The organism is Nocardiopsis terrae (assembly GCF_014651695.1).
Lineage (GTDB): Bacteria > Actinomycetota > Actinomycetes > Streptosporangiales > Streptosporangiaceae > Nocardiopsis > Nocardiopsis terrae.
The window spans coordinates 1-92,301 of sequence record NZ_BMXJ01000011.1 but is presented as its reverse complement, the minus strand read 5'-3'; the positions used below and the strand labels follow the sequence as shown (position 1 = coordinate 92,301).

Genomic DNA, 92,301 nt, shown 5'->3' with positions numbered 1-92,301 from the left:
TGTGGAAGCCTTGTGAGGGGTGGAGCTGACCGGTACTAATAGGCCGAGGGCTTGTCCGCTGCAGATAATTGGATGTTCGCGCACACTGTATTCACACGAAGCTTACTCGTGGTCATCGTTCCCCCTGGTGGTTTGGGGTTGAGTGGTGGTTGTGGGTGTTAGGTTTCCGTGGTGGTTGTAGCAGGAGGGTCACACTCGGTCTCATTCCGAACCCGGTCGTTAAGTCTCCTCGCGCTGATGGTACTGCCCTGTGGTGGGGTGGGAGAGTAGGTCGCTGCCACGGTTTTTCTTGAAGAGAAGGAGGGGAGGGGTCGCTGTTGTGGCGGCCTCTCCCCTCCTTCTTCTTTTTTGTGTCCTGGTTTGTGAACATGTGAATCCTTGGGGGTGGGTGCGCTTCCCGGGGTGCGCTTCCCGGAGGGGTGTTCTCCCGGGGGGTCTTCTGGCGGGGTGGGGTGGGCCCTGTTCTTGTTGCGGTGATCTTGCTACCAGAAGCGATGTCGGCGCTGAGGTTGCTTCTGGTAGCAAGATCACCGTGGCGGGGGTGGGGGTGGGGGTGGGGGTGCAGGGACCCGCCCGGGCGGCGCGGGGCACGGTCGAGTAAGGAAGATCCGAGCAATCCCTTACCTGCCGCCCCCGGTAGGGCGTGAGCGCGCTCAGCGCACGCCTGGTCGTCCGCCAGGAGCAAGGCGTAACTCGACCCATCACCACAGCACGGGCCCACAGCCCCACAGACAGGGCCGTTCGCCGGCCGCGACAGCGTGGCGCCCCTGGCGGTGGGAACATACCTGGCAGTGGGAGCACACCCGGCGGAACCCGCCGAGTACCGACCACCAGGCGACCTTGCAGTGCTGGTGCTGGTGCTGGTGCTGGTGCTGTCGGTGGGCACTGGAGCGGCCGACGTCCCCGGAACAACCCCTCGGGGCCGTCCTACCTCAGACCCGCCCCGGAGTCTTCCCCCGAGCTCGTTCGCCAGGATCGTCTCCAGGGACAGGATCAGAATCAGGGGTACGGAAAGCTGTGGGCGGAGGGGCCGGGGGCATTTCTGTAGTGCGGTTCCACTCCGGAGGACGGAAGCCGCCGGAGCGGGTTCTCGCTAGTCCTCGTCAGCTTCCGGGATTTCGATGAGCTGCCTCAACAGCGCAACGAAGTCGTCCTCGCTCATCGCCGACCAGTCCACGTGCTCGTTCATGTTCAGCGGTTTCCCCAAACTCCCGCCCCGATAAGCCTCCGGGGGCCTTATTCATTCGAGAAGTCTGGGTTAACAGCGTGTAGACGCAGGTAGAGGGGCTGGCCGGAACAGGACAGGGAAGTCAGAGCAAGGGTCTCAGAACACCGGCACCGGGCGGTCTGTGGACAGGGGTGTCCTGGTGCGTTCTGTGCCCCTCAGACGAGCTAGACGCGCTGTTGGAGGGCGCTCCTGCACTCCGGGCACCGGCAGCGCTTGTTGTACCCGGTGACGCTGCCGTGGGGCAGGGACGGGTCTCGCTGCTCGATGAGGGTCGCGTCGAGCTGCTCGCCGAAGGGCTTGAGGACGCGTGCGGTCGAGAAGACCTGCTTGGGGCTGATGTCCAGCTCTCCCGCTGCCTCGTCGATGTGCTTACCCATACGGAGTTTCGCGATGAGGCGTGATCGGGTGCTCGGGGGCATCTGGGCCTCCGCGTTCGCGATCAGCTGCTCGGCGTCGTCAAGCGGGTAGCTCATGGAGTTCCTCTATGTGTGCGGGCACGCCCGCCGGAACGGGCACCTCAAGCATCGTACGCGCTTTCTCTCCCCGGACGCCGTGCTGAGACGTAGGTGACACGGAGTCCCGGAGTCCCGAAGCCCCTGTGGCGGTGCCGGCGTGCGCCCCGCCAACCCGGGGACCCATGAGCCCGGCGTGCGCCCCACCAGCCCATCACAGTCCACCGGTCCGCCAGGACCTGACCCGTCCCGGCCTGAGGAGTGCCAGTCCTTGCGTAACCGGTGGGGCCCGAGAGAAAGGTGTCGGCCGTTCACTTTCCTGTGGCTTCCTGGTGCGCAACTCCCCGCGCGCAACTCCTGGTGCACAACTTCCGGTACGCAACTTCAGTTACCTAACGTAACAAAGGTGCTGTTCTCTCCGCGGGGATCGTGCTTGCGGACCGGCCTCTAATGCATCGAAACGGCCGCTCTTTTCTAGAAACTCATTGCTAGATGCTAGATGTCGTGTTTCGCTGGTGGCACACCCTCGACACTCTGCGTCATTGGATCAGTGTTATGACCAGCCCCACGGTCCGTCGGCGGCGACTGTCCGCCGAACTCCGCCGCCGCCGTGTGCAGGCGGGTATGACCCTCAACGACGTGGCGGAGGAGCTGGAGTGGTCTCCGGCGAAACTAGGCCACATCGAGACGGGTATCCGCAAGTGGCCGTCGGTGATGGAGATCTCCGCGCTGCTGCGGTTGTACGGGGTCACGGGAGGACAGCGCGAGGCCGTTCTGACGCTTGTCCGCGAATCGAGGCTGCGGCCCTGGTGGACCGAGTACGAGGACGTCCTCTCCTCCGCCTACGTGGGCAACGAGGCCGGAGCGGTTTCCGTGCGGACCTACGCGGGCATTCTAGTTCCCGACCTCCTCCAGACACCCGACTACACCGCGACCCTGGCGCGTTCTCTCGGCTACGGGGAGGATGCCGTCGAGCGTATGGTCGCTGCCTACCTGAAACGCCAGGAGCTCCTCGACCACGGCTCCTCGGTCCGCTACCACGCCGTCGTGGAGGAGGACGCCCTCCAACGCGTCTCAGCCGATCTGGGGCTGCTGCGCGGCCAGGCCACCAGGCTCGTGGAGCTGGCCGCCGACACCGAGCGCGTGACGGTCCGGCTTCTGCCGACCTCCGCCGGTCCGCACGCGGGCCTGGCGGGCCCCTTCTCGATCCTGGAGTTCGAGGAGGACGAGGCCGACCTCGCCTACGTCGAGGCTACCTCCGGGGGCAGATGACCTGACCGAGTAGGGCCGTCTCGGGGCGGAACGGAGGAAGAAGCCGGTGCGAATCGGTCCTCTGTGGCAGGGACCGCCCGCGGTGGCTTGCTAGTCTGCTAGGTGACAACCTCATAAAGTTGCCCGCGGAGCCCTCGCCCCAGGGCGGGTGCCCGTGTGTACGACCGGTTTTCCAACAGAGAAAGGGTCCGGACAGTGAAGAAGATCATCGTTCTGGCGCTGGTGGCCCTCGGGGCTTTCGCCGTCTACCGCAAGATCCAGGCGGACCGTGCCGAGCTCGACCTGTGGACGGAAGCCACCGCGGCCAGCGAGAGCTGATCAGCGGGTCCATTCGGCCGCCGTCAGGGGGCCGGGAGGTTTCCATGAACGGGTCGACGGTGTACACCTGCGTGTGTCACCGCGTGTCCGTTTCAGAGTGACACGAAGACGTGGGTGGGCCGACAATCCCGTGGTGCGACCCACGGCTTTGTGCTGTGTCCGGTCCCTGGTCAACCCCCGGACCCCGGGTTCTTCTGGCTCCGTGACCGGGACCGCTTCCGATGCGGGTATGCTCTGCAAGTGAACCGGGCTCAGACCCGGGTTCACGGGGCCATAGCTCAGCTGGCAGAGCGCCGGTTTTGCATACCGGAGGTCAGGGGTTCGACTCCCCTTGGCTCCACACAGGAAAACAGCAGATCAGACATAGCGTCATAGCGTGCGGGGACTCCTTCGGGGGTCCCCGTTACGCGTTTCCAGCTTCCGGTACGTGTTCGGGGAGGCCGGTCCCGGGCCACCGCCTCCACGGCCTCCCCAACCCCTGGTTCCGCCCCCAACCCCAAGCCTCTACCGCCTCCCCGCTCCACGGCTTTTCAGCGGGGCGGCGGAGCGGCGGCCGGGCCTCTGCTCGGCCGTGAGTCGCGCGGACAGCGCCCGGCAAGCGCGCGGAGGGCAAGGGGGCGCACCCGGTTCCGGAGGGGGTGCTACTGGCCTCCCTGGTGCCGCCGGCCTTCCTGGCGCCCAGCCCTCTGGTGTGGTTGGCCCTCCCGGAGCCACCGAATCCCTGGTGCGGCCTGTGCTCCGGCGGAGGCGCCACCGTCCGTCCGAGCCCCGCACGGCGCATCCTGTCCCAGCAGGCCCCGGCCCCTGCCCTCTGCCCCTGCGGGCCCCGGAGCACGTGCGTCTGGAATCACGTCCTATGAAGTATTCGTGTGAAAATCCATAAGTTGGGCTATTTGACCAGGTTCATAAGGACTCTCCTGGTCGAATCAGGAAAATTTTCTTAGGTTACTAAACGGTAGTTCTGTTTCTGGCCGTGTGGGTGGGAAATGGGTGATCTGTGGTGTTGCCCAGTGTGTCCGCCCGGGGGGTCCGCATAGCCCGATCGGGTGGGTTCGGTCGCAGATCCCCCAGTCCGGTCGAGCCTGTCGCCGTGGGGTCAGTGGCTCATGGGATGACGTGAAGCCGCAGGTCATCACGGTTTCCAGGGAATGGTCTGAGACCGACCTTTCATTGTGATTGCCAGGGGGTGCCTGTATCACATGCAGTGACTCTCCGTGTGTGTATGATGACACTTCCCCAAGAAGCAATGGTCCTACTGGGCCATATGAGAAATAGGCCTCTTGGGGCCTGTTGGTGAACTCGGACGATCCGTAGTTTCGACACCAACGACAACGAGGAACACAGCGCGCCGAAACGATCGACCCCCGAAGGCGAGCCGCGCGGCCCCCCGCCCGGCTTCGTGCACCGTCCTCGCATCGGCCAGCTGTTCCTCGTCCACCGACGGCCGTGCCGGCCGGTGGGTTCCGATCACCACACATGCTGATCTTGGGAGTGGGGCAACATGTGGAACGAGAAGATGGCGGCTCGTGCCAAGTGCCGCGAAATCGACCCCGACGCCCTGTTCGTACAGGGCGCCGCGCAGAACCGCGCCAAGCTGATCTGTAGGGGCTGCCCGGTCCGTACCCAGTGCCTGGCGGAGGCGCTGGACAGCCGGATCGAGTTCGGTGTCTGGGGAGGCATGACCGAACGGGAGCGTCGCGCCCTGCTGCGCCGGCGCAAGGACGTCACCAGCTGGTACGAACTGCTCACCAGCGCCGAACGACACTATGAGGAGGAACACGCCCAGGAGGAGCCGGTACGGTCCGGGGTGCCTGTCGTCGCCCGTCAGTGACGGGGCGGCCGCCAGGGAGGGGAGCCCGGGCGGCCGGGGGGCCGGATGCGAGGATGTTCGCGTCAGACCGTGACGGCGCGGGGGTGCACAGCGCGTCCCGACCAAAGTCGATGCCGCCCTCCTCCTTCGGGAGGAGGGTCGGATCAGGGAAGGATCAGGGACGCCCCCCATATCCGCACACGCCGTTTTGCCGCATCATGGGAGGAGGGCGTGGCCATCCTCGTACGGCCGCGTCCGGCAAAGCGCGTTGGGAGTGGGGATGGCTGTGCAGAACCCTCAGAATCCGCAGAAGCGGTACCCGTGGGATCAGAGCCCCGTCCCCCGAACACAGCTCCGGCTCACCCACGCGGACAGGGACGCGGTGGCCGACGTGCTCCGTGAGGCCTACTCGCAGGGGCAGCTGGACGATGACGAGTTCGGGGAACGGCTCGACCAGGCCATGAGGGCCAAGGTCAGTTCCGAGCTCGTCCCCCTCACCGAGGACCTCGGGGTCCAGGTCTCCCCAGGGGGGACCGGGAGCACCCCGAGCGTGTCCCACCAGAACGGGGGCCGGACCCAGGGCGAGGGGAAGGGCTCCGCGGGGCCGACCACGGACAACCCCGTGGAGAAGGTGGCGGCCGCGGCGGGGCACCTCTCCGTGTTCTACATGCCCTTCCTCACCCCGCTGCTCCTACTGATCGTCAGCGGGGACCTGTCGCCCTACCTGCGGCGCCAGGCCATGGAGGCGCTCAACTTCCAGCTCTTCTGCTTCATCGGCGCGATCGTGAGCGGCCTGCTCTTCTGGTTGGTCGTTCCGATCCTCGCCCTGATCGGTATCGCCGTCGGATGGTTCGTCATGCCGATCATCGCGACCGTCGCCAGCATGATGGGTCGGAGCTGGAAGTACCCGCTGGTCTACCGCATCATCAAGGACGACTAGCAGGGGCCACCGGCGGGGCAATGAGCAGGGACGGCTGTCCCTGCCAGCTGGCGGGGCCGGGCGGCGTTCCCACCCGGCCCGGCGGGGCCCTCCCGGAGAGGGTGTGTCCGCACCGGGAGGGTGACCTCAGCGCCCGGAGCGCCCGTCTTCCTGCGCGCTGCCCTTACCCGTGGCGGCACGCGCCGTCTCCTTCGCCTTGGACTTGGTGGCCTTTGCGGTCTCGGCCGCGCTGTCAGCGACGTCCGAGGCCTTCTCCTCCAGGTTCTCGCGGGTCTCGCGAACCTGTTCGCGGGCCTGGTCCAGGTGTTCCTGCCACTCGGCGTCCTGGGAGGCCTGGCGCATGCGGATGAGCGAGTACACGACCACACCGCCGACCACGGCGGCGCCGCCGATCAGGACCCCGCGGGGGATACGGCGGTTCCCGCCGCGGAACAGCCGCAGACCTCGGCGACCCGGGTTCGGGTCGATCCTCTGCGCGGCGGTGGTCAGCATCTCCGCCACCCGGGGCGCCACGGTGTCCTCGACCCGCAGTGCCGCGGTCTCCAGACGGGGGGCGGTCCAACCACGCGCCTGGAAGAGCTTGATGGCTGCCTGGTCCCGCGCCTGGTCGGCGTACGGGCCGACCCGGTCGGCCTGTTCCTTGGCAAGGTCCTGCAGGCGGGCGAGGGTCGCCTCCGCCTCCTTGCGTGCCTTGCGACGCTTGGCAGTGATAGGCACGTCGTCAGCTCCTTCGATCGTTCACCGGTTCGTACGGTCCCACCACCCGGTGGCCAAAACGCAACGGCCACGATGGGCGGCTTCTCGTCGTCCTTCCCCGTGATCCGGGTGTTATCTCAACTTACGTCCTCTGCGTCTGTGATCTACGTTTCGACACCGGCAGTCCCCGGGTGACTTCGGTAAGGCCTTCCCGAAGCCGGCCCGGCGGCGATACCGTCCGCCGACGGACGGGTTCAGGCAAAACGCGGTGGACGGAAGGGTAACGTGAGCACGTAATCTCACTCGACCGAAAGGCACTGAGGTGTCGGACTCCAAGGGGCAGCCCACCGCGCGGCTGAACACCTCCAAGGGAACCATCGTTGTCAAGCTCTTCGAGGAGCAGGCGCCCGAGACGGTCGCCAACTTCATCGGGCTGGCCGACGGCTCCAAGCAGTGGATGGACCCCACCACGGGCAAGCCGTCCAACAGCAGCCTTTACGAGGGCACGATCTTCCACCGTGTCATCGACGGCTTCATGGTCCAGGGCGGGGACCCGCTGGGCACCGGTCGCGGCGGCCCCGGCTACACCTTCGACGACGAGATCCACCCGAGCCTGCGCTTCGACCGCCCGTTCCTGTTGGCCATGGCCAACGCCGGCCCGGGCACGAACGGCTCGCAGTTCTTCATCACCGTCGGTGAGCCGTACTGGCTCGACGGCCGCCACACCATCTTCGGCGAGGTCGTCGAGGGCAGTGACGTCGTCACCGCGATCACCAAGGTCGCGACCGACGCGCAGGACCGTCCCCGCGAGGACGTGGTGATCAACAGCATCGAGATCGACCGCTAGGGCGGACATGCCAGCGGTGAGACCCAAGGAGTGAAGACCCGCCGATGACCGCATCTCCCCCTCCGCCCGGATCACCGTCCGGCCCCGGATCCGAGTCGGGAGCGCCGCGTACCTGTTACCGGCACACCGGACGCGAGACCGGGGTCAGCTGCACCCGGTGCTCACGACCGATCTGCCCCGACTGCATGGTCGAGGCGTCGGTCGGGTTCCAGTGCCCCGAGTGCGTGACGGAGGGGAATCGCAAGGTGCGGTCCGCACGGACCACCTTCGGGGGCAGGGTCGTCCGGAAGCCGTACGTGACCTGGACCATCCTGGGCATGATGGTGGTGGGCTTCCTACTCCAGCTGGGCACATCGGACCCCGTCGGCCAGGCTGGCCGCTCGTCCCTGGTAGCCGTGTTCGGCATGCACGGGTTCGCCGCCCTCGCACAGAACGAGTGGTACCGGCTGATCACCGCGGCCTTCCTGCACGGCGGGGTCCTCCATCTGCTGTTCAACGGGTACGCGATGTACCTCCTGGGGCAGCAGCTGGAACGCTGGCTCGGACACGGCCGTTTCCTGGCCCTGTGGGTCGTGGGGGCCCTGTCCGGATCGGTCATGAGCCTGCTCTTCGCCCCGTCCCAGCTCTCGGTGGGGGCCTCCGGGGCGATCTTCGCCCTCTTCGGGGCGGTCTTCGTGATCGGTCGGCGCCTCCGGCTGGACATGCGGATGATCCTGGTCCTGCTGGCGCTCAACCTGGGCATCACCTTCCTGGTCCCCGGGATCTCCTGGACCGCCCACATCGGCGGTCTGGTCGCGGGGCTGGCCGTCGGCGCGGTGTTCGCCTACCTGCCGACCGGCTCGGACCAGGCGGCCAGGCGTACGCTCGTGCACACGCTCATGGTCGCCCTGTTCGTGGGACTGCTCGCGGTCCTGGTGTTCCTGGCTCCGACGCTGTGGTCCCTGGCCATGCCGGCCTGAGGGCCCGCGTCGGCCCTCAGCCCCTGAGCGGCCCGCAGAAGCATGGGGAAGGCCCCCGGAGAGTCTCCGGGGGCCTTCCCCATGCCCGGACCGCAGATCCGGGAACCGTGTTCGGGTACGCGAACAGAGCTACCCACAGCCTGTGGATAACCCTGTGGAAAACCTGATCAAGGCTGGTCGAACGCCCAGGAGGGGACGTTGACGCCGTTGTCGGGCCCCGCGTGCGACAGGGGGCGTCGCGCCCGGGGGCGGGAGAAACCGGTCAGTGCCAGCGCGTGGACAGGACGACGGCCACGATGATCCCACTGAAGCCGATCAGCAGGTTCCAGTTGTGCCAGTCCTGCATGAAGGGCACGTAGGAACCCGCGATGTAGTAGACCGCGATCCAGAGAATGCCCACGATGAAGAAGCCCAGCATCGTCGGCACCAGCCAACGCGGACTGACCTTCGGCTTCTCTTTGGAAGGAGGCGGAGTGTAGACAGCCTTCTTCTTGCGATCGCTGCGGGACTTGGGCACGGTCGCTGCTCCATGAGGTGGGGCGGTTCGGAATGAAACCACAGTCTACGCCCAGGGTGGGGTCTCCGTCACCGGAGGGAGGTTCCAAAAGCCCAACGGCTTCGAGGGCACCCGCCCTCCACCGGAGAGCCCGGAGGCGGGGGCGCTCCGTCGAGCGCCCCCGCCTCCGTCACTTCCCGCTGGTCGGGTCAGGGCCTGGAGAAGACGAAGTCGTCGCCCCCCGGCGGCAGCGGAATCTCCGGCTCCTCCGGGTCGGTCGGCTCCTCCGGCTCCTCCGGGTCGGTCGGCTCCTCCGGCTCCTCGGGCTCCTCGGCCGGAGCCACCGCGATCGTCACGGTCACCGTGGTGTCGGGGTTGACGTTCTGGCCGGCGGCCGGGGACTGGCCGACCACGGTGTCCTCGGGCGCGTCAGCGGTCTCCTGCTCCTGGAACTGGGCGGTCAGCCCCGCCTGGTCCAGCGCGGACTGGGCCTGTTCACGCGTCATCCCCTGCAGGTCCGGGACCCCCACCTGGTCGGGGCCGGAGGAGATGATCAGCGTGATCTCCTCGGAGGGGTCGACCTCGTTGCCCGCGGAGGGGTCCGTGCCCACGGCGCTGTCCTCCGCGATGCTGTCGTTCGCCCTGCGTTCGGTGGTGACGTTCTCGAACCCGGCGTCGGTCAGCGCGGACATCGCCTCGGACTCGTTCTGCCCCTCCACCGCGGGGATCTCCACCGCCCCGGGGCCGGAGGAGACGTAGATGACGATCTGGTCGGTGGCCTCGACCTCGGAGCCGGCCCCGGGGTCGGTCTCGATGACCGTCCCCTCCTCCACGTCCTCGCTGGCCCGCTCCTCGTCGTAGTAGTTCTCGAAGCCGTCCTCGATGAGCACGGACTCCGCCTCCGCGAGCGAACTGCCCGCGAGGTCGGGGATCGCCATCGTCTCCGGTTCGGTTTCGCCGAACCCGCCGTTGATGAGGAAGAAGACCAGGGCGATGGAGCCGATCACGCCGAGCGCCAGGAGCACCCACAGGGCGGTCTTGCCCCCGCCGCCCCTCCGGTCGTCCCGGTAGTCGTCGTCGTAATCGTCGTAGTCGTCGTACCGGCGGTCGTCCGCGGGCGGCAGCGTGGTGGTCGCGCCCGCCGCGGCCATCGCCATGGTGCCCGCCTGGGTGGGCATCCCGGCCAGGCCGCGCTGGATGTCGGCGCGCATCTCCGCGGCGTTCTGGTACCGCTCCTCCCGGTCCTTGGTCATCGCCCGGAGGGTGACGTCCTCCAGCCAGTCCGGGACCTGCGGGTCCACCTCGGAGGGCGGGACCGGGTCCTCCCGGACGTGCTGGTAGGCGATCGAAACGGGGGAGTCGCCGGTGAACGGCGGGCGCCCGGTGAGCAGCTCGTAGAGCACACAGCCGGTGGAGTAGATGTCGCTGCGCGGATCCACGCGCTCACCGCGCGCCTGCTCCGGGGAGAGGTACTGCGCGGTACCGATGACCTGGGAGGTCTGGGTCATCGTCGCCTGGTTGTCGTCCATCGACCGGGCGATGCCGAAGTCCATCACCTTGACGTCGGCGCCCCGGGTCAGCATGACGTTCGCGGGCTTGATGTCCCGGTGCACGATCCCGTTGTCATGGCTGTACTCGAGAGCCTTCAGGATGCCGTCCACCAGCTCCGCCGAACGCTCCGGCAGCAGCTTGCGGTCGTCGTCGAGGAGCTCCTTGAGCGTGCGGCCGTCCACGTACTCCATGACGATGTACGGGAGGGACACCCCGTCGACCATGTCATCGCCGGTGTCGTAGACCGCGATGATCGCCGGGTGGTTGAGGGACGCCGCCGACTGCGCCTCCCGGCGGAAGCGCGCCTGGAAGATATGGTCGCGTGCCAGGTCGTGTCGGAGCGTCTTGATCGCGACGAGCCGGTCGAGCCGCAGGTCGCGTGCGCGGTGTACCTCGGCCATGCCGCCGCGCCCGACCACTGTGTCGAGTTCGTAGCGTCCGCCGAGGAGCCGGGGCTGGGACATGTCGTGCACTAATCCTCGTGTCTTCCGGAAGCCGCCCTCGGGCCGCTGCCTACCCTGATCGTCTCTCGCTCATTGCCTGTTCAGGAGCCGCCCTGCGGAGGGCCGCCTCCCCCTGTTTCCTCGCCTCCGCCGCCGTCATCGCCGCCGTCTCCGCCCCCGTCATCGTTCCCCGGAGGCACTTCGGGGCCGGGGTCCTCCGTGCCGGAGTCCCCGTCATCGGGAACCTCGGTGCCCTCGTCCTCGGGAGAGGTGGGCTCCTCCTCGCCCTCGCTGGGAGCGGGGCTCTCGGTCTCCTCCCACTCCTCGGGCTGGGGGACCCATTCAGGGGTCTCCTCGACCTGAACCGGAGCTTCGGGAGCCTCTTCCTCCTCCTGTTCCTCACTGGGTGTGGGGGAGGGGGTGACGTCCGAGGCCGGGGGCTTCGTGGAGTTGTTGACGTTCTCGGCGCCGTCGTCGCCGCCGGAGAGGAAACCGGCCACGGCCGCGGCTGCGATCAGGACGGTCGCCGCCACAGCCGCCAGCACCATGGGCATCCGCGTCCGGCGACCGGACCCCGGATCCTCAGCCAGCGTAGCCGAGCCCTCCTCCTGGACCGGAGGGACGGGGGTCTGCCCGGAGGTGCGCCGGACCGCTCCGGACGGCCCGGTCCGCGGACCGTCGTCCGGGACGGCGCCGACCACCATCGTCTGCGCCATGCCGTTGAACCCGGTGGACGGGGTCGGCGGCCCGGTGCCCGCGTTGGAGCGGATGACCGCCGCCAGGTGGGCCACCTCGCCCGCCGAGGAGGGACGGTCCCCCGGATTCTTCTGCAACAGGGAGAAGACCAGGTTGTCGATCTCCGCGGGGACGTGCGGGGGGAGCTCCGGCGGGTCGTCGCGGGTGTGCGCCAGGGCCAGGGCCACGGGGCTGTCCCCGGTGAAGGGGGGCTGTCCCGACAGGCACTCGTAGGCCACCACACCGAGCGCGTACAGGTCGGAGGCCGCGCTCGCGGGCCGCCCCGACGCCTGCTCCGGCGAGATGTACTGGGCGGTCCCCATGACCATGCCGGTCTGCGTGAGGGTCACCGAGGTGTCCCCGCGCGCGATACCGAAGTCGGTCAGCTTGAGCTGGCCGTCCTCCGCCACCAGCAGGTTGCCGGGCTTGATGTCGCGGTGGACCACACCGCGGGCGTGCGCCGCGGCGAGGGCCTTGGCGGCCTGGCACACGAAGTCGAGGGTCTGGTCGGCGCTGAGGCGGCCCTGCTCGCGCAACACCTGGGAGAGGGGTTCACTGACCACCAGTTCCATGATCAGGAACGCGCGGCCCTCCTCCTCCCCGTAGTCGTAGACCTGGGCGATACCGGGGTGGGACAGCCCCGCGGTGATCCTGCCCTCCGTCCGGAAGCGCTCTCGGGCCGTCGGTTCGGCCATCTGGGCCGGGTGGAGCAGCTTCACGGCCACGGATCTGTTGAGCAGTGTGTCGGTCGCCCGCCACACGGTGCCCATCCCTCCGGAGCCGATCTGCTCCTCCAGGCGGTAACGGTCACTCAGAACGGCCCCGGCCAGTCCACCGGGGCCGTTCCGTGAAGACGGCTCGTAGGCGCTCACTACAGAACCACTGCCTCCATCATCTGGCGAGCGATCGGCGCGGCCAGCGAACCTCCGCTGCCGCCGCCGTGCTCGATGACCACCGCGACCGCGATCTCAGGATCGTCGGCGGGTGCGAAACCGATGAACCAGTTGTGGGTTCCGAGGTCGTTGCCGGTCTCGGCGGTACCCGTCTTGCCCGCCACGTCCATGCCCGGGATGGCGGCGTTGGGGCCGGACCCGTCCGGGCCCGTCACCCGGACCATCATGTCCTTGAGCGTGGACGCGGTGCTGGGGCTCACGGCCTGGCTGTACACGTCGGGGGTGGTCTGGGTGACCACGGAGCGGTCGGCGTCGCGGACCGAGTCGACCATGTACGGGTGCATGACGTCGCCGGAGTTGGCGACACCTGCGGCGACCATGGCCATCTGCAGCGGGGTGGCCTCCACGTTGGACTGGCCGATGCCCGCACGGCCCAGGATGTTGCGGTCCTCCTCGGCCGGGGCCCGGCTCGGGATCACGTTCAGGGGGACGTTGAGTTCGTCCTCCTCCCGGTTGAACCCGAAGGCCGTGGCCTGCTCGGACAGGTTCTCGCCGCCCACCTCGATCGCCCAGTTGGCGAAGGAGGTGTTGCAGGAGATCTGGATCGAGTGGGCCAGGGTGTCCGGCTGCCCGTTGTTGCAGGTGCCGCCCGGGGTGGCGTTGGGCAGGGGGCGTCCCAGCTCCAGCACGTTCGGGGCCTCCATCGTGCTGTCCGGACCCGCCTCCAGGTACTCGATGGCGGCGGCCGCGGTCACGACCTTGAACGTCGAACCCGGGGGGTAGCGCTCTCGGAGTGCCCGGTTGAGCAGGGGCTGGTCCTCGTCGTTCTCCAGGGCCACGTAGTTCTCGGTGGCCTCGGTGGTGTCGGTGACACTCGAGACGTCGTTGGCGTCGTAGGAGGGGTAGGAGACCGAACCGAGGATGGCCCCGGTGTCGGGCTCGATGGCGACGGCGGCACCGTTCATGCCCAGGTCCCGGAAGCCGTTGAACCCGGCTTCCTGCACCGCGGGGTCGATGGTCAGCTCGACCCGCGCCCCCTCGGGTTCCCGGCCGGTGATGATGTCGCGGAAGTTGCGCACCGCGAGACGGTCGTCGCTGCCGTCCAACAGGGCGTTCTCGGTCGCCTCGATGCCCGAGGCGCCGAACTGGCGGAAGGAGCCGACCACCGGGGTGTACAGGGCTCCTCCGGTGTACTCCCGCTGGTAGCGCGCCGGGTCGTCCTCCTCGGAGATGTCCGTGGAGAAGGCGACGTTCTCGTCGCCGACGACGATCGGGCCGCGCTGCTCGGTGAGCCGCTCGGTGTACTGGCGTCCGTTCAACGGGTCCTCGCGGATCGCCTCCGCCTGGAAGCCCTGGATCCAGGTGAGCTGGAGCATCAGGGCGCCGAACAGGACCATGGCGAAGACGCTGAGGCGTCGGATGGGTGTGTTCATCGTCGGATCACCTGGGTGGCCCCCTCGTCCTGGATCGCCTGCGGGGCCGGGCTTCGCGCGTTGTCGCTCATCCGGAGGAGCAGGCCGATCATGAGCCAGCTCGCCATCAGGGCCGACCCGCCCGCGGCCAGGAAGGGTGTGGTCATACCGGTCAGCGGGATGGTCCGGGTCAGCCCGCCGAGCACCACGAACACCTGGAAGCACATGACGAAGGCCAGCCCGCTCGCCAGCATCTTGACGAACAGCTCGCGTGAGGCCAGTGCGATACGCATGCCCCGCTCCACCAGGAGGAAGATGACGACCAGGATGGCCATGAGACCGGTCAGGCCCAGGTCCTCACCCAGCGAGGCGAGGATGAAGTCGCTGTCCGCGGCGAAGATGTGGTGCGCCTGTCCGCCGCCCATCCCGGTGCCGGTGGTACCGCCGTAGGCCATACCGATCTGGCCCTTGACCAGCTGTTCACTGCCGCCCAACCGGTAGTAGACCTCCTGGTCGTAGGCGTTGAACCAGATGTCGACGCGCTGACGGAAGTGCCAGAAGAGCCGGAAGGCGAGCGTCGCCGCCGCCAGGAACAGGGTCACCCCGATGATCACCCAGGAGGAGCGCTGCGTGGCGACGTACAGCATCGCGAGGAAGGTGCCGAAGAGCAGCAGCGAGGTCCCGAGGTCCTTGGTGATGACCAGCAGGCCGATCGCGGCGACCCAGCCCACGACCATCGGCATGAAGTCGCGGGCGCGCGGCAGGTCCATGATCTTGAACCGGCCGATCTTCACCTGCTTGGCCGCAAGCGACAGCACCTGCCGCTTGGTGACCAGATACGAGGAGAGGAAGACCACCAGGGCGATCTTCGCGAACTCCGAAGGCTGTACCGTGAAGCCGCCGAACCCGATCCACCGCCGGGCGCCGAACTCGGAGATGCCCAGGCCCGGGACCATCGGCAGCGCGATGAGGACCAGCGCCACCAGGGCGCTGACGTAGGTGTAGCGCTGCAGGACCCGCGGTTCCTTGAGGAAGAACAGCAGGGCGATGCACAGGACCATGCCGACCGCGGTCCAGATCAGCTGCATGCCGACGCCGGCGTGCTCGATGTCGCCGGATTCGGCGGCGTCCAGGCGCCAGATCATCGCTACACCGATCCCGTTCAGGAACAGGGCGCAGGGCAGGATCAGGGGGTCGGCGTAGGGGGCGATGAAGCGCAGCGCGACGTGCGTGGCGAGCGCCATCGCACCGAAGATCAGGCCGTACCCCCACATGGCGCCGGGCACGGCACCGTTGAGGTTGAGCCCGGAGACCGCCATCGCGCCCATGGTGATGACGATGGTGAGCCCGATCAGGACGAGCTCGGCGTTGCGGCGTTGGACCGGGGGTAGCGCCGTGGGCGCCTCAGGGGTTGCGGTGCTCACGGGGTCACCCCGATTCCTCGGTCTCGGTCCCGTTGTCGGCGTCCTCGTCCGCGCTGGTACCGTTCGCGGCTTCTTCGAGGTCACCGACGACCCGGACGGCGCCTTCCCGGTCGTCCGCCGTGATGGTGTTCGCGACCAGTTCCTGGTCGGCCTGCGGGAGTGACTCGATCCTCAGGCCGGTGCTCTCGATCTCCTCGGAGAGGCTGAAGCCCGCGATGTCGGTGTCGATGCCCTGGTAGACGCTGACCGTCTCACCGTCCGGGGAGGCCCCCACGTAGTACTGGCTCTCGACGTACTGGCGGCCGAAGTAGTAGCCGCCGCCCGCGACCAGGCCGACCACGACGAGGAAGACGAGGATGATCGGCCACCAGCTGCGTGAGCGGTACTCCGACTCGGATTCCCGGTCGCGCGGGACCGGGGCGTCGTACGGCTGTTCCTCGTAGGGGCGGTCGTCCGGCTCCTGGCCCGGGGCGTCCGCCCGGACGGGGTCCATCTCGGCGGTGTCACCGCCGCCGCGCAGTTCCTGGGCCCGCCTGGCCGGACTGGTCTCGTTGGGGCCGGTGGACTCGTCGCGCTGGTCCGCGGCACCGACCGTCTGGGCGGCGAGCGTGGGGCCCTCGCGGTCGGTGTCCGTCTCGATGACGTCGGCGACGACCGCGGTGATGTTGTCCGGCCCGCCGCCGCGGATGGCCAGTTCGATCAGCTTCTTGGCGGCCGCGCGCGGGTCGTTCTGGGTGGCGAGCGTCTCGTGGATGGTCTTCTTGCTGACCACGCCGGACAGTCCGTCGGAGCAGAGCATGTAGCGGTCGCCCGGCTTCGCCCTGCTGATGGAGATGTCCGGGTCGACCGGGGTCTTGCCGTCCAGCGCACGCAGGATCAGGGACCGCTGCGGGTGGGTGGCGACCTCCTCCTCGGTGATCTTGCCCTCGTCGACGAGGGTCTGCACCAGGGTGTGGTCGTGGGTGATCTGCTCGAAACGCGGTCCGCGCAGCAGGTAGGCGCGTGAGTCGCCGATGTGGATCAGCGCGACCTGGGAACCCGACCACAGCATGGCGGTCAGGGTCGTGCCCATGTTCTCCAGCTGGGGTTCCTGCCGGATACGGATGGCAAGCGACTCGTTGGCCCGCTCGACGGCGCGCTGGAGGACCTCGGCCATCTCCTCGGCCCTGGGGTCGTCCGGGGTGTCGAGCTGGCGGAGGGATCCGATGGCGATGGAGCTGGCCACCTCACCGCCCGCGTAACCGCCCATGCCGTCGGCTACCGCGAGGAGGTGTTGGCCGGCGTAGCCGGAGTCTTCGTTGCCTTCGCGGAGGCAACCTACGTCGGAGTACGCCGCGTATCGGAGAGCGATTGTCATTTGCGCAGTTCCAGGACGGTTTTGCCGATACGGATGGGCTGACCCACCGTGATGGGCTGGGGGCGGTTCAGCTTCTGCTGGCCGAGGTAGGTGCCGTTCGTGGAATTGAGGTCCTCGACGAACCAGCGGCCGTTTTCGGAGTAGACGCGGGCGTGGCGGCCCGACGCGTAGTCATCGGTGATGACCAGGGTCGAGTCGGGGGCGCGTCCGATGAGGACGGGCTGTGCGGTCAGGTTGACCGTGGTGCCCGATAGGGGGCCCTGGGTGACGGCCAGGACCGTGGGCTCGTTGCGGCGCGGGCGCTGCGGCCGGGCCTGCGCCGACGACGGCGCGCGGCGCTGGGCCGGACGGGCCGAGGAGGACCGGGGCTTCTTCTTGGCCTTCTTCTTCGACTGCCCGAAGAGGTCCGTGCGGATGACGCCGACCGCCATGAGGACGAACAGCCAAAGCACCGCGAGGTACGCGATCTTGATCAATATGAGGGTCAAGTTGGACATCGAACTGCTCTTCAGCCCCTGTCGTGCTTCGGCCGGGGTGGCGGTCATCGGCGCCGCCACCGTGTCTGCCCCACCTTCGGGTCGGTGAGTCTGGGTCGCTGGTCCTCGGCCCATCCGGCCGCGGACATTCTGCCCGATCGGTCAGGTCTTCGCGGAGACTACCCTCCCGGCCGGATATCCGACAGCGGGTCCGTATCCGGCCTGACCCGGACTTCCACCTTTCAGACGCCGCCCCGGGGCGGTTGGTTGCGGTCCGGTCCGGCCGGATCCTCCGGCTGCGCGGGGTGGGCCGGGTCAGTCCCTGCGGAAGGTCATGGTGGTGCGGCCCAGGCTGACCCTGGTCCCGTCCACCAGCCGTGCCTGCCTGACCTGTTGTCCGTTGACGAAGGTCCCGTTCGTGGACCCCTTGTCCTCCAGGATGACCTCGTCGCCGTCGACCCGGATCTCGACGTGGTGACGCGAGACCCCGTTGTCGACCAGACGCAGGTCGCAGTCGGTGCCGCGGCCCAACAGGGTGACCGGGGTGGTCAGCTCGAAGGACTGCTGCATGCCCTGGCTGGCGATGTTGCCCTCGGCGGTCGCGCCACCGGGCGAGATGAGCAGCCGGGGGCGGCCGGACTGGCGCGGACCCGTGCCCTGGCCCGGGTCACCGACCGGCTGGCGGACCTCGCCGTCCTTGACCATGGTTCCGCGGACGACACCGGAACGGATGCGGAAGCGACCGGTCTTGAGACCGTCGTCCGGCCTGAACTGGACCCGCACCGGACCGACGAAGGAATAACCCTGTTCGGTCGCGTAGTCGCGAGCGAGCTTGGAGAGTTCCTGGCCGAGGCTGTCGGCGTAGACCTCCAGGCGCTCCTTGTCACTGGCCGAAAGCTCGACGATGAAGTCGTTCGGAACCAGTGTGCGTCCCTGGGCGACGATCGCTGCCCGCTCGTCCATTTCCCGCTGGACCGCGCTCGCGACCTCGACCGGCTGGAGCTCAGACTTGAAGGCCATCGCGAAGGTGCCTTCGATCATGCCCTCAAGCCTGCGCTCGAAGCGTTGGAGCACTCCCACGAGGTACCTCCCTTTGTACTCCACTCCGTATGTGTAGACGATCGTAACCGGGTCGGGGTGCCCCTGCTTTCAGGCGCACCCCTGGGAAGGCCCTCCCGGGGCCGGATCCGGGGCCTCCGTAAACGGTGTGCAACCCACCTCCAGGCCGTGCTAGCCTTATTCATGTCGCCAGGGGGAACGGGCAAAGAGCCCGGAACACCTGGCAACACAACTTAATGCATGTCACTCGGGCGGGTGGCGGAACGGTAGACGCGCACGGTTCAGGTCCGTGTGTCCGAAAGGATGTGAGGGTTCAAATCCCTCCTCGCCCACTCGATTCTGGACGGCCCCGGAAGCAAGCGCGACTTGCTACCGGGGCCGTCTTCGTCGTGTCCCCGGGCCCTCGAATCGGAGGGCTTTCGGGTACCTTCCGCATGGTGTTCCGGCCCTCCGCAACGGCTTTCGGCCGTCGGCAACGATCTTCGATCGTTAGACGGGACGGGGAAGGCCCCGCCTCGCCGGGCCGGAAACGGCCGCCGGCCCGGCGGTACTCCCGGTCGCGGGCCGCCCGCGCCCGGATGGGACACTCCGGGCGTGGGAATCACCGAACACCTTCACCAGCTCGGGCGGCCACTGGTCGCCGAACAACTCGCACACCCGACCGTCGCCGGGATCGCCCGGGGCGACCTCGACGAACGCGCCTTCCGCTACTGGCTGGAACAGGACCACCTCTACCTGCTCGACTACGCCCGGGCCTTCTCCCGGCTGGCCTGGCAGGCACCGGACGGGCACCTGGCGGACCTGGTCGGGATCGCGCACAGCACCCTCAACGAGGAACTGGAACTGCACCGCTCCCTGTCCGGGGAGTTCGGTGCCGACCTGACCACAAGGGACAAGGGGCCCGCCTGCGCGGCCTACACGTCCTGGATCCTGGACGCGGCGGCCGACTACCGGGACGGGCTCGCCGCGGTCTACCCCTGCATGTGGGGTTACAACACCCTGGGTCTGGAGCTGGCCGAGGCCCGCCCCGAGGACCCCCGCTACCAGCGGTGGATCGACACCTACGCCGACCCGGGCTTCACCGAACTGACGGAGCGGTACGGCCGCATGCTCCAGGAGGCCGAGCCCGACCCGGAGCGGGCGGAGCGCTTCTTCCTGGAGGGAATGCGCCACGAGGTCGCCTTCTGGGACACCCCCTACACGTAGGGTCCGCCGCGCACGACGGGGAGGGGCGGACCGGGCGGTCCGCCCCTCACGGGTGTCGGGGTCAGGGGTTGAGCACCGATTCGACCTGGTCGAAGCGCTCGATCTCACATCCGTTGCGCTTGTTGAACTCGGTGTCGACCTCGGTGCCGTTCACCTGGCCGGTGACGTGGACGACCTCGGGGCCGCCGATCTGCATCGTGCACGTCATGCCGGAGGTGTCCATGGTGAACGGCTCGGTCCCGGCCTCCTCGATCTCGGCGCAGGCCGTTTCGGGGTCGGGGTGGTTACCGCCGGCGGGGGAGCAGGTGAGGGTCCATTCGCCCTCCTCGAAGCCCTCCTCGGCGGTCAGTCCGTCCTCTTCGGACAGGGAGCGTTCGATCACGAGTTCCACCTCGGCGGACTCGTTCTCCTCGGAGGCGTCGGTCTCGGTGGCGTCGGTCTGGGGGGTCTCGGTGGCGTCGGCCTCGGGTGCCGGTGCGTTCACCTCGACGGGCTCGTTGCCGCAGGCCGTGATAAGCAGGCCAAGAGCTGCGAGTGCGGCGAGGCGGGTCGGCAGGGCCGTGGCGAAGGTGTGCTCACGCATACCCCTTGGACGCGGGTCCCGAGCACGCCGTTCCGCCGATTCCTAATTTTCTGGCACACACCTGACACAGGGGGTCACCATCATGTTCGGTGGACAGGTCGCTGAGGTTCTCGTGAACGAGGTTCCCGAGGACGTATACCTGCTCGACGTCCGGGAGGACGACGAGTGGCGGACCGGCCACGCGCCCGGCGCCGTGCACATCCCGCTGGGGACGCTCGGCGAACGCGCCGACGAGGTCCCCAGGGACCGGAGGGTCTACGTCATCTGCCGTTCGGGCGGCCGCTCCGGCCAGGCCACCATGGCGCTCAACCAGGCCGGCTGGGACGCGGTGAACGTCGCGGGCGGCATGCAGGCCTGGGAGCACGCGGCGCGCGAGATGACGGCGGACGGCGAGGGGGAACCCCGGGTCCTGTGACCGTCGATTCTGGTCGGATTGCGCGAAGCTCTGCCACCGGGGGGCTTCCAGGTGGCACTATGACGACGTGAGTTCCGAGCGCGCGCCCCTCAGCGCCGAAGCCGTGCTGGCCTCTTCAGCGGACGCGGTGATCGGTATCGACGGCGAGCTCCGAGTCACCGTGTGGAACCCCGCGGCCGAGCGGATGTTCGGCTGGGGTGCGGACGAGGTGCTCGGCGGCGAGCTGCCGATCATCCCCCAGGAACTGAGGCCCGAGTACGGTGCGGTGCTCGAACAGGTGCGCGCCGGAACCCCGTTGACGATCTTCACCCGCCGCCTGCGCAAGGACGGGACCGCCGTCGACGTGCGGGTCAGCACCGGCTGCGTGCACGACGACCAGGGGCGGCACGCCGGGTGGGTCCTCGTGCTCTACCCGAGCGAGAAGGAGGTCCAGGCCCAGACCTCCGCGATGGAGCGTGCCCGCCTGGTCCGCCGCCTCACCGACGTGGTCGCCGACATCAACGCCGACCTCAGCCTGAAGTCGGTCCTGGACCGCATCATCAGCAGCCTGACCGAACTCACCGGCGCCGACGCGGGCGGTTTCGTCCTGCTCGACGAGAACCGTGTGGAACTCGTCAGCCTCACCCACCTGTCCGAGGAACTGTACGGGGTCAGCGCGCCCCTGGAGTCGAGCCTGTTCGGTGAACTCCTGCGCAGCGGGAAGTCCGTACTGCTGGCCAACAGTGCCACCCGCAGCCTGGAGGACCTGGTCTGGGCAGACCTGCCCGGCCTGCACACCATCGCCCTGTGCGTGTCCAACGTGCAGGGCCGCCCCTACGGGGCCCTGTACGCGCTGTACAGCCAGCGCAAGGTCGGCCACGTGGAGCTGGAGCTCCTGGAGCTCCTCGCCGAGCACGCCGGGGTGGCGATCGGCAACGCCATGGCCTACGAGGAGCTCAAGCTCCAGCGCGCCAGGGAGCAGGCGGTCTCCGACTCCAGTGCAGACGGGATCGCGGTCCTCGACTACGACGGCAGGGTCCGCAAGTGGAACCGCTCCGCCGCGGAGCTGACCGGCTACACCTCCGAGCAGATGGTGGGACAGCCGCCGCCCTTCCCGATCCCCGCCGCGCACGGCGAACCGGTCAAGCACAAGAACGAGGGCGGGCGCTGGCTGGAGATCCTCATGGCGCGGATACCGAACACCGACGAGTGGGTGGTGGACTTCCGGGACATCACCGCGCAGAAGGCGCTGGAGGAGGAGCGGGAGTTCTTCCTGGCCAGCACCGGGCACGAGCTGCGGACCCCGGTCACGGTGATCCAGGGGTACGCCGCCCTGCTGTCCCGTAAGGGCGAACGTCTGGGGCCGGAGGGCCGCCAGGAGGCGAGCGAGATCATCCTGGACCGCGCGCGTTCGCTCGCGAAACTGGTGGAACGGCTCCGGCTCGGGTCGGACGTGGCGAGCGGCGAGATGACCGTCGACAAAGTGCCCTTCGACCTGGTGGAGCTGCTCGGCCAGGCGGTCGCGGCCTTCCGTCCGCTGGCCGAACGGCAGGAGCTGACGCTGGACTCCGGCGGGACGCTCTGGACCGTGGGGGACCCCCTGGTCACCGGCATGGTCATCGACCAGCTACTGGAGAACGCCCTGAAGTTCTCCCCGAGCGGCGGGGCGGTGCGGGTCGGGGCGCAGGAGGGCGAGGACACCGTCACCATCCACGTCGACGACGAGGGCATCGGTATCGACCCCGGTGACGAGGAACGGATCTTCGAACGGTTCTTCCAGAGCGGTGAACGGGGCGACCGGAGGGGTTACAGCGGGCTCGGGATCGGCCTCTACATCGTGCGCCAACTGGTGCGGGAACAGGGCGGTGAGGTGACCGCCCACCGGCTGGCGAACGGTACCCGGATGCGGGTGACCCTGCCCCGGCACCGGGGTGAGGACGCCGAACTCGGCTCCGTCGTCTCCGAAACGCCGAAGAGCCGGGGCGGAACCGGGATTCCTTCGGCAAAGGCGTAGGGCGGGCACCGTATCCCGTAGGAAAAGACAAAAACCTCGGGAGCCCCGAAGCCTTGGGGCGTAGGCGATGTGCGCGTGCGCGGCCGGTGCCGTCGCCGTGGATTCGCCCCCGATCGGGTTTCCCCCGCGCGGGATCGGGGCATTTCCACCCCTGGTGGAATTCGCTGGCACACTTCGGGCGGGTTCCGGGCTGGCCGAGAAACACGAACTCGCAGGGACGAAAGCCGTGTCAGGAGACAACACCGCGTACGACGACGGGGAACCCCGGGGCCCTCGGAAGATCGAGCGGAGCGTCGTCCTCCCCTACGTACCCGAGAGCGTCACCAGGGCCCGGCAGGGGATGAGCGCGGATCTGCGCGCCATGGCGGTCTGCGCCGACCGGATCGACGATGCCGCCCTCATCCTCAGCGAACTGGTCAGCAACGCCCTCAGGCACGCGAGCCCCCTCCCCGAAGACACCGTGGGCGTGTCCTGGCGGGGCGAGGTGGATCCGGGCGATCCGACCGGGGCCTGGCTGGAGATCTCGGTGCGCGACGGCGGGTCCACCACCATGCCGCGGGTGGCGCGGCCCTCCGTGTCCGGTCTGGGCGGCCGGGGCCTGGGCATCGTGCAGACCCTGGCGGGCCGCTGGGGGACCGAGATGGACGCGACCACCACCACGGTGTGGGCGGTTCTGGAGATCTCCGCGCAGGACCCGGCCGACCTTCGGCACGGCACCGTCACAGCGCTGCCCGTCGCCGGCCGCGAGCCCGCGGACGGGGACTCCACCGACGTGTTCGACCTCGATCTCGACCTGCGGGTTCAGACGCACGAACCCGCCTGGGGCGCCCTTCTCTGAGACCGACCGGTCCTTTTCCGAAGGGCTGATCCGGGGTTCGGAGCGGAGGAACGCGACCGATACAGCGAAACACCGCCAACGAGGTGGCCCGCTCCCGGCCTGAACGCTACAGTCACGACTGTGGAGTTGAAGATATCAAGCCGATCTCAGGACGACGTCGCAGTGGTAACCGTTGGTGGTGAGATCGATCTGTACACGGCACCCCAGTTGCGCACCGAGCTCATCGGGGCACTGGGGGCGGGGGCGCGGCGTCTGGTCGTCGACATGTCGCGGGCCGAGTTCTGCGACTCGACCGGGATCAGCGTCCTGCTCTCCGCGATGAAGCGGTCCCGTGGCGCAGGGGGCGACCTGGAGCTCGTCGCGCCCAAACCGGCGGTCATGAAGGTCCTACAGGTCACCGGCCTGGACGAGGTCTTCGTCGTCCACTCCGGCCTCGACGCGTTGCCGGTGGCCGCGGGGACCGGCAACGCCCGTTAACCGGGTACCGGTGGCGCGTAGAGGGCCCGCGGGGCCCACCGGCGCGGGGGTCGCCGTGGTGATCGCCGCCAAGAACGAGGCCGAACGCATCGGCACCACCGTCAACGCGGCGCGCACACTCCCCGGTGTCGACCTGATCGTGGTGGTCGACGACGGTTCCACCGACCGCACCGCCGAGTTGGCGCTGGAGGCCGGGGCCATGGTGCTCAGGCACAGCCGCAACCGGGGCAAGGGCGCGGCCATGGAGTCGGGCGCCGAGGGGGTCCGGGCCCTGGAGGAGGACGAAGGGGTTGAGGGCGCTCTACGGGCCCCGCGGCACCTGCTCTTCCTCGACGCCGACCTCGGCGCGACCGCCAAGGGGGCGGCGCCGCTGGTGGAGCCGGTCCTCGAAGGTACGGCGGACATGACCATCGCCCTGTTCCCCGCGACCCGGATGCGTCTGGGCGGCCACGGTTTCGTGGTCCGCCTGGCCAGGGACGGTGTGCGCAGGGTGACCGGATGGGAACCCGAGCAGCCGTTGAACGGACAGCGCTGTCTGACCCGCGAGGCCTTCGCCGCGGCCCGTCCGCTCGCTCCCGGTTTCGGCGTGGAGACGGGGCTGACCATCGACGTCCTGCGCGGCGGGTTCCGGGTGGTGGAGGTCGAGGTCCCCCTGGAGCACCGGGCGACCGGCGCGGACCTGCGGGCCCAGCTGCACCGGGCGCACCAGTTCGCGGACGTGGCACGGGCCCTGGCGGCCAGGGAGCTGCGACCGGCGCTGCGCCGGACATGGCGGGGCGTGTTCGGGCGCCCCCGAAGCACCGTTCGCGGACGCTCCCGGGGAACAGGGCGCGTTGCTCGCAAGAATCGCCAGGAGTAACCCCATGGGCGCGATGTGTAGCGCTACGCTCGCGCTGTGCTCACTATGATCATGGCTTCCATCGCTCTGCTCGCCGGGTCGGGCGGGCTCGCCCTCGGCGTGTACGCGCTGTCCAGGACCCGCGAGATCCGGTCCGAGTACCGCGCACTGGCCCAGCGCGCCCTCGCCGTCAACAGCTCGGGGGCCGACCCCCGCGCCGTCCGCGACGTCGCCGTGCTGCACTACGACGCCCTGGAGGAGATGTCGGGCGCCCGCTCCTTCTCCCTGGCCATGCTCAACAGCCACGGTGACGGGGTGGTCGTCACCTCCATCAACGGGCGCACGGAAACACGCACCTACGCCAAGGCCGTCACCCGGGGCGAGGCCGACCACCTGCTCAGCCCCGAGGAGTACCGGGTGATCCGCTCAGCGCGCCTGGGCAACGGGATCGGCTCCCCGGCCGCTGAACCCGGGACCCCCGGACCGGGTCGAGCCGAGCGGGCCCGTACGGACCGACCGGCCCACGAGGAGACGGACGCCATGGTCACGGTGGTCCAGGGGGCGGAGAGCCCCGAACCGGACGGGCCGGACACCGGATCCGCCGGGGGATCCGCCACCGCCGGAGGGGCCCCCGGTCCCGCCGCCTCCGGGGGGAGCGGCGGCCCGCGGGCAGCCGAGCCCCGGACCGGGGAGCGGCCCTCCCCTGGCACCGGGGCCGTATAGCCTGAACAGCATGCCCAACCGTTACGCCTACCTCGGCCCCGAGGGCACCTTCACCGAAGCCGCCCTGCGCGATCTGCGCCCCGACGCCGACGACGAGTCCCGCGTCCCGTGTGACGGGGTGACGGCGGTCTTCGACGCGGTCCGCTCCGGAACCGCGGACGGCGGGGTCGTTCCGCTGGAGAACTCGGTGGAGGGCGGGGTCACCACCACGATCGCCGAACTGATCAAGGGCGAACCCCTGCTCGTCACCGGGGAGACCGCGGTCCCGGTCGAGTTCGCCCTGTTCGCCCGTCCCGGAACCGTGCTGGAGGACGTCAAACGGGTGGCCACCCACCCCCACGCCCTCGCCCAGTGCCGCGGCTGGCTCTCCCGCCACATCCCGGACGCCGACACCCACACCGTCTCCTCCACGGCCGCAGCGGCGCGCGCCGTGTCCGAGCCCGGCGCGCCCTACGACGCCGCGATCTGCGCCGTCATCGCGGGCGAACGCTACGGGCTGCACGCCCTCGCCACCGGGGTGGGCGACCGCTCCGACGCGGCCACCCGCTTCATCTACCTGTCCAGGTCCGGGGCGCTCCCCGAACCCACCGGCGCCGACCGGACCTCCCTGGTCGCCTTCATCGCCGACGACCACCCCGGCGCGCTCATCGAGGTGCTCAACCAGTTCGCGGTTCGCGGGGTCAACCTCACCCGCCTCGAGTCGCGCCCCACCGGCGACGGCCTGGGCAGCTACTGCTTCTGCATCGACGCCGAAGGACACGTGGCCGAGGCCCGCGTGGGCGAGGCCCTCATGGGCATCCGCCGCGTCTGCCGGGACGTACGCTTCCTGGGCAGCTACCCGCGCGGCGGCCGCGACACCGGGACCGCCCCCGCGATGCGTCCGCGCTCCGCCACCGACGCGGACTTCGCCGAGGCCGAGCTCTGGCTCGCCCGCATCCGCGCCGGCGACGTCGACTGAGGACGCGCCTCAGACCTGCACGGGCGTCTGCGGCCCGTCCTCGAACAACCACTCCTCCGCGGCCGCGCGGCGCAGCTCCAGGTACAGCGCCAGCCGCAGCGCCGTGTCCTCCGGACGCGCGTCGTCGAGCGCCTCCAGGGCTCCGGCGAGTTCCTCGGTGGTCATCTCACCCAGCGGTTTCACGACTACTCCCCACGATCCGTGTGCCGCCGGGAACCCTCGCTCCCGGCTGACCCTGTCGATGGGGATACGGGGACGGGGGGTTTCCATGACGTGACTGTCGGCAAAAGATGTGGGCCGGGGTTGGGGCGGGCGGTAACCTGCAAGACGTGATCGACCTTCGCGCTCTTCGAGAAGACCCCGAACGACTCCGTGCATCGCAGCGGGCCCGCGGCGAGGACCCCTCCGTCGCCGACCGGCTGCTCGAACTGGACTCCAGCCGGCGCTCCGCGCTGGGCCGGTTCGAGACTCTGCGCGCCGAGCAGAAGAGCGTGGGCAAATCCGTCTCCAAGGCCTCGCCGGAGGAACGGGAGGAGCTCCTCACCCGGGCCAAGGCGCTCTCCGCCGAGGTCAAGGAGGCCGAGGCCGAGGCCGGCCGTCTCGGCGACGAGCTCGACGCCGTCCTGGTACGCGTGCCCAACCTCGTCGAGGAGGGGGCGCCCGAGGGCGGTGTGGACGACTTCGTGGTCCTGGAGACCGTCGGCGAGCCCCGCGAGTTCGACTTCACCCCGCGCGACCACCTGGAACTGGGCGAGATGCTCGGCGCCATCGACATGGAGCGCGGCGCCAAGGTCTCCGGCGCCCGGTTCTACTTCCTCACCGGAGTGGGCGCCCAGCTGGAGCTGGCCCTGCTCAACATGGCGATGAACCAGGCGGTCGAGGCCGGTTTCACCCCGATGATCCCGCCGGTCCTGGTCAAGCCCGAGACCATGGAGGGCACCGGTTTCCTCGGTGAGCACTCCGACGAGGTCTACCGCCTGCCCGACGACGACCTCTACCTCGTGGGCACCTCCGAGGTGGCCCTGGCCGGGTACCACGGCGGCGAGATCCTGCCCGCCGACGCGCTGCCCAACCGCTACATCGGCTGGTCGTCCTGCTTCCGCCGCGAGGCCGGGTCCTACGGCAAGGACACCCGGGGGATCATCCGGGTCCACCAGTTCAACAAGGTGGAGATGTTCGTCTACACCCACCCCGACCAGGCGCACGAGGAGCACAAGCGGCTCCTGGCCTGGGAGCGGCAGATGCTCGACAAGCTCGGCCTGCCCTACCGGGTGGTGGACATCGCCGGTGGGGACCTCGGCACCAGCGCGGCCCGCAAGTACGACTGCGAGGCGTGGGTCCCCACCCAGGAGACCTACCGCGAGCTGACCTCCACCTCGAACTGCACCGAGTTCCAGGCCCGGCGGCTCAACGTGCGCTACCGGGACTCCGACGGCAAGCCGCGCTTCGCCGCCACCCTCAACGGCACGCTCGCCACCACCCGGTGGATCGTCGCGATCCTGGAGAACCACCAGCGCGAGGACGGTTCCGTGGTCGTCCCCGAAGCCTTGCGCCCCTACCTGGGCAGGGACGTCATCGAACCGGTCCAGGCACCCAAGGGCGGCACGGCCAGGAAGAAGTAGCCCCCGGCGGCCCGCGACGGGCCGACCGGCGGCGCGACGGAGCCCGCCCCGCACCGGGGACGGGCTCCGTTCACGTACGCGGTGTTCTCGTGTACGCGGTGGCCGCCGCACGGTGTCCGTGCGGGCGGCGCCCCGGCTTCCGTTACAGGTAGGGGCCCGACCCCATGTGCGGCTGCTCGCCCTGGCCCTCGGCGCCAGGACCCTGGGCCTGGAGCCCGGAGATCCCCGGGGGGAGTGCCTTGCGCATGTTCTCCAACTGGGCGCGGGCCGCCATCTGCTGGGCGAACAGAGTGGTCTGGATGCCGTGGAAGAGGCCCTCCAACCAGCCCACCAACTGGGCCTGGGCGATCCGCAGCTCGGCGTCGCTGGGCGCCGAACCGTCGGCGAACGGAAGGGTCAGCCGGTCCAGCTCCTCGATGAGCTCGGGCGCGAGGCCGTCCTCGAGCTCCTTGATCGAGGAGGTGTGGATCTCCTTCAGCCGGGCGCGGCTGGCCTCGTCCAGCGGGGCCGCCTTCACCTCGTCCAGCAGTTGGCGGATCATGCTGCCGATCCGCATCACCTTGGCGGGCTGCTCCACCATGTCGGTGAGCGAGCGCGGTTCCCCCGAACCGTCCTCGCCCCCGGATCCGTGGTCCTCGTCGGTTCCGACGACCATGACCTCCGGGTCCTCCTGGTTGTCTGCGTTGCTCATCGATTCCCTAGCTCGGCTCTGTTCGGCACGCTGTCAACGGGTGAGAAGGATCTTGCCGGTGTGCGCGCTCGACTCCATGACACGATGCGCCTCCGCCGCGTCCCCCAGGGGCAGGGTGCGGTCCACGACGGGGCGGATGGCTCCTTCTTCTACCAACGGCCAGACCTCCTCCAGTACTCCCGAGACGATGGCCGCTTTCTCCGCGGCCGGACGGGAGCGCAGCGTGGTCGCCTGGACGGAGAGCCGTTTGGCCAGCATGCGGCCCAGATCGATCTCCGTCCTGCGCCCGCCCATCAGGCCGATGATCACCAGGCGCCCGTTCGCCGTCAGCGAACGCAGGTTCGCGTCCAGGTAGGAGCCGCCCATGATGTCGAGGATCAGGTCGGCGCCGCCCTCGGCCCGCAGGCGCTCGGTGAAGTCCTCGGTCCGGTAGTTCACGGTGATCTCGGCGCCCAGCTCACGGCAGCGCTCCAGCTTCTCCGCGCTGCCCGCGGTGACGGCCACCCGGGCGCCCAGGGCCCGGGCGAACTGGACGGCGAACGTACCGATGCCGCTGCCGCCGCCGTGGACCAGGACGGTCTGCCCGGAGCGCAGGCCGCCGACCATCACCAGGTTGGACCACACGGTGCAGGCCACCTCGGGCAGGGCCGCCGCCTCCGCCAGGCCGACCCCGCGCGGGACCGGCAGGAGCTGGCCGACCGGCACGGCCACCCGCTCCGAGTAACCGCCCCCGGTCAGCAGGGCGCAGACCTGGTCCCCCACGGACCATCCGGAGCCCTCCGTCCCCGGTCCCAGTTCCAGGACGGTGCCCGAGCACTCCAGGCCCGGGTACTCGGAGGCGCCGGGAGGCGGAGGGTAGTTGCCCTGCCGCTGGGCCACGTCGGCCCGGTTGACGGCGGTGGCTGCCACCTCCACCAGGACCTCGCCCTGCTGCAGGGACGGTTCGGGGACCTCGGACCAGGACAGGACCTCTGGCCCGCCCGGTTCGGTGATTCGGATCGCGTGCATGTGGCCGACAGTACCCAGCCGCGCAGCCGGGCGGCACCCGACCTCTGGGCGGGGCGCCGGATCTCTGGTCGGCGGGCCCGGAAGGATGCTTTGCTGTGTCTGTGCGGGTAAGAGAACACCCGAGGGCCGTACCCGACGCTCCCCTACGGGAGGGCCCTTCCTCCACAGCAGACCCCCTTGACGCAGGAGAGCCCCGGTGGCACAGCACGAGCAGAACGGGTCAGGCGCCGAGCCGGAGCCGCACGAGCGCACGGAGCCGATCTGGCGGCGGACGGACGACACGGACGCCCCGGAGGGGCCCGGTGAGCCGTCGGCCGGGGCCGTCCCGGACCCGGCCGTGTCCTCGCCCAGCCCCAGGGAACAGTGGTTCGGCGGGTTCGAGGGCGCGGCTCCGCCCCCGCCCCCCTACGCCCGGCTGCCGGAGGACGCCCCGCCCCCGTCGCCGGGGGCCGCTTTCCCGGCGCCCGCGCCCGAGGAGGACCCCGAAGCCCCGGAGGACCCCGAGGTCCCCGAGGCCACGGAGGCCGCCGGGGACGGTGCGGAGGAGGCCGGGGACGAACAGGCCGGCGAGGAGGCCCCGGACGACCCCGAGGAGACGCGGAGCAGCACGCTCCGGCTGATGCCGGGCGTCCGGAACCGTCCGAACCGGCCCGCCGTTCCGTGGCGGGACGGCAGGCCGGTTCGGCCCGCCCGCCCCGGAGGAGCGGACCGCGGTGAACAGGACCCCCTGGGGCCCCGGAAGCTGCGCAGCGACCCGGACGTCCCCGAACCCGAACAACTGCCCCCGCTGGAGACCGAACACCCGGGACCCGAGAGGCCGGCCCTCGGAGAACCGGGCCCCGAACGCCCGGGACCGGAGGCCACCCCCTGGCGCGGGGTCGCGCCGGGGGGCACGGGCGCAGGGGCCCCCGACGCATCCGGGTTCCGGAACACCCCCGTGAACGCTCCGGCCCCGGAACCGGCCACGGCCGAACGGACCGAACCGCCGTCCTCCCGGCCGAGCCCGCCGCCGTCCCTGACCGGACCGCGCGACCCCGGGCCGGACCCCGCACCGTGGGCCGGTCCGGGGCAGGCCCCCGCCCGCCGCCAGGACCCGAACCACGGGGAGACCTCCGACTCGCTCAACGCCGCCACCCTGGTCCGCAACCGCCGCCAGGGCCCCGGCGGGGGGTGGCGCAGGGCCGTGCACACCGCCAGCCTCGGCCTGATCAACCCGGGTGAGTCCCCGCGGGTGCTGCGCCAGCGGGAGCTCGTCGCCCGGGCCTGTACCCCGGTCGCCACGGGGCACCACCGGGTGGCCGTGCTCAGCCTCAAGGGCGGGGTCGGCAAAACCACCACCACGGTCGCCCTGGGCTCCACCCTGGCCTCCCTGCGCGGTGACCGGGTACTCGCGGTCGACGCCAACCCCGACCGGGGCACGCTCTCGGACAAGGTGCGCCTGGAGACCGCGGCCACCATCCGGGACCTGCTCAACGAACGCCACCTGGTCTCCCGCTACGCCGACATCCGCGGGTTCACCTCCCAGGCGCCCAGCCGCCTGGAGATCCTCGCCTCCGACCGCGACCCGGCGGTCTCGGAGGCCTTCAGCGACGCCGACTACCGCGAGGTGGCCCGGATCGTCGAGCACTTCTACTCCATCTGCATCACCGACTGCGGGACGGGGCTCCTGCACGCGGCCATGCGCGGGGTGCTCGGCCTCGCCGACCAGGTGGTGCTGGTGAGCTCGGCCTCCGTGGACGGCGCCCGCAGCGCCAGCGCGACCCTCGACTGGCTGGAGGCCCACGGGCACGGGGACCTGGTCCGGGGCGCGGCCGTGGTGCTCTCCATGGTGCGCTCCAACAGCAAGAGCAGCGTCGACCTGAACCGGCTCGAGGAGCACTTCGCCGGGAGGTGCCGGTCCGTGGTTCGGGTCCCCTGGGACGGGCACCTGGAGGAGGGAGCCGAAGTGGACCTGGAGCAGCTCGCCCCCGCCACCAAGGACGCCTACCTCCAGTTGGCCGCGAGCGTGGGGGAGGCCTTCGCCCGCCAACCGTGACCGGTGGGGCCCCGACAACGCGCGGACCGCCCCCTCGGTGGTTTCCCACCGCACGGTCCCGAGAATGGAGGGGAGTGGAAGAGGTGGACATGAACGCACAGGAACGCCCGCCGGCGGTCATCGTGGGGGTGGACGGTTCACCCGCCGCCCACGAGGCCCTGGTCTGGGCGGCGGAGGCCGCCGCCAGGCGCCGGGAACAGCTCAGGATCGTGCACGGTCTCGGGGTGCCGACGGTGGTGGGGACCCTCCCCGGCGCCGGCGGGGTGGAGCGGCACAGCGCCGTCGAGGCGGTCCGGGAGGCCGGGCAGGCACTGCTCGCCGAGAGCGCCGAGTACGCCCGCGGGGCCCGTCCGGACCTGGACGTGGCGACCGTGCTGGGAGTGGAGGACGCACCGGAGGTCCTGCTCAACGAGGCCGGGCACGGGGACGTCATCGTCGTCGGCTCGCGCGGGCTGGGGGCGGTCCGGGCGATCGTGCTCGGCTCGGTGAGCGTGCGGACCTCCGCACACGCGCCCTGCCCGGTGGTCGTGGTGCCCGAACCGGACGGGCGGGACCGGCACAGGGGGAAGGTGGTCGTCGGTGTGGACGGCTCCGACTCCTCCCGGAGGGCCCTGCGTTTCGCCCTGGACCACGCGCTGGTCACGGATTCGTCGGTGGTGGTGGTCAACAGCTGGGAGGTGCCGCTGCCGGAGGATTCGGCGTCGCTGGCCGCAGACGCCCAGTCACTGCACGAGGAGGTGTTCGACCGCCAGTCGGAGGAGATCGTCGCCGGGGTGTTGGCCGAGGTGGTCGACGACCGGACCGAGGCCCTGGACATCACCGCCGTCCGGATGCAGGCCGACCCGGCGCAGGCCCTGCTCAGGGCGGGGGAGGACGCCGACCTGATCGTGGTGGGCTCCCGGGGGCGCGGCGGCGTCCGGGGGCTGGTGCTGGGGTCGACCAGCCAGGGGGTGCTGCACGACGCACGGGGCCCGGTCGCGGTGCTGCCTCCGCACTCCGACGAGACAGACCGATGACCAGGGGCGCACGTTCGAAGGGCTTTCTGCCCTGTGCCGGTCCCGCATGATCCTGCTGTACTCGGTGAGGATGGTGGGCAGCGCCTAAAGGGGGAACCATGGCAAACAGCAAAGTGGTAGTGGGAACGGACGGATCGGACCACTCCGGGGCGGCCCTGGAGTGGGCGGCGGCGGAGGCCGCGCGCCGCGGCGTCCCGCTGCACATCGTGCACGCTCTGGGTATGCCGCTGATCGTGTCCGCCTACGGGGGACCGTCCCGGTTCGAGCCGTCCGAGGAGATGTCGGGCCAGGCCACCGCCGTTCTCGCCAACGCCGTCGAACACGCCCGCAGCGTCCGGCCGGAGGTGGAGATCGAGTCGGTGACCGCGCTGGAGGAAGCACCTCTGGCGCTGATCCGGCAGAGCCATCCCGGCGACCTGATCGTGCTGGGCACCCGGGGCCTGGGCGCCGTCGCGTCGATGTTCGTGGGCTCCGTCAGCGTTCGGGTGGGGGCCCAGGCTCCGTGCCCGGTCGTGGTGGTCCCGTCCGACGACAGCGGCAAACCGGCCACCACCAAGCTGGACCGGATCGTCGTCGGAGTGGACGCCTCCAGGAACTCCCGACGCGCCCTGGGGCTGGCCGTGGACATGGCCGCGGAGACCGAGGGCGAGGTCGTGGTGGTCAACAGCTGGGAGGTGCCGTACCCGTACGACCCGCTTGCGATGGCCGCCGCGGGTTACCAGCCGCAGGAGACCCTGTTCGATCAGCAGTCCGAGCATTTGGTCGCGGAGCTGCTGGCGGACGTCATGGACGACCAGCGCGAGGACACCAACGTCGAGGTCTCCGTCGTACGGACCCAGTCCAACCCGGTGGACGCCCTTCTGGAGGCCTCGGCCGAGGCGGACGCCGTCGTCGTGGGTTCCCGGGGCAGGGGCACCGTGCGGGGCCTGCTGCTGGGTTCGGTGAGCCAGGGGGTGCTGCACCGGTCGAAGGTCCCGGTGGTGGTGCTCCCCAGGCACGCCGACGAGGACGACTAGCGCGGATCAGGGGGGCGGGCCCGCCGGGCCCGCCCCCCTGTGTCCTTTCGGTCCTGGAAGTACAGGACCCGCCCCTGCACGTAGGCGCAGGCGGCCAGGAGCAGACAGAGCAGCCAGGTGACGAAGAGGTCCCAGGCGCCGAACGCCCACCATCCGCTGAGGTTCCGTCCGTAGACGAGCCAGAGGGCGCCGAGCACGGTGACGGCGGCGCTGACGACCAGGCACCAGGGTCGAGGGGGACTGGGGGAGGCCGGGGCCATGCGGTGGGGGCGTCCGCTCTGTGTTGGGTTCCAGGGCGGTCCAGGCTAACCGGAGGGGCCTCCTGCCGCCGGTGCCAGGCTGGCTCCCGCACACGGGCGCGTGGCGGGTCCCTGGAGACACCGAAGGCCGCCCACGAATCCCGTGGGCGGCCTTCGACGTGTACCTCTACCGCGGAGGGTGTGGGATTTGAACCCACGAAGCCCCGTTGCACCGGGGGACCCTAACGACCTGTCGACAAAGCGACGAATGGCTTTGTGACCTGCGCTGATGTTCCGAGGGCTTCCCAGCGCTTCCGGAGCCCTCTCGGAGCTATGTGCACTGAATGTGCATCGCTGGGGGTGCAGCTCCTGCTGTTTTGAGGGCGCGCACGAGTGTCAGCAAAGCTTTCAGATTGGGAAGCCGAGAACGCCTCCGATGCCTGACCTCGAAACTCGCTTACCTGCGATGACGTGGCCGGTCTCCCCGAGATTCCCCGTAGTTCCCCGTTGCTGCCCGCCCTGTGTGGCACGTGTGTGGCACAGCTCTGTCCCTGTTATGTGAACAGAGCACAGATTGTCACACCTGCTCGGTACGGTCCTGGGTAGAGCGGTTGACCCTGTGCCAGAAGTACTGAGCAGTGGTCTACGAGCCGCAGCTGTGTTGCTTCGGCCCGCGCTCGGAAGGGGAGGGACTATGTCCCCGAGACATGTGAAGGTAAGGCTGGACTGCCGAGGTGCCCGTCAGGCTATTGACTTGTGCGTGCAGGTCGAACGGCAGGTTCCTGAGCCACTGCGGTGCACTCCGGGTGGTGGAAGGCCCGTGGGGAGTGGAACCGGGCCCAGTTTCTGCTCTGAGTGCGATGGCCTCCTCAAGGACGGTAGCCGCCTTCGGGCACACGTCAACGACCTGACCAGAGGTGGCTGGGGCCGCTGGGTACGGGCTGGGTCGGTGGTCATCGGATGCGGCGGCTCGTAGGGGGAAACCATCCGGCTGGAGCTCCTGACCTGAGGCACGTAGCTCTAGCCGGGATGTACCGCATGCAGTAACCACGGAATTGGGCCGAGGTGCCCGGTAGCGCTGGTGACGGTCACCCATGACGGTCGCATTCCGCTACCGGGTGCCTCGGGATCTGCGCACGTCATCAACCGATTTCGTTTGAACGGCAACCGTTCGTCTGCAGGCCGCGTCATGATGCCAAGTAGTACGGCCGTCGGCCGTGCGAGGGACCGGGCGGCAGCCCGCAGCCCGAGCGGCGGCCGGAGGCCGCTGCAACGGCGCTTGCACCGTCGCCTTGATTCCATATAGATAAACTCGGCAAAGAAGAGAGGTTCGATTTTGGATTATTCATGGATGGCACAACAGCTTGAGCGATTTATTGTAGAGGCAAACGTTGTAGTCGATGACCAAAAAATAGATTACTCTGGCGGGCTTTGGCGGATGGCCGAGATAGGTCTCCTTCATCGTGAAATGGTAGTTCTTAGAATTGTTAAGGCTTGTGGAATGGTGCCGGTTGATAGGGGTGAGTTTATTAATGTTGTGGATTACTGGAGGAACCTAAGGGATCAGGTTCTTGGGGTTAAGGGAATATGCGATAATTTTGGGGAAATGGAAAGTGCCCTCGCTCCAGAGGGTCCTGTGGCAAGCGCCAGCCACCTTCATGATTGGGTCTGGAGAGCTGCTGAACAGCTTTGGCTCGCAGCGGCGTACCAGGAGGCGGTTAATGCTGCCGCGCGTTCTATTAATGCGAGAATACAGCAAAAGTCCAAAAGGAATGACATTTCAGAGTCGGATTTGGTGATGCAAGTATTTGATATAAAGCCTGCCGAGCCTGGGAAGTCGCGTTTGTGGATGCCGGGAGATCGTTCCGATCCTACTTGGAGAAGTCTTCAGGAGGGGGTTAAGTTTTACGGCGTCGGTTGCTTCAAGGCCATTCGAAACCCTGCTTCGCATAAAGAATTTACTAACTGGGGAGAGCAGGAGGCCATGGAGTACCTGTCTTCTTTTAGTGTCTTTGCTAGGTGGGTTTCTGAATCTCAGCTTGAGTCTGTTGATTGATTTAATTTTTTCATATTCTTTTATTCAAATGCCTTCCATTGTGAAATCTCACGTGAGTTTTATTATCTATTTCTGCGTCCAGTAGGCGGATAGCGTAGGATTCGGTCATTCGGTCTGCTGCCTGATCAGGTGTAATCCATTCGATAGCCGTGGACTCGGAAGTGATGATCTCAACCCCACTTGATGGCTTGCAGCGGAAGACCAAAGCGACGATTCCGCGGGTCATGTTCTTGTAGACGCCCGTGAGCTGCTCCACCTCGACGTGGATGCCGGTCTCCTCTAGGACCTCCCGGACAACACCCTCTTCCGGAGTCTCGTCCAACTCCAGCACTCCGCCGGGCGGCTCCCAATTGCCGTTGTCCCTGCGCTTGATCACCAGCATCCGCCCGTCTTCACGGATGACCGCTCCTGCGACGGACACGGAGTGCAGCGGCGTTGACGGTTTGTCTCCGGTGCTGTTACTCATGTACATGAGCATAGGAGGCATAGAAGGACTATGGCGAGCACTGTAGGGGCGCGGTCTGCGAAGCCCCGGTATCTCCAGATCGCGGACGACATCGAAGAGCAGATCAAGGGCGGGGCCCTGGCCCCTGCTGAGGAGATTCCGAGTGAGACCGCACTGATAGAGCGCTACGGCGTTTCTTCGGGCACCGTTCGCAAGGCGGTTGCTCAACTCCGGGCTATCGGACTCGTGGAGACCCACCAGGGCAAGGGCTCCTTCGTGAAGTCGCGTCCTCCGGTGACCCGCAAGTCCTCCGACCGCTTCCGGCGTTCACACCGTCGTGCGGGCAAAGCCGCCTACATCGCGGAGACCGAACAGGCCGGGGTCAAGCCCACCGTCCAGGTGATCTCCATCGGTCCCGTTCTCGCTCCTGCTGGTATCGCTGAGCGCCTGGGCGTGAATGAGGGAGACAAGGTGCTCGCTCGTCGACGGCTCTACTTCTCCGATGGCACACCCACCGAGGAAGCCACGTCTTACCTCCCGTGGGACGTAGCGCGGGACATCCCCGAACTCTTCGAGGAGAACCCCGGTGGTGGTGGCATCTACGCCCGTCTGGAGGAACACGGGCACGAGTTCGCGGAGTACACCGAGACTGTCCGGGCTCGGCTGGCCACCAAACAGGAGTCGAGTGCACTCGCGCTGAGCCCCGGCGCTCCGGTGATCCACCTGACCCGAAACGCTGTGACGGAGGCTGGGCGCGTGGTGGAGGTGTGCGACACGATCATGGCCGCTGATCAGTTCGTGCTCGACTACAGGATTCCGGCCACCGACTGACGTAGGCGGCCGGTGAAGCTGATCAGGGACTTCACCGAACAGGGTTGACTCATGTACATGAGTGAGGCACCCTTATGGCACTACTCATATACATGAGTGCATGGGTTGTTCTCATGCATATGGGTTGAATCTTGGATGCGCGGTGCCTCTCTGCTCAAGCGGTGCGGGTGCCTCCGGTTCACGGGAGCGTGCTTGGTGGATGCAGTCACAGCCTCGAAGAGGTGCAAGTCCTGTCGAGGGCGGGGGCACAAGACCGTCCGCTCACGGCGACTCGTGGTCGTGCGCTCCGCCGGAGCCCAGCAGTCGGCGATGCGCATCGAGCCCTGCACCGCATGTCGGGGGACCGGAACGCACTCCTGAGAACCACTCAAGCCGCACGTGGCTGATCCTTCGCCACGCTGCAAGGCGGCTTGTCGACAAGTGACCCCCGCGACGCGGGCAAGGCGTCCGGGGGCGCGGCCAACCTGAGAAAGCAGGCTGACGTGAGCGACCTTATCGCCCTGATTCGGGCTCTGGTGACTCTGATACGACCCAAACCACGGGGGAGGCATCACCGGAACGGACCTCGGACGGTGCACCTGCCCCCGCCTGCGCGGGTGGAACTGTGGACCGCGCCGGAACCGATCGTGATGGACAGTGGCGACCCCCGTGCCTACAACCTCCTGCGCGGCCCCTACGTGCACTTCGAGCACAAGCGCACTGCGCATCGGATCGAACGGGACAGGCGGGGCCTGCGTCTGCTCGAACAGATCTCGGCTCCGCCCCCGGCAGTCGATGACATGGCTGAGTTGCGCGACCTGGTGCGCACGGCCATCGCGGTCGGGGCGGTGCGCTCATGAGTGGCGAACACACCTCACCTCCGGCGGACCGTGCCGCGTTCTACGCCTGGTCTCGCGCCCACGGTGTGCGTGTGCGGGTGGCCTGCGAGGACTGGCTGTCCATCACCTACGAAACCGTGGGCACCGGCCCTGACGGGAAACCGGTGGTCCAACGCCTGCGGTGCGAGCTGCCGCCCCAGGTCGCCCGGCGCCGGCTGCGGCTGTCCTACGTCGTGGGCCTGTCCCACGTGGTGGACGGTGCGGTGTGCAACCACGTCCGCACGGTCACCCCTCCTGTACTGACCTCGGGTGAGGTCGCCGCCCGGCATGACGTGGGTCTGGTGGCCGCTGCCCTGGTCGAGGGCGAACGCCGTGCCCTGTGCGGTGCCACGGTGGAGAACCTGAGCGTCTACGTCGTGGAACGGGCCGCGAACTGGCGACCGTTCTAGATACCCCCGCGTGCCCTGACGTCTCGCCCGAGACCACGGAGGCCAGGGCACGCGGGCTCTCCTCCTCCGGCGATGTGCGCACCTGCTCCGGTTGCGCTTCCCGCCCTCTCCCGGTCGCCGTGCGGGGTTCAAATGTGCCCCCACCTGCTGACAGGGCCATGCAACGCGAGTAAGCTACTCGATCACACGAGTACTAGAGTCACCAGGTGGACATCATGTCGAGTCTGGAGTTCGCTCCGCCCAAGTACGTACAGATCGTGCGGGCGATCCAAGAGCGCATCGAAGACGGGACCTATCCCGTGGGGGAGATGCTTCCCTCCGAGTCCCGAATGGTCCGCGAGTTCGGGGCCGGACGCTCCACGGTCGTACGGGCGCTGCAAATCCTGAGTATGCAGGGCTGGATCGAACGCGAACACGGACGCGGGTCGTTCGTGCGCGGCGTCCCTCAGCAGGCCTCTGAGCGCTCCCATGCCGGAGCCAGTGCCTTCGACGCCTCCGAAGAGGCCAGGAACAACCGGATCCTCACCGCTGGCCGCGCTCCTGTCCCCGCCTCTCTGGCCGAGACCCTGGACGTGCCCGCTGAGTCTCCAGCGGTGACGCGCCGCCGCCTGGTCCTGGACGCCGATGGTGGGCCGAGTGAGCTGGTCACTCTCTGGTTCCCCCTGGACGTGGCAGAGGGAACCGACCTCGGATCTGAGGCGACGATCAGCATTGGGGCGCGCGAACACGTGCAGATGGTCAAGCAGCTTCGTCCCGCTCGCGTCGTGGAACGCCTGTGCGCCCGAGCGGCCACCGGTCAAGAGCGCGAGATTCTGGAGCTGGACGAGGCGACGCCCGTTCTGGGCATCACCGCGCGGATACTGGACGCCTCCGATCGCATCATCTCCGTCGCTGAGATCGTCCTGCCCGGTGACCTGCACGAACTGGAAGACTCCTACCCGGCGGTGTAACCGCCACAGCTTGCCTGCCTTCTTATCCACTTGTCCGGACGAGTAAGGCGGGCTATTCTGACATTCACTTGACCGAACAAGTGGTTGAGTGGACATCAACTGAGAGGCTGATCAGATGGCTATTCAGGGTGCGTTGCCGGTCTCCTTCGGCACGGTCTTCCCGCACGGTGCGTTCGCGCTCGGGGTGGAAGCGATCACCGACTTTGAGACCAAGCGTCCGCAGATGGACAAGGACACCGGGTTGCCGTTGTGGGCGGTGGACGTGATCGACGCCGACCCCGAAGCGCGGGGCAAGGCGAAGTCGGTGAAGGTCAAGGTCGCCGCGAACGTGTGCCCGACCCTGCCGGACGAGGTTCCGGGGCTGCCGTTCCGCCCGATCGAGTTCGAAGCGATGGCGGTCATGCCCTACGTCGACGACTCCGGCCGCCGCCCCAGGGTGGCGTACTCGCTGCGGGCTCGGGGTGTGAAGGCCCCCGGTACCGCTGGTGGTCGTCGTGCTCCGGCCAAGGAAGCGGCCTGACCGCTTCCTGACACATAAAGCGGGGCGGCCTGGTGTTGGCGCACCTAGCCGCCCCTTAACCCCCACTCGAACCCTGCGAAAGCTTCGTGAAGAGGTGCCCCCAGTATGTCCCAGAATCCCGAAGACCTGTCCGCCCTGTCCGGCCCCGAGCTGGTACGGGTGTTCCTGGCCGAGTACGACAAGCCCCGCACCACCAAGGCGGAGCGGGCGGAGTTCTTCGACTTCAAATCCCGCATCTTCGCTGTTATCGCTGAGCGGGACGGCAACCCCGACGCAGCCCGGTTCGCCGCGTGTGCTCGTGCTGACTCCGACCTGCTCTGGGCCGAGGTCGCCGCCAACGAGGCTCTGAACGGCGGTGGTGAGTGATGGTGCGCCAACCCAAGGTGGGGGCCGCCCAGTCCTCTCCGACCCTGCCCACCCCGGCCCAGGGGGTGCGGTGGACGACTCCGATCGTGGAGACCCCCGGCATCGTCGTCCTGGCCTCCTGGATCTACCGGCTCGTGCGGCTGCTGGTGCTGCTGCCGTTCCGCTTCCCCGTCATGGTCGCCTCGACCACGGCCGTGGTGGCCTGTTGGTGGTACCTGTCCTGGCCCGGACTGGCCGCGCTCGCTGGTGGGCTCTCGGTGGCCTCCCTGGTGTGGTGGCGGACCTGGCCGCACTCCTACCGGTACTGCGTGAGTTGGCGTCTGCTGGCCTGGTGGCGACACCTGGTCGTCTACCGGCGTCACTGGCAACCCGTGTTGGTCATTTCCGGGTTGGCCGAGTCCTACCAGGAACGCCGCTACCTGCCCCGCATCCGACGGGTCACCTGTAACGCCCGAGCCGACTACGTCCGTGTCTCCCTCGTGGCCGGAACTGCTCCCTCGGACTTTGAGCACCGGGTGGTGGAGCTGGCGCACGGGTTCGCCGCACCCTCCTGCCGGGTCACCGTGAACGGGCCGCGTGCCATCACGTTGGAGTTTCCCCGACACGACACCTTGGCCGAACCCCTCGATGCCCTCCCCATCCCTGAAGCCCCGGACCTGTCAGCGCTGTCGGTTGGCAAGCGCGAGGACGGCACCCCGTGGAAACTCCGCCTGCACGGAACCCACGTCCTGATCGTCGGCGTCACCGGGGCGGGGAAGGGGTCGGTGCTCTGGTCGGCCATCCGGTCCATGCTCCCCGCCATCGCGGACGGGACGGCACAGGTATGGGGGATTGACCCCAAACGCATGGAACTCGCCTACGGGCGCGACCTCTTCGCTCGGTACGCGGACACCGGCGAATCCGCGGTGGAACTCCTCGAACACGCCGTGGCCCAGATGCAGGAACGAGCCGAACGGTATGCGGGTAAGCAGCGCTCGCACACCCCCACTACGGCTGATCCGTTCGTGGTCGTGGTTCTGGACGAGGTCGCGTTCCTGACCGCCTACCACCCGGACCGGGACGTGCGGAAAAGGTCGGAGAACGCCATCGCCACCCTGACCTCACAAGGCCGCTCGGTCGGCTTCTGCGTCCTGGCCGCACTCCAGGACCCGCGCAAGGAGGTGATGAACCTGCGCAACCTCTTCCCGGACAAGATAGCCCTGCGCCTTGATGAGGCGTCCCAGGTGGACATGGCCCTGGGGGAGGGCGCCCGGGAACGCGGGGCTGAGGCGCACCTGATCGATCCCACCCTTCCCGGGGTGGCCTACGTCCGCCTGGAGACCTCACCCTCTCCGGTCCGGGTGCGGGCCGCGTTCGTCTCCGATGACGACATCACCGCCATGGCTGGTCGCTACGGGACCGCTTCCTCTGCGACGGAAGAAGGTGCCTGATGTCGACCGCTCCTGTTCCGGGCACGGTAAGCGACCAGCTCATGTCTGGCCCATATGACCGTGAACGTGGAGAAGATCACCGCGTTAAAGATCTGAGCCTGCCGCACCAAGCCGTCCCCCTCGTACGGCGCAAAGACCGCGATCGGTACCCACACGAGGGCCATCACCAGGTTCGCGACTCCGACGATACGCATGCCTGCTTCTTCTCCTCGGCACAGTGGGGGTGGCTCTGATGCCCACTCCTACCGGTAAGACAACCCGGGCCGAACGACTCGCGCAACCCCTGGCCCGTGAGGTGGCCGAACAGGTCGCCGCTGACCACGGTGTGTGCATCCGGCCGGTCTCTCTTCGACGCACGAACATCGCGACCGGTGCCACCGAGGTGATCGACGTCCCGTGCGGGTCCACGCTCGAATCACGCTGTCCGGCCTGTGCAAAGAGGAAACGGTCCCTACGCCGCTCGCAGTGCGAGGAGGGTTGGCACCTGGAAGCCGAACCCGTGGTGGAGCCCGACCCGCCCACCGAGCAGCAACAGGTGTGGGTCGAGCAGCGGGCCATGGTCACCGCTGAACGCGACCGGCTCGCCGCGACCGGGGCCGCCGCTCCGGAACAGCTCGCCGCGCTGGACGCTGCGATCGCGGACCTGGACGAGGAGATCACCGCCTCCGGGCTCCGAGGGTCGGTCACCCGCTCGGCCTCCTCCGAGTCGGGTCCGCGTCGGGTGCGCTCCACCAAACGGCGTCAGGACGTTCCGGGTCTGCCCAAGCGACCGATGACGAGGAAGACGGTCGGGCGGGCGTTCACTGACCCTGGCTCGGGGAAGGTGTTCCGACCCTCCCTGTTCCTGACCCTCACCCTGGACTCCTACGGGCGGGTGCGCTCCGATGGCACCCCGGTGGACTTCTCCACCTATGACTACCGGCGGGCCGTCCGGGACACGCTGCACTTCTCCAAGCTCATCGACCGGTTCGTGCAGAACCTACGCCGGGTCGCCGGATTCGACGTCCAGTACTTCGCCTCCGTCGAACCCCAACGCCGTCTGGCTCCGCACCTGCACATGGCCACACGCGGCACCCTGCCCCGGGCCGAACTGCGCCAGATCGCCGCCGCGACCTACCACCAGGTGTGGTGGCCTCACGCGGACACGGTGCGTTTCGAGGGCGAACACCTGCCGGTGTGGGATGCGGACGCCGCCACCTACCTCGACCCCACCACGGGGGAAGTCCTCCCGACCTGGGATGAGGCGCTGGACGCCATCGACGACCAACCGGACCCGGAGCCCTTCCACGTGGTCCGCTTCGGAAAGCAGGTCGACGCAAAGGGGGTCGTGGTCGGCACCGAGGACGCCGCCCGGTGCGTGCGCTATCTGGCCAAATACCTGACCAAGGACATCGCCGACTGCCACGCCGCCGAGACGACTCGGCAGGAACAGCACGTGGACCGGCTCATGGAAACACTGCGCTTTGAGCCGTGCTCGCCCCGGTGCTCGAACTGGCTGCGCTACGGCATCCAGCCCCAGGATCCCAAAGCTGGCCAGCGTCCCGGGTTCTGCCGCTCCAAAGCCCACCGCCGCGAACACCTCGGGTACGCGGGCCGCCGCGTCCTGGTCTCACGCAAGTGGTCCGGCAAGACCCTGGCCGACCACAAAGCGGACCGGCTGGCCTGGGTCCTGGAGGTGCTCGGGATTAACGGCGTTAATAGCGGCCCCGCCAACGAGGACCAGGGCGACAACGAACACCCTCGTCCCCCGGTCCTGAACTCGGTCAACTCCAGTGACTTCGTCTGGGAACTCGCACGTCCCACCGACCCTGACGTGGCTCCCCGAGAACAACGCCTGCTGCGGGCCGTGGGGGAAGCGCTCAAACGCCGTTCTCAGCTCGACGCCGCACGGCAGAACGATCTTTTGGCAACCACCGAGACGAGGGCCGCATGAGAACCGCTGGCACCACTCCAACCGTGCCCCGACCCCGTGCTGAGGAAGGGCTCTGGTCGGTCAAGGACACGGCCGCCTACCTCCGCGTGCCCGTCAAGACGCTCTACGAGTGGCGATACAAGGGCGACGGGCCTCCCTCCCACCGCATCGGCCGGTACGTGCGCTACGTGCCCGCTGAGGTCCATGCCTGGGTCCGAACCCGGTAACCCCCCAAGGAGACTGATCATGGCCCGTGCCTGGGTCTACGACCGCACCAAGGACAAGGCGTACACCGAAGCCGTACGCAAGGCCAAGACCGCCAAGCGCACCCCTCCCGCGCGGTGGATGGTCCGCTACTACGACCCCTCCGGGAAGATCAAAAGCGCCGGCACCTACAAGAAGAAGCCGGATGCCGAGAAGCGGCAGACCGAGATCGAGAACAGCCTGCACGAAGGCTCCTACCGCGACCCTTCGGCCGCGAAGGTCACCCTCGGGCAGATGGCCGAGAAGTGGCTGACCACTCGCACCGACATCAAGCGGTCCACCTGGTGGCAGTACCGGGCCGTGCTCGACAACCACGTGTTTCCGCGCTGGGGGGACCAACCGCTCTCGGCAATTCATGGTGAGGACATCGCCGTGTGGGTGGCGCGGCTCCAGAAGCCGCGGGACGAGGGCGGATCGAACCTCGGGGCCTCGCAGACCCGGCACGCGCACGTCGTGCTGTCGATGGTGCTCGGCTGGTGCGTGCCCCGGCGTATCCCCTACAACCCGGCCAAGGGCGTGCCGCTGCCCAAGCCCTCCGAAGCCGAACACGTCTACCTCGACCACGTCCAGGTGGAGGCTCTGGCCAACGCCGCTGGCGGGCTGCGCACCAAGTACGGGCAGATCGCCTCGACTGCTCCGATCAACCGTGCGCTGATCCTCCTGCTGGCCTACACGGGCCTGCGGTTCAACGAAGCCGCCGCGCTGCGGGTGGGACGTGTGGACCTGGAGCGGCGCCGGGTGCGGGTGGCGGTGGCCTTCGCTGAGGTGGAGGGCGAACTCATCGAACAGACCCCGAAGACGGGCAAGCCCCGCACGGTGCCCGTTCCTCCCTCGCTGGTGCCCGAACTGCGTCCGCTCCTGGAAGGGCGCGCTCCCGATGAACTGGTGTTCACGACTCGTCGGGGTGCTCCGCTGCGCATCCGCAACTGGCGTTACCGGGAGTTCGGCAACGCGGTGAAGGCGGCCGGTCTGGCGGGCAAGGGTCTCACTCCGCACAAGCTCCGTCACACAGCGGCCTCACTCGCCATCGCCTCCGGGGCCGACGTGAAGGTGGTGCAGTCGATGCTCGGCCACGCCACCGCCACGATGACCCTCGACCGCTACGGGCACCTGTTCCCGGACCGCCTGGACGAGGTCGCAGAAGCGATGGACGTCGCCCGCCTCGCCGCGCTGGCCGCGTGACCCCTCCTCAACGGGGGCAGCCCCGGATACACCGAAGGCCGGTGGCCTGCGGACCGTGTGCACTGAATGTGCACCGGCCCGGGACCACCGGCCTTCGCCGTGTTTCTCGGAAGGCTCCCACCTGGGAAAACTTCCTGATTCTGCGGAGGGTGTGGGATTTGAACCCACGAAGCCCCGTCAAGGACTTGGTGCTTTTCAAGAGCACTGCACTCGGCCGCTATGCGAACCCTCCTGGAGGAGACTGCCTCTCCGCCAGACATGGTAACCCACGGCGGGGGCGGGTTCGCGGGGATGTTCCGGGTTCGCCCCGAGGAGGGGCCGGGGTGGCGCCAGGCAGTTACTCGTGAGTAACCTGTGCGTATGGAGAAAATGGACGCCGAGACGGCGGAGATGGTCAAGTCCGGGTTCCTGGCCTCGGTTCCCTTCGCACGGACGCTGGGCGTGACCTTCAGCGACCTGGACCACGGGCGTGCCGTCATGCGGCTGCCCGACAACGCCGACCACCACAACCACGTGGGCGGCCCGCACGCGGGGGCCATGTTCACGCTCGCCGAGTCCGCCTCGGGCGCCATCGTGGTCGGCACTTTCAGTGACCAGCTGGAGCGGGCCGTTCCGCTCGCGGTCAGCGCCGAGATCCGCTACCTCAAGCTCGCGATGGGCGACGTCACCGCCGAAGCCACCCTGGGCCGTACCCGGGACGAGGTCGTCGCCGAACTCGACGCGGGCAAGCGCCCCGAGTTCCCCGTCGACATCGAGCTGCGCACCGACGACGGCACGGTCACCGGCCGGATGACCGTCCTGTGGACGCTGCGCCCCAACAGGAAGTAACCCTCCCCCGGTTCCGGCCCCGGTCAGACACCCCTTCCGCCCCGTCTGACCGGGGCCTCGCGCGTTCTTGGCCGGGTCCGGCACGGGCCTGTCGAATGTCGTTGCCGCTGGGTACGTTGACCGGGACGGGCACGGGTCGACGCAGGAGGCAGCGTAGTGAGACTTCGAGTGGATCGCGACGCGTTCGCGGAGGCGGTCGCCTGGACCGCTCGGGCCCTGCCCGCCAGGCACGCGGTACCCGTGCTCGCGGGGATGCGGATGGAGGTCTCCGCGGACGGAAGCGCGCTGCACCTGTCCGGCTTCGACTACGAGGTCTCCACGCGCGCCTCCGTCGAGGTCCTCTCCGAGGAACCCGGGGCCGCCCTGGTCCCCGGCCGGCTGCTCGCCGAGATCGTGAACAACCTGCCCTCCGGCACGGTGCGCATCGATACCGACGGGCCCAAGGTACTGGTCAGCGGCGGCGCGGCCAGGTTCACGCTGATCACCATGCCGCTGGAGGACTACCCGAGCCTGCCCGGCATGCCCGGACGGATCGGCTCCGTCCCCGCGGACGCCCTCACAGCCGCCGTGCGCCAGGTGACCCCCGCGGCCAGCCGGGACGACACCCTGCCCATGCTCACCGGCGCCTATCTGGACTTCACCGGCGACACCCTGCGTGTGGTGGCCACCGACCGCTACCGCATCGCGGTACGCGAGCTGTGGTGGCGCCCCGAGGACCCCGGGATCGACGTGTCCGCCCTTGTGCCCGCCCGCACCCTGGCCAACACGGTCCGGGGCCTGATCAACCAGAGCAACGTGGACATCGCCCTGTCCACCGTCCAGGTCGGCCGGGGGGTCAGCCTCTCGCCGGGCGAGGGCATGATCGGTTTCGAGAACGGGGAACGCCGGACCACCACCCGGCTGATCGACAGCGACTTCGTCAAGTACGGCGCCTGGTTCCCCACGGAGTTCTCCGCCCGGGCCGAGGTCGGGGTCGCGCCGCTGCTGGAGGCGGTCAAGCGGGTGGCTTTGGTGGCTGACCGGAACACGCCGCTACGGCTCGCCTTCACGGAGGGTGAGGTCGTGCTGGAGGCGGGTTCGGGGGACGACGCCCAGGCCGTGGAGGCCATCGGGGTCGGGTACGAGGGGGAGCCGATCCGGCTGGCCTTCCGGCCCGACTACCTGGTGGACGGGCTCAGCGGGGTGGGGACCGACACCGCCCGTCTGAACTTCACCGAACCGACCAAACCCGCCGTGTTCACCGACGTTCCGGCGAAGGAGGGCGAGGAGCCGTCCTTCCGCTACCTCGTCCAGCCCCTTCGTGTTACTTGACCAGCGGTTTTCCCGTTCTTGGGAAAGTTCTCCACAGGACTGCGCGCGAGTTATCCACAGGCTTCATCCTCCGCCTGTGGATAACCCGGGGTGATCGACCCCTTCGGAGGTCTGAACGGCCTCTCGAATCGGCTCGCATTTCCCCTTTGACAAGGGAAAACAGTGCCAGCGTGGAATCTGTGCACAGCCTGTGGACAACTCCGCGTGGCGGGCTATTCGCCCTCGGCCAAGGTGGACGCCCGCCCACTGGTCACCGGGGTGTCCAAACCCAGCTCAGCCTGGCGTCCGCGGCGGTACCCGGCCCGGTAGCCGGCCGCGCTGTGGGTGCGCTCGGGGCGGTGTTTACGCAACTGTGGGAACTGCTTGTGGAACTCTTCGTTCACCCGGTTCAGATCGTCCCGGAGAACCAACTCCGCACCACGTGTCGAACCGTTCTCTCCGCTACCCTCAGTGACGCCTGAGTCGTCGTCGTTCGAGGCCATTTCCTGGAGCCGCGCCCGAAACTCACGAATGCGTTCGGCCACCGCCTGACCGTAGGCGCGCACGAAGGACCGGTAGTAGCGCTTGCGCTCGGTCTCCAGCTCGGAACGCGTGTAGTTGCGCAGTTCCCGGATATCGGTCACGTGCGCGGAACTCATGAACTTGGCCGAGGCCTCCATCTGCATGGAGATCGACGGCATCAGCATCCGCAGGGCGTCCAGGGCGCTGACCGTCCCCACCAGGATGATGGTCCGGTCGGTGTTCTCGGAGTTGTTCCCGCGCACCGCCGACTGGCACCCGTAGGCGGCGGCGATGTCGGCCAGGGCCCGGACCCGGGCCTTGCCGTGGCCGCCCACCCCCGGGACGGTGTAGTCCAGGCGACTGATCGCGTCCGGTTCCTCGCCCCTCTCGGCGCGGGCCTCGGCCTCGGCGATCGCGTGGCGGGTCATCAGCTCGGCGGCCTTGGCGGTGAACGCCTGGCTTTCGGCATCAGTGACCGCGGGGTCCTCCGCCATGCGAAGGAGCCCGCGGACCCGCTCGACCATCTTCTGACGAGCAGCTTCAGTCATCGGCGCCGGTTGTCTCCCGTAGGTGAGGTGTGGTCCATCCGCTCCTTGGCGGAAAACATCGAGCCTAAGCCCTTCTGTTCCCCGCCACCATCACGGTGGCGCAGAACCACCACCCGAAAGCGCCTACTTCTTGTCCCCGGCGACCATGGCCACGACACCGATGATGAGCCACAGGGCAAGGCCCACACCAAGACCCGTCCAGAGGCCGCCGAACAGCCCGCCGATGATCGCGAAGTCAGTGATCACGGACACGATGTAGCTCACCACGGCGGTGGCGCCACCGCCGAGCAGGGCCGGGGCACTCGCGTAGCGGAACGGGTACGAGGCGGCCCAGCGGCGGCCGCGGCGGTCGCTCTTCTTGCTCAGCACGCCGCCGACCCCGCCGATCAGGGCGAAGAAGAAGATGCCGGTCGTCACCCCGGCGGGGATACCCGCCAGGCCGAAGTTGGCCAGGAAGGACAGGGCACCGGCCACGGTGCCGCCGATCACGGACGCCCCCCACGGCCAGATCATCGCCGCCGAGGCGACGGGAGTGAATGCGTTACCGCGCTCCAGCGTCATGTTCACAGCTCCAGTCGAATCGCGTGGCACCCACTCGTCGCAGGGCCGTCCCGTCCAGCATGCCGGGCCGGGGCGACCAGCACATCAGGGCCCGTCCCTGACTTACCCCCGAGGCGGCGCCTCGGCACCTGCCCCGGCGGCGAAACCCGACACGAGCCGTCCCGGAGGGACGCACGGGGTGCCTCTTCCGGTAACAACGTTCAGTCGGCCGCGGAAGTGCCCGCGGCGTCGGCGCTGTGGTGACCCCCGGCTCCGACCGCCGCCGAGCGCAGACCGGCCCGCAGGTGCGGCCAGGCGGCACGGAAGGCGGGCAGCAGGGGCAGCCCCTCGGCCTCCTCGACCGGTACCCAGCGGATCTCGTTGCTCTCCGCGTTCCCGGGACGGAACGGGGTCAGGACGGGGATCCGCAGCAGGAACGTGTCGTAGCGCCACACGGTCAGGTCCTGCTCGTGGCTGCCCAGGACCGTGTAGTCCTCGAGGTCGCCCGCGACCTCCTCGCGGAACTCGCGCACGGCGGCCTCCAACGGGGTCTCGTCCCGGTTGCGGGCCCCGCCCGGGATCCCCCAGGTGTCGCCCATGTGGGTCCAGCCAGCGCGGTGCTGGAGAAGGACGTGACCGGAACCGGCCACGTCGGTGGCGTACAACAGCAGCCCGGCGGCACCGTACAGGCCCCACCTCCGGGACCCGTCGGCCAACTTCACCCAGCCGTTTCCGTCACCCTCCTGCATCAAGCCCTCCAACCAGAGCGGTCGCTCGTGTCCGACGATCGTGCTCCGCCGCCCACCGCCTGTGGACAACCGGAAACCGCGGGGATCATTCCCGCTGATCCCTTGAACCTACGGCCCGCCCGACCTCTTCCGCAGCCTTTCTTCCCCCGTACCCGCCGGCCTTCTTCCACGGCACGGGTCCGGCGGCACGGCCCCCGCTGCTGCGCGACCATCCTCACCGAGAGCCCGGGGCCCTCCCGCCCGGGAGGCGGTCCGATGGTGCAGCCGGGCCCCTCGGTCCCGCAACGGGGCCGGGCTTTCGGGGGGTCGGGACACGACGCGTCGGTTCGGGAGGAGCGCCGGTTTTCGTGCCCGGCACCGGAAACCCCCGGAGGCGATGTGGGGTTCGCCCCGGGGCCGGGGGGTAAGTGGAATAACCGTGCGACTGGTTTCACCGGTTCCGAGATCGGGGTTGCCCCTGGCTCGTGTCCTTCCCAGGATTGCGAGAATGACGGAATCGTGTTCGTCCGGTTACCTGAAGTGTCCGGCGGGTTTTAGGAAAGCTCCCAGAGTGCAAATCGTGAACAACAGGTAGTTACCGTGTGACCTTGGGTTTTCCGCTCCCGCTGAAAGCCGGTTGAAAGCGGAACGCAAGAAGATCTCCCTAGTGTGAATCACGTTCGTCGGGCCGGAAGCTGCGTGAGGACGGCTCGCGGCTCCCAGAAGGCCCGGCGTCCGTCGGACACAGGCCATCCGTGGCGCAGCTGAGGCGGAAGCGCCACGGATGGCGGCTCCGCCAGAGGGCGGGTGAAGTCCCATGATGCTTCGTAGACGACGTAGGGCTACGTTGAGGCTCTACGCGAGTGCTGTACGCAAAGGAGTTCGAGTGCCCAAGATGCTGACCGTGGACGAGCAGTTCGAGGCGATCGTCGCCGAGGTGGCGCCGGTGGCGAAGATGCACCCCTACCAGGAGCCGAACCCCGAGCAGGGTTCCCCCGCCGAGGAGAAGCCCGCTGAGGCCGCTCCGGCTGAGGAGAAGCCCGCCGAGGAGAAGTAACCTCTTCACGAAGTAGTCCGACGGTCACTCCGAGTGCCAGTACAGAGGGGGGTACTCGGAGCCGTTGGCGTGTTCTCCTTCTGCTTTCTCCCTAATTCCCCTTGCTAGTGTTGCTGCTTGTGGAATTCGGAGTGCTTGGTCCCATCACTGTCTGGTCCGACGGTCACCCGATCTCGGTCGGCGGACCCCGCCAGCGTTGTGTCCTCGGAGCCCTCCTGGTAAATGTGGGGCGTGAGGTCACCGTTGACCAGATCATCAGCTATCTTTGGAGTGACGATCCACCGCGCACAGCGCGTTCGGTCATCCAGGTGCAGATCTCTCACCTGCGTAGAATCCTCCCGACCAGTATCGTCACCACCCCTGGCGGTTACGTCCTCGACGTCGATCCGGAATCCGTCGATCTCCACCGTTTCCGCCAACTGAGGAAAAGGGCGGCGAAGTCCGAGTCCGAGGCTGCCGTGGTGCTGTTGGACCGGGCGCTGGACTGCTGGCGCGGGGTCCCGTTCTCCGGTGTCGGATCCGAGTACCTCGATCACTCCGTGGTCGCCCCCCTGCGCGAGGAACGGGCCTCGGCGGTGATCGAGTGGGCTGTCCAAGCTCTGGACCTGGGGCGCTACCGGGACGTGGCCTCCAGGCTGACCTCCTTCGCCAGCGAGGAACCCTTCCGTGAACGCCTGCACCACCTGCTCATCACAGCGCTGTGGCGGGACAACGAACGTGCCGGGGCGCTTTCGGCGTACGAGAACTTCCGTTTCAGGCTCGCCGAGGAGCTGGGGGTGGACCCCGGGCCCGAGCTCGTCGCCCTCTATACCCGGATGCTTCAGGAGGAGAGCTCTCTCCCCGAGGGGCCGACCGTTGAGCGGACAACGGAAACGAGCTTCGGCTATCTGGTCCGGAACGACCTACCCAGGGACCTCCCCGATTTCACGGGGCGCCAGGAACCCCTGAGGCAGTTGGAGGAACTCGCCAGCACCGAGGACGGTCGGGCAAAGGTCTGCGTCATCACGGGTGCCGGAGGAGAGGGAAAGACCACCACAGCGGTCCGGTTCGGGTACGAGGCGGCCAAACTCTACCCTGACGGACAGCTGTTCATTGACCTCTACGGCTACACCTCGAACAAGGAACCGCTGGACCCGGCCTCGGCTCTCGGCGCCCTGCTGCGCGCCGTGGGCGTTGACGCGGGAGACGTGCCCGAATCCCTCGACGAACGCTCGGCGTTGTGGCGGGCGACGTTGATGGGTCGCAAAGCGCTCCTCATTCTGGACAATGTCTCCAGTTATGCCCAGGTCAGCCCACTGCTACCCTCATCCCCCGGGTCCCTGACGCTGATCACGACCCGTAATGATTTGTCCGGGTTGAGCGGGGCGCGTCTCCTCACCTTGGGGATGCTCGACGAACAGTCCTCCCTGGAACTGTTCGGCCGTGTCCTCGGCGAGGAGCGTGTCCGGAGGGAACCCGAGCATGCGCACGAGATCGCGCGTATCTGCGGTGGGCTCCCCCTGGCTCTTCGCGTGATCGCCGGCCGCATGCTCAGCCGCCCGAGATGGACGTTCGCGCACGTGGCGCGGAGGTTGGGGGAAGAGAACCGCAAGTTCCGTGAGCTCCAGGTTGAGGGGCAGAGTGTCGAGTCCGCAATCGACCTCTCTTTTCAGAGCCTCAACAGCGAACAACGAAACGCGTTCCTTCTGCTGGGACTGATGGTCGGAAACACCATCGACCTCGCCGGTGGCGCTGCTCTGTTGAAGGTGACGGCCGAGGACGCGGACGACATCCTCCAGGAACTCGTCGGGATGTGCCTGCTGGACGAACCCCAGGGGGACGTCTACCGGATGCACGATCTCATCAGGGAGTTCTCGCTGGTGCGTGCGGTGTCCGCTTTCGGGAGCGACGAAGTCGCCATGACCCGGACGAGGCTGGCCGAGTACTACCTGTCGACCGCACAACAGGCGGCTGACCTACTCGGTCCACGCGCCCTCAGCGAGGAACGGGGAGCGGAGGCCGAACACCGGACGGAGATCACGGATCGGCAGGACGCGGAGAAGTGGTTCTCCCTCCACCAGGAGAACCTGGCCGGGGCGATCGACTACTTCGCCGCCAGTGACAACGGGGAACTCGCCTGGCGCATGGCCGAGGCGGTGTGGAGGTTCTACGCTCTGCACGGTGAGATGGGACTACTGATCAGTTCCCACGAGCGGGCACTACAGATCAGTGAGAAACAGGGGAACCAGCGGGGTCGGGCCGTTACCTTGATCGGTCTGGGTATTGCTTACTACCTCGCGGGACGTTTCAACGAATCGGTGTCCCTCCTCTCCGAAGCTCGGGCCATCCTGGAGTCCGTGGGTGACCGCAGGGGGGTCGTTCGAGCTCTGGCCAATCTGGGGATGGTCTACGAACGCGTGGGCCGGCTGGCAGACTCGATTCAAGCCATTCAGGGTGTGATGGACAATGCGATCGAGCTCGGCGATCTCCGGCTGGAAGCTCTCCAATGGGGGAACCTCGCAGTCCTCAGACAGACTTTGGGAGAGCATGAGGAGGCGATCCGATGCGCGGAGAAGGCGATCGCGAAAGCCTCTGGTGAGGACCAGGATGAGGTCAGGGCCCATGCCAAACGCGTCACAGGTGAGGCCCGGGCTGGACTGGGACAACTGGATCTCGCCTTCCAGGACCTGAACGAGGCAATGGAACTCTCGTATGTGCTTCGGCTGGACGGGCAGCAGATATACATCCACAACTCTCTGGGATTGGCCTACAGGGCAGCTCAGTGCTGGAAGGAGGCGGTGAACGCCCACGCTGAGGCGCTGGATCTGGCAGACAAGAGTGGCAACCGCAGTGGGGACTCCGAGATCCTCACGGACCTGGGAACGACCTACGCTGCGGCCTCCCGGTACGAGGAGGCAGCCGAAACCCTGGAGAGGGCACGCACCACCGCGACCGAGCGCGACGAGCGCTACATCGCCGCGCGGGCCTCGCTCGCCCTCGGAGGTCTGCCCGCCTCCGTGACGGACCCCAAACGGGCGCGCGGACTCCTGGAGGAGGCGCTGGGGACCTTCGAGGAACTGGGGCTGCCCGAGGCGGACCGGGCCCGCGAGGCGCTGAAGAACCTCTGAACCGGCTCTCCGGCGGCTTCCGACCGGGGCCCTTGCCGGACTCCCGCAGGTCCTCAGGCCACCCGGTTGCCCCTGCTGCCCCTACCCGGCACCCGGGGACATCCGCCCGCCCCGGCCGGCCTCTTCGGTTTCGGCGCCTTCCACCCCTTGTTCCGCCGCAGCGACCGCATGTACAGCGCTGCGGGCAGGGTGCGCACGGCTCTGGGCAGGCGCGGGTACACGACCCGGACGAACCCCATCAGGCGGTCGAACCCGCGCTGGTGCGCCTGGGACCACGGGATGCCGAACTCGCTCCGCAGCTCCGGGTCCAGCAGACCCCCGGTGAGGAACCGCTGGGTCAGGGTGAGCGGCCACAGCAGCCTGTTGTTCGGCCAGAAGAGCTCTCCGGCCAGTGCCCGGGCCTGCGGGCCGACCTCCAGCCGGGCGCAGGCGCGTTCCCAGTAGGCGTCGAACTCCGCAGGGCTGCGCGGCCACTCCCGCTCGGGCAGGCCCAGGGCTGTGGCGTACACCGCGGAGCCGCGCAGGAACTCCTCGCGCTCCTCCTCGGACAGCGCGGCGACGGTCAGTTCGTGGACGTGCAACGCGGACCGGTGGAGGGTCGCGGCGACCCACAACAGCAGTTCGGGGTCGAGGGCGTTGTAGCCGGGGCCTCGGACCCTGCGGTGAATGGCGCGCACGATGGCGTGCACGCGCTCACGTTCCTCGGGGGTGCCGTGGGCGGACCCGTAGACGTAGTACAGGGTGCCGCGCAGCCGGTCGAGGGGGCGGGAGGCGAAGTCGCTGTGCTCGGCGACGCCCCGGGCGACGCTGGGGTGGGCGATCTGGAGCAGGACCGCGTAACCGGCGCCGGCGAGCAGGGCTCCCTCGGCGTTGATCCGCTTGAACGTTGATTCGTCGGACGATCGGTCCATGTCTGGATCGTATGGCAATACCCCTTCCCGTCACAGGTGGCACGCCCGGCCCGGTTCGCGCTGCCCGGCCCTCCCCTGGCTGCGGTGCTCCAGGGCTGGTCCGGCGCGTCCTCCACCGGGAGGGGGTCTGCTCTCCACTGGAGGGAGGGAAGGTAATTGTCACCTTAAGGTGAGGTCTGGTCGGGCATGTCTGTGTTCGACCTATTGGTTCAGTCCTGCCTCCGGCAGACCGGTTCCGCCCCGGGGAGGACATCGGACCAGTTCGGGGCCCCGGGGTCCGCGCCCGTTCGCCAGTACCAGCTCCAGAGGCCCCGCCACTGGGCTCTCGACCTGGTACACACGTCACACCCGTCCCAGTGGTGACAGCGGTCTTGACCGGGAGTGACAACCTCCTTACGGTCTTCGACACCGGGTGGACGGAGGATCCCGGAACCCACGGGAGCTTTCCCAGGCGCCCCTGACCCGGGACTCGCGGAAATAACCGGCCGCGAGCACGCCCCACCCGCCCTGGGCCGTCAACGGCCCGGGTCACCCCGCTACGGCCTCCCGAGGCCGTGACCCAGGAAGGGCTCTCTTCATGACCATGAGCAGCAGGATCCGCTCCACCGCGGCCGTCGCCGCCGCGACGGCCCTGGCCTTCACGCTGATGCCCGCGGGCACCGCCAGCGCCCACGGCTACATCTCCAACCCGCCCAGCCGCCAGGCCCAGTGCGCCGCGGGCACCGTCTCCTGCGGCCCCATCCAGTGGGAGCCGCAGAGCGTCGAGGGCCCCAAGGGTCTGATGAGCTGCTCCGGCGGCAACCAGATCTTCTCCGAACTGGACGACGACAACTACGGATGGGACGCCACACCCGTCGGCACCACCGCCACCTTCGACTGGAATCTCACCGCCGCCCACGCGACCGCCGAGTGGGAGTACTTCATCGACGGCCAGCTCGTGGACAGCGTCGACGGGGGCGGTGTGCAGCCGCCGTTCAACTTCTCGCACGACGTCGACCTCTCCGGTTACAGCGGTGAGCAGACCGTCCTGGCCCGCTGGAACGTCGCGGACACCCCGAACGCCTTCTACGTCTGCGTCGACGTGAACATCGGCGCCCTGTAACAGGAGCGGCCCCCGGCCCGGCCCGCGAGCCGGGCCGGGACGCACCTCCCCCCGGGGCGTTCCGCGGCGGAGGCCGGTCCCGCAGTCACCCCCGCCCCCGACCACACCAGTTGGCCGGAGTCGGCCGGATCGGCACCCCAACGGGGGTACGGACCGTTTTCGCCGGACAAGCCGTGGGAACATGCGTTGAGTCAGGTTTCGACTATCCCCGGACGGACCTCTTCGCATGGGCCAGCCCTTCCCGCCTCCCCCTCCCGGACACCCCCGCTCCGGCCCACCGGGGCAGCCCCCGCCCCCCGCGGGTCCTCCGGGCCACCCCGGCTTCCCCGGACAGCCAGGTTTCCCCGGCCAGCCCGGCCAACCGGGACAGCCCGGCCCGCCCCCGCCTCCTCCCGGCCCCCCGGGTTTCCCGGGCCAGCCCCAGCCGTCCGCGCGGGGCCCTCGGAAGGCCCTGACCGTCGCGGTCACCGCCGCCGTGACTCTGGCCGTCGCCGGGGTCCTCACCTGGACCGTCGTCTCCACCTACGGCTCCTCCTCCGGGCTGGACCCCGCCCGGGGACTGCCGACCGACGACCCGTGCGCGGTCGTCGATGAGCAGGCCCTCAGCCGGATGGACGGCGAGGTCGGCTCCTGGCACACGACCGTCTACTCCAACGGGTGCAACTGGACGGTCACCATCGCCGACGAGCCCGACGTCGACCTGTACTTCAGGCGTTCCGTGCCGATGTCGGAGAGCGACGCGGAGAGGGCCGAGGATCGCGGGAGCGAGGACGTCCCCCGGGACACGGACGAGTTCTACGAGATGATCGTCGACGAGGCCACCGACCCCAGTTACCTCTCGGACGGGTCGAGTGTCCTCGACACGGAGGAGAGGGCCCTCCGGTACGGGGACGAGAGCGTGCTCGTACTGACCGAGGTCAGCTACGGGCTCTCCTCCGGCGCAGGCAACCAGCGGGCGACCCTCGTCGTACGCGAGGGGGACGTCGTGAGCCAGCTGTCCTTCACCCTGTACTCGGAAACCACCGTGGACGCGGACGAGGCGGAGGACCTGATCACCGAGATGGTCGCCGACTCCTTCTTCGAGTGACCCCGCCCCGAGCAGCGCGTCGACGACGTCCAGAACAGGAGACCGCCGTGTACAACGGTCCAGCACAGCAGTTCCCCCAGCCCCCCGTCGCTCCTCCCGCGCCGCCCCCGCGCCGCGGTGGTACCGGGCGGACCGTAGCGATCACCGTGGCGGCCACGCTCGGGGTCTACACGGTGGTGGCCGGGGCCGTCGTGGCGGTGGTCGCCGCAACGGGTTCGGGTGCGGCCGCGCAGGGGCCGGAGTTCGAGGGCCTGCCCACCGACCCGTGCGGGGTCAGCATCGGGTCCCAGCTCGATGCCGTCTCCGCCTTCCTGCCGTCGGCGTCGTTCTCGGAGAGCAGGTCCTCCTGCTCGTGGAACGTGGAGTACTCGGACGGGACTCCCGGGGACCTCTTCCTCGGCTACCGGCACCCCACGGACCACAGGGGCGAGATCCTCCGGGGCGAGTCGGAGGCCGAGGACTACTACGAGGCTCGGGCGCGGGAGCTGCTCGACGGTGACGCCGACGAGTACTGGTCCGTGGAGGTCCAGGACGCGGGCGAGCTCGACCTCGGCGACGAGGCGGTGGTGTCGCACTACCGCCAGGGCTCCGAGGACGACATGTACAGCAGGGCCGAGGTGCTGGTGCGGGTCGGGGACCTGTTGGTCGAGGTCATGGCGGACGAGGGCCGGGAGGATCGTTCCGGGAGGGCCGACTTCACCGGTGACGAGGAGGCCCTCATCGCCATCGCCGAACGCGCGGCGGCCGAACTGGAGTGACGTGTGGGGCTGTCCGCCCGGGCGGGTCAGCGCTCGCCCCCGGTCCGGACGCCTACCCGTAGACGGCCAGCACGGCGACCACGGCCGACACGTTCCACAGGGAGTGGGCGACCACGGTCGCCGTGAGACGGCGGGTCAGCAGGAAGAGGCCGGTGTAGACCACGCTGGCCAGGACGATGGCGGCGATGTCGGGGCCCGAGGCCGGCAGGTGCAGCACCGAGAAGAGCAGGACGGATACCGCAGCCGCCCCGTACAGGGCGGCCCTGCGGTGGACGAAGGCCGTGGGCAGAGCGCCCAGGAGGAAGCCGCGGAAGTAGAGCTCCTCGGCCAGTCCGCCGCCCACCACGCCGAGTACCAGTGTGGCGGCGAGGGCCGCCACGCCGGCCGAGGCGTTGGTGAGGACCTCCTGGACCCCCGGGTTCTCGGCGCCCCCGTCCATCGGGATCAGCACACCGACCTCCAGCAACACGCGCGGGGGCACGATCGCCGCTCCCAGCAGTGCGTCCCGGACCCAGTGGCGCGAGGTCAGGCCGACGGCGGACGGTGCCAGGGACCTCCGCCGCAACCACCAGAACACCAGGACCACCGCCGAGACGAGTTCGGCGAGGGCCACCGCGACCAGGGCCAGGGGCGGAGGCGAGTCCCGGACCAGTAGACCGAGGGTCAGTGGCGGGACGACGAAGCAGACGAAGGCTCCGGTGAGGAAGACCGCCGACGAGCGGACGGGGGCGGGGGCAGCAGTGGGGACGGGGGCGGTTTCGGGCACAGCAGTCTCCGTAGCTCGCGTTCGGGGGGTAGCGCTCTTATCGATAATCGATACACTAGAGCGAAGCTTATCGATTGTCGATATGTACTGAGTGTGAGCACGGGAGAAGATGTGAGCGTCATACGTCAACGCGCGTTCGAGTGGACGGCCCTCCTGGCGGTGGCGCTGGGGGTGTTCCTGGCCCTGTTCTCCGCTGTGGGAACACTGGTCGCGGACCACCTCGTCGTGCCCGTCGAGGTGCCTGCCGCCGCGCTGTCCGCGTCCTCCGGGGAAGGGTTCGCGATCACCGGCACCGCCACGGCCGATCTGACGGTGGCCGACCCGACCACAGCCGAACGGGCGTGGACGATGGGCCCCTCGCTCCTCGTGGCCGTGCTGATCGTGCTCGTGGGAACGCTGCTGCTGCGCGTCGTGCGCTCACTGCGCACGGGTGACCCCTTCGCCGCCGTGAACGCGCGCAGGATCGGTGCGTGCGCCGCCGTCGTCCTGGTCGGCGGCGTGGTCGTGGGAGGGCTGCGGGCCGCCGGTACCCACGCGGTCGTGGGCGGGGCCGACCTGTCCGCCGTCGGGGGTGCTGCCGTGGAACCGCTGGTCGAGTGGCCGGTCGGCGTCATGCTCCTCGGTCTCGGGCTCGCCTCGGCGGCGGAGTTCCTTCGTCGCGGCGCGCTCCTGAACGAAGAGGTTGAGGGCCTGGTCTAGCCGGAGGTTCGACCCGCTGTGAACGTCCCCGGCACGGTTCGCGGGGCCCGTGGTTTCCCACCTTGCCCCGCCCCGGTGAGCGGAGCGCTGGTTCCCGCTGCACTCCGGGCTCCGTTAGCGGTCCGGCGAGCACGGAGATCCAGGCCGGACCACCGCGCCGGCCCCCAACACGACGAAGGCCGGTCCCGTAGGACCGGCCTTCGTACTGGTCGGGGTGGCGGGATTTGAACCCACGACCTCTTCGTCCCGAACGAAGCGCGCTGCCAAGCTGCGCTACACCCCGAAGCAACGTCCCCAAGTCTAGCGGACTCGGGGAGTGCTTGTGCACGTCAGTTCCACCCGAACCGAACCGGGCCGGTCAGGGACGGGCGACCAGGTCCAGGAGGGAGGCCTCGGGGCGGCAGCAGAACCGCACCGGGGCGTACGGGGACGTGCCCAGGCCGCCGGACACGTGCAGCCATGCGTCGCCGTACCCGTTCAGCCCCCAGGCCCGCCTGCGGTCGATCCCGCAGTTGGTGACCAGCGTCCCGTAGAACGGCAGGCACAGTTGGCCGCCGTGCGTGTGCCCGGCGAGGAGGAGCTGGTAGCCGTCGGCCTCGAAGCGGTCCAGGTTGGCGGGCTCCGGGGAGTGCAGCACACCCAGCCGGACGTCGGCCGCGGGGTCGGCCGGGCCCGCCACGTCCTCGTAGCGGTCCAGCTTGATGTGCGAGTCGTGCACACCGGCCAGGGCCACGTCCAGGCCGTTGGCCTTCAGCGAACCCTTGTGGTTGTTCAGGTCCAGCCAGCCCGAGGCCGTCATGGCCGCGCCCAGGTCACGCCAGGGCAGGTCCGGCACCCGGCGCTTGTTGTAGTCGGTCTTGCTGGTTCGCCACAGGTAGCGCGCCGGGTTCTTCGGCTGCGGTGAGAACAGGTCGTTGGACCCGTACACGAAGGCGCCCGGGCGGTCCAGGAGCGGCCCCAGGGCGTCGATGAAGGGGCCCACCGCCTCCGGGTGGGCCAGCGAGTCACCGGTGTTGACCACCAGGTCCGGCTCGTACGCCTCCAGGCCCCGGATCCAGTCGATGAGCATCTTCCGCCCGGGCGTCAGGTGCGCGTCGGCCAGGTGCAGGATCCGCAGGCGCGGGCTGCCGGGGGGCAGCAGCGGGAGTTCGTACCGGCGCAGCCGGAACCAGTTGCGTTCGATCACCGAGGCGTACCCCAGTCCGGCCACACCGACCGCGCCGGTGATCGCGGCGGCGCGCCCGATCCGGCGCAGGAGCGGTCTGTTGTCGGCGCCCATCCGGTCCTCCTTCGTCGTCGACCGATCGTCTCAGATCCTCCGGCCTCCCGTGCGCAAACCGTTGGTGGGCTCCTCCGGGGCGGCCGTAGGATCAGGCCATGTCCGAACTCAAAGACCGCCTCAAGTCCGACCTGACCGCCGCCATGAAGGCGAAGGACAAGGTCCGCACCGCCACCCTGCGCATGGTGCTCACCACCATCACCACCGAGGAGTCCGCGGGCACTTCACAGCGGTCCCTCACCGACGACGAGGTCACCAAGCTCCTGATCCGCGAGGCCAAGAAGCGCCGCGAGGCCGCGGAGGCCTTCGACAAGGGCGACCGCCCCGAGGCCGCCGCCAACGAGCGGGCCGAGAGCGAGGTCCTTTCGGACTACCTGCCCAAGCCCCTCACCGACGAGGAGCTCTCCGAGCTGGTCGCCGCCGCGATCGCCGAGACCGGCGCCTCCGGGATGAAGGAGATGGGCAAGGTCATGAAGGTCGTCAACTCCCGGATCGCGGGCCGGGCCGACGGCGCCCGCGTGGCCGCCGAGGTCAAGGGCCAGCTGGCGTAACGATCCGGCCGGGCTCCTCCCCGGATGATCCTGCCCTTACTGCGGTTCTCGTGCGCCCGGTCCAGCGCCGCGGCCAGGACCACGGCGGCAGGCGACACGTAAGGGGGCGGCGGTGACCAGGTCACCACCGCCCCCTTCGCCTGCTCCGTCAGTCCCGGAGCCCCGCGGGTGTCAGTCCCTGCCGTCGCGGCCGGGCGCTCCCGCGGCGGGAGTCACCGGGTACCAGCCGTCGTTGCCCGGAGCGTCCTCGGTGCTGGCCTGGCCACCGCCGCTGCTCAGGAACACGTTGACCGTGGCGCCCTCGGGGAGCTGGCTGCCCGGGTCGGGGTTGACCGCGGCCACCGAGCCCTCGGGCTCTGAGGACCGGACGGTCGTGCCCGAGACGTTCACCGAGTAGCCGGCGTCCTCCAGGGCCGACACGGCGGCCGCCTCGGTCATGCCGACCACGTTCGGAACACCGCCGTCGTGGCTGGCCGGGCTGGCCTCCTCGTCCCCGTCGTCACCGGACCGGGGGGCGGACTCGGAGGTGGAGCCGAACTTGCCGGGCGGGGACGCCAGCTGTTCGACCTCCAGGCCCTCGTGGGCGCCGCGCATGGTCTCCTGCCAGATCGGTCCCGGGATCGTCGCCCCGTACACGACCGAGTAGGGGCGGTCGCCGATGGTGACGTTGCGCAGCGGGTACTGCTGCGGGCCGCGCGGGTCGCCCACGAACACGCTGCTGGCCATCTGCGGGGTGAACCCGGCGAACCAGGCCGCCGCGGAACCGTCGGTGGTGCCGGTCTTGCCGGCCGCCGGACGGCCGATGCCCAGGTTGGAGGCGGTACCGCCGTGGAAGGTCTGCGACAGCAGGTAGCTGGTGCCGTCGGCGACGTCCTCGTCGATCACGCGTTCGCACTGCGGTTCCAGCTCGATCGTGGTGTCCGCCTGGCGGTCCTCGATCCTGGTGATGGCCTGGGGCTCGCAGTACGTGCCGCCGGCGGAGAAGGTCGCGTAGGCGTTGGCCACCCGGATCGGGGAGACCTCCTCGCTGCCGAGGGTGAAGCTGCTGTTGGCGAGGGAGTTCGGGTTCTCCGTGAACAGGGTGCCGTCGGCCCGCTTCAGCCCGAGCTTCTCCGCCATCTCCATCGTGTTGCACAGTCCGGCGCGTGCCTGGAGCTGGGCGAAGTAGGTGTTGGAGGAGGCCTTGGTCCCGGACACCATGTTGAGGTTGCCCGCGTTGCTGTCACCGGCGTTGCTCGGCGACCAGGTCTGCAGCCGACCGCCGTTGCAGGACACCTGCCCGCTCACCGTGGTGGAAGCCGGTGAGTTGAACGAGGTGCTGAAGGGGAGACCCTGCTCCAGCGCGGCGGCGAGGGTGAACGCCTTGAAGGTCGAACCGGCCTGGAAACCTGAGCTGCCGCCGCGGTCCGCGTCGGTGGTGAAGTTGATCGAGGTCTCGCCGAGCTTGCTCTCGTCGGGCCCGTAGTTGCGGCTCTGCATCATGCCGAGGATGTGGCCGGTGCCGGGCTCGATGACCACCTGCGCGGCGACCTTGCGCGACTCGTTGTCGCGGGGGACCCACTTGTCCACGGCGTCCTGCCCGGCGTCCTGCGTCTGCGGGTCCAGGGTGGTGTGGATCTCCAGGCCCGCGGTGCGCAGCCAGCGCGCCCGCTCGGTCTCGTTGGGGCCGAACCGTTCGTCCTGCTCGATCTCCTGCACCACGTAGTCGCAGAAGAAGGGCTGGTCGCTGGGGACGCACCCGTTGGGCGGGGTGTCCAGGTCCAGGTCCATGTCCTCGGTCTTGGCCTCCTCGGCCTCCTCCTCGGTGATGGCACCGGTGCTGACCATGCGGTCCAGGACGACGTTGCGCCGTTCGATGGTCTGCTCGGGGAAGAACCGGGGGTTGTACAGGTACGGGTAGCGCACGAGGCCGGCGATCGTCGCGGCCTGGTGCAGCTCCAGTTCGCTCGCGGGCACCTGGAAGAAGTGCTGTGCGGCGGACTCGACGCCGTAGGCGCCGTCACTGAAGTAGGCGATGTTGAGGTAGCCCTCGAGGATCTCGTCCTTGGTCATCCGCTGTTCCAGGGCGACCGCGTAGCGCAGTTCCCGGATCTTGCGGGCGATCGTCTCCTCGCGGGCCTCGTCCAGTTCCTCCTGGGAGGTGGCGGCCTCGATCTGCACGTTCTTGACGTACTGCTGGGTGATCGAGGAGGCGCCCTCTGTGTTGCCGCCCAGGGTCCGGACGGCGGCGCGCAGCGTGCCGGACACGTCCAGGCCGCCGTGCTCGTAGAAGCTGGCGTCCTCGATCGCCATGATCGCGTCGATCATCACCGGGGAGACGTCTTCGATGTCGACGAGCTCACGGTTCTGGTCGAAGATCTCGGCGATCACGCCGCCTTCGCTGTCGTAGATGGTGGACCGCTGCGGGGGCGGCGGTGTCTCGAGTTGGCTGGGCATGTCCAGGAAGCCGCTGGCGACGTTGCGGGCTGTGATCCCCATGCCGCCCACGGCCGGGAGGGCCATCGCGGCGACGAGGAGGCCGGCTACCACGCCGACGACCACCAGTTGGCTGATTCTTTGAAGCAATGTCCCCTGACCCACCCCATCAGACTAAGTGACCACGAACGCTTATAAGCGGTGCGATCGGTAACAGACGGTGCGTATTTACGCCGAATCGCCCATGACGACGCACGAGCCGTGCCCCCGGACCATCTTTTCACGGTTATCGCAGACCGGCCCCGGTGCGGTTCGGCCGACATGTGCCCCCACCCCGGTCGGGGCGGGGAGCGGTCGGTCACGCGGCAGCCCTTCCGGGCCCTGTCCGATGAGACGGAGAGCGGGCCGATCGGGTTCTGTCTGCGCGGTGATCCGAACCGTGTTCTCGAGACGAGGGGGTGCCGTGACGCCACGTGTGCGCCGCACCCCACGCGGTAGCGGGGGCCACCGTTTCCACCTCCACTCAACCAGAGCACGACAACCACCTGGAACCGTGGGAGCGAGCACACGAGGGGGAGCGCGGCCGCACACGGAGCGGACGACGGGTGCCGGAGGCGCTGTTCCGCCGGATCGATCCCGCTGACCGGTTCGTCCGAATCCACGGTTTCCGGTCGCGGATTCCCGGGACCGCTGTCCTGTTCCCGTCTCCTGAACGCCCGACACCGGTGCTCCTCAGCCTTCCGCGCCAGCCCTCCGCACCTCAGGGGTCCCCAGATGCGTCCTCCCCGGCGAGGGCGGAACCGATCCCGCGCAGTCCCGCCAGGTCGTGCACGTCCTCCGGGCGGGCCGCGACCTCGACGACGCGCAGGCTCCGATGCGCGGACAGCAGCCGGGCCCGCAGTCCGGCCTCGCGTTCGTGCACGCGGACCCGCTCCGCGTGCAACCGCAGCGCAGCCCCCGCCAACGGATGGTCGCCCGTGGCCAGGGAGTCCGCGGCGGCCAGCGCCTCCGCGGCGCCCAGGCGCGCCCCCGGACCGGTCGGCAGGGGGTGGGTCCGGTTGATCACCAGCCCGGCCAACGGCATGGAGTCCTTCGCGAGCCGCTCCACGAAGTAGGAGGCCTCGCGCATCGAGTCCGTGTCCGGGACCGCCACCACCACGAACGCCGTCCCCGGGGCCTGAAGCAGCCGGTACGTGCGTTCCGCGCGCTCCTGGAACCCGCCGAACACCGTGTCGAAGGCGGAGACGAAGGCACGCAGGTCGTTCAGGAACTGGGTACCGACGATCCTGCCCACCACCGAGCCCACCACGTTGAAACCCGCCCCCAGCAGCCGGAAGGCCCCGGTGCTCGCGGGCGCGCTCAGGAACCGGATGAGCTTGCCGTCCAGGAAGCGGCCGAGCCGTTCGGGCGCGTCGAGGAAGTCCAACGCGGACCGGCTGGGCGGGGTGTCCACCACGATCAGGTCCCACTCGCCGGACTGCCGCAGCTGCCCCAGCCTCTCCATCGCCATGTACTCCTGTGTGCCGGAGAAGCTCGTGGAGAGGGTCTGGTAGAAGGGGTTGGCCAGGATCTGCCGGGCCCGCTCGGGGTCGGCGTGCTCCCTGACGACCTCGTCGAAGGTCCGCTTCATGTCGAGCATCATGGCGTGCAGGCTGCCGCCGGCCCCGCCAGATCCCCCCGCCGCCCCGTTCGCACCGGAGAGCGGTACCGGGCGCGGGGTGTTGTCCAGTTCCTCCAGTCCCATCGACTGCGCCAGCCGCCGGGCCGGGTCCACGGTGATCACGACGGTCCGCCGTCCGCGTTCGGCCGCGCGCACGCCCAGCGCCGCGGCGGTGGTGGTCTTGCCGACCCCGCCGGCGCCGCAGCAGACGATGATCCGTGTCCCGGGGTCGTCGACGAGGGCGTCCGCGTCCAACCGGCCCGCCTCGGACACCTCGGGCCGGGGGGCCGTCCCCGGATCGGTGCCGGTCACCGTCCCACCCCCTGTTCGCTCAGCCGCCGGGCCAGGCTCGCCAGCGCGGCACGGTCCGCCCCGCCCTCCAGCAGGGGCAGTTCCAGGAGAGGGGGTCCCAGCCCCTCGAGTTCACCGCGGACCCTCTCCTGGAGCAGGTGGCGCAGCGCGTGCGCCCGCACCTGACCCGCGAGGTCCGCGGCCAGCGCCTCGGGTGCCTCCGCCGACGCCGTCTCCAGCCGGGCGGCCTTCAGTCCGCGGACGAGTTCGGCGGTGTCCAGCTCCCCGGCCGCGGCGGCGGCCAGGTCCGCGCCGCCGAGGAGGGGCGGGGCGACCATGTTCACCAGGACCGCGCCCAGGTTGAGGCCCAGACCGCTGATCTCGTTGATCCCGTCCCGGGTCTCCTGTGCGGGCATCTCCTCCAGCAGCGTTACGAAGTGCACCCGGGTCCGCTCGGAGCGGATGACCTCCATCACGCGGTCCGCGTGGCTGCGTACCGGTCCCACCCGGGCCAGCCCGGCCACCTCGGAGTTGACGTTCAGGAACTGCCCGATCCGACCGGTGGGCGGGGCGTCCATGACCACGCTGTCGTAGTGGAAGGGGGCGTTCCCGGGGCCGTCCGAGGAGTGCCGCCGACCGCCCGCGCGCCGCCGGACCGCCTCGGTGGCCTTGCCGGTCAGCAGTACGTCCCGGAGCCCGGGTGCGACGGTGGTGGCGAAGTCCACGGCTCCCAGCCGGGTCAGCGCCTGCCCGGCCCGCCGTATCCCGTAGAACATCTCCAGGTACTCCAGCAGGGCCGCCTCCGCGTCCGCCGCCAGCACGTGGACGGAACCGCCGTTCGCGGCGCGGAGCATCTCGCGCTCCTCGTAGGGCAGTGCGGCGCTCCCGAGCAGGGCGGCCACCCCCTGACGGCCCTCCACCTCGACCAGGAGCACGCGCCCGCCCCGGGAGGCCAGGGAGAGTGCCAGGGCCGCGGCCGCAGTGGTCTTCCCCGTACCGCCCTTGCCCGTCACGATGTGCAGCCGGGCACCGGCGAACGCCGCCTCCGGGCCGCTGTCGCGCGGCCCCCGTTCAGGATCGCTCACCCCACGGAGTCTATGCGCGCGCCCTGCGGGGAGCGCGGGCGAGGCGCCACCGGCTCGCTTCGACCGGCCGGGTGGGTGCGGGTGAGTAAGGTGAGCGGCGTTGAGGTGCGGTCCCCCCGGGACCGCCGGTTACTGAGAGGGGTGGACGATGTCCAAGTGGGAATACCAGAGCGTTGCTCTGCTGTCGCACGCGACCAAGCAGATCCTGGACAACTGGGGTGAGGACGGCTGGGAGCTGGTGTCCGTCGTGCCGGCGCCGCTGCCGGAGGGCACCGACCCGCGCAACCAGCAGTACGTCGCCTACATGAAGCGGGCCAAGTAGATGCCGACCCCCGAGGAGCGGATCGCGGAGCTGGGCCTGACCCTGCCCGAGGTGGTTCCGCCGGTCGCGGCGTACCAGCCCGCTGTCCGCAGCGGCGACCACGTGTACGTCTCCGGGCAGCTCCCGTTCGTCGATGGCAGTCTCCCGGCGACCGGCAAGGTCGGTGCCGAGGTCGACGCCGAAACCGCGAAGGAGCTGGCCGCCGTGTGCGCGCTGAACGCCGTCGCGGCGGTGCGTGCCGAGATCGGTGAGCTGTCGGACGTGGTGCGGATCGTCAAGGTCGGCGGTTTCGTCGCCAGCGCCCCCGACTTCACCGGGCACCCCGGAGTGGTCAACGGGGCCAGTGAGCTGCTCGGCCAGGTCTTCGGCGAGGCCGGGGTGCACGCCCGTGCCGCCGTCGGCGTCGCGGCCCTGCCGCTGGACGCTCCGGTCGAGGTTGACATGATCGTCGAGGTCCGCTGACCGGGCTCGGGGGGACCCGGGCCACAGCGCGGCTTTCGCGAACGACAGGAGTACGTCGATGACCGAGAACGACGATGTGGCCCGGCCCCGTCCCGCCGCCACCGTGATGCTGCTGCGTCCGGTGCCGGGAGCGGAGGGCGCCCGGGCGGACTGCGCCATGGAGGTCCTGCTGATGCGCAGGGTCGCCTCCATGGGCTTCGCCCCGGGCGCCTATGTCTTTCCCGGCGGCGGGGTGGACCGGCGCGACGCCGACGGCGACCTCCCGTGGACCGGACCGGGGCCGCGGGAGTGGGCCGCGATCCTGGGCACCGACGTGCCGATGGCCCGGGCCCTGGTGTGCGCCGCCGTGCGGGAGACCTTCGAGGAGACCGGTGTCCTGCTGGCCAGCGAACCGGAGCGGGCGGGTGAGGAGGCCATCACCCTGGACACCGCCACGGACGACTGGGAACGGGACCGCCTCGGTCTCATCGACCGCTCCCGCTCCTTCACCGAGGTGCTGTCCCGGCGCGGTCTCGTGCTGCGCTCGGAGTGGCTGCGCGCGTGGTCGCGATGGATCACCCCGAGGAACCAGCCGCGCCGCTTCGACACCTGGTTCTTCACCGCCGAGCTTCCCCCTGGCCAGCAGGCGCGCGACGTCGGCGGGGAGTCGGACCACACCCGGTGGACGGATCCGTCGGTGGTCGCCTCCGAGTGGGAGGCGGGTCGGATGCCGATGCTGCCGCCGACCGTGATCGCCTGTGCCGAGCTTGCGGACCGGCGGACCCTCGCGGGCGTGCGGGAGGCCCGGCGGGATATCGTTCCCATCGAACCGGACGTTCGGGAAATCGACGGCCAGATCCGTGTCGTTGCCCCGGACGGGGGCGAATTCCCCCTGCCCGGGCCCGACTCGGCTCCGTGAGCGCCCGCTCCCGGCGGTGTGGAGTGCTCCGTCGCGGATAGGTTTCCCTGCATGTCCTCTTGGCCGTCCTTCAGACCAGTCCGGTTCCGGCGAGCGAAGCGAGGTGCGATGAGGATCGACGGTTCCGGGACACTGCGCGCCAGCTGCGTACTGTGCCCCAACCCAGGCCCGATGACGTTGGAGGGAACCAACACCTGGATCCTGCGGGAACCGGGTGCGCGCGGGGTCGTGGTGGTCGACCCCGGGCCGCACGACGAGCGGCACCTGGAACGGGTGGCGCGGACCGTTCAGGAACAGGGCGCCCAGGTCCTGATGACGGTGGTGACGCACCGGCACTTCGACCACACCGAGGGTTCGCGGTACTTCGCCGAGCTGACCGGGGCCCCCGTGCACGCGGTCGACCCGGGGATGCGGGTGGGCGGCTCCGGTCTGGCGGACGGCCAGCTGCTCACCGCGGACGGGTTGGAGCTGCGGGTCGTGGCGACCCCCGGGCACACGGACGACTCCGTCTGCCTCTTCGTGGAGTCCGACAGCGCGATCCTGACCGGTGACACCGTCCTCGGCCACGGGACCCCGGTGATCGACGGGGACGACGGGCTCGCCCCCTACATGGACTCGCTGTACCGGCTCCGGGACCTGGTCGTGGAGCACCGGGTACGCATCCTGCTGCCCGGGCACGGTCCGGTCCTGACGTCGCCGCTGGCGACGCTGAACTCCTACATCGACCACCGCGAGGCGCGCCTGGCACAGGTGCGCGAGGCGGTGCGGGCCGGTGCGACCAGGGTCGAGGAGGTCGTCGACCGGGTCTACCCGGACGTGGTGGAGGGCATCCGCCCCGCGGCGGCCTCCTCGGTCCGGGCGCAGTTGCGTTACCTGGCGGTCAAGGAGGAGCTCCCCGAGGGGGTCGAGAGCTGACCCTGCGCGCGGCGCAGTGGTCGCCGGGCCGCCCCAGGGGTCCTGCGGGGCCCTGAGAGGGCCCTGGAAGCGCTGCGGCCGTCACCCCGGAGGGTGACGGCCGCACAGCGTCCGGAGTGGCCCCAGGGCGTGTTCGGCGGACACATACTCTGCTGCGCGTCGCCCCAGCGGCACTTGCCCTGCGTTCTCATCAGTCGACAGCCAAACCCGGGCGGGCCCCCGCTGTGCGACACTGCCGAGCTTGCGAGGCAGGGCACAGTAGGGGCACTCCTTCTTCGGCCTTGTGCCAGCACCACTGGATACGCCCGCCCGTCGCCCGCCGCCACCCTCAACGGACGCCTACGGCGCAGCAACCCTCTCCGCAACGAGCAGCACCCACCGAACACGCCCTAGCGGGCGCGGCGGCGCATGCGCTCGACGTCCAGCAGCACCACGGCCTTGGCCTCGATCCGCAGCCAGCCGCGCAGGGCGAACTCGGCGAGGGCCTTGTTGACCGTCTCCCGGGACGCGCCCACCAGCTGGGCGAGCTCCTCCTGGGTGAGGTCGTGGTGGACGTGCAGGCCGTCGTCGCCCTCCTTGCCGAACTTGTCGGCGAGTTCGAGCAGGGCCTTGGCCACGCGGCCGGGCACGTCGGTGAAGACCAGGTCGGCCATCACGTCGTTGGTCCGGCGCAGGCGGGCGGCCAGCGACTTCAGCAGCTGCAGGCCCACCTGCGGGCGGCTGGACAGGAACGGCCGAAGGTCGTCGTGGCCCAGTCCGGCGAGAACGGAGTCGGTGACGGCCACGGCGCTCGCGGTGCGCGGGCGCGGGTCGAACAGCGACAGTTCACCGAACATCTCGCTGGGGCCGAGTACCCCCAGCAGGTTCTCCCGCCCGTCGACGGCCGTGCGGGTCAGTTTCACCTTCCCGCTGAGGATGACGTACAGGCGGTCGCCCTCGTCGCCCTCGTTGAACAGGGTCTGGCCGCGGCCGAGACGCACCTCGTTCACCGAGGAGCGGAGCGCGGCCGTGTCCTCCTCGTCCAGCGCCTCGAACAGAGGAGCTTTCCGGAGCACCTCGTTGATCTCGTCCACACGTCCTCCTAAAACCTGACCGTCAACAGTGTGACGTATATCGCAACCAGGTGTGAAACCAGGTCGTTACCTCGGCTTGTCCGCCGGGAGACAACGTGCCCACAACAGCCGACGTCAGCCCATGCGATCCTAGTCGTAACCGGCTTGTGTCAGGGCTTGTCCGCGCCGGGTGACCGGACATTGGTTACATAATCTCGGTCACCAGTCGAAACGTCGGTACGCCGCCGAATTCCGACGACCCTGCCGTGCCTCCGCAACCGGGCGCCTACCCTGTGACGATGCCTCGCGACACCCCAGACGTGCCCACGGAGTACACCACGCCCACCGGTGAGAGCCGGCTCGCGCTGGTCCGCCGCGCCCGAAAGATGTACCGGGAGCTCTCCGAGCTGTACCCGGACGCCCACGCCGAACTGAACTTCACCACCCCGCTGGAGCTCCTGGTCGCGACGATCCTGTCCGCGCAGTGCACGGACAAGCGGGTCAACCAGGTCACTCCGGCGCTCTTCGCGCGCTATCCCGATGCCGAGGCCTACGCCTCGGCCGGGCGTGAGGAGCTGGAGGAGATGATTCGTTCGACGGGGTTCTTCCGGGCCAAGGCCAACAGCCTGGTGGGTCTTGGTCAGGCCCTGTGCGAACGGCACGGCGGCGAGGTCCCTGGGAACCTCAACGACCTGGTCAAACTACCCGGTGTGGGGCGAAAAACCGCAAACGTACTGCTCGGTAACGCCTTCGATGTGCCGGGGATCACGGTCGACACCCACTTCGGACGGCTCGTCCGGCGGTTCGGCTGGACCGACGAACAGGATCCGGTCAAGGTCGAACACGCGGTCGGCGAACTCTTCCCGCGCAAGGACTGGACGATGCTCTCCCACCGCGTGGTGTGGCACGGGCGCCGCGTGTGCCACGCCCGTAGGCCCGCCTGCGGAGCCTGCCCGCTGGCCCGCTGGTGCCCGTCCTTCGGAGAGGGCCCGACGGACCCCCGGGCCGCGGAGAAGCTGCTGCGCATGCGCTCGTTCGCGTGACCCCGGGGCCGGCGGCGGTTTGTACCCTGAATCACGTGAGTGCGCACACGTCGGTCCCGGTACGGGCCACCGGAGCAGTCCGGACCGGCGCCCCGGTCCTTCCGAACCCGGCGGACCCGCGGGGCGCGAGGTCCGACCATCAGACGACCGGTCGGGGAAGGACCAGGTGACCGAACCCCCGCCCCAGGCGCCCGCACCCCCGCACATGTCCACACGTCGGCGCGACAACCCCCGGAACAGGTTCTGCGTATGAACTCGACCCCGCTCTGGCTGTCCGCGCTCGCGGACGACGCCCAGGCGATGCCGGTGCCCGAACCCATGCGCCCGCCCGAACAGGGCGGCCGCGAGTCGGCCGTCCTCATCCTCTTCGGTGAGACGGACCGGGGCCCCGACCTGCTGCTCATCCAACGCAACGCCGGTCTGCGCCGGCACGCCGGACAGCCCGCCTTCCCGGGCGGCCGGATCGAGAGCACTGACCCCTCGCCCGAGGCCGCCGCGCTGCGGGAGGCGGAGGAGGAGACCGGTGTCGTACCCGCGGGGGTCGATGTGGTCGGTCGGCTGCCCGAGCTCTACCTGAGCTTCAGCGACTTCCGGGTCGTCCCCGTCCTCGGCTGGTGGCGCGAGCCCTCCGAGGTCCGGGCCGCCGACATCGGCGAGGTGGCCGCCGTCGCCAGGGTGCCCGTCGCCGACCTCGCCGACCCCGCCAACCGGGTCAAGGTGCGCTACGGGGCGGGGCCGGTGTGGGGCCCGGGCTTCAGGGTGGAGAACATGCTCGTGTGGGGCTTCACGGGTGCGATTATCGACAGCCTGCTCACTCTCGGCGGGTGGGAACTTCCGTGGCATGACAGCGGTCTCACTGACGTGTTCGAAGCCACCCCGCAGGGCCTCCGGCCGGTCGGGTAACGCTCACTTCTTGGAGGGCATCCGTGCTCGACGCGGTTCTGGTCGTCCTGTTGCTGCTGTTCGCGGTGACCGGTTACCGGCAGGGTTTCATCGTCGGAGTGTTCAGCTTCGCCGGGTTCATCGGAGGAGGTGTCCTCGCGGCGCTCAACGCACCGGACCTGATCCAGGACTGGGTGGAGGATCCCGGGCGGCAGGCGCTGCTGGCCATCGCCGTGGTGTTCCTGTCCGCCGCCCTGGGCCAGTTCATCGCCTCCTACCTGGGCACCCTGGTGCGCAACAAGGTCACCTGGGACTCGGCCCGGGTCCTGGACGCCCTGGGCGGGGCCGTGGTCAGCGGGCTCTCGGTGCTCCTGGTCGCCTGGTTCATCGGTAGTACGGTCGCCAACTCGGCCCTGCCGTACGTGTCCGAGCAGGTCAAGGAGTCGCGCATCCTCCACTCGGTGGACTCGCTGATGCCGGGCGCCGCCCACCAGGGGTTCTCGACCTTCCGCCAGATCGTGGACCAGAGCGCTTTCCCGCAGGTGTTCAGCGGTCTGGGCACCGGGGAGCTCGCAGAGGTCGAACCGCCGGACCCCGACGTCCTCACCACGCCGGAGCTCATCGACTCCAGCCGCAGCGTGGTCAAGGTCCTGGGGACCGCGCCCTCCTGCCAGCGGCGGGTGGAGGGGACCGGTTTCGCGTACGGGGACGAGCGCATCATGACCAACGCGCACGTGGTCGCCGGGGTCACCGAGGACCTTCGCGTGGTCACCCGGGACGGGCACCAGCGGGAGGCCACCCTGGTGCTGTTCGACGCCCAACAGGACCTGGCGGTGCTGCACGTGCCGGGGCTGGAACTGGACCCGCTGGAGTTCAACGGCGAGGCCGCGCAGGGCGACGACGCGGTCGTGGCCGGGTTCCCGCGCAACAGCGGTTTCACGGCCGTCCCCGCCCGGGTCCGGGCCAAGCAGACCGCCCAGGGGTCGGACTTCTACCACTCACAGCAGGTGAGCCGGGAGATCTACCAGGTCCGCGCCGTGGTGCGCCCCGGCAACTCCGGCGGGCCGCTGCTCGCCCCCGACGGAACCGTGTACGGCGTCGTGTTCGCGGCGGCCACCAACGAGGAGGAGACCGGTTACGTGCTGACCGCGGACGAGATCTCCGAGAACGCGGAGGCGGGGACGACGGCCACGGGTGAGGTCTCCTCCCAGACCTGCGACTGAGCCTCCGGCTCCCGCCCGCGGGAGGAACCTCCCACAGGCGGGAGGGCCCGGGCCCACGACCACGAGGGGCGCCCCCTGTCGGGAGGCGCCCCTCGTGGCGTACTGTCCGGTTCGAACTAGTTCGAGCTCGGGTTCTGGGTCTGGTCCGCCTGAAGCGGCCAGCTCATCCTGACAACCGTGCCCGTGTCGTTGGGCTCGATACTCACCTCGTCCGCGAGGCCGGTGATCACCGCCAGGCCGAGGCCGGGGGAGAACCCGGAGATGCCGCCGGGAGGAGTGTCCTCACCGTCCAGGAAGAGGCCGTCGAGCAGTGGCTCCACGGGGTTGGCCGTCTCCTCGGCGTCCTTGGCCGGGGCGCTGTCGGAGACGACGACCTCGAAACGTCGTGTGGCGCTCCCGTTGGCGCTCAGCGTTCGGCTCGTGGTGTCGGTGCGGGGGTCCGACACCGGATCAGGTCCGCTGCCGTCGATCAGCTGGAGCAGGATCGGCTGTGTGGGGCAGTGCAGCTTGTGTGCCGCCACCGCCCGGGAACAGGCCTCTCCGACCGCCAGCCTGATCTCGTCGATCGCGGAGGCGGCGATGCCCGCCCGACGTGCGACGGTCGCGGCCATGAGCCGGGCCGTGCGCACGTGGGCGGGGAGCGCGCTGATCGTGAGCGTGATGGTTGCCATCGCTCGCTCTGGGTTACTTCGAGGAGCGCTTGTCGATGGCTTCCTGCACCGAGCTGTGGATACCGAACACCTTGGTCAGCCCGGTGATCCGGAAGATCTTCAGAATCCGCTCCTGGGTGCAGACCAGGTCCAGGGTCCCGTCGTGAGCACGGACCCGCTTCAACCCGCCCACAAGCACACCGAGGCCCGTCGAGTCCAGGAACTCCACCTTCTCCATGTTGACCACGAGGTGGAAGTTGCCCTTGTTGACCAGGTCGATCAGCAGCTCGCGGAGCCGGGGCGCGGTATAGACATCGATCTCACCCTCAACGACGACGATCTCGGTGTCGCCCTCGGTGTAATGATCAAGCTTCAAATCCACTAGTCCTCCAGCGCCGAACCGCGAAAAATCGCGAAGTATCTCTGCCGGGCGTTACCCCACCAGCACGCATTCAACCACGGGTGTCGTGAGTGTCTTCCCGCCGTCAACGGGAAAACGGGGGCCCCGCGCCACTCTTCCCCCGGATGTCAGACTGAAACCGATGTCCACCGGCGCCCCGACCTCGGACGGAGGGCCAACGGCTCGTGAACGTTTCCAGTGAGGAGGGGTCTCGATGAGGCGGTCGGAGCCCGCGCTCCCCGGTGTGTGGCGTGACGACACCCGGTACCCGCAGGTCACCCATATCGAGCATGTGGCCCGGAACGCGGGAGTGAGTGGGGACTGGCCGGAGTGGACAGCCCCCCATCTGGTCGAACGACTGGCCGAACGGGGGATCACGGGTCCGTGGTCCCACCAGGCAGCCGCCGCCGACCTCGCACGCTCGGGCCGTGATGTGATCATAGCCACGGGTACCGCCTCGGGGAAGTCGCTTGCCTTCCTTATGCCCGCCGTGGACGCGGTTGACTCCGGCGGAACGGTGCTCTACCTCTCACCGACCAAAGCGCTCGCCCAGGACCAACTCCGGTGGATTACGGACCTGGGACTTTCGGGCATGCGAGCGGCCGTCTACGACGGCGACACCTCCCCGGAGGAGCGTTCCTGGGTGCGCGGACACGGGAACTACGTCCTGACCAATCCGGACATGCTGCACCACGGGATCCTCCCCGGGCACGCGGGCTGGTCGGGGTTCCTGCGCCGGCTCCGCTACGTGGTGATCGACGAGTCGCACCGGTACCGGGGGGTCTTCGGATCGCACGTGGCCCAGATCCTGCGGCGTCTGCGCAGGGTGTGCGCCCGCTACCGGTCGGAGCCGGTGTTCGTGCTGGCCTCGGCGACCTCCGGGTCCCCCGAGCGGAGCGCCACCCGGCTGACCGGGGTCCCGGTCACCGCCGTGAGCGAGGACGGCTCGCCCCGGCCGGGGATGTCCGTCGCCCTGGTCGAGCCGGAGCTGACCGAGATGACCGGGGAACACGGTGCTCCGGTGCGCAGGACCGCCCCCTCACAGGCCGCCGAGATGCTGGCCGACCTGGTGCGGGACGGGGTGCGCACCCTGGTGTTCGTGCGCTCCAGGCAGGGCGCCGAGGTGGTCGCGATGAACGCCCGGCGAATGCTGGAGGAGAGCGGGGAGCACGACCTGGCCGGGCGGGTGGCCGCCTACCGGGGCGGGTACCTGGCAGCCGAGCGCCGGGAGCTGGAGGAGGCGCTCCGCTCGGGTGAGCTCCTGGGCCTGGCCAGTACCAACGCCCTGGAACTCGGGGTGGACATCAGCGGCCTGGACGCCGTGCTCATCGCGGGATGGCCGGGAACGCTGGCGTCCCTGTGGCAGCAGGCGGGCCGGGCGGGGCGGCGGGGCGAGGACGCCCTGGCGGTGTTCATCGCCCGGGACGATCCCCTCGACACCTACCTGGCCCACCACCCGGAGGCTATTTTCGGACGTTCGGTGGAGGCCACCGTCCTTGACCCGGAAAACCCGCACATCCTCGGTCCGCACCTGTGCGCGGCCGCCCAGGAGCTACCGATCACGCGTGCGGACTTCGCCCTCTTCGGTGAGACGGCCGAGGAGCAGCTCGCCGGACTCGTCGCTCGGGGACTGCTTCGGAAGCGCCCGAGGGGCTGGTTCTGGACGAGCAATGAAAGGGCAAGCGACCTGGCCGATATTCGGGGGGCGGGTGGTCCGCCGGTCCAGATCGTGGATGTCGCCAGCGGCCAGCTCCTCGGTGAGATCGACGAGGCTGCGGCGCACGGCACCGTCCACACGGGTGCGGTCTACCTCCACCGGGGAGCGACCTATCTGGTCGAAGGGCTGGACCTGGAGGAGGGGGTGGCCCTGGTGCGCGCGGCCGAACCGCCCTACAGCACCTGGGCCAGGGACACCACGGACATCTCCGTCCGGTCGGTGCTGCGGGAGGAGACCTGGCCGAGCGGGGCCGCCGTCTGCTTCGGCGATGTCGAGGTGGCCCGACGGGTGGTGGGCTTCCTCAGACGGGACGTGCGCACCGGCTCCGTCCTGGGGGAGCAGCCCCTGGAGATGCCTGAGCGCACCCTCCGGACCCGCGCGGTCTGGTGGACCCTGCCGCAGGAGGGTGAGGACCGGCTGCGCAAGGAGGACGTGGCGCTGCTCGGTGCTGCCCACGCCGCCGAGCACGCGGCGATCGGCCTGCTCCCGCTGCTGGCCACCTGTGACCGCTGGGACATCGGAGGGGTCTCCACCGCCGTGCACGGGGACACCGGGAAGCTGACGGTCTTCGTCTACGACGGCTACGAGGGCGGTGCCGGGTTCGCCGAGCGCGGCTACACGGCTGCCCGTGAGTGGCTCGCCGCGACCCGGGCCGTGATCTCCGACTGCGAGTGCGAGCAGGGGTGCCCCTCCTGTATCCAGTCACCCAAGTGCGGAACCGGCAACGAACCGCTGAGCAAGTCCGGTGCCCTGCGCCTGCTCGACGAGGTGCTGGGCGGGGACGGCGTCGGTCCGGTCCCGCCGGAGGGGGCGTGCGGGGGGCCGAAGCGTAGGGGCGCCGGGTAGTAGCGGAGACGTCGGGTGAGGCCCGGTGTCCGCCGTGCGCGGCGCTCCGGCGCCTGGTTGTCCACAGGCTGGGGGCGGCCACTTCCCTCCCGGCCGGTGACGGCCCAACCTGGAGGGACCGGGGCGGAACCACATCCGCCCGGACGTCCGGGCGGTCCCATGTTCTCTTTCCCGTGCCCGAACTCACCCGCCCGCGCCGACGACCGCGGCATGAGCACCGCAGAGTACGCCGTGGGCACCGTGGCCGCGGTCGCCCTCGCGGGGGTCCTCTACCTCGTCGTCACGGGGGACACCGTCACCGACGCCCTCACCTCGATCATCGTCGATGCGCTCCGCTCCGGCAGCTGACCGCGGCTCGGTGACGATGGAGGCCGCGATGGTACTCCCCTCGCTGCTGCTCGTGCTGGCCGTCGCCCTCGGCGCGGTGGGCGCGGCGGCAGCACAGCTCTCCTGTGCCGACGCCGCCCGGATCGGGGCCCGGGCCCTGGCCCGGGGGGAACCGCCCGGGCACGCCCGTTCCCTCGCCCTCACCGCCGCACCGGGCGGTGCCCGGGTCCAACTGTCCGAGTCCGGCGGCATGGCGCGGGTCACCGTCCGGGTCGAACTGCGGATCGGCCCGCTCCGCACCCCGCCGCTGACCGCTGACGGCAGCGCGGCCGTCCCCCTGGAACCGGGGCGGTGAGGCGCGGGGACGCGGGTTCGGCCACCGTCTGGTGGGTCTCACTGTGCCTGCTGCTGTGGTTCGTCACCTACGCGGTGCTCCTCACGGCCGCGGCCCGCCTCGAGCGGGACCGTGCGGGGACCGCCGCCGACCTCGCCGCCCTCGCGGCTGCGGCCCGGGCCCACCAGGGGACCCGGGCCGCCTGCGCGGCGGCCCGCAGTACCGCCGAAGCCAACGGGGCCGCGCTGGGAAGCTGCGGACTGAGCGGCCACACCGTCTCGGTGACGGTCACGCTCCCCTCGACGGTGCTGCCGAGCACCGTCCGGGCCCGGTCCCGGGCCGGGCCCGCCCACGGCATCCCCGGGGACATCACCGGGCAGGGGCCATGAACCCCCGCCCGGTGAGTGCCCGGGGCGTGTCCGGGGCCCTTTTCCGCCGTGATCTTGCTACCAGGGGCAACTTCGGCGCCGAACTTGCCCCTGGTAGCAAGATCACGAGGGGTATACGGGGGTGGAAGGCGCCGTCCACCGGCCGTGTCCGTGAGGCAGACCGATGGCCGAGCTCCTGGAGTGCCAGGACCCTGCTCGAACTCAGAACACGCCCCAACGCCGCAGGGCCGGGATCACGTTCTAACGCCCCAGGGCCGAGATGAGGAGTTCGGCGGCCATCGGCACCACCCCGATCAGGACGAAGGCGGGCAGGAAGCACAGGCCCAGGGGTGCGACGACCAGCACCGCCAGGCGCTCGATCCGTGCGGTGGCCCTCGCGCGGAGTCGCCGCCGCAGGTCGATCGCGTGCCGGTCGAGCAGGTCCGCCACCGGTGCTCCGGTGTCGGCGGCACGGGCCAGGTCACGGCCGACCGCCACCAGGGGTTCGGGCAGGGCCGACCGCTCCCAGGAGGGGAGCGGATCGGCGCCCAACCGCAACCGTTCGGAGACCGCGGCCAGTTCGGTCCCCAGTCCGCCGCGTGCGGCTCCGGAGACCGCGGACAGGCAGGCCGGTACGGTCGCTCCGGCCCGGATCCCCGAGGCGATCAGCCCGATGAGCACCGGAAGGTCGTCGGTGATCGGCAGCCGCCCGGTCCCCTGGCGGGCCCGCCGGGCCCGCCACCACAGGAGGGCGCCGCCGCCGAGCACGGCGCACCCGCCCACGGGGCCGAACAGGGCCACCGCCAGGACCGTGGCAAAGACCCCGGCCAGGGTTCGGAGCCCGAGTACTGTCGGCCGCCACCGGGGCGCTGGCTCCCCCGCGGAGGAACCTCCCGACACGGTCCGTGGCGGAACGGACCGTCCCGGCGTCCGGGTCGGCCCGATCCACACGGCGGCCACCGCACACAGCACCGCCATCGCCTCGAAGAACATTCCCAGCCCCTCCTCAGGCCACCGCGCCCCGGACCATACGCAGGGTCCACCAGGCGCCCACCAGATCAAGCAGCACACCGAGTCCCAGACACAGCAGCCCCAGCGGCGTGGTGAACAGGAAGGCCAGCGGTGACCCGCCCAGCCCCGCCGACATCGCCGTCCCGAGAACGGGGAGCCCGACCAACACCAGCGCGGTGGTCCGCGGCCCCGTGGCCCTGGCGGACGCCTCGGCCCGCTGTTCCTCCCGCTCGGTCAGGCTGACCGCCAACGCGTCCACCACCCCGGCCATCCCCGCACCGGTCTCCGCCGCCACCTCCCAGCACACCGCCAGACAGGACAGGGACCACAGGTCCTCGTCCCGGTCGGCCTCCCTGCGCAGTGACCCCGCGTCCGACACCTCACCGACCAGGGGGCCGGCCTCCAGGGCCGCGACCCGCAAAGCCAGTTCGGGAGGCTGCCCGGACCGGAGCTCGGCCGCCATGACCCGGCACAGCACGATCACGGACCGCCGCCTCTCGGCCCCCTCGTTCCTGCGCGCGAGAAGGTCACCGAGCGAGGGCCGGGGGTTCGGGCGGCGCGGTTCGCGGGGGAACACCGCGGACAGCCGTCGGCGGCCGCTGCGGGGAACCGACCAGAGCAGGGTCGCGGCCGCCGTGAGCACCACGAGGAGGATCACCGGCGCCACCCCCGGCCCAGGCGGGCGGCCACCTCCTCCGCCCCCGGGTACTCGTGTCGGCGGCCGTCCGGGGTGAAGGCCACCGCCGGTACCGCCCGCACCAACCCGGAGGGCTCCCGGCGCAGGACCCGGACCTCGGACAGGCGGCGTCCCCGGCCGTCCCGGACCAGGTGCACCACCAGGACCCGGGTGGCCGCGAGCTGGCTGTGCACCGCGCCCCGGCCGAGTCCGGCGGCGCAGCCCATCGCCTCCACCCGGGCGGGTACGTCCTCCGCCCCGTTGGCGTGCAGGGTCCCCGCGCCGCCCTCGTGCCCCGTGTTGAGAGCCGCCAGCAACGACACGATCTCCGGTCCCCGCGCCTCGCCGACCACCAGCCGGTCCGGGCGCATCCGCAGCCCCTGGCGGACCAGCGTCTCCAACGAGACCTCCCCGCTGCCCTCGATGTTGGCGGGGCGGGTCTGGAGCCGCACCACGTGCGGGTGCTCGGGGCGCAGCTCGGGTGAGTCCTCCGCGAGCACGATCCGCTCCCGCGGGTGCACCAGCGACAGCAACGAGGAGAGCAGGGTGGTCTTCCCGGTTCCGGTTCCGCCGCTGACCAGGAACGGCACCCGGTGGGCGACCAGGGAGCGCAACAGGTCGGCCCCGGAACGGGTCAGGGTCCCGCAGGCGGTCAGCCGGTCCAGCCCGAACACCCTCCTCGGCGGCATCCGCAGCGAGATGCAGGCGCCTCCGGGTGCGATCGGCGGCAGCACGGCGTGCAACCGGGCCCCGTTCGGCAGCCGGGCGTCCACGTACGGCGCGGCCGCGTCCAGGCGTCGTCCCGCTTGGAAGGCCAGGCGCTGGGCCAGCCGCCGTACCTCCTCGGCCGAGCCGAAGAGCACGTCCCGGACCCGGTGCAGCCCCTCCCCGGAGTCCACCCAGACCTGGTCAGGGCCGTTGACCAGGACGTCGGTGACATCCGCGGTCAGCAGTTCCTCCAGCGGCCCGGCCCCGGACAGGTCAGCGGCCAGTCTGCGGGTCATGGCGAGCAGTTCGCTGTCTCCCAGGGCCCCGCCCTCGGAGCGGATCGCGGTCGCGACGTTGGCCGGGGTCACCCGGGTGCCGGTGGCCACGAACTGGTCGCGGACCCTTTCCAGCACGGCGTTCTCCCCACGGCGGGCGACCGGAACGGTGGTCTGCGCAGAACCCGTTCCGGGGAGGCGGACGGGGGAGTCCGCCCCCGCTCCCCGGAGGCTCCCGTCCCGGCTGGAGGACCGGCCGTGGTCCGGCCCGCCCGGGGGTTCCCCCGGAGCCTTCGGCCGGGCCCGGTTGGCCAGGCGGTCCCAAAGCGTCACTCCCGCTCCGCTCACCGGCTCCTCCGTGCGCCGACCAGGGCTCCCACGACACGGTCGGCGTACCGGGCCAGCGGGGTCCGGGGGTTCCGGGCCGGGACGTCGCCGACCCTCAGCGTCCGGGACAGGCCCGGTTCCGAGGGCAGGTCGGCGCCGAGTTCCAACCCCAGGCTCTTCGCGACGACCTCGGTGGACAGGCCGCCCCGGGCTCCGCGCACCACGACGCGTACCCGGTCGGCCTCCTGCCCGATCCGAGGGGCCATGCGTGCGGCGGACACCACGGAGTACACGTCCGCGGGTACCACCACGAGCACGAGGTCGGAGTGGTTGAGCAGGGCCGTGGTGCCGGGGTCGAAGGATCTGGGGAGGTCGGCCACCACCAGTTCGGCGCCCCGGCGGGCGGAGGTGAGGACGGAGCGGACGGCACTGACGGGGAGCGGGCGGCCCTGGTCGGCACCGCCGCCCCGGGCCCAGGTCAGCACGTCCACCCTGCCGACCTTGGGCAGCCCTTCGCGCAGGGTCCGCCAGGGCATCCGGCCCCGCTGACGGAGCAGGTCGTCCCAGCCGGTCCTGGGGTCCGCCGCGGTGTGGTCGCAGCCCAGGTAGATGTCGGGCCCGCACCCCAGTGGGTCGGCGTCGAGCAGGGCGGTGGCCCGTCCGGCCCGGTCACCGGCGAGGGAGAGGGCGACGGCGAGGAGGCTGGCTCCGGCCCCGCCCCGGCCGCCGACGACGGACACGAACGGCGCGGGATGGTGCTCGGAGAGGGAGGCGAACAGGTTGACGAGGGCGGCCTCGTCCCGGGGGAGCAGGTAGGCGGAGGAGGTCTCGTTCCGTCCCGGGCGGGCCCCGTCGGCCCGGGCCGGGGGCGTCCCGGCCCGGGCGACGACGGCCACGCGGGGGTGCGGCGGGGGATTCGCGGAGCGGAGGGTGCGCTCCAGGTCGCGGCCGACCACTACGAGCGGGGCGCGGCCCCAGGCACGCAGGGCCTGTTCCGGGTCGGAGGCGATCGTGACCTCGGTGGCGGCCGCCGCGGCGAGCCGGACGAGGTCGTCGAGGAGGGCGGGGTCGGCGGTGGCGATCAGGGGGTGCTGCGGGATGTCCATCGGGCCTCCGGGGAGGGCGGGAACCTGCCCTTTCGACCTTCGCCGAACCGGAGCCGAGGCGGAAGCCTCAGTCCTGACCTGTGGATAACTCCGTGCCCGTGCACGACTCCGTCGGGTGGAGGCGGACACCGCGAGGGGGATGAGGGGGCGTCCGCACCCGGCGGGCGGGACACACGTACGGGGGCTGTCGTGTGTCCCGGCCCGTCAGGCGGGGCGGAGCGGATGACCTCGGACGGGCCCCGCAGGGGGAACTGGGGGCCGTCCGGTTCCGGCCTCGGGGGGACAGGCCGGATCCGCTCTTCTGGGAGGGACCTTCGGGAGCGACCGTCCGAACCCGCGCGCTCTCCTACGGGGCGCAGGGTTCGTACTTCCCGCGAAGTGACGACGGCGGTTCCGTCCTTAGGGCGCAATGTCCGCATCCGCCTGTAAAGGTGGAACCCGGTGCTGTCGGCCCTTCGCTCGGCTCCTGGCCAGACGTTACCACGCAACCCCGTGTATGGGTTCGGGAATCCAACAGAAAAACTTCGGCCAACCACCTTTTCGCAGAAGGGTCGTCAGCGTAGAAAGAAAGCAACTGGTGGCTGAGACCCACCCCGACACGGAGGACGGGAACCCACGCTCCACTGGGCCCCGTAGGGCCTGTCCAGGTCCGGTGAAACCGGGTTTCACCAGGCCGGACTAGAGATAGTGGCGCTTGCTAACCCGCTCCTGCGAGCCGGAAACGGCGCCCCGGGCCGAGGCTCGGGGCGCCGTTCGCCATGCGCGTGCATCTGCACGAAGCAATCGGGAAACATTTGGAACGGGCAAGCGTAACCGAACTGATATGAATTCGAGTTACTACTCGTCAGTAAATGAACTACTTTCGCGAACTCGGGTGTCTTTACCCCGACCGTCACGCCTCGGTCAGCCGCGTTTGAGCGCCTCGCAGGTGGCCAGTGAGTCCTGGGCGCCCGCCCGCACCGCGCGGCAGCAGTACACGACCCACTCGGCGACGCCCTCGGGGGTGCCGCCCATGTATCCGCGCAGCGCCGGACCGTACTCGTCCCGCAGGGTCTGGTGGCCGAGTTCGGAGGTGACCAGGGACTTGGGGTCCAGCCCGCGCTCGATCAGGGTCAGCCGCTCGGCGGCTCGGGCCACCAGCCCGTCCCCCCAGCCGAACGGCCGGATCGCCATCAGCTCACCGTGCACCAGCGCCGAGGTCACCAGGGCCGGGACCTTCGTGCGGGAGCCCAACAGCGCGTACAGGCCCTCGAGGCGGGCGGTGGCCGCGGCGGCGCCCGGCGCGGGGCCCAGGTCCAGGGGGTCCTCGACCCGTTCACCCTCCAGGCGGGGCCGGCCCAACGCGTCCGCGGACACGGCGTCGGCCGCGGCCAGGGTGTGCAGTCGTGCCAGCACCTGCCGGGGGGCCTGGGGCCACGTGTCCACCAGGGGCCCCAGCTCACCGCCGATGCGCAGGGCGCCCTTGATCCTGGTGTCGTACACGTGCCCGTCGCGGATCTCGTCCATCGAGACCTCGGCGCCCTCCAGCGCCGCGGACGCGCACGCGCCGCGCAGCGAGGACTCCATGGACACGTCACTGCTGCGACGGCGCAGGATGCGGTGCCCCAGCAGTCGGTCGACCAGGGTCCGAGTCTCGGCGACCGCGTCGCTCACCCCCGGCAGCTCGGCGATCCGGGACAGTGGGTCGGACATGGAGGCAGAAGTCGATTCGCTCACGGAAAACAACACTACGCGGCGGTAACCCCGTGCGCTCACACCACCCGGACCGGGCGCACGGGACCGCTCGTCGCGGACAGGCGACCGCTCACCGGCCGTTCGCCGCGTGCCCGGCCCCCACCGCCGCTGGACGCCGCCCCGGATGTTCACGCGGTCTGGACCACATGATTAATTGGACCCACAGCCAACGTAAGGAGAATCACAGTGGCCGACAGCACTCCCCCGAGCCAGGAGACACTGTCCAACCTTCTCCACGAGACCCGGAGCTTCCCGCCGCCCGCGGACCTCGCCGAGAACGCCAACGTCAAGGCGGACGCCTATGACGCCGCGGCGCAGGACCGACTCGGCTTCTGGGAGGAGCAGGCCCGCAGGCTCCAGTGGGAGCAGCCCTGGGACACCGTCCTGGACTGGGATCCGCCCTACGCCAAGTGGTTCGTCGGCGGCAGGCTGAACGCCTCCGTCAACTGCGTGGACCGCCACGTCGAGGCGGGCCTGGGCGACCGCGCCGCCATCCAGTGGGAGGGGGAGCCCGGCGACAGCCGCACCATCACCTACGCCGACCTCAAGGACCAGGTCTCCCAGGCCGCCAACGCCCTCACCTCGCTGGGCGTCGGCAAGGGCGACCGCGTCGCCATCTACATGCCGATGATCCCCGAGACCGTCGTGGCCATGCTCGCCTGCGCCCGGATCGGCGCGGTGCACATGGTCGTCTTCGGCGGTTTCTCGGTGGACGCCCTCGGCCAGCGCCTGGACGACAGCCAGGCCAAGCTCGTCATCACCGCGGACGGTGGTTACCGGCGCGGTAAGCCCAGCGCACTCAAGCCCGCCGTCGACGGCGCCGTCGCCGACCGGCCCGCGGTCGAGAACGTCCTCGTCGTCCGCCGCACCGGCCAGGACGTCGAGTGGAACGAGCGCGACGTGTGGTGGCACGACGCCGTCGGCTCCGCCAGCGCCGAGCACACCCCCGAGGCCCACGACGCCGAGGACCCGCTGTACATCATGTACACGAGCGGGACCACGGCCAAGCCCAAGGGCATCCTGCACACCACCGGCGGCTACCTCACGCAGGCCTCCTACACCCACTGGGCGGTCTTCGACCTCAAGCCGGAGACCGACGTCTACTGGTGCGCCGCCGACATCGGCTGGGTGACCGGCCACTCCTACATCGTCTACGGACCGCTCTCCAACGCGGCGACCGTCGTCATGTACGAGGGCACCCCGGACACCCCGCACAAGGGCCGCTTCTGGGAGATCATCGAGAAGTACAAGGTCACCATCGCCTACATGGCGCCCACGGCGATCCGCACCTTCATGAAGTGGGGCGACGAGATCCCCGCGAAGTACGACCTGTCGAGCCTGCGGGTCATCGGCTCGGTCGGCGAGCCGATCAACCCCGAGGCCTACATGTGGTACCGGGAGAAGATCGGCGGCGGGAAGACCCCTGTCGTGGACACCTGGTGGCAGACCGAGACCGGCGCGATCATGGTCAGCCCGCTGCCCGGTGTCACCTCGGGCAAGCCGGGTGCGGCGATGCGCGCCCTCCCGGGCATCGTCGCCGACGTGGTGGACGAGGCGGGCGAGTCCGTCCCCGACGGCGAGGGCGGTTTCATCGTGATCCGCGAGCCGTGGCCGGCCATGCTCCGCGGCATCTGGGGTGACGACCAGCGCTACCGGGACACCTACTGGTCGCGTTTCGAGGGCCTCTACTTCCCGGGTGACGGTGCCAAGAAGGACGAGGACGGGGACATGTGGCTGCTCGGCCGCGTGGACGACGTCATGCTCGTCTCCGGTCACAACCTCTCCACCACCGAGGTGGAGTCCGCCCTGGTCTCCCATCCGAAGGTGGCCGAGGCCGCCGTCGTCGGCGCCACCGACAAGGTGACCGGGCAGGCCATCGTCGGTTTCGTCATCCTGCGCGGCGGCGCCGATGCGGTGCCGGAGGACCTGGTCCGTGAGCTGCGCGACCACGTCGGGGCCTCGCTCGGCCCCATCGCCAAGCCCGCCCGGCTCCTCGCCGTACCCGAACTGCCCAAGACCCGCTCCGGCAAGATCATGCGTCGCCTGCTGCGCGACATCGCGGAGGGGCGGGCCATCGGTGACACCTCCACCCTCACCGACTCCTCGATCATGGACGTGATCGCCAAGCAGCTGCCCTCCGTCAAGAAGGGCGACTGACCCCTTCGGGTCACCGTCCGGTACGGACACCACGGCGCCCCGCCCCCTTCCACGGGGGCGGGGCGCCGTTCCCGCTCACCCGGGTGAGGGAACCGAACACCGCTGTTTTGCGTGCCGTGAGAGACATCAGTGGTAAGGCATGTGCGAGGATGCGGAGGATCATCCGCGTGTACGGACCGAGAGAAGGGAATCCCCACGATGGTGGACAAGCCGGGTGCCGGCCAACCTGGCGCTGCCAGCGACACCGACCGTTCCATCGGTGCGCTGGTCTCCGACGCCACCGACAACCTCTCCCGCATCGTGCGGCTCGAGATCAAGCTCGCCAAGCTTGAGGCCAAGGCGGACGCGACCAGGATCGGCAAGAGCGTCGGGGAGTTCGGGGCCGCCGGTGTGCTGCTCCACCTCGTCGCGATCCTGTTCTCGATCACCGCGGGCCTCTTCCTCGCCGAAGTGGCCGGGTGGGCCCTCTGGCTCTCCTTCCTGGCCGTCACCGGCTTCTACCTGCTGATCGCCGCGCTCTTCGTCCTGTTCGCCGTGATCAACCTGCGCCGCCGTCAGGGCCTGGCCCGCACAGCGGTCACCACCTCCCGTCTCATGGGGATTCTGCGCGGCGAGATCCGCCCGCCCCGGGACCAGGAGGTCGCCCGGGACAACGGGGCCTCCGCACCCGCCAACCGTTAGCCCCGGGTGCTGGACGATTCGGCGGCCTATCTCGACGGCCCCTGGACCCACCGGACGGTCAGCGCCGCCGGTGCCCGGTTCCACGTGGCCGAACTCGGCGACGGCCCCCTCGTTCTCCTCCTGCACGGCTTCCCCCAGTTCTGGTGGGCGTGGCGGGCACAGCTGGCCGGGCTGGCCGGGGCCGGGTACCGGGCCGTCGCGGTCGACCTGCGCGGCTACGGAGCCAGTGACAAGACGCCGCGCGGCTACGACCTGGTCGGCCTCTCCCAGGACATGGCGAGCCTGGTCCGTGCGCTCGGCGCCGCGGACGCCGTCGTGGTCGGACACGGTGTCGGCGGGCTCGTCGGATGGACCATGACCGCCTACCACCCGGACGAGGTGCGCGCCCTGGCCGCGGTGTCCGCACCCCATCCCCGGCGCGCGGCGAGGCTCCTCCTCCGCCCGGGGCCGGGGGTGCGGCACATGCTCCGGGCCCAGGTGCCCGTCCTCCCCGAGCACCGGCTCCTCGCGGACGGCTGCGTCCGGGTGGGTGAGCTCCTGGACGAATGGTCCGGACCGGGGTGGCCGGACCGGGAAGCCGAGGAACGTTACCGGCGCGCGTTCGCGATCCCGAAGGTCTCGCACTGCTCGCTGGAGTACCACCGCTGGATCTTCCGCTCGCGGTGGCGTACGGACGGGCTCAGGTACAGCACACGGATGCGGGCCCCGGTCGGGGTCCCCGTCCTCCAACTGCACGGCGCCCTGGACCCGGTGTGTCCGCCGGGGACAGCCGGCTCCTCCCGGCAGTTGGTCTCCGGGCCGTACCGGTGGACGCTGGTGGCGGGTGCCGGGCACTTTCCCCACGAGGAGCGCCCGCGTGAGGTGGAGAGTGCTCTCGTAGGGTGGTTGCGGGAGATCGACGGCGCGAACGGCGGTGGAGCATTGGTGGAGACACGCACGGGCGGGGCGGATGGTGCCCGAGACCGCAACGAGACCGGGCAGGCCCAGAACCAGCGGCCGAGGGACCGCTACGGCCGTCCGATGCCGCACGGCAGTGTCGGTGAGGTCGAACGTGTGCCCGACGATGCCGAGTTCACCGCGCAGGAGGGGATCGAGGAGGCCCAGCGTCTGCTCGACGGGGGTTTCGCCTTCACCGCCCACGAGGTGCTCGAAGCCGTCTGGAAGTCCGCCCCGGAGTCGGAACGGGAGCTGTGGCGGGGGCTGGCGCAGACCGCGGTCGGTGTCACACACGCCCAGCGGGGCAACCGGGTCGGTGCGGCCCGCCTGTTGAGGCGCGGAGCGGACCGGGTGGAGGTCTTCGGTCCGCACGCTCCGCACGGTGTGGACACGGCCGGTGTGGCGGCGTTCGCCCGGGCACTGGCCGAGGACCTGGACGCCGGGCGTGCGACCTCCGGGGACGGGATCGACCCCTCGGGGATGCGGTTGCGCGGAGCGTAGTTCTGTCCGGGCCGGAAAACTCCTTCTGAGGGAACTCCCGGCAGGTCCACGGGGGTGAGCCCTGCCCGGGGTGGGACAGGCGCCCGCGCAGTCCTGGTTCTTCAGGGGCTGCCGAGGTCCGTGTGCACTTTGGGGCCCAAGGGGAAGCTTTCCCTTTTATGGCTGTATGCGTGATTTAGCGTTAACATGGCGTTAATGCATTATGCGACGTCATGTATGGCCGCGAGAGTGAATAAAGGCATTTATCCGTTTCTTGAGATCACCATGCGGTCACATCTTTAATTCCTCCTGGGCAAATGCCGAACGGGCACTGATGTTCAATCCCTCCCGTGCGTAGAATCCCCGGATCACCGTCCGCGCGTGAGTAACTGCGGGCGGCGTGCACCACACAGAAAGGTGGCACTGCTTCGACCCCGACAAGCGTGCCGTCGAGCCAGTTCAGGAGCCTTTCGGGCGGCGGTACGCCCACGGCGGTGCGCGGCGCCGGAGCCCACGAGGCAAACGTCCCGCACACCTTCGGCAACGGGGCCGAAAAGGACGTGCCCGTCTCAAGGAGGACGGATTGTCTGGGCTCAATCTCGCTACTGAAAGCGGCATCGCCCTGGCGTTGGAGGGCCGGGACCTCACCCTCGTCATCGTCGTCATGGTCGTCGCGCTACTCGCACTCGCCGTCGCGGGGATGCTGGTCCGCGAGGTCCTCGCCGCCGGCCAGGGCACCGAACGAATGCGCAACATCGCGTTCGCGGTCCAGGAAGGCGCCGCGGCCTACCTGAAACGCCAGTTCCAAACTCTCGCGGTGTTCATCGTCGCCATTCCCCTGCTCCTGCTCCTGCTACCAGCGGACACCTGGGGCATCGCCATCGGCAGGTCGGTCTTCTTCGCCCTGGGCGCCCTGCTGTCCGCAGCCACCGGCTTCATCGGGATGTGGCTCGCGGTACGCGGCAACGTCCGGGTCGCCGCGGCCGCACGCGGCGGCGGTGAGAACGACAACCACAAGGCCATGCGGATCGCCTTCCGCACCGGTGGCGTCGCCGGCATGATCACCGTCGGCCTCGGACTGTTCGGCGCCGCCCTCGTCGTCATCCTCTACCGGGGCGACGCCCCCATCGTCCTGGAGGGCTTCGGCTTCGGTGCCGCCCTCCTCGCGATGTTCATGCGTGTCGGCGGCGGCATCTTCACCAAGGCGGCCGACGTCGGCGCCGACCTCGTCGGCAAGGTCGAACAGGGCATCCCGGAGGACGACCCGCGCAACGCCGCCACCATCGCGGACAACGTCGGGGACAACGTCGGGGACTGCGCGGGTATGGCCGCCGACCTCTTCGAGTCCTACGCCGTGGTGCTCGTCGCCTCGCTCATCCTCGGCCGCGTCGCCTTCGGCACCGAAGGCCTGGTCTTCCCGCTGCTGGTCCCGATGATCGGTGTCATCACCGCCATCATCGGCATCTTCATCGTGGCGCCCAGGGCCAAGGACCGGACCGCGATGACCGCGATCAACCGGGGCTTCTTCATCTCCGCCGCCATCTCCGCGCTCCTGGTCACCGCGACCGCCTTCTGGTACCTGCCCGGCAGCTTCGAGGAGATGTCCGGAGTCAGCGACACCGTCATGGAGGAGATCAGCGCCGCGGGCACCGACCCCGACCCGAGGTTCATCGCGGTTGCGGCGGTCCTCATCGGCCTGGTGCTCGCCGCCGCCATCCAGCTGCTCACCGGCTACTTCACCGAAACCGACAAGCGCCCGGTCAAGGACATCGGCGAGAGCTCGAAGACCGGTGCGGCCACCGTCATCCTCTCCGGCATCTCGGTGGGGCTGGAGTCCGCGGTCTACTCGGCCCTGCTCATCGCGGGCGCCGTGTACGCCGCGTTCCTGCTCGGCGGCGGCTCCATCACCCTCAGCCTGTTCGCCGTGGCCCTCGCCGGAACCGGCCTCCTCACCACCGTCGGCATCATCGTGGCGATGGACACCTTCGGGCCGGTCTCCGACAACGCCCAGGGCATCGCGGAGATGTCCGGAGACGTCGAGGGCAGGGGCGCCGACATCCTCACCGGGCTCGACGCCGTCGGCAACACCACCAAGGCGATCACCAAGGGCATCGCGATCGCCACGGCGGTCCTGGCCGCCACCGCGCTCTTCGGGGCGTTCCGCACCTCCGTCCAGGAGCGCCTCGGTGACACGGAGGTCTTCTCCCTCTCCCTGGACCAGCCCGACGTGCTCGTCGGCGTGATCATCGGTGCCAGCGTGGTGTTCTTCTTCTCCGGTCTGGCGATCATGGCGGTGGGCCGCGCCGCCCAGCGCGTGGTCCTGGAAGTGCGCAACCAGTTCCGCACCCGCCCGGGGATCATGGACGGCACGGAGAAGCCCGAGTACGCGCGCGTCGTCGACATCTGCACCAAGGACTCGCTGCGGGAACTGGTCACCCCCGGCCTCCTGGCGGTCCTCGCCCCGATCGCCGTCGGGTTCGCCTTCGGGTACGCACCGCTCGGCGCCTTCCTCGGCGGTGCCATCGCCGCCGGGGTGCTCATGGCGGTGTTCCTGTCCAACTCCGGCGGCGCCTGGGACAACGCGAAGAAGCTCGTGGAGGACGGCCACCACGGCGGCAAGGGTTCCGCGGCCCATGAGGCCACGGTCATCGGCGACACCGTCGGCGACCCCTTCAAGGACACCGCGGGCCCGGCCATCAACCCGCTGCTCAAGGTGATGAACCTCGTCGCCCTGATCGTCGCGCCCAGTGTGGTGATCTACGCGGACAACACCGCCCTGAGGGTCGGGGTGACCGCGGTCGCGGTCGGCGTGCTCGTCGGCGCCGTCCTGTGGTCGAAGAACCGGGGCTCCGGCACCGAGACCGACCTTGCGGAGATCGGTGGTGAGTCCGCGCCCAAGGACGCCCCCGAGTCGGGTGGCGGCAGCGCCGCCACCGGGGGCGGGGAGGACTCCGCGGCTGCCGGGGACGGTACTGACACGGGCCCGGAGGACCAGGACGGGGACCGGAAGGAGGAGGCCCGGGCCGGGGACGCGGGCCAGGGCTGACAACCGTTCCGGTGCGGCCCCCCTGACGGCCGTCCTGGTCGCAGGTCCTCCTGGCCGCGGCCGAGGCGACGTCTGCGCGGTTCCTCCGCCGTCCCCCCGACATCCACAGCCCCGACATCCACGCGCGGCCGTCCGGAATCCCGGGCGGCCGCGCCGCTTGCGGTCGGGCCGGTTCGGGCCGGGTCGATCAGGGTCGCGCCGATCGGGATCGGGACGATCGGGGTCGGGGGTCAGGGCGGGGCTGCCCGGGGCCGGGCCGGGGGCCCGGTTCCGGCATGGAAGGGCACACCTAACCTGGATGTACGGGACCGCACTGGAACGGTCCGGAACGGTCAAGAGGAGTGGTTCGACGGTGTCGGGAATGAAAGGGCTGTTGGTCGTCGTGGGGGTGATGGTGGGCTTCATCGGCCTGCTGTCCGTGGTCGCGACGGTGTTGGCGTCATGACCCGGACACTCCTGCTGATGCGTCACGCCAAGGCCGAAGACGGGTACGGCGTTATGGACCACGACCGGGAGCTCACCGACAAGGGGCGTCGACAGGCCGAGCGGGTCGGACAGCTGCTCACCGAGCGGAGCTATGAACCGGACCACGTGATCTGCTCCGCTGCCAGGCGCACCCGCCAGACCCTGGACGGGGTGCTGGGAGCCATGGAGCTTTCACCGGAGGTCGACTACACGGAGGCCGCCTACCTCGCGTCGGCGGATGAACTCCTGGAACTGGTCAGCTATGTGGACCCCGGGGTACGTACGGTCCTGCTGGTCGGCCACAACCCGGCAGTCGCCCAGGTGGCCGCGTCCTTCGTCGGGAGTGAGGCCCTCGTCGCCTACTCCCCGGCGACCGTCGCCGCGGTGGAGCTCGAAGTGGAGTGGCTCTACACCGCGCCGGGGACGGGCACCGGGAGCATCCTCAACTGAGGGTGCCGAGAAGGGGGCCGAGGTGTCGGGGGGATGCTGCGGGGGACGCACCCGCGACGCAACAAGGTGTGACCCAGGTCACTGATTCCAGGGTTTGCATCGCCCCGAGCCGGGGGGTAATGTTCTCCGAGTCGCCTCCGACCGGCCCAAGGCCGCTAGGGGGCCACGATCTCTCGGTCGAAGCGAACGCGGGCTCTCTGCGGGCGTGATCGGATATTCGAGTCAGACATCTTCTCTTCCGAAACAGAGTGGTTCGAGCAGTGCTCGGAACATGTAAACTTCGGAGAGCCGCTTCAAAAGCCCGGTGGAAACGCCAAGGCAAACGAAGCACACGGGC

General features: G+C 69.6%; 88 protein-coding genes, 4 tRNA genes, 1 rRNA gene and 1 pseudogene. 58 read left to right on the top strand and 36 right to left on the bottom strand.

The features are described 5' to 3' along the window. Window positions 1–167 precede the first annotated feature (167 nt). Window positions 168–283: ribosomal RNA gene (gene rrf, locus IE195_RS25305) — 5S ribosomal RNA — on the top strand. A 1,109-nt stretch (window positions 284–1,392) separates the two neighbouring features. Here rrf and IE195_RS25300 read toward each other — a convergent pair. Next, the gene (locus IE195_RS25300; RefSeq protein WP_191276121.1) at window positions 1,393–1,701 is read right to left on the bottom strand and encodes a hypothetical protein; all 309 of its coding nucleotides are present in this window, start codon (window positions 1,699–1,701) and stop codon (window positions 1,393–1,395) included. 534 nt (window positions 1,702–2,235) lie between these two features. On the opposite strand from IE195_RS25300, the gene IE195_RS25295 reads away from it, so the two are divergent. The 5 genes from IE195_RS25295 to IE195_RS25280 all read left to right on the top strand — a co-directional run bounded on the left by IE195_RS25295 (window position 2,236) and on the right by IE195_RS25280 (window position 6,020). Next, window positions 2,236–2,952: a helix-turn-helix domain-containing protein gene (locus IE195_RS25295; protein WP_225942596.1), complete on the top strand. Its 717-nt coding sequence runs from the start codon at window positions 2,236–2,238 to the stop codon at window positions 2,950–2,952. Between the two features lie 195 nt (window positions 2,953–3,147). Beyond that, the gene (locus IE195_RS26405; protein WP_014912962.1) at window positions 3,148–3,270 is read left to right on the top strand and encodes a DLW-39 family protein; all 123 of its coding nucleotides are present in this window, start codon (window positions 3,148–3,150) and stop codon (window positions 3,268–3,270) included. A gap of 267 nt (window positions 3,271–3,537) precedes the next feature. Then, a tRNA-Ala gene (locus IE195_RS25290) sits at window positions 3,538–3,610 on the top strand. Between the two features lie 1,161 nt (window positions 3,611–4,771). Continuing rightward, window positions 4,772–5,101, top strand: coding sequence for a WhiB family transcriptional regulator (locus tag IE195_RS25285; protein ID WP_191276119.1), 330 nt, complete (start codon window positions 4,772–4,774; stop codon window positions 5,099–5,101). 259 nt (window positions 5,102–5,360) lie between these two features. Then, entirely contained in the window at window positions 5,361–6,020 is a 660-nt protein-coding gene (locus IE195_RS25280; RefSeq protein ID WP_191276117.1) for a DUF1707 and DUF4870 domain-containing protein, read from the top strand. A gap of 126 nt (window positions 6,021–6,146) precedes the next feature. Here IE195_RS25280 and IE195_RS25275 read toward each other — a convergent pair whose 3' ends face one another. Next, complete coding sequence (locus IE195_RS25275) at window positions 6,147–6,737, bottom strand: hypothetical protein (protein WP_191276114.1); 591 nt, start codon at window positions 6,735–6,737, stop codon at window positions 6,147–6,149. A 301-nt stretch (window positions 6,738–7,038) separates the two neighbouring features. On the opposite strand from IE195_RS25275, the gene IE195_RS25270 reads away from it, so the two are divergent. Next, entirely contained in the window at window positions 7,039–7,563 is a 525-nt protein-coding gene (locus IE195_RS25270; protein ID WP_191276112.1) for a peptidylprolyl isomerase, read from the top strand. 115 nt (window positions 7,564–7,678) lie between these two features. Here IE195_RS25270 and IE195_RS25265 read toward each other — a convergent pair whose 3' ends face one another. Beyond that, window positions 7,679–7,873, bottom strand: a complete 195-nt coding sequence (locus IE195_RS25265) for a hypothetical protein (RefSeq protein ID WP_225942597.1) — start codon at window positions 7,871–7,873, stop codon at window positions 7,679–7,681. On the opposite strand from IE195_RS25265, the gene IE195_RS25260 reads away from it, so the two are divergent. Then, window positions 7,860–8,522, top strand: coding sequence for a rhomboid family intramembrane serine protease (locus tag IE195_RS25260; RefSeq protein WP_229826451.1), 663 nt, complete (start codon window positions 7,860–7,862; stop codon window positions 8,520–8,522). The two genes, IE195_RS25265 and IE195_RS25260, sit on opposite strands and share 14 nt — an antisense overlap. Before the next feature lie 262 nt (window positions 8,523–8,784). Here the strand turns inward: IE195_RS25260 and IE195_RS25255 are convergent, their stop codons facing one another. From IE195_RS25255 to IE195_RS25220, 8 genes are all read right to left on the bottom strand, one after another. Then, window positions 8,785–9,039, bottom strand: coding sequence for a cell division protein CrgA (locus tag IE195_RS25255; RefSeq protein WP_191276108.1), 255 nt, complete (start codon window positions 9,037–9,039; stop codon window positions 8,785–8,787). A 188-nt stretch (window positions 9,040–9,227) separates the two neighbouring features. Continuing rightward, a complete protein-coding gene (gene pknB / locus IE195_RS25250; RefSeq protein ID WP_191276106.1) occupies window positions 9,228–11,033 on the bottom strand; it encodes a Stk1 family PASTA domain-containing Ser/Thr kinase in 1,806 nt (601 codons plus the stop codon). 80 nt (window positions 11,034–11,113) lie between these two features. After that, window positions 11,114–12,619: a serine/threonine-protein kinase gene (locus IE195_RS25245; RefSeq protein WP_191276104.1), complete on the bottom strand. Its 1,506-nt coding sequence runs from the start codon at window positions 12,617–12,619 to the stop codon at window positions 11,114–11,116. Next, complete coding sequence (locus IE195_RS25240; protein ID WP_191276102.1) at window positions 12,619–14,073, bottom strand: peptidoglycan D,D-transpeptidase FtsI family protein; 1,455 nt, start codon at window positions 14,071–14,073, stop codon at window positions 12,619–12,621. Before IE195_RS25240 ends, IE195_RS25245 begins: the two co-directional genes overlap by 1 nt. Beyond that, on the bottom strand, window positions 14,070–15,476 hold the full coding sequence (locus IE195_RS25235) for an FtsW/RodA/SpoVE family cell cycle protein (protein WP_191276100.1): 1,407 nt from the start codon (window positions 15,474–15,476) through the stop codon (window positions 14,070–14,072). Before IE195_RS25235 ends, IE195_RS25240 begins: the two co-directional genes overlap by 4 nt. A 4-nt stretch (window positions 15,477–15,480) precedes the next feature. Continuing rightward, window positions 15,481–16,833 carry a Stp1/IreP family PP2C-type Ser/Thr phosphatase gene (locus IE195_RS25230; RefSeq protein ID WP_191276098.1) on the bottom strand — a complete coding sequence of 451 codons (1,353 nt, stop codon included), beginning with the start codon at window positions 16,831–16,833 and terminating at the stop codon, window positions 15,481–15,483. After that, window positions 16,830–17,330 (bottom strand): FHA domain-containing protein FhaB/FipA, encoded by a 501-nt coding sequence (locus tag IE195_RS25225; protein WP_191276095.1) that lies wholly within the window; start codon window positions 17,328–17,330, stop codon window positions 16,830–16,832. Before IE195_RS25225 ends, IE195_RS25230 begins: the two co-directional genes overlap by 4 nt. A gap of 294 nt (window positions 17,331–17,624) precedes the next feature. Further along, window positions 17,625–18,389 (bottom strand): FHA domain-containing protein, encoded by a 765-nt coding sequence (locus IE195_RS25220; protein ID WP_444544298.1) that lies wholly within the window; start codon window positions 18,387–18,389, stop codon window positions 17,625–17,627. Window positions 18,390–18,617: 228 nt separating this feature from the next. Here IE195_RS25220 and IE195_RS25215 point away from each other — a divergent pair. Both IE195_RS25215 and IE195_RS25210 read left to right on the top strand, forming a co-directional pair. Next, window positions 18,618–18,700 (top strand) — tRNA-Leu (locus IE195_RS25215). A 262-nt stretch (window positions 18,701–18,962) separates the two neighbouring features. Further along, window positions 18,963–19,574: a TenA family protein gene (locus IE195_RS25210; RefSeq protein WP_191276093.1), complete on the top strand. Its 612-nt coding sequence runs from the start codon at window positions 18,963–18,965 to the stop codon at window positions 19,572–19,574. Between the two features lie 61 nt (window positions 19,575–19,635). Here IE195_RS25210 and IE195_RS25205 read toward each other — a convergent pair whose 3' ends face one another. Then, window positions 19,636–20,157 carry an SSI family serine proteinase inhibitor gene (locus IE195_RS25205; protein WP_191276091.1) on the bottom strand — a complete coding sequence of 174 codons (522 nt, stop codon included), beginning with the start codon at window positions 20,155–20,157 and terminating at the stop codon, window positions 19,636–19,638. An 82-nt stretch (window positions 20,158–20,239) separates the two neighbouring features. Between IE195_RS25205 and IE195_RS25200 the strand changes: the two genes are divergently transcribed. The 7 genes from IE195_RS25200 to pheA all read left to right on the top strand — a co-directional run bounded on the left by IE195_RS25200 (window position 20,240) and on the right by pheA (window position 26,399). Then, a complete protein-coding gene (locus IE195_RS25200; RefSeq protein WP_191276090.1) occupies window positions 20,240–20,572 on the top strand; it encodes a rhodanese-like domain-containing protein in 333 nt (110 codons plus the stop codon). A gap of 67 nt (window positions 20,573–20,639) precedes the next feature. Beyond that, complete coding sequence (locus tag IE195_RS25195; RefSeq protein ID WP_191276088.1) at window positions 20,640–22,565, top strand: sensor histidine kinase; 1,926 nt, start codon at window positions 20,640–20,642, stop codon at window positions 22,563–22,565. Window positions 22,566–22,791: 226 nt separating this feature from the next. Continuing rightward, window positions 22,792–23,403, top strand: coding sequence for an ATP-binding protein (locus tag IE195_RS25190; protein WP_191276086.1), 612 nt, complete (start codon window positions 22,792–22,794; stop codon window positions 23,401–23,403). 120 nt (window positions 23,404–23,523) lie between these two features. Beyond that, window positions 23,524–23,880 (top strand): STAS domain-containing protein, encoded by a 357-nt coding sequence (locus tag IE195_RS25185; protein ID WP_191276084.1) that lies wholly within the window; start codon window positions 23,524–23,526, stop codon window positions 23,878–23,880. A 55-nt stretch (window positions 23,881–23,935) separates the two neighbouring features. Further along, window positions 23,936–24,739: a glycosyltransferase family 2 protein gene (locus tag IE195_RS25180; RefSeq protein ID WP_191276137.1), complete on the top strand. Its 804-nt coding sequence runs from the start codon at window positions 23,936–23,938 to the stop codon at window positions 24,737–24,739. A gap of 51 nt (window positions 24,740–24,790) precedes the next feature. Then, window positions 24,791–25,441 (top strand): DUF4446 family protein, encoded by a 651-nt coding sequence (locus IE195_RS25175; RefSeq protein WP_225942598.1) that lies wholly within the window; start codon window positions 24,791–24,793, stop codon window positions 25,439–25,441. Between the two features lie 10 nt (window positions 25,442–25,451). Further along, window positions 25,452–26,399, top strand: coding sequence for a prephenate dehydratase (pheA, locus tag IE195_RS25170; protein ID WP_191276080.1), 948 nt, complete (start codon window positions 25,452–25,454; stop codon window positions 26,397–26,399). A gap of 9 nt (window positions 26,400–26,408) precedes the next feature. Here pheA and IE195_RS25165 read toward each other — a convergent pair whose 3' ends face one another. After that, window positions 26,409–26,582: a hypothetical protein gene (locus tag IE195_RS25165; RefSeq protein ID WP_191276078.1), complete on the bottom strand. Its 174-nt coding sequence runs from the start codon at window positions 26,580–26,582 to the stop codon at window positions 26,409–26,411. Window positions 26,583–26,728: 146 nt separating this feature from the next. On the opposite strand from IE195_RS25165, the gene serS reads away from it, so the two are divergent. Continuing rightward, window positions 26,729–28,021: a serine--tRNA ligase gene (serS, locus tag IE195_RS25160; RefSeq protein ID WP_191276076.1), complete on the top strand. Its 1,293-nt coding sequence runs from the start codon at window positions 26,729–26,731 to the stop codon at window positions 28,019–28,021. Window positions 28,022–28,163: 142 nt separating this feature from the next. Here serS and IE195_RS25155 read toward each other — a convergent pair whose 3' ends face one another. After that, a complete protein-coding gene (locus tag IE195_RS25155; protein WP_191276074.1) occupies window positions 28,164–28,712 on the bottom strand; it encodes a bacterial proteasome activator family protein in 549 nt (182 codons plus the stop codon). A gap of 33 nt (window positions 28,713–28,745) precedes the next feature. Then, window positions 28,746–29,720, bottom strand: a complete 975-nt coding sequence (locus IE195_RS25150; RefSeq protein ID WP_191276072.1) for an NAD(P)H-quinone oxidoreductase — start codon at window positions 29,718–29,720, stop codon at window positions 28,746–28,748. 196 nt (window positions 29,721–29,916) lie between these two features. Here IE195_RS25150 and IE195_RS25145 point away from each other — a divergent pair, with 196 nt between their 5' ends. The 3 genes from IE195_RS25145 to IE195_RS25135 all read left to right on the top strand — a co-directional run bounded on the left by IE195_RS25145 (window position 29,917) and on the right by IE195_RS25135 (window position 33,787). Further along, window positions 29,917–31,755 (top strand): MinD/ParA family ATP-binding protein, encoded by a 1,839-nt coding sequence (locus IE195_RS25145; RefSeq protein WP_191276070.1) that lies wholly within the window; start codon window positions 29,917–29,919, stop codon window positions 31,753–31,755. Between the two features lie 89 nt (window positions 31,756–31,844). Beyond that, window positions 31,845–32,771, top strand: a complete 927-nt coding sequence (locus IE195_RS25140) for a universal stress protein (protein ID WP_191276069.1) — start codon at window positions 31,845–31,847, stop codon at window positions 32,769–32,771. A gap of 98 nt (window positions 32,772–32,869) precedes the next feature. Continuing rightward, window positions 32,870–33,787: a universal stress protein gene (locus IE195_RS25135; RefSeq protein WP_191276066.1), complete on the top strand. Its 918-nt coding sequence runs from the start codon at window positions 32,870–32,872 to the stop codon at window positions 33,785–33,787. Here IE195_RS25135 and IE195_RS25130 read toward each other — a convergent pair. Further along, window positions 33,784–34,047, bottom strand: a complete 264-nt coding sequence (locus IE195_RS25130) for a hypothetical protein (RefSeq protein ID WP_191276064.1) — start codon at window positions 34,045–34,047, stop codon at window positions 33,784–33,786. The genes IE195_RS25135 and IE195_RS25130 overlap by 4 nt on opposite strands. A 1,330-nt stretch (window positions 34,048–35,377) precedes the next feature. On the opposite strand from IE195_RS25130, the gene IE195_RS25125 reads away from it, so the two are divergent. Further along, window positions 35,378–36,082, top strand: coding sequence for a TIGR02391 family protein (locus IE195_RS25125; protein ID WP_191276062.1), 705 nt, complete (start codon window positions 35,378–35,380; stop codon window positions 36,080–36,082). A 10-nt stretch (window positions 36,083–36,092) separates the two neighbouring features. Here IE195_RS25125 and IE195_RS25120 read toward each other — a convergent pair whose 3' ends face one another. Further along, a complete protein-coding gene (locus IE195_RS25120) occupies window positions 36,093–36,554 on the bottom strand; it encodes an NUDIX hydrolase (RefSeq protein WP_225943749.1) in 462 nt (153 codons plus the stop codon). 24 nt (window positions 36,555–36,578) lie between these two features. On the opposite strand from IE195_RS25120, the gene IE195_RS25115 reads away from it, so the two are divergent. The 10 genes from IE195_RS25115 to IE195_RS25070 all read left to right on the top strand — a co-directional run bounded on the left by IE195_RS25115 (window position 36,579) and on the right by IE195_RS25070 (window position 45,249). After that, on the top strand, window positions 36,579–37,358 hold the full coding sequence (locus IE195_RS25115) for a GntR family transcriptional regulator (protein ID WP_191276058.1): 780 nt from the start codon (window positions 36,579–36,581) through the stop codon (window positions 37,356–37,358). A 596-nt stretch (window positions 37,359–37,954) separates the two neighbouring features. Then, window positions 37,955–38,197: a hypothetical protein gene (locus tag IE195_RS25110; RefSeq protein WP_229826443.1), complete on the top strand. Its 243-nt coding sequence runs from the start codon at window positions 37,955–37,957 to the stop codon at window positions 38,195–38,197. Beyond that, entirely contained in the window at window positions 38,194–38,625 is a 432-nt protein-coding gene (locus IE195_RS25105; protein WP_191276056.1) for a hypothetical protein, read from the top strand. Before IE195_RS25110 ends, IE195_RS25105 begins: the two co-directional genes overlap by 4 nt. Before the next feature lie 206 nt (window positions 38,626–38,831). Continuing rightward, on the top strand, window positions 38,832–39,575 hold the full coding sequence (locus IE195_RS25100) for a GntR family transcriptional regulator (protein ID WP_191276054.1): 744 nt from the start codon (window positions 38,832–38,834) through the stop codon (window positions 39,573–39,575). Between the two features lie 115 nt (window positions 39,576–39,690). Continuing rightward, entirely contained in the window at window positions 39,691–40,095 is a 405-nt protein-coding gene (locus IE195_RS25095) for a plasmid replication, integration and excision activator (protein ID WP_191276051.1), read from the top strand. A gap of 105 nt (window positions 40,096–40,200) precedes the next feature. Then, window positions 40,201–40,461, top strand: a complete 261-nt coding sequence (locus IE195_RS25090) for a hypothetical protein (protein WP_191276049.1) — start codon at window positions 40,201–40,203, stop codon at window positions 40,459–40,461. Continuing rightward, window positions 40,461–41,891 (top strand): FtsK/SpoIIIE domain-containing protein, encoded by a 1,431-nt coding sequence (locus IE195_RS25085; RefSeq protein ID WP_191276047.1) that lies wholly within the window; start codon window positions 40,461–40,463, stop codon window positions 41,889–41,891. Before IE195_RS25090 ends, IE195_RS25085 begins: the two co-directional genes overlap by 1 nt. Window positions 41,892–42,123: 232 nt before the next feature. Then, the gene (locus IE195_RS25080) at window positions 42,124–43,824 is read left to right on the top strand and encodes a replication initiator (RefSeq protein WP_191276045.1); all 1,701 of its coding nucleotides are present in this window, start codon (window positions 42,124–42,126) and stop codon (window positions 43,822–43,824) included. Beyond that, window positions 43,821–44,030, top strand: coding sequence for a helix-turn-helix transcriptional regulator (locus tag IE195_RS25075; protein ID WP_191276043.1), 210 nt, complete (start codon window positions 43,821–43,823; stop codon window positions 44,028–44,030). The genes IE195_RS25080 and IE195_RS25075 overlap by 4 nt, the downstream gene beginning before the upstream one ends. Before the next feature lie 19 nt (window positions 44,031–44,049). Then, window positions 44,050–45,249, top strand: coding sequence for a tyrosine-type recombinase/integrase (locus IE195_RS25070; protein WP_191276041.1), 1,200 nt, complete (start codon window positions 44,050–44,052; stop codon window positions 45,247–45,249). Window positions 45,250–45,392: 143 nt separating this feature from the next. On the opposite strand, the gene IE195_RS25065 is transcribed toward IE195_RS25070, so the two are convergent. Continuing rightward, window positions 45,393–45,481 (bottom strand) — tRNA-Ser (locus tag IE195_RS25065). 137 nt (window positions 45,482–45,618) lie between these two features. Here IE195_RS25065 and IE195_RS25060 point away from each other — a divergent pair. Both IE195_RS25060 and dnaN read left to right on the top strand, forming a co-directional pair. Further along, entirely contained in the window at window positions 45,619–46,077 is a 459-nt protein-coding gene (locus IE195_RS25060; protein ID WP_191276133.1) for a DUF4442 domain-containing protein, read from the top strand. Window positions 46,078–46,245: 168 nt separating this feature from the next. Continuing rightward, window positions 46,246–47,388 carry a DNA polymerase III subunit beta gene (gene dnaN / locus IE195_RS25055; RefSeq protein ID WP_191276130.1) on the top strand — a complete coding sequence of 381 codons (1,143 nt, stop codon included), beginning with the start codon at window positions 46,246–46,248 and terminating at the stop codon, window positions 47,386–47,388. Window positions 47,389–47,600: 212 nt separating this feature from the next. On the opposite strand, the gene IE195_RS25050 is transcribed toward dnaN, so the two are convergent. From IE195_RS25050 to IE195_RS25040, 3 genes are all read right to left on the bottom strand, one after another. Next, the gene (locus tag IE195_RS25050) at window positions 47,601–48,413 is read right to left on the bottom strand and encodes a DUF2786 domain-containing protein (RefSeq protein ID WP_191276129.1); all 813 of its coding nucleotides are present in this window, start codon (window positions 48,411–48,413) and stop codon (window positions 47,601–47,603) included. 147 nt (window positions 48,414–48,560) lie between these two features. Then, complete coding sequence (locus IE195_RS25045) at window positions 48,561–48,998, bottom strand: hypothetical protein (RefSeq protein WP_191276127.1); 438 nt, start codon at window positions 48,996–48,998, stop codon at window positions 48,561–48,563. 200 nt (window positions 48,999–49,198) lie between these two features. Then, entirely contained in the window at window positions 49,199–49,726 is a 528-nt protein-coding gene (locus IE195_RS25040; protein WP_191276039.1) for an NUDIX hydrolase, read from the bottom strand. An 865-nt stretch (window positions 49,727–50,591) separates the two neighbouring features. Here IE195_RS25040 and IE195_RS25035 point away from each other — a divergent pair. After that, entirely contained in the window at window positions 50,592–50,762 is a 171-nt protein-coding gene (locus IE195_RS25035) for a hypothetical protein (protein WP_191276037.1), read from the top strand. A 107-nt stretch (window positions 50,763–50,869) separates the two neighbouring features. After that, the gene (locus IE195_RS25030; protein WP_444544299.1) at window positions 50,870–53,869 is read left to right on the top strand and encodes an AfsR/SARP family transcriptional regulator; all 3,000 of its coding nucleotides are present in this window, start codon (window positions 50,870–50,872) and stop codon (window positions 53,867–53,869) included. Between the two features lie 53 nt (window positions 53,870–53,922). Here the strand turns inward: IE195_RS25030 and IE195_RS25025 are convergent, their stop codons facing one another. Continuing rightward, entirely contained in the window at window positions 53,923–54,780 is an 858-nt protein-coding gene (locus tag IE195_RS25025; RefSeq protein ID WP_191276035.1) for an oxygenase MpaB family protein, read from the bottom strand. A 583-nt stretch (window positions 54,781–55,363) separates the two neighbouring features. On the opposite strand from IE195_RS25025, the gene IE195_RS25020 reads away from it, so the two are divergent. The 3 genes from IE195_RS25020 to IE195_RS25010 all read left to right on the top strand — a co-directional run bounded on the left by IE195_RS25020 (window position 55,364) and on the right by IE195_RS25010 (window position 57,727). Continuing rightward, window positions 55,364–55,882: a lytic polysaccharide monooxygenase auxiliary activity family 9 protein gene (locus tag IE195_RS25020; protein ID WP_191276034.1), complete on the top strand. Its 519-nt coding sequence runs from the start codon at window positions 55,364–55,366 to the stop codon at window positions 55,880–55,882. Window positions 55,883–56,357: 475 nt separating this feature from the next. Continuing rightward, a complete protein-coding gene (locus tag IE195_RS25015; RefSeq protein WP_229826442.1) occupies window positions 56,358–56,969 on the top strand; it encodes a hypothetical protein in 612 nt (203 codons plus the stop codon). Between the two features lie 47 nt (window positions 56,970–57,016). Beyond that, the gene (locus IE195_RS25010; RefSeq protein WP_191276022.1) at window positions 57,017–57,727 is read left to right on the top strand and encodes a hypothetical protein; all 711 of its coding nucleotides are present in this window, start codon (window positions 57,017–57,019) and stop codon (window positions 57,725–57,727) included. Window positions 57,728–57,779: 52 nt separating this feature from the next. Here IE195_RS25010 and IE195_RS25005 read toward each other — a convergent pair whose 3' ends face one another. After that, window positions 57,780–58,493: a CPBP family intramembrane glutamic endopeptidase gene (locus IE195_RS25005; protein WP_191276020.1), complete on the bottom strand. Its 714-nt coding sequence runs from the start codon at window positions 58,491–58,493 to the stop codon at window positions 57,780–57,782. A gap of 111 nt (window positions 58,494–58,604) precedes the next feature. Between IE195_RS25005 and IE195_RS25000 the strand changes: the two genes are divergently transcribed. After that, window positions 58,605–59,192, top strand: coding sequence for a hypothetical protein (locus tag IE195_RS25000; protein WP_191276018.1), 588 nt, complete (start codon window positions 58,605–58,607; stop codon window positions 59,190–59,192). Between the two features lie 206 nt (window positions 59,193–59,398). On the opposite strand, the gene IE195_RS24995 is transcribed toward IE195_RS25000, so the two are convergent. Together IE195_RS24995 and IE195_RS24990 are read right to left on the bottom strand one after the other, a co-directional pair. Next, a tRNA-Pro gene (locus IE195_RS24995) sits at window positions 59,399–59,475 on the bottom strand. Window positions 59,476–59,550: 75 nt separating this feature from the next. Then, complete coding sequence (locus tag IE195_RS24990) at window positions 59,551–60,471, bottom strand: metallophosphoesterase (RefSeq protein WP_191276016.1); 921 nt, start codon at window positions 60,469–60,471, stop codon at window positions 59,551–59,553. 98 nt (window positions 60,472–60,569) lie between these two features. Between IE195_RS24990 and IE195_RS24985 the strand changes: the two genes are divergently transcribed. Beyond that, a complete protein-coding gene (locus IE195_RS24985) occupies window positions 60,570–61,022 on the top strand; it encodes a GatB/YqeY domain-containing protein (protein ID WP_191276014.1) in 453 nt (150 codons plus the stop codon). A gap of 171 nt (window positions 61,023–61,193) precedes the next feature. Here the strand turns inward: IE195_RS24985 and IE195_RS24980 are convergent, their stop codons facing one another. The 3 genes from IE195_RS24980 to bagA all read right to left on the bottom strand — a co-directional run bounded on the left by IE195_RS24980 (window position 61,194) and on the right by bagA (window position 66,473). Then, entirely contained in the window at window positions 61,194–63,587 is a 2,394-nt protein-coding gene (locus tag IE195_RS24980) for a penicillin-binding protein (RefSeq protein ID WP_191276011.1), read from the bottom strand. Window positions 63,588–64,197: 610 nt separating this feature from the next. Further along, window positions 64,198–65,409 carry an ArsA family ATPase gene (gene bagB, locus IE195_RS24975; RefSeq protein WP_191276009.1) on the bottom strand — a complete coding sequence of 404 codons (1,212 nt, stop codon included), beginning with the start codon at window positions 65,407–65,409 and terminating at the stop codon, window positions 64,198–64,200. Continuing rightward, entirely contained in the window at window positions 65,406–66,473 is a 1,068-nt protein-coding gene (bagA, locus tag IE195_RS24970; RefSeq protein WP_191276007.1) for an ATPase BagA, read from the bottom strand. Before bagA ends, bagB begins: the two co-directional genes overlap by 4 nt. A 148-nt stretch (window positions 66,474–66,621) precedes the next feature. Here bagA and IE195_RS24965 point away from each other — a divergent pair, with 148 nt between their 5' ends. The 4 genes from IE195_RS24965 (at window position 66,622) to IE195_RS24950 (ending at window position 69,070) form a co-directional block, all read left to right on the top strand. Next, window positions 66,622–66,795 (top strand): DUF4177 domain-containing protein, encoded by a 174-nt coding sequence (locus tag IE195_RS24965; RefSeq protein ID WP_017590156.1) that lies wholly within the window; start codon window positions 66,622–66,624, stop codon window positions 66,793–66,795. Continuing rightward, window positions 66,796–67,257 carry a RidA family protein gene (locus IE195_RS24960; RefSeq protein WP_191276005.1) on the top strand — a complete coding sequence of 154 codons (462 nt, stop codon included), beginning with the start codon at window positions 66,796–66,798 and terminating at the stop codon, window positions 67,255–67,257. It begins immediately after the preceding gene. 58 nt (window positions 67,258–67,315) lie between these two features. Continuing rightward, on the top strand, window positions 67,316–68,155 hold the full coding sequence (locus IE195_RS24955) for an NUDIX hydrolase (RefSeq protein ID WP_191276003.1): 840 nt from the start codon (window positions 67,316–67,318) through the stop codon (window positions 68,153–68,155). A gap of 108 nt (window positions 68,156–68,263) precedes the next feature. Beyond that, window positions 68,264–69,070 (top strand): MBL fold metallo-hydrolase, encoded by an 807-nt coding sequence (locus tag IE195_RS24950; protein ID WP_191276001.1) that lies wholly within the window; start codon window positions 68,264–68,266, stop codon window positions 69,068–69,070. A gap of 389 nt (window positions 69,071–69,459) precedes the next feature. Here the strand turns inward: IE195_RS24950 and IE195_RS24945 are convergent, their stop codons facing one another. Then, window positions 69,460–70,143 (bottom strand): Crp/Fnr family transcriptional regulator, encoded by a 684-nt coding sequence (locus IE195_RS24945; RefSeq protein ID WP_014908639.1) that lies wholly within the window; start codon window positions 70,141–70,143, stop codon window positions 69,460–69,462. 278 nt (window positions 70,144–70,421) lie between these two features. Here IE195_RS24945 and nth point away from each other — a divergent pair, with 278 nt between their 5' ends. The 3 genes from nth to IE195_RS24930 all read left to right on the top strand — a co-directional run bounded on the left by nth (window position 70,422) and on the right by IE195_RS24930 (window position 73,270). Next, window positions 70,422–71,165, top strand: a complete 744-nt coding sequence (gene nth, locus IE195_RS24940; protein WP_191275999.1) for an endonuclease III — start codon at window positions 70,422–70,424, stop codon at window positions 71,163–71,165. 249 nt (window positions 71,166–71,414) lie between these two features. Next, window positions 71,415–72,068: an NUDIX hydrolase gene (locus tag IE195_RS24935; protein ID WP_191275997.1), complete on the top strand. Its 654-nt coding sequence runs from the start codon at window positions 71,415–71,417 to the stop codon at window positions 72,066–72,068. Window positions 72,069–72,091: 23 nt separating this feature from the next. Further along, window positions 72,092–73,270 (top strand): MarP family serine protease, encoded by a 1,179-nt coding sequence (locus IE195_RS24930; protein WP_191275994.1) that lies wholly within the window; start codon window positions 72,092–72,094, stop codon window positions 73,268–73,270. Between the two features lie 116 nt (window positions 73,271–73,386). Here the strand turns inward: IE195_RS24930 and IE195_RS24925 are convergent, their stop codons facing one another. After that, a complete protein-coding gene (locus IE195_RS24925) occupies window positions 73,387–73,941 on the bottom strand; it encodes an ATP-binding protein (RefSeq protein ID WP_191275985.1) in 555 nt (184 codons plus the stop codon). Window positions 73,942–73,954: 13 nt separating this feature from the next. Beyond that, window positions 73,955–74,302 (bottom strand): STAS domain-containing protein, encoded by a 348-nt coding sequence (locus tag IE195_RS24920; protein ID WP_026119772.1) that lies wholly within the window; start codon window positions 74,300–74,302, stop codon window positions 73,955–73,957. Window positions 74,303–74,534: 232 nt separating this feature from the next. Here IE195_RS24920 and sftH point away from each other — a divergent pair, with 232 nt between their 5' ends. From sftH to IE195_RS24900, 4 genes are all read left to right on the top strand, one after another. Further along, window positions 74,535–76,883, top strand: coding sequence for a DEAD/DEAH box helicase (gene sftH / locus IE195_RS24915; RefSeq protein WP_191275983.1), 2,349 nt, complete (start codon window positions 74,535–74,537; stop codon window positions 76,881–76,883). 210 nt (window positions 76,884–77,093) lie between these two features. After that, on the top strand, window positions 77,094–77,231 hold the full coding sequence (locus IE195_RS24910; RefSeq protein WP_373295681.1) for a DUF4244 domain-containing protein: 138 nt from the start codon (window positions 77,094–77,096) through the stop codon (window positions 77,229–77,231). After that, window positions 77,209–77,565, top strand: coding sequence for a TadE family type IV pilus minor pilin (locus IE195_RS24905; protein WP_373295680.1), 357 nt, complete (start codon window positions 77,209–77,211; stop codon window positions 77,563–77,565). The genes IE195_RS24910 and IE195_RS24905 overlap by 23 nt, the downstream gene beginning before the upstream one ends. Then, window positions 77,562–77,933: an Rv3654c family TadE-like protein gene (locus tag IE195_RS24900; protein ID WP_191275978.1), complete on the top strand. Its 372-nt coding sequence runs from the start codon at window positions 77,562–77,564 to the stop codon at window positions 77,931–77,933. The genes IE195_RS24905 and IE195_RS24900 overlap by 4 nt, the downstream gene beginning before the upstream one ends. 240 nt (window positions 77,934–78,173) lie before the next feature. On the opposite strand, the gene IE195_RS24895 is transcribed toward IE195_RS24900, so the two are convergent. The 5 genes from IE195_RS24895 to IE195_RS24875 form a co-directional block, all read right to left on the bottom strand. Continuing rightward, complete coding sequence (locus IE195_RS24895; protein ID WP_191275976.1) at window positions 78,174–78,905, bottom strand: type II secretion system F family protein; 732 nt, start codon at window positions 78,903–78,905, stop codon at window positions 78,174–78,176. Window positions 78,906–78,918: 13 nt separating this feature from the next. Then, window positions 78,919–79,590 (bottom strand): type II secretion system F family protein, encoded by a 672-nt coding sequence (locus IE195_RS24890; protein WP_191275974.1) that lies wholly within the window; start codon window positions 79,588–79,590, stop codon window positions 78,919–78,921. Continuing rightward, window positions 79,578–80,720, bottom strand: a complete 1,143-nt coding sequence (locus IE195_RS24885; protein ID WP_191276123.1) for a TadA family conjugal transfer-associated ATPase — start codon at window positions 80,718–80,720, stop codon at window positions 79,578–79,580. The genes IE195_RS24890 and IE195_RS24885 overlap by 13 nt, the downstream gene beginning before the upstream one ends. Window positions 80,721–80,926: 206 nt before the next feature. Beyond that, on the bottom strand, window positions 80,927–82,015 hold the full coding sequence (gene ssd / locus IE195_RS24880) for a septum site-determining protein Ssd (RefSeq protein WP_191275963.1): 1,089 nt from the start codon (window positions 82,013–82,015) through the stop codon (window positions 80,927–80,929). Between the two features lie 903 nt (window positions 82,016–82,918). Further along, complete coding sequence (locus tag IE195_RS24875) at window positions 82,919–83,707, bottom strand: Fic family protein (RefSeq protein WP_191275961.1); 789 nt, start codon at window positions 83,705–83,707, stop codon at window positions 82,919–82,921. 228 nt (window positions 83,708–83,935) lie between these two features. Between IE195_RS24875 and acs the strand changes: the two genes are divergently transcribed. The 6 genes and pseudogenes from acs (at window position 83,936) to IE195_RS24850 (ending at window position 91,964) form a co-directional block, all read left to right on the top strand. Next, a complete protein-coding gene (gene acs, locus IE195_RS24870; RefSeq protein WP_191275959.1) occupies window positions 83,936–85,906 on the top strand; it encodes an acetate--CoA ligase in 1,971 nt (656 codons plus the stop codon). A gap of 198 nt (window positions 85,907–86,104) precedes the next feature. Further along, a complete protein-coding gene (locus IE195_RS24865) occupies window positions 86,105–86,587 on the top strand; it encodes a phage holin family protein (RefSeq protein WP_191275957.1) in 483 nt (160 codons plus the stop codon). A gap of 6 nt (window positions 86,588–86,593) precedes the next feature. Then, a pseudogene (locus tag IE195_RS26400) lies at window positions 86,594–87,505 on the top strand (alpha/beta fold hydrolase); the annotation flags it as partial. A 6-nt stretch (window positions 87,506–87,511) separates the two neighbouring features. Next, on the top strand, window positions 87,512–88,024 hold the full coding sequence (locus IE195_RS26395) for a DUF309 domain-containing protein (protein ID WP_229826453.1): 513 nt from the start codon (window positions 87,512–87,514) through the stop codon (window positions 88,022–88,024). Window positions 88,025–88,586: 562 nt separating this feature from the next. Beyond that, complete coding sequence (locus IE195_RS24855; protein WP_191275952.1) at window positions 88,587–91,049, top strand: sodium-translocating pyrophosphatase; 2,463 nt, start codon at window positions 88,587–88,589, stop codon at window positions 91,047–91,049. A gap of 441 nt (window positions 91,050–91,490) precedes the next feature. Continuing rightward, window positions 91,491–91,964 carry a SixA phosphatase family protein gene (locus tag IE195_RS24850; protein ID WP_191275950.1) on the top strand — a complete coding sequence of 158 codons (474 nt, stop codon included), beginning with the start codon at window positions 91,491–91,493 and terminating at the stop codon, window positions 91,962–91,964. The last annotated feature ends 337 nt before the right edge of the window (window positions 91,965–92,301 follow it).

Coding starts and splice junctions, on each gene's coding strand:
- IE195_RS24960 (WP_191276005.1), top strand. CDS start 66,796: ATGCCGACCCCCGAGGAGCGGATCGCGGAGCTGGGCCTGACCCTGCCC.
- IE195_RS24965 (WP_017590156.1), top strand. CDS start 66,622: ATGTCCAAGTGGGAATACCAGAGCGTTGCTCTGCTGTCGCACGCGACC.
- IE195_RS25050 (WP_191276129.1), bottom strand. CDS start 48,413: ATGGTCGAGCGGGTCCGCGGGCTCCTTCGCATGGCGGAGGACCCCGCG.
- IE195_RS24850 (WP_191275950.1), top strand. CDS start 91,491: ATGACCCGGACACTCCTGCTGATGCGTCACGCCAAGGCCGAAGACGGG.
- IE195_RS25285 (WP_191276119.1), top strand. CDS start 4,772: ATGTGGAACGAGAAGATGGCGGCTCGTGCCAAGTGCCGCGAAATCGAC.
- IE195_RS24990 (WP_191276016.1), bottom strand. CDS start 60,471: ATGGGCGCCGACAACAGACCGCTCCTGCGCCGGATCGGGCGCGCCGCC.
- IE195_RS25150 (WP_191276072.1), bottom strand. CDS start 29,720: ATGCACGCGATCCGAATCACCGAACCGGGCGGGCCAGAGGTCCTGTCC.
- IE195_RS25105 (WP_191276056.1), top strand. CDS start 38,194: ATGAGTGGCGAACACACCTCACCTCCGGCGGACCGTGCCGCGTTCTAC.
- IE195_RS25225 (WP_191276095.1), bottom strand. CDS start 17,330: ATGTCCAACTTGACCCTCATATTGATCAAGATCGCGTACCTCGCGGTG.
- IE195_RS25230 (WP_191276098.1), bottom strand. CDS start 16,833: ATGACAATCGCTCTCCGATACGCGGCGTACTCCGACGTAGGTTGCCTC.
- ssd (WP_191275963.1), bottom strand. CDS start 82,015: ATGGACATCCCGCAGCACCCCCTGATCGCCACCGCCGACCCCGCCCTC.
- IE195_RS25240 (WP_191276102.1), bottom strand. CDS start 14,073: ATGAACACACCCATCCGACGCCTCAGCGTCTTCGCCATGGTCCTGTTC.
- IE195_RS25140 (WP_191276069.1), top strand. CDS start 31,845: ATGAACGCACAGGAACGCCCGCCGGCGGTCATCGTGGGGGTGGACGGT.
- IE195_RS25155 (WP_191276074.1), bottom strand. CDS start 28,712: ATGAGCAACGCAGACAACCAGGAGGACCCGGAGGTCATGGTCGTCGGA.
- IE195_RS25115 (WP_191276058.1), top strand. CDS start 36,579: ATGGCGAGCACTGTAGGGGCGCGGTCTGCGAAGCCCCGGTATCTCCAG.
- IE195_RS24865 (WP_191275957.1), top strand. CDS start 86,105: ATGGTGGACAAGCCGGGTGCCGGCCAACCTGGCGCTGCCAGCGACACC.
- pknB (WP_191276106.1), bottom strand. CDS start 11,033: ATGTCCCAGCCCCGGCTCCTCGGCGGACGCTACGAACTCGACACAGTG.
- IE195_RS25075 (WP_191276043.1), top strand. CDS start 43,821: ATGAGAACCGCTGGCACCACTCCAACCGTGCCCCGACCCCGTGCTGAG.
- IE195_RS25095 (WP_191276051.1), top strand. CDS start 39,691: ATGGCTATTCAGGGTGCGTTGCCGGTCTCCTTCGGCACGGTCTTCCCG.
- IE195_RS25295 (WP_225942596.1), top strand. CDS start 2,236: ATGACCAGCCCCACGGTCCGTCGGCGGCGACTGTCCGCCGAACTCCGC.
- IE195_RS25085 (WP_191276047.1), top strand. CDS start 40,461: ATGGTGCGCCAACCCAAGGTGGGGGCCGCCCAGTCCTCTCCGACCCTG.
- IE195_RS25040 (WP_191276039.1), bottom strand. CDS start 49,726: ATGCAGGAGGGTGACGGAAACGGCTGGGTGAAGTTGGCCGACGGGTCC.
- sftH (WP_191275983.1), top strand. CDS start 74,535: ATGAGGCGGTCGGAGCCCGCGCTCCCCGGTGTGTGGCGTGACGACACC.
- IE195_RS25060 (WP_191276133.1), top strand. CDS start 45,619: ATGGACGCCGAGACGGCGGAGATGGTCAAGTCCGGGTTCCTGGCCTCG.
- IE195_RS24925 (WP_191275985.1), bottom strand. CDS start 73,941: ATGGCAACCATCACGCTCACGATCAGCGCGCTCCCCGCCCACGTGCGC.
- nth (WP_191275999.1), top strand. CDS start 70,422: ATGCCTCGCGACACCCCAGACGTGCCCACGGAGTACACCACGCCCACC.
- IE195_RS25025 (WP_191276035.1), bottom strand. CDS start 54,780: ATGGACCGATCGTCCGACGAATCAACGTTCAAGCGGATCAACGCCGAG.
- IE195_RS25205 (WP_191276091.1), bottom strand. CDS start 20,157: ATGCGTGAGCACACCTTCGCCACGGCCCTGCCGACCCGCCTCGCCGCA.
- IE195_RS24950 (WP_191276001.1), top strand. CDS start 68,264: ATGAGGATCGACGGTTCCGGGACACTGCGCGCCAGCTGCGTACTGTGC.
- IE195_RS25265 (WP_225942597.1), bottom strand. CDS start 7,873: ATGGTCCAGGTCACGTACGGCTTCCGGACGACCCTGCCCCCGAAGGTG.
- IE195_RS25130 (WP_191276064.1), bottom strand. CDS start 34,047: ATGGCCCCGGCCTCCCCCAGTCCCCCTCGACCCTGGTGCCTGGTCGTC.
- IE195_RS25175 (WP_225942598.1), top strand. CDS start 24,791: ATGGCTTCCATCGCTCTGCTCGCCGGGTCGGGCGGGCTCGCCCTCGGC.
- IE195_RS25070 (WP_191276041.1), top strand. CDS start 44,050: ATGGCCCGTGCCTGGGTCTACGACCGCACCAAGGACAAGGCGTACACC.
- IE195_RS24985 (WP_191276014.1), top strand. CDS start 60,570: ATGTCCGAACTCAAAGACCGCCTCAAGTCCGACCTGACCGCCGCCATG.
- IE195_RS25200 (WP_191276090.1), top strand. CDS start 20,240: ATGTTCGGTGGACAGGTCGCTGAGGTTCTCGTGAACGAGGTTCCCGAG.
- IE195_RS25280 (WP_191276117.1), top strand. CDS start 5,361: ATGGCTGTGCAGAACCCTCAGAATCCGCAGAAGCGGTACCCGTGGGAT.
- IE195_RS24910 (WP_373295681.1), top strand. CDS start 77,094: ATGAGCACCGCAGAGTACGCCGTGGGCACCGTGGCCGCGGTCGCCCTC.
- IE195_RS25125 (WP_191276062.1), top strand. CDS start 35,378: ATGGCACAACAGCTTGAGCGATTTATTGTAGAGGCAAACGTTGTAGTC.
- pheA (WP_191276080.1), top strand. CDS start 25,452: ATGCCCAACCGTTACGCCTACCTCGGCCCCGAGGGCACCTTCACCGAA.
- IE195_RS24895 (WP_191275976.1), bottom strand. CDS start 78,905: ATGTTCTTCGAGGCGATGGCGGTGCTGTGTGCGGTGGCCGCCGTGTGG.
- IE195_RS25020 (WP_191276034.1), top strand. CDS start 55,364: ATGAGCAGCAGGATCCGCTCCACCGCGGCCGTCGCCGCCGCGACGGCC.
- IE195_RS24905 (WP_373295680.1), top strand. CDS start 77,209: ATGCGCTCCGCTCCGGCAGCTGACCGCGGCTCGGTGACGATGGAGGCC.
- IE195_RS25135 (WP_191276066.1), top strand. CDS start 32,870: ATGGCAAACAGCAAAGTGGTAGTGGGAACGGACGGATCGGACCACTCC.
- IE195_RS25090 (WP_191276049.1), top strand. CDS start 40,201: ATGTCCCAGAATCCCGAAGACCTGTCCGCCCTGTCCGGCCCCGAGCTG.
- IE195_RS24955 (WP_191276003.1), top strand. CDS start 67,316: ATGACCGAGAACGACGATGTGGCCCGGCCCCGTCCCGCCGCCACCGTG.
- IE195_RS25300 (WP_191276121.1), bottom strand. CDS start 1,701: ATGAGCTACCCGCTTGACGACGCCGAGCAGCTGATCGCGAACGCGGAG.
- IE195_RS24935 (WP_191275997.1), top strand. CDS start 71,415: ATGAACTCGACCCCGCTCTGGCTGTCCGCGCTCGCGGACGACGCCCAG.
- IE195_RS25045 (WP_191276127.1), bottom strand. CDS start 48,998: ATGACGCTGGAGCGCGGTAACGCATTCACTCCCGTCGCCTCGGCGGCG.
- IE195_RS24875 (WP_191275961.1), bottom strand. CDS start 83,707: ATGTCCGACCCACTGTCCCGGATCGCCGAGCTGCCGGGGGTGAGCGAC.
- IE195_RS25080 (WP_191276045.1), top strand. CDS start 42,124: ATGCCCACTCCTACCGGTAAGACAACCCGGGCCGAACGACTCGCGCAA.
- IE195_RS25120 (WP_225943749.1), bottom strand. CDS start 36,554: ATGTACATGAGTAACAGCACCGGAGACAAACCGTCAACGCCGCTGCAC.